Source organism: Tunturiibacter gelidiferens (assembly GCF_014201335.1).
Taxonomy (GTDB): Bacteria; Acidobacteriota; Terriglobia; order Terriglobales; family Acidobacteriaceae; genus Edaphobacter; species Edaphobacter lichenicola_E.
On sequence record NZ_JACHEB010000002.1, the window covers coordinates 1 to 115343 of the forward strand.

Consider the following 115343-nt stretch of genomic DNA (forward strand, 5'->3'; position numbering starts at 1 on the left):
CATCGCCGGTCTCCTTGTCTCCCGCGCTTCCAGCGCGTCGATAACTGGGAGCTTAACGCATCCCGCTGGAGACCGGCCTTCTCATCCCATCTGTTGTCGCTAGTAATGTGACTCGCAAACGATCACTGAGATTCTCACTCGGCCGAAATCCTTAACCGGCGTGAGATCACCTGAGGCCGGCGGCAGTAGTTTTCGTGATGGTGCCGTTGGCATCGTCGTCCTTGAGAGCCCAGATGAATGCGCCGCCGAGGCCCCCGGGAACGCGCGTGCGGACGTACACCGTTTTGAGCCATACCGTGACTGGATCATCGTAGGACCAGAAGGTTTGCGTGCTGGGGTCATAGAGCGACACGGCGAGTCGGCGCTCATCGAAGTGAGTCGTGTAGCCGGTCAGGCCGGTCACCGTAAGATAGGTGATCAGGCCGGGCGTCTGCAGATAATCGCTCGAAGGAAACGGAGCTGGACCAGTTGAGGGTTGATACAGGCCATCGTTAATTTTCGTAACGCCAGTCCAGCCGCGCGCATACGTGGGAATGCCAAGCACGAGCTTTTCTCCAGGGACGCCGGCCTCAAGATACGATCGAACCGTATATTCGATATAGAAATTATCGGAGGCAGCAGGGTCCTGCTTGTCGTCGAAGAGAGGAGACGCATGATTGGTAGAAGTCTCCCAGGTGCCGTGGTAGTCGTAACCCTGCAGGTTGAAGAAATCTAGCTGGCGCCCGACTTCGGCTAGCTGCAGGTTGGAGAAGTTCTGCTGGCCAGCGGGTCCGAACATCGTTAGCAGATAATGCTTATTGTTTGCCTTGCCCAGGGCATCCAGCTGCTTGCGAAATTCTTTGAGCAGCAGTGTTGCGTTTACCGTGTCAGTGGCGGTGGGAAATTCCCAATCAACATCGATGCCATCGAAGACTCCCGCTGCAGAAACTCCGGGCGCGAGATTGCCCTTGACGAACAGATCGATACAGCTGGAGACAAAGGCCTCACGGCCTTGAGCGCTACTCGCAGCAGCCGAAAAGCCGGCAGCCCCAGAGAGCGAGATCTCCACTTTCAGATTTGGATGCAGTCGCTTGAGCTGTTGCAGCGCGGCAAAATTCCCATACAGCGGGCCTGCGTATGGCGTGCCGCTAACGCTTGGAAGATACGGATCCTGATAGTCGGCCCAGCTATCCGCTATCGCACAGCCGGTCGGCGTGGCGTTGCCGAAGGCGTACGTCAAATGCGTCAGCTTATCTGCAACACCATTGGCCTGTAGATTGGCAATGTTGTAGCCGGCAAAATAAATGCTCCACTCTTCGAAGTAGCCGCCGACCACTTTAGATTTTTTGTCGTGGCCCGGCTCATTCGCGAGACTAGGACGCGCAAGAAAAATGGGAATGAGCAGGCTGGCGACGAAGAACGTCAGGACGCGGCCGGGAAGACCGACATAGACACGAGTGGACATAGATTACCTCGAGGAGGGGATGCAAGCTGGCGAGAGGAATATACAACTATACAGCCGTATAGGCAACAGACAGCCACAGGGGCCGCCGTACGACGGTTCTCGACGAGGGATAAATCGCCAATGCGCTCATCAAGGAAAGATAAGTAACGAGAAGTGGGCTTGTAGGAAGCGACACAACAAGTCGCTCTCCGTCAGAATTCGACTTTCACAGCTCGCACCGGGTCAAACATTCTTCTTCGACTCCGGATCAATAGCCGCCCGAATCCCCGCTATGCGACAGATTCTCAAACCGCGTATAGTCCGCCAGATACGCCAGCTGAATACTCCCAGTAGGCCCATTTCTCTGCTTCGCAATAATGATCTCAGCCTTACCCTTCAGGTCTTCATTCTCGCGATCGTAGTACTCCTCGCGATGAATGAAGCACACCACGTCCGCATCCTGTTCAATTGAACCCGACTCACGCAGGTCGCTCAGCAGCGGCTTCTTATCGCCGCCTCTCTGCTCACTCGCACGCGATAGCTGCGACAGCGCCACCACCGGCACCTTCATCTCCTTGGCCAGCGCCTTCAGCCCACGCGAGATCGCCGAGACCTCCTGCGTGCGATTCTCAAACCCCTTCTGCGACCCAGTCGAACCCGTCATCAGCTGCAGATAATCAATCACAATCAGATCGAGCGACCCATGCTGCTGCTTCAACCGTCTCGCCTTCGCCCGCATCTCCGCCAGCGTAATTCCCGGCGTATCGTCGATAAACATCTTCGATTCCATCAGCCGTTCCAGCGCACCAATCAGCTTTGACCTGTCATCACGCATCAGCATCCCGGTCTGAATCGCCTTCGAGTTCACCAGCGCCTGCGAGGCCAGCATTCTGCGCAGCAGACTCGCCTTGCTCATTTCAAGCGAGAACACCGCAACAACCTTCCCCCCGCGCACAGCTGCATTCTCCGCGATATTGATCGCCCACGCCGTCTTCCCCATCGAAGGCCGAGCTGCAATAATCGTCAACTCCGACTCCTGCAACCCACTCGTCATCCGGTCAAACTCGAGATAGTGCGTCGCCAGCCCCGTAACCTCGCGCCCCTGCTCATACAGCGCATCAATCGACCCAAACGACTCCTTCACAATCGCCGTAATGTCCGAGAATCCCCCGGTCACCGCATGTTCGGAAATCTCGGTCAGCCGGCTCGACACCTGGTTCAGCACATCGAGCGCCTCGCGGCCCTGGTCCGAGGCCTCGATCATCCCCATATCGCAAACCGTCAGCAACTGCCGCATCAGGCTCTTGTCGCGAACGATGCGAACATAGCTCTCGATACTCAACTTGCGGGGAAGCCCCTCGCTCAGCGAAGCCAGGTACGGCAGCCCACCCACCGCATCCAACTCCTTTTTCTTTCTCAGGTAGTCGGCAACCGTAACAATATCGACCGCATGTCCAGCCTCAACCAGATGCAGCATCGAGTCGTAGATCTTCCGATGCGAATCCAGCGCAAAATCATCTGTCTTCAGCAGCATCGTCGCGTCGATGATCGCAACCGGCTCCACCATCATCCCGCCGAGAATGGTCATCTCGGCATGCACCGCCGCCGGCCGCTCCTGCTCTCCGACAATGTGGGGATATGTAGCCATGAAACTTTAACCATACCTGCGCTTCCTCAATTCCATATGTGGGAAAAGCAGGTACCCCTGTGCAAGCTGTGGATTAAGCCTGTGCCCTCCAGTCTACTTCGATCTGGAAGCCATCCAAACAGCCGCTAAGTACCCTCCTTGGTTCACCGAAACGCAATCGTTATACGCTGGTAGGACGACCTGAATAACGCTGCACAGGAGCAAAGATGGGTGTCGAAAAAGTTCTTACTATCCCCGAAGAAGCGCAACGAGACAAGGCCTCCTTCGAAGTCCTACGCGTCTGGATCGCCAACCAGGCCCAGCACGTCAGCATTCGCAGCGGAGCCTGGGAAGACCCCTTCGCCTGGGGCATCGTCCTGGCCGACCTCGCCCGCCACGTCGCCCTCGCCCACCAGCTCCAGAACGAAGGCACCGACCCCGAAGCCTTCCTAAACCGCCTCCTGGAAGGCTTCGAAGCCGAAATAGAAAACCCCACCGATGAACCCGAGGGCGAAGTCACCCAATAGCCCGCACTTCTGTGCCCCACTCGGTCTTTTATACCGTCCAAAAATGATCGTCATCTCGACCGAAGCGACGGACAGTCTCACCGTCTGTCGCGCAGTGGAGAGACCCCCGTATTTCGTCTTCGTTTGATTTTTTGCCGTTCGTGCCGTCTAAACACATCACACATCTTCCGACTGGCTTCAATCTTCAGAAGTCGTGAAGAAATGTGGGTGCCGAAAATAAATCTCAAAAACCTGGCGTGTTTTTAGCCGCCAAAATCTATGGTGCTAAAACACCACATCCACCACACATTCCACCACGTCCAGCCACGCAAAAAACCACGTCCAGACGACGTGGTTTTCTGAAATCCCCTTGAAAACAGGCCCTCCACCATAAACAGAGGGGCCGGAAAATTATTTGTGTTTGTAATCCTGAAACAGATCAGGAAACTGCACCTTCAGCGCCGCCATCTTCGGCACATCGCACACCTGGATATAAGGATTATTCGGATTCTTCTCCGCATAGTCCTGGTGATAGTCCTCCCCATCATAAAACGCCTTCAACGGCGTCACATCCGTCACAATAGGCTTCGGAAACACATGCGCCGCATCCAGCTGCGCAATATAGGCCTTCGCAATCTTCTCCTGCTCCGGACTCGTATAAAAAATCACCGACCGGTACGAAGTCCCCACATCCGGCCCCTGTCGATTCAACTGCGTAGGATCGTGCACCACCGAAAAGAAGATCCTCAGCAACGTCCCATAGCTCACCTTCGCCGGATCAAACACAATCTTCACCGACTCCGCATGCCCTGTACCTTCCGACGAAACCTGATCATACGTAGCCGTCGAAGCCGACCCGCCCGAATAGCCCGCAGTAGTAGCCGTAACGCCCTTCACGCGCTGAAATACCGTCTGTACGCCCCAGAAACAACCACCCGCAAACACCGCAGTCTCATGCGTTGCCCCCGCGTGCGGCTCATCAATCGCCGGAGCCGGAATCGGCTCTTTTCTCTCAGCCCCCATAACCATTCGCTTTCCCCTTCCCAGCAGCATAAAAACCGCAACAACAACCACCAGCACGATCAACCCTGTCTTCACTGCAGACGTCATTGTTCTTCTCCCGACAAGGGTTGGACGCCAAAACCGCCTCATCGGTTACATTTTCAATCGGTCCACTCGCAAGTCGTTCGAACCAGCAAAAGGTACACGTCACGAAGTGACCGCCTCCCGCGCAGGGAGCCCGTCCGGCAGGACAAAAACGTGCCTAAGCCACCCGCGCCCTGCCCTGAATCTCGATATACACGTGAATCAAGCTCACCGCCGCAGGTGTTACTCCTGCAATCCGGCTAGCCTGGCCCAGTGTCACTGGCCGCACTCGAGCAAGGATCTCCTTCATCTCACTCGAAAGCCCGCTCACCGACGAGTAATCGAACCACCCAGGAATCGCCCGCTTCTCCGCCCTGCGCATCTTCTCCATTGAGCGCCGCTGCTGGTCCAGATACCCCGAGTACTTGATCTCAGTCTCCACCGTCTTCATCTCGCTCCGAACCCACGCAGGCAGCTTCATCCCATCGAAAGCATCCATCGCCGCCACCCAGCCACCCAACGCTTCGTCGCCCGCGCGCAGCCTCTCGCGTAGCAAAGGCGCAATCTCCTCAATCGGCACCTCAGGCCTCTTCAACAGTTGCGCAAACGTCTGCCCGCTCACTCCTGCCGCATCGCCATCCAGCTTCTCTGTCAGCGAACCTGGCAACTCACCCGTCTTCACCCGCTCCGTGTTCAGCAACTTCTCAAACGCAACCGCACGGCCCTGCTTCGCCTCATACTCAGCCCACGCCACATCGTCGATCAGCCCCAGTCGCCGGCCATGCGGAGTCAGCCTGCTATCCGCATTGTCAATCCGCAGGTGCAGTCGAAACTCCGCCCGCGAAGTAAACATCCGGTAGGGCTCATTGGTCCCCTTGCTGATCAAATCATCAATCAAAATGCCTGTATAAGCCTCAGTCCGGTCGAGCGTAAATCCATCCTCACCCCGCACTGCCAGCGCCGCATTGATCCCCGCCATCAAACCCTGGCACGCCGCCTCTTCATACCCACTCGTCCCGTTGATCTGCCCCGCGAGATATAGCCCCGCAAACGACTTCACTCGCAGCATACGATCCAGCTCCGTCGGATCGATCGCGTCATACTCAATCGCATACCCCGGCCGCAGCATCTCCGCATTCTCAAGCCCTGGAATCGACCGCACCATCGCCGCCTGAATCTCCATCGGCAGACTCGTGCTCATGCCGTTGATGTAGACCTCGTGCGTATTTAGCCCCTCCGGCTCCAGAAAAAACTGGTGCCGCGTCTTTTCCGGAAACCGCACGATCTTGTCTTCAATCGACGGGCAATACCGAGGCCCAATCGCCTCAATCTGCCCTGTATACATCGGCGAACGATGCACATTCTCCCGAATCAGCCGCAGCGTCTCCGGAGTCGTATGCGCAATATGGCAATTGATCTGCCGCAGTGGAATCTGCTTCGTACGAAAGCTGAACGGCGTCGGATCTTCATCTCCCGGCTGCTCCTGAAACTGGCTCCAATCAATCGTGCGTCCATCGAGCCGCGGCGGCGTCCCCGTCTTCAACCGGCACTCCCGCAGTCCAAGTCTCTTCAAACTCTCACCCAGCAACACACTAGCCGGCTCCCCGCTCCGACCCGCCGTATATTGCTGCTCCCCACAATGAATCAGCCCATTCAAAAACGTCCCGGTCGTCACAATCGTCGCCGCAGCATGAATCACCCGCCCATCCCGCAGCTTCAATCCACGCACAACCCGCTTCGACGAAAACTCGCCACCCCGCTGACTCGCTAACTCGCTGTCCTCCACAATCAGGTCCACCACCTCAGCCTGTTTGATGAAGAGATTCTTCTGCCCCTCCAGCACCTCGCGCATTTTCACGCGATACAGCGCCTTATCGCACTGTGCCCTTGGCGACCACACCGCCGGCCCACGCGAAGTATTCAGCAGCCGAAACTGGATCCCCGTAGCATCCGCAACCTCACCCATCACCCCACCCAGCGCATCCACTTCCCGCACCAGGTGCCCCTTCGCAATCCCACCAATCGCCGGGTTACAACTCATCTGCGCAATCAAATCCAGATTCAGCGTAAAGATCGCAGTACGCAAACCCATCCGTGCTGATGCCATCGCCGCCTCACACCCAGCGTGCCCGGCCCCAACCACCACCACATCGAACTGTTCCGAAAAGCTCACCTCTCTATTCTAGAAGCCTTTACGTCTATTTCGAAGATTCTCGCCCCATTCACAGACCCCAACGCTCTTCCCTGACTCAAAAACAACCAGGCGACCTTTTCCACCCACAAGAATCCAATTCGCTGAAACGGGAGAGACAGACGCATGAAAATCTTCGTTGCAGGAGCAAGCGGAGCAATTGGCCAACCCTTGATCACCGAATTAATCCGCCTCGGCCACTCCGTTACCGGCATGACCCAATCCGACGCAGGCGCGAAAAAACTCATCGCATTGGGCGCATCCGCCGCCATCGCCGACGCCTTCGATCCCGCCACCGTAGAAAAGGCACTAAGACAATCGCAAGCCGAAATCGTAATCGACGAACTAACCTCGCTCCCCAAAAATCCCGCCGACCTCCCCGCCTACTTCGCACGCGACCGCAAGCTCCGACTCGAAGGAGGCGGAAATCTCCACCAGGCCGCACTCGCCTGCGAAGTCCGCCGCTACATCCAACAGGGAAGCGGCTTCTTCCTCAAGCCAGGTCCCGGTCTCGCGGACGAATCCGTGGGACTCGTCGTCGACGCAACCCCCGGCGTAGCCGTCAGCGCCCAGATGTACACCGCACTCGAAGAGCGAACCCTCAAACCGCAGCCAATAGAAGGCGTCGTCCTACGCTACGGCTTCTTCTACGGCCCAAACACCTGGTACCACCCCGACGGAGGCGCAGCTGACCAGGCTCGGGCCCAACAACTTCCCATCGTCGGAGAAGGCCTCGCCGTCTGGTCCTTCGTCCACATCGAAGACGCAGCCGTCGCAACCGCAGCCGCCCTTACCGCCGAACCAGGTATCTACAACATCGTCGACAACGATCCCACACCTGTTCACCTCTGCGTGCCAAAGTTTGCCGCATGGGTAGGCGCACCCCCTCCCCCACACCTCACAGAAGAGGCAGCACGCGCGGTCGCAGGCGAAGACGCCGTCTACTACAACACCAAGCTCCGCGGCGCCTCGAACGAAAAGGCACGCAAACTCCTCAACTTCAAACCCCGCCGCCTCCAATGGCTCTAACGAAACCACTAAGATCCAATACGAACGATCTACCGCCGCCGCATACAATCACCGCATGATCTCGCGACTCATCCTCTCAGCATCCCTTCTCAGCGCATCGCTCTCCGCAAGCCTGCCGGCCGCAGCCCAAGCCCCCGCAGCTATCACCACTGACCCCGCGCATACCGCGACCAATCCCGCCGCCTTCGCAACCTTCCAGATCCCCAGCCACGGCGCCCAACTCAACGCCATCGCCTACATCGCACCCGGTCCCGGACCGCACCCCGTCGTTCTCCTCCTCCACGGCTTCCCCGGCAACGAAAAAAATCTCGACCTCGCCCAAACCATTCGCCGCGCCGGTTGGACCGTCGTCTACTTCGACTACCGCGGCTCCTGGGGCTCACCCGGCGCCTTCTCCTTCACCCACTCCATAGAAGACACCGAATCCGCCATCGCCTATCTCCGTGACCCCGCGAACGCAAAGAAACTCCGCGCCGATCCTTCCTACACTGTTCTTATCGGTCACAGCATGGGCGGCTTCCTAGCCCGCTACGTCGCCGCGCAGGACCCCTCCATCAAAGCCGTCGGCCTTATCTCCGCAGCCGATATGGGCGTCGACATGATGCAATCCGTCCAACCACCGCAGCAAAAAACTGCAATCGCCACCCTTGCCGCCGGATTAGCAGACGAAGGCATGGCCCCGCTCGCCGGCTGCACCCCCGAAAGCCTCGCCAAAGAAGTCGCCACCAACGCAGCCGCCTGGAACATCCCCGCACTCGCCCCCAAGCTCGCCACCCGCCCCATCCTCGTTATCACCTCCGACGACGGCCTCGCCCCCTCCAACGACGCGTTCGTCGAAGCCCTTCACAAAGCAGGCAATCAAGAGGTCAAGACCATCCACATGGCCACAGACCACTCCTACTCCGACCAGCGCATCGCACTCGAAGAGGCAATCCTCGAAGGCCTCGACCATCTCCAACAGAAATAGCGCTGTAACCCACAGCGTTTAAAATGCTCTCAGCTTCGTTGCATTCAGCCGACGAAGGAGACGGAGCAACCTTGATTCGACTCACCCCCAGCCCGGCCCACATTGCTGCATCACCCGCCCACCTGCTGTGGCTCGTCCCTCACTTCCGCCACACCTGGTTCCTGGCCATCTTCCTCTTCTGCTCGGCCATCGTTCTCGCGAACGTGGTGCACTACGTGCTGTTCCGCATTCTGCGCCGCAAAGAAGAAGAGAGCAAAACCTTCGGCTGGGGCCTGCATCGTTATCTCGGCAAACCCGCCCGCGCCATCTTCTTCCTCACCTGTCTCCTCATCCTCCTTCCAGCAGTCCCCGGGCTGCCCGACAAGATGGAAGACAACATCCGCCAAGGCCTCGTCATGGCGATGGTCGCCTCCCTCGGCTGGTTCGCGGTCGGTTGTATCTACGTCCTCCAGTCCATCATGCTGCGGCGCTACGACCTCAACGCCGAAAACAACATCCAGGCCCGCCGCGTCCACACCCAATTCCAGCTCTTCCGCCGCATGCTCATCAGCTTCGTCATCATCATCGACATCGGCGCCCTCCTTTGGACCTTCAACGACCCCCGCATCTGGCACTACGGTTCCGGCCTCCTCGCCTCCGCCGGCATCGCCTCGCTCATCATCGCCACCGCCGCCAAATCCACCGCCGCGAACTTCTTCGCCGGCCTCCAGATCGCCCTCACCGAACCCATTCGCATCGACGACGTCGTAGTAGTCCAGGGCGAGTGGGGCCGCATCGAAGAGATCAACTCAGCCTACGTCGTCATCCGCATCTGGGACCTCCGCCGCCTCATCGTTCCCTTGAGCTACTTCATCGAAAACTCATTCCAGAACTGGACCCGCGAGTCCTCCGACATCATGGGCACCGCCTTCCTCTACGTCGACTACTCGATCCCCGTCGAGGCCCTCCGTCAGCAGCTCGAATCCATCGTCCACCCTTCGCCGCTCTGGAATAACAAAACCTGTGGCCTCCAGGTCACCAACCTCACCGACCGCTCCATGGAGCTCCGCTGCCTCATGAGCTCCCGCAACTCCAGTGAAAACTTCGACCTCCGCTGCCTCGTCCGCGAAAAGATGACCGAATGGATCCAGCAGAACTACCCCGACGCCTTCCCCACCACCCGCTTCGCCTCGCGCCCAGACGAATCGTCCGACGGGAACCATCTCCCCGTCTCACAACACTAGACCTATCTCCAACTCCAACCAACGGGAGATCCGAGAAAAGGTATACAAGTCACGAAGTGACCGCGCCCCGCGAAGTGGGCCCGTCCGGCAGGACAAATAGCATTCCCTTCAGAACTCCACCCTCACACCCAACTGCACCTGCCGCTCAGGCGACTGCCCAGTCGCCGCCGCAGTAAACGTCCCAAAAGGCTGCACATTCAAACCCTCAGCCGCAACCGCAGCCGCATTCTGAAATATCAAAGGTGTTACACCGTTCACCTCCGTCCCCACCAGATAAGCCCGCTGCATAATCGCCGAATAGTTCACCCGATTCGTCAGATTGAACGCCTCCACCACCCCGCGCACCTTCACACCCTCGCTCACCATCACCGCCTTACTCAAACGCAGATCGACGCGCCCCGTATCCGGCAGCCGCAGCGTATTCCTCCCAACCGTTGGCAGATACACCGCCCCACCCGCCCCGTTGATACTTTCGTGTCCACCGGCCAATCTCGTCCCACCGAAGATATCCAGGCTGTAAGGCTTCCCACTCGTCTCAGTAAAGATCGGTGCCACCGCCCAACCATTCATCGTGCTGCTCAACCAGTGCTGTTCTATCGAAAATCTCGGCTCCCACACCATGCTGGTCACAATCTTGTGCGGATAGTTCAACGCCGAAAGCCCCTTGTCATACCGTATGTCGAACGGATCAAACTGCCCGTTGGTCCGCGGCGTCGCACCGCCGCTCTGCCCATAGTCAATCGCCTTGGCCCACGTCCAGCTCCCGCGAAACTCCAGCCCCCCGCGACTGCGTCGCCGCGCCCCCAGCACCAGTGCGTTATACGTCGCATCCGCGTTCGAAACGATGTCGGTCACTGGCCCAAAACTCGTGTTCACCCTCTGCGAATAAAACGGGACCAAAAAAGTCTCGCCATCCTGAACCCCCACACCACCCGTACCACCCTGCAACTGAAACTCTTTTGTAACTGTAGAAGGAGCAATATTAATATCCACCGAGTTCGGCAACTGTCGATCGAGATTCAGCAAGTACGTCGCACTCGCCACCGTTCCTCCACCCACCTCCCTCTCAATCGAAAAACTGCCCTGCTGCACCATCGGCAGCCTAAATCTGCGATCAAACACAGTCGCCGATGTCGTCTTCGCCACCGCAGCCGGCGGCGTCGTCACATAGGAGCACGCATACCCAAACCCCTGATTCGCCACCTGCGGACAATCTGTAACCGTAGTAGGTAAGATCAGCACACTCGTCGTTGAAGACGGCAGCGCCGTGTTCACCAGCGCGCTCCTCACAGTAGCCCCCGGCAGTCTCCCGTAAAACAGCCCATATCCCACCCGAACCGTCCCTCGCCCCGACCCAAACGGCTCCCATGACACACCCGCGCGCGGCCCAAAATTATTTCGATCCTCCGGAAACACACTCGTCGCGCCCGTCTGCCCAAACGCTGCATCCAGTGTTGGATTGGGCGTCTGCGGCAACGGAGAAAGTTCATATTCGTAACGCAAACCGGCACTTATTGTCAGCCCCGGCCTCACCCGCCACTCGTCCTGCAGAAACCCTGCCCACTCCTGCGTGTCGAACGTCACCGCCTGCTGCCCAAAGCTCTGCGTAAACGACCGAAAGCAAAAATCATGCACCGTCGCAGTAATCGATGGGCACCCACCATTCGGATACGCATTCACATTGAACGTATAGTCCGTAATCCAATCCACCAACCCGCCCGCATGGCCCGACGTAATGCCGCTGTCGTAATGAAACGCCCCTTGCAGATTGCTCAGACTCGAAATGTAGTCATGAACAAAGCTCACATCCGCTCCCACCTGCAGTTGATGCCGCCCTCGCACCACCGTCATCAAATCCGCCAGCTGCACCTTATTCTCATCCGGATAAGCCGTTCGCCCCACCGAGCTCGAAGTCCCAAACGTGAATCCATCCGGCCCAATCGCAATCTCAGGAGCAAACCCATCCGGTCCCACCGCCGGCTCCTGCGGCAGCGGCTTCCCCGCCGTCTCATACTGAAAATCCCGCCCATACTGCACACGCAACTCATGGCTCACCCTCGGCGAAACCGTCCACGTCCATCGCCCCAGCAGCGAATCCACCTTCGCATAGCTGCTTCCCAGGCTCCCCGTCCCCAAATCTACCACCGGCGCCGTGCGCACCCCCGATGGCGCACTCGACCGCGCCCGGTCATACTGCACACTCAGCCGCTGCCGCTCCTTGGCCTGCCAATCTATCTTGCCAAAGTTGATCGTCTGGTCCTGCCGCCTCGCAACCGTTCCCGTCAAACTATCCAGATAAGTCAACGCCGCCCGCACCTTCGACGCCGTCACACCCCTGTTCCCCAGCAGCGCACTCTGCGTCGGCGTCAGCGAATAAAAGTTCGGATCCTGCGGAGTCGAGATCGCCGGAAACGATCTCCGCTGCTGATCGTACGCATAAAAATAAAACAGGTTGTCCCTCACCACCGGCCCACCAACGCTGCCCCCAAACTGCTGCCGTAGATCACTCGGCTTCACCGCCGCACTCTCACTCACCCCATCCACATACGTCGTCTGAATCGAAAACGGATTTGTCGCTCCAAATGCACTCGACCGCACCAGGTAAAAGCCCGTCCCATGCATCGCGTTCGTGCCGCTCTTCGACACCGTCGTAATAATCCCCCCCGCCGCATGCCCATACAGCGCCGAATAGTTCTGCCCACTCACCCGAAACTCCCGTACCGCCTCCTGCGAAAACGTATAAGCCGCGCCAGCATGCCGCCCATACCCGCCGCCCCCATCCACGCTCCCCGCACTCACCCGCCGCGACGAACCCGTCTCCGCCGCATCTTCAATCTCCGCCGCACTCTCCCCACCCGTCCCTCGCGGCACCGCGCCAAAGCTCTGATCGTCATCCCCGCCATCGATCCTGCTGCTGTTCTGCGTCGAAGCCACCCCACGAAAACTCAGCAACCCATCTCCATCCGGATCGGCGTTCACCGTCGGCGTCAAGAGTGCAAACGTCTGCCATCGTCGCCCATTCACAGGCGTTCGTTCTATCTCCTCAGGCGTAATCACGCTTGTCGTGGCCACCAATGAAGCCTCATCCACACTCACCGTAACCGGAGCCTCCGGCGTCGCCGTAACATCCACCGAACTCACCACCCCACCCACCTTCAGTCGCGCCTCCACCGACGTCACGCCCCCCACCTCCACCACCACAGGCTCCAGCGTCAGCTTTGCGAACCGCTCATAGTCCACCACCACCCGGTACTCGCCCGCCGGCAGATGTCCCACGACAAACTCGCCCTTGCCCACGGTCTTCGCAACGGCGATAAATCCATTCGCGACGTTCTGCACCTGCACCACCGCACCCACCAGCGCAGCACCTGTCGCGTCCACCACAAAGCCGCTGACCGCCCCATCCACCGAACTCTGGCCCCACGCGCACGCGCCCACCACCGCAGCGGCGCAACACCACAGCAACCAGGCCCGAACAACATTCCTCATACGCGCCCGCATCTTCGCGCGTCCCACACACAACGACATGCTCTCTCCGCGGATTCTGTACCGCTCTACGCCACAACCACGGGAAGATGAAGAAGTAAGCTCACCGTGCCCTTTCGCTATCTGGGCAAAGCATCGCAGCAGCACCACGCCAAAAAAGGCGGAACACTAATGAGCTTAGCCGCACAACCAGCAATTATGAAAGACCACTTCCGTGTTAAACCGAAAGGGTTGCAGTCTCAGTTACACATCTCTGCCATTACGTCACAAAAACAGATCACTCTCCTCCACCGCCACCCTTCCCCTCAAAACCAGCACCGGAGCGCACATCCTAGTACACTAGAAGTTGAAGAATGTTTATTGACGAAGCAAAAATTCGCATCAAGGCCGGCGACGGGGGCAATGGCTGCATGGCCTTCCGCCGCGAAAAGTTCGTCCCCAAGGGCGGTCCCTCGGGCGGCGACGGCGGCCACGGAGGCGACGTCCTTATGTCCTCCTCCCTCAGCCACAACACGCTGGTCCACTTCCGCTTCAATCCCGAGCACAAAGCTCAGCGCGGCGGCCACGGCCTCGGCTCCAACTGTTCCGGCTCCGCTGGCGAAAGCACCACCCTCAAAGTCCCCGTAGGCACGCTCCTCTACGACGACTCCACCGGCGAGCTCATCCACGACTTCGCCCGTCCCAACGAAACCATCGTCATCGCCAAAGGCGGACGCGGCGGTCGCGGCAATCAGCACTTCGCCACCAGCACCCACCAGGCCCCGCGCGAGCACGAGCTCGGCCGCGCCGGAGAAGAGCGCGCCTACCGCCTCGAGCTCCGTCTCCTCGCTGACGCCGGCCTCGTCGGCTACCCCAACGTCGGCAAATCCACCCTCATCTCGCGCCTCTCCGCCGCCAAACCCAAGATCGCCAACTACGCCTTCACCACGCTCGAGCCCAACCTCGGCGTCGTCGAAGTCGGCGACTTCCCCCACACCGAATCCTTCACGATCGCAGACCTTCCCGGCCTCATCGAAGGAGCGCACCTCGGCCATGGTCTCGGCATCCAGTTCCTCAAACACATCGAGCGCACCAGCGTCATCGTCCACCTCGTCGACGTCTCCGACTCCGGTGCCGCCGAAGGCACCGCCCGTCCCGACCCCGTCGCCGACTACAAGGTCATCACCGACGAGCTGAAGAGCTTCGACCCCGCACTGGCCGCCAAACCCACCATCCTCGTCGCAGCAAAAATCGACGTTGCCAATCCCGACAAGCTCAAAAAGCTCACCGCCATGGCCAAGCGCCGCAAGCTGCCCTTCTTCGCCATCTCTGCTGTCACCGGCGAAGGCATCGAGCCGCTCAAGTTCGCCATCGCCGAGATGGTCGCAACTCACCGCCCTGTCGATCTCGAGCCCCTCCCTGCCGAACCCGTCAAGCTAAAACCTCACTACCCCCCGCCACCAGGCTCCGCCCGCGGCCGCGCCTAGCTCATCGTCATCGAAAATTAATAGCCAGGTTTGAGAACATTAGAAGCTAATAGAGTGCCAGGCAAAGTTTCGTGTTCTTGAACGGAGGCACACATGGCGACTCAATTCGCGGAGACCACGGAACGACTGTGGGAGCGTTGGCCAACTTTGTCGCACGCCGAGCGCTCGAACACCATGAGATTGTCTGCCTCGATCACGTGATCGACGTGATTGAGGCTCGCCCCCCGACGATGACGCTTCTTGATCGATTGGAGATGAAAACAGGCTCCCTTGTGAACGAATCGAACCAGCCATGAATACCTCGAACAAGAACGACGAGCGTCAACTCGATCAGACTGTAGACGGGCCTCCCGCCGAAGTCCCTCAACCCACCGTCCTGATAGGACGATTCGTCTCCCTCACGCCCGTCGATCCCAACCTTCACGCGGCGTCCCTCTTCGAGCGATCACAAGTCGCGGAGTCCGAGCAGCTTTGGCGCTACCTGCCGGGCACGCCCCCACTCAACCTCGAATCGTTCAAATCCTACCTCGCCTCCAGAGCAGCGAAAGACCGGCTCGACTTCGCAATCGTTGACAACCACTCCAACGAAGCGATTGGTCTCGCATCCTACTTAGCCATCGAACCCACCCACCGGAGAATAGAGGTAGGCAACATCCTCTTCACTCCCCGTCTGCAGCGAACCCCCGGTGGCACAGAAGCCATGTACCTCCTGGCCAAACACGCCTTCGAACTCCGATACCGACGGTACGAGTGGAAGTGCAACGCCCTCAACGATCCCTCGCGAAGAGCCGCTCTCCGCTACGGCTTCCAGTCCGAAGGCATCTTCCGGCAACACATGATCGTGAAGGGAAAAAATCGCGACACAGCGTGGTTCTCCATCCTCGACAGCGAATGGCCCACCCGCAAAGCAATCTTCGAATGCTGGCTCGATCCCTCCAACTTCCTGCCTGACGGCTCGCAACGAATCTCCCTCTCACAGATCAGCAACTCCCCTGCGCCTCTCTCCTGAACCGCGCCTTGTCGCATTCAACGTCTGCCCAATAAAAAGTGGAAGCAAGAGGCTGGCCTCCGATCTTCGTCCCACACCCATCCGCAAAAATGCCGTCAAGCCCACTTCCCCATCAAATCACTTACTTTCAGTGACTTACTCCTTGCGCATGAGTTATGTGCAACTCACTATACTTAGTTAAAGAGCTTGCAACAAGGTTTTCAGCTGAAGATAAAAACCAACGAAGAATCTCCCTACCTCTCTAACTCTTTTGTTTTGAATAATTTGGCCGTAACTCATTTGGAATGACGAATTTGCGGCACTCTGATCTCCGTAAACAATTGATACTGAGGGATTTATGCCAAGGTAACCCCCCGGGGGGGCTGGCCCATACAGGAACAGGTGTAGGTCCAGCCCTTGCCACCGAAGCCAAAAGGCGCGTAGGGTTTAACGCGGACCCAGGTACCTGCTGGGACAGGTGGTATCCAGCCAAAGTCGGCCCCCAAGGCGACACGCGGCGGAGCTGCACTGGAGATTGCAATGAGTTTGACCACGTTCTCACCCGAACGAGCCGGGGCCCAGCATGGGCGACAGGCCGATTCCCCCACTAAAGTCACCGTTCCCTCCCTTCTCGAAAAGAAACTGCTGCGACAGCCCATCGTGGCGGTCACCGCCTACGACTACGCCACCGCGAGATTGGTCGACGAAGCTGACCTCGATGTCCTCCTCGTAGGAGATTCGCTCGCCATGGTCATGCAGGGCCAGGAGAACACGCTCGCCATCACCATGGACGAGATGCTCCTCTACACCCGCGGCGTCAGGCGAGCTGTAAAACGCGCCCTCCTGATAGCCGACATGCCCTTCGGCAGCTATCACACCGGTGACCGCGAAGGCCTCGCCAACGCCATCCGCTTCGTCAAAGAATCTGGAGCCGAAGCAGTCAAGCTCGAAGGCGGACGCGAACGCAAGGACCTCATCCAGCGAATCGTAGCCGCCGAGATCCCAGTCATGGGACATATCGGACTCACACCCCAAAGCGTCCACCGCATGGGAGGCTACAAAGTCCAGGGTAAGACAATGGAAGCGATCGACGAGCTGCGCACCGACGCGCTCGCCCTCGAAGAGGCAGGTTGCTTCGCCATTGTCCTCGAAGGTGTCCCTCGCGAACTCGCCAGGATCATCACCGACGAGCTCCGCATCCCCACCATCGGAATCGGGGCCGGCCCTGACTGCGACGGACAGATCCTGGTTATGCATGACATGATGACCATGACCTTCTCGCCTCCCGCCAAGTTCGTAAGACGATACGCCGACGTAGCAGGAGTCATGCGCGCCGCCCTCGAAGAGTACCGCCGCGACGTCGAAGCCCGCACCTTCCCCTCCGACGCCGAGAGCTATCACTTCTCGCGCGAGATCCGGGATCTGATGGCAGAACCAGTTGAAGTGGTGGGGTAGCTAACCAGTCCGAATCGAATCAGAATGAACCTCCCAGCGGCCAGCATCGAGAATGCTGATACAGGTGCACGTCAGCCTGAATCGACTAAAGATCAGAAATCAACCCGCAACCATGCGGAGAGAAGGAGCTGTCATTGCAGATCGCAAAGAGTGTTGCGCAGATGCAAACCATCTGCCGCGAACTCCGGACTCAAGGTGTGGTGCTCGGCTTCGTGCCGACGATGGGCGCACTCCACAAAGGTCATCTCTCAATAGTCCAGAGAGCAACCGCAGAGTGCCAAACTGTAGTGGCATCGATCTTCGTCAATCCCCTCCAGTTCGCTCCAGGAGAAGACTTCGCCAAGTATCCACGCACCTTCGAACAAGACTCCCGTCAGCTCGAAGCCGAAGGCGTAACCGTTCTCTTCGCTCCCGACGCAAAGGAGATGTATCCCGAAGGTGCCGTAACGACCATCACAGTACCCGGCATCGGCGACCGACTAGACGGAGCCTCCCGCCCAGGCCACTTCACCGGAGTCGCCACCGTCGTAGCTAAGCTACTTCAAATCGTCGCACCCCACCGCGCCTATTTCGGTCAGAAAGACGCTGCGCAACTAGCCGTCCTACGACAAATGGTCCAGGACTTAAACTTCGACCTCGAGCTGGTGAGCTGCGCGATTGTGAGAGATGCCGATGGGCTCGCTCTGAGCAGCAGGAACCAGTACCTTAGCGGACCGGAACGCCAACAGGCATTGGTACTACATCGAGCGCTTGCCCAAATCGAACAGAGCATCATCAATGGAGAACGCCAAAGCCCGACACTCCTGCAGATTGGAAAGAACACCCTGGACGCCGCCGAAGGCGTACAAGTGGATTACTTGGCCATAGTCGATCCAAGGTCACTCCTCCCCGTCGCATCTGCGGAGAAAGGCGCGCTGGTCGCGGTAGCAGCGTATGTCGGGCGGACTCGTTTGATCGACAACTTTCTAGTCACCTAGGAAACGGCCCTCTGGTCCATTGCACCAGAGGGGGCGGCGCGCATGACACGGAAGTACCATGCAACCCCGCGAATAGAGCGTGTATTGCGGTCCTGCTTTAGTAATATCAGGCTGAGTCATTTTGGTGACGATTTGTTCCTGAATCACTGATGGTGAGAAGATCCCGCGCCGACAGAAGATGCAGGCAGACCGCAAGGAAGAGGTGACTTCAGATGCCGAGCACCTCCATTCATGAACTCGCGATTCAACAGATCGAAAGGCTCTCGAAGAGAGGATTTCAGCGACTGGCGTTGCCGAAGTCCCTTGAGAACGCATTCGAACAGTCCACGCTTGCTCGACGATCCGAACGTCTCTGGCTCGAAGGACTGGTAGCGATCGGTCTCTTCAACATCTATGTCCTCATCGACCACTATCTTCAAGGAGGTAACTCATGGCTTCCAATACAAATTCGCCTGTGCATCGTAACCCCGCTAGCGCTACTGATTAACCTCAGCATGCGTTGGAGCCCCAATAAGATCTATCGCGAAACCAGCATTGCCGGGGCAAGCTGCCTTGTCGGAGTGACGCACCTCTACCTTGAGAGCAATAAAAATGCAGCCTCGTCCGCATACGCTCAGGTAGGCCTCATCGTAGCGGTTATCTTTGTCAACGTCGTAATGCGACTCCAGTTCGTCTACGCTCTCAGCGCATCGGTTATTTTGTTGGCAAGCGATCTTGTATTTATAAAACACGATCACCTCCTGAACCCTTCCGAGAAGCTACTTGGAATTACTTTAGCTGTTTGTGCCATTTCGATGACAGTAATCGCCAACTACAGCATCGGGCGAGAAGAGCGGCTTGGTTTTCTGATGCGCCTGCGTAGCGAGATACAGAGTAAAGAGCTGTCTTTCCTGAATGTAGAGCTACAGAGAATATCCTGCATCGATAGCCTGACCGGCCTTGCCAATCGGCATGCATATGAGCTGCAGTTTGCCAAATTGTGGCGCGAGGCTGTTGGTTCCGGCTCATGTCTATCCGCAATCGTGATCGACATCGACCACTTCAAGCAGACAAATGACACTCGCGGACATTTGTATGGTGACCGTGTACTGGTTCGAGTCGCGTCTCTGCTCTTGCAGAGTTTGCGGTGCAAGGACGATTTCGCGGCCAGATTCGGCGGCGAAGAGTTCGTTGTTCTGCTTCCCGACACAACTCAGGAAGGAGCAATGATAGTTGCCGAACGCATTCGCAAGCTCGTCGAAGTAGCCGGCTCTCCGGCGCTTCCCGAACCCGGCAGCCATCCACGCCTGTCGACAGTGAGCTGCGGCGGAGCATCCTGCTACCCGAACGACGCCACATGCAAGGAAGACCTGTTGGATGCAGCGGATAAAGCGCTCTATCAAGCAAAAGAGCTGGGTCGCAATTTAGTGTGTTGGGGCGAATCGACAAGCAGACGGAAAGAACCTTCATCTTCGGACACGAGGCCCTTAAAAATTTCCGTGATCAGTGACGCGATTCCGTTGACAAGAGCTGACTGACCTCAAGCGTTCGATCAGTGCGGTCTATTGAGCTAGAAGGCAGCCAATCAACTGCCCAAATCTCCACGTCGAAGTTCTGAATGGCAGAATCACCAGCCGACTGGCGGCCTACTTGCCGATGCAGAAGGTAGAAAGGACGATAATTTTGCGGTAAATACCGGGTCTTCAGAAGGATCACTTTACCAGGCGGACAAACCCGTGGTCAATTAATGACACATGCACTGCTCTAAACCATCGAACGAGATTTGTGCTTTGAACAGATAGCGAAGGGTGATGCGGTTGGATTGGCGTGTTGCTAATTCACTGGACACAATACGCTAATTGCGTAATTATATACGCATAATGCGTAATTCCCCTATTCTCGAAGCGCTGTTCTCGGAGACTCGGTCAAAGATCCTTGCGACGCTTTTGCTCCAGTCCGAAAAGCGTTGGTTTCTGACAGAACTGGCGCAATATTTAGGAACCTCGCCGTCAAGTCTACAGAGGGAAGTCGAAGCTCTGAGCAAAGCGGGTCTGTTGGAACAGACTAAAGACGGTCGTCGTGTCTACTTCAAAGCGGATACCAACTCCCCTGTCTTCTCCGACTTGAAGGGTCTACTCGAAAAAACAGCTGGGATAATCCCGATTCTCCGAGAAGAGGTTGATGCCTTTGGAGATCGGATAAAGCTTGCGTTTGTTTACGGCTCGACAGCACGGTCCGAAGAATCTTCGCAGAGCGATGTGGACCTCATGATCGTGGGCGATGTGGGCTTGTCTGACCTGGTGCCATCGCTGAGACGAGCGGAACTGCGATTTGGAAGGCCGGTGAACCCTACCGTTTATTCTCCTAAAGAGTTCAAGACGAAGGCACTGAACCAAAACCATTTCTTAACAACCGTCCTACGAGGCAGCAAAGAATTTGTGAAGGGGGATGATGGCGAGTTGGCAGCAGTGGTTGGCTAAGGGTGACGTCAAGGCACACCAGACCAGCAAACAGGAGATCGACAACCTTCGGGCTTTGATCACACGTGATCTGGCCGATGCCTCTGTGATCGCACTGTCCGCGGATCGGCGATTTGCGACGGCCTATAACGCAGCTCTGCAAGCAGGGACGATTGCCATCGCCTGTTCTGGGTATAGGGTTAGTGCTCGATCTGGACACCACAAAGTCACTTTTGAAGCTGCAGGCGTTGCTCTTGGCAGCGAGGCAGCTGCGCTCGCTGATTACTTCGAAACATGCCGGCGAAAGCGCAATGTGATCGACTACATGACTTCGTCAGTCGCAACGGACACGGAAGCGGAGGAGATTGTGAAACGGGCCAACGAGTTTCGCGAAGTAGTCGAAAGGTGGGTACAACGTGAGCACCCTTCAGTAACGATCTGATGGTTCATGTGGCTTACGATCTATTTCGGCGACGCCCCAACCAAAGCGCTCGCGAAGGTAGCTTACGCCACATTGCCGGGCATCCGTGGAATTCGATCAAAGTGTCGATTTCTTCCCGGTAGAGAAGGGAATCACAATTCGGTGGTCAAGATGCGCGGCAATGATGATGATGCTATTCCATATGACTGCGAAGCCAAAACTCTCGGCATAAAATGGGAGATTCTGAAAGGATTCTGCGCGAGGTGCGCGGTTGTGATGGCTGGTGTCTCTAAGGCAAAACTTCGTAGGTGACGTAGGCGAATCGCATGGAGTCTGGAGCCCAGGAGTTGACGTTCATGGTGCCTTGGCCGCCGATGGCCTCGATAAGGGTCTTCTTCGGAGCGGAGACATTACCGTGGCTCACTTCGGCGAGTTTGAGCTCGATGTGGACGGTGCGTGGGTTGTGTGTGGGTGTGCCGGCAGGATAGCCGATGTACACCATCTTTTTGCCGTCGGGCGAGATGTGCGGAAACCAATCTTCGAGAGCATCGCTGACGACCATCTGTGCCTTTTCGTCGTTGTGACCCGCACCTGTGGCGGGAAAACGCCAGATGGCTTCTTTGCCCGAGCGATCGGAGTTGATGTAGATCCATTTGCCATCGGGGGAGTAGTCGGGTCCGTCATCCTGATGAATGTTCGAGGTTATCTGGGTTTCGCCGCCGCCTGCCGCGGGCGTTGCGTAGATATCGTATTGGCCGCTGCCGTTGCGCTGAGCGACAAATGCGAGCGTCTTGCTGTCTGGAGACCAGCCGTGGAAGTAGCTGGGTGTCTCGGAGACCATGAGCTTGACGTTGTTGCCGTCGGCGTCCGCGAGAAAGACTTGGGAGCCTTTGCTGATGGCGGTGGAGGCAGAGAATGCGAGCTTCGTACCGTCGGGCGAGAGGGCCTTGTCGTTGTTACAGCGATAGTCGTCGGCGAGGGCGAGCTTTTGCGGTTCGGCGGTTCCGTCCGGCTTGAGGACAAACTTGTAGATACCGCCGGCAGAGTTGGCGATGAGATATTTTCCGTCGGGCGACCAATTGGGCGCCTCCCAGATAGTGTCTGCGGTGTAGACGAGATGCGACGAGCCGTCGTGCATGTTGTAGATGAAGACGCGGCTGCGAAGGTGTGGCTCGGAGCCTTGGGCGCGGGCAGAAAGGGTGGAAGCGAGAAGAAGGCAGGCGATCGCGGTGAGTTTGCGGGAGGATCGCAGATGGTTCGAGAGAACGTTCATGTTAGATGCACTCCTCTTCCGGGTGGAAAGCGTGTAGCGATGAGGCGTTGATTGCGATCAGTTGACTCATGATGCAAGTTTGGATGCGGGCGGTGAGTCGCGGGATTAGTGCACTTTGCCGGCTGAGTTTTCGAAGAGCACGTTGGAGAGTACGGCTGTGTCGGATTTGGCTGGAAGGTGGGAGCAAAAACCGACGCCGACGTAAAACGGTCCGTCGAAGTGGAGCGTGAGGGGGGGACCGAATTGGTGAAGGGGCTCGCCCTTGAGGCTGATGAAAATGGCGATGGAGTCTCCGTGCTTTTCAATGCCGACACGCTTGGCTTTGACGCCGGCGAGGCTTCCGCCGAAGCGATACTGCATATCGGTCATGGAGGCGCCTTTGTCGGAGCGGTCGGCGAGGTGAATCATGCCGACGCCGTGTTCGCCGAGCATCGCCTCTTTGGAGTCGTCGTCAAGGCTCTGTCGGATGATAAGGACAGCTTTGCGGTCGTCATAACCCTTCGCGTCGGGAAAGGTGACGTCGGCTGCGAGGGAGACGTCGCCGGAGATCTTTTTCCAGAGATAACGGAACTCGTCGCGGGTGTACCAGATATTATATCCGGCGGAGTTGATGGTGTACTGTCCGGTGGCAGCGTCGTAGGTGGAGCTGCCGGGAACAACTGCGGCACCGATGTCGGATTGTCCTTGAAAGATGCCGATGGGGGTGTTGGAGGTTCTGTCCGGTCGGTGAAAGTCAGTTGGCGGGGGCACCTGCGTGTGAGTGGGGGAACCTGGCTGCGCCCACTCGGGCACGGCGGGGAGCGGCTCCTGTGCACGCGCGGGGAAGGCAGAGATAGCGATGACAGCGAGCAGAAACGCCGAACCTAAGAGACTGTGACGATTCAATGTGTCCTCCGGATGCGATGTGGGCATGAAACCGTTTTGCTGCCGGGTAGAGTACCCACTTCACACTCCCGGCGCGATCTCACGGTTCCAGGTTAGATCGACATACTCTGGCCTTGTGACCGTAGCGAGCAGGCGAAGTATGCAGGAACGCTAGAAATTGTATTTGAGTGCGAATTGAATGATGCGCGCGTTGGCCGATCCGCTGATCTGTCCGAAGAGCGGGCTAGTAAGCGTGCCGTTAGGATTGGTGAGATTGACATTGTTGAAGAGGTTGAAGAACTCGGCGCGGAACTGGAGAAAGGATTCTTTGAAGACCGGTATGTTTTTGAAGGCGGAGAAGTCGGTGTTGATGGTTCCGGGGCCGACCAGCGAGTTTCTGCGGGTATTGCCGTAGGGGACGTTGGCAGGAACCTGAGCGAAGGCGGTGGTGTTGAAGAACTGATGGATTTTGGCGGTCCGGCTTCTTCCTCCATCGAGCAAGGGATTGCCGACGGTGTTTGGACGATCGGTAAGGACGCTGTCCAGGTTGGAGTCGACTCCAGAGGTAATGGTGAAGGGGGAACCGGTACTGAGTGTGGTGATTCCATTCAACTGCCAGTTGCTGAGGATATCTTTGCCGATGATGCCGTACCGATGGACGGTGGGTGTGCTCCAAAGATAAGACGCAACGAAGCGCTGCGGCACATCGTAGTCAGACCGGGCCCGGTCGGCCGAGATGTCGTTCTGATTGGAGAGCGTGAGCGTGATGTTGGAAGGATCGACGGAGGTGATGTCAATGGACTTCGACCAGACGTAGCTTGCAAGGAGGGAGAACCCGTGGGTGAACCTTCGCGTGAGGGTAGCCTGGAGAGCGTTGTACGTTGCATTGCCCGCGGGATCGTTCTCTACGATAGCGCCGAAGACGTACGAGGATGGCGTGGGCTGGTAGGGACGTCGTGCATTGAGGCCATCAGTGGAAACGCTTGCGCCTGGGACATAGGCTGGCTCGTTCTCATCACGCGAGACGTAAAACTTGCGTGAGAGGCTGCCAACGTAAGCGACCCTGAGACCCCATGCCTGACCGAACTGCTGCTCCAGTGTGAGGTTGTACTCCTGTACATATGGAGAACTAGCGTTGGGCGGTATGCCGCTAAGCGTGCCCCCGGAGTGGAAGGTTGGATTCTGAAGATTGACGACGTAGGGGAACGGGTCGCCGTTTGGTCCGTAAGGCGTGACGAGATTCGGCGTATCGCCGATGGTGTTATCGAGGATGAACGGCTGCTGTTCGGGATTGGTAGTAAGGCTCACCGCGCGCGAGGCGTAGAAGATTCCGTAGCCGCCGCGGAGTGAGGTGAGGCCCGAGCCGAAGACGTCGTAGGCAAATCCAACACGAGGCGAGAATGCCTTCCATTGGGTCTTCACGATGCCGTCCGGTACACCGGGGTCACCAACGGTGAGGAGGCCGAGCGGTGCGGATGGGAAGCGTGTGGACTGCTCGAAAGGAACGAAGGTGCCAAAGTTTTTCTGACCGACGAAGGGAGCAAAGACCTCCCAGCGCACGCCGAGATCGAGGGTGAGGCGATGGGTGATTCTCCAGTCGTCCTGCGCGAAGAGGGCAGGTGCGGGGTTGTGCAGGCTGTGGCTGGCTCCGTTATTCTGGCGGAAGGTATTTGCACGTCCGAGGAGGAAGTCGCTAAGGGCATTGCCGGTAGCGAAACCGGTGAAGGTGGCTTCGCCGGTTCCGAGGTACTCGCCCTGCTCGGCATAGCGGTTCCAGAAATAGGAGCCGCCAAATTTGACGGAGTGATTTCCGAGGCTCCAGTCGAAGGTATCTTCTGCGCCGAAGGACTGCTGATGGAGATCGTCGGGGCCGCCCGAGCCCATTCCCATCGTCCAATAGCCGTTGATCGCGATCTGAGGCTGGGTTGCGGGGAGTGCACCAAGGCCTACCTGACTGCCGAGATCTGACCAGGTATTTCCGGAGTAGAGATTGGTGAGATTAAGGTGATTTAGGGTGTAGAAGGGCCTGAAGGTGTTGAGCTTGTTGGCCGAGATGGTCCAGACATCGCTGATGGCGATGTTGGTCTGGTTGTCTGTGCTCATGCCGCCGCTGTAGCTGAGGATCTGATTGCCGCCCTGATTGGGGTTGGTGTTGTTGCTGCGAGACTGGAAGAAGGTGCCGGAGAGTTGATGCTTGCTGCCGAGTTGGTAGTCGATACGCGCCAGATACTGATTGGCCGTGGTGTTTCCTGAGGCGGACTGTTGCGGGGTGAGGCCGGTGTTGGGGTCTGCCAATGGAACCGACTTGAGGATGTTCTGAGAGACGGGGTCGAGCAGATTGGGACAAATAACGCCTTGTACACCGTTGCAACTGTAAGGGACGCCGGGGCTGATCATTGGCTGCTGGCTGGGACTGAGTGCTGAGAAGTCGCCTCTGGCTTCAGCCGGTGTCGGCGTAATGAGGCTGTTGGAGGCAATGATGGTCGGCGTCACGATGCGCAGGCCTTCATAGGAGCCAAAGAAGAAGGCCTTGTCGTGGAGGATGGGCCCACCGATGGTCGCTCCGAACTGGTTCTGCTTGAGAGGCGTAATGGTGGTGTTGAAGTAATTTTTCAGATTGAGAGCGCTGTTTCGGAAGTAGTCGTAAACGGAGCCGTGGAATGCGTTTCCACCGGAACGCGTAATGACATTGACGACACCACCGGGAAAGCGGCCGTATTCGGCATCGAAGTTGTTGGTGAGAAGACGGAACTCCTGCAGGGCGTCAGGATTTGGGATGAGATTGCCGCCGGTAATAAAAAGTGAGGTATCGAAGGCACCGTCCAGGTAGAACGAGTCCTGATTGGTGCGGGTGCCGTTTACGCTGAAGGTTGTGCCGTATTGATTTCCGCCGGCCGACTGTGCTGAATAGCTGGTGACGCCGGGAATCAACTGCACGAGGCTGTAGACATCGCGGCCATTGAGTGGAAGATCCTCAATGCGCTTTTGATCGACGGTCTCACCGAGCTGCGATTCGCGGGTGTCGACCAGCGTGGAGCCCGAGGTGACGGTGACGCTTTCGGTGGTGGAGCCGATCGATAGCCTGAAGGTTGCGTTTGCACTTTGATTGACGTCAACGTGGAGACCTTTCTGGGTCTCGGTGCCGAATCCTTGGGCCTGTGCTGAGACGGTGTAGTCGCCGGCAGGGACCGAGGGGAACGAGTAGTTACCGGAGTCATTGCTCTGGGTTGTGCGGGAGATGCCAGTCTTCATGTCGGTAGCTGTGATCGTCGAACGGCCGATGACGCCGTCGCTCTGATCGGTGACGGTCCCAAAGATAGATCCGGTGGTGGTTTGGGCGAAGACGGTTCCTGTGAACATGACTGCAAGTGCGATGAGGGCTAGCAGGGAACGGAGGGACCATTGTTTGCGTGGAGAGGTGGTATTGCCGGAAAGCATGGTATCTCCAGAGGGTGATGCAGCGGGCGTCCCCATTCGGTTCAAATATGAAGTAAGCGAGCTGGCTAGGTCGGAGAAAGGGCGGCTGGTTGGCGAGGCCGCGGGGAACTGCGCGTATGAACTTGAGCCAGTAACGTTTGAAGGGAGGTTGACGAACGCTTTCTCATTCTTGTCAATCGACATGCTCTGCGGTCTCCGGAGTGCTGCAGACAGGACACTAGCGAATCCAAAGTAAGATTGTCAAGATTATTTATTAATAAATGAATGTTTAACTTTGGTAAGTCCACGTTAATAACCATGATAAGTTCATATTTGAATAAAATTGGTGCAAAGGAGCGGGGACGCTGTGGAGTTTTACCGCTTCACGTGATTGTTTGGGTCTCTGCATGTACAGAGTTTCTATTGCGTCTTGGCCACGGTTCTTGGCAAGGAGAGGTATGAAGAAGATTGGAATGGGGTTGGTCGGCCCAGGCTTTATCGCCGCACATCACATAGATGCGGTTCGCCGGCTTGGCGATGTGGAGGTCATCGCGATCGCGGGACCGAATATGACGTCTGCAGGAAAGAAGACGAAGGAGCTGAAAGTCGATGTGGCCTATGACAACTTCGAAGATCTGATAGCAGATCCACGGATTGATGTAATTCACAACACGACGCCGAACTACATGCATACGAAGGTGAGCATGGCGGCCATCGATGCGGGCAAGCACATTATCTCCGACAAGCCACTGGCGCTGACGAGCCAGGAGACGGCGGCGCTATGCAATGCTGCAGTTCTCAAAGGTGTAGCAAATGTTGTTACGTTCAACTATCGGGGCAATCCTCTGGTGCAGCAGATGAGGCACATGATTGCCTCTGGCGAACTGGATGAGTTGGTTTTTCTTCATGGTCAATACCTGCAGGATTGGATGACAGATCCCTTCGTCTACTCGTGGCGGATGGATCCGGAGAAGGGTGGGAAGAGCTCGGCGCTGGCGGATATTGGTTCGCACTGGTGCGATCTGGTGGAGCATGTGAGCGGCCTGCGGATTGAGGCGGTTCTGGCTGACCTGTCGACCACTGTGAAGGTGAGGTACTCGAGCGGAGTGTCCTCGGAGGCTTTTACGAGAAAGCATCATGAAGAGGCAGTGCCAAAAGAGGTTACGGGCGAGGATCTTGGGTGCGTGCTTTTGCGATTCGATAACGGAGCACGCGGCGTTCTGAAGGTAGGACAGGTTTTGCCAGGCCATAAGAACGATCTGCAACTGGAGATCAATGGGCGCGCACGTTCCGTACGCTGGGAGCAGGAGAGGCAGAATCAGTTATGGATCGGCTCGCATGACGGTATAAACAGCGTGATGACCAAGGATCCGTCGTTGATGAGCGCAGACGCTCGAAGTTATGCTCATCTGCCGGCGGGCCATCATGAAGGCTGGTCGGACGCATTCCGGAACGTGGTTGCCGATGCGTACTCTTGGATTCGCCGTGATGCCGTACCAGCCGAGAAGCCCTCCACGGTATGTGACTTTGCTGGTGGACACAGGGTGTGCTGCGTTATTGAAGCGATGTTGAACAGCTACGAGCAGGGCGGCGTTTGGGCACGCGTGAGGGCGTAGGGTTCGTAGCGATTGACCGTTGTAGATTGATGTTCGACCGTTGGACATTCGACAGCTGTTCGGAGAAGAAGGTCGATGTGTCGATTTCCAAATAGTTGCAAATACGCAGGACCAAAGCGAGGAGTTTCTGATGAGTTCGATTTCAAGAAGAAGTTTTCTGTTGAACACGGGTATGGGCGGAGTAGCCTCATTCGCTCTGGGAGCGTTGCCGGCATGGGCTAAGCCAATGGGTCTGCCGATCGGTATTCAGCTCTACGTTGTCGGTAAGCCGCTCGGCGAGGATGCTCCGGGAACGTTGAAGAAGCTTCATGAGATTGGATATCGCGAGGTGGAGACGGCGGGATTCGGTAAATACAGCGCTAAGGAGTTCCGTATCTTGCTGGACGATGCCGGACTGGTTTGCCCGAGCGCGCATTTGCCGTTGATACAGCCTGACGTGGAGGCACTCTTCGACAATGCGCGAATACTGGGTGCAACCTACGCAACGAGCTCCGTGCTTCGCGACTTCAAGGCGCCGTCCAGTTCTGGAGCCGCAAGTACAACCGGGGCTCCGACGAAACTTGATTTAGTGGGCCTGGATGGCTTTAAGAGAACTGCGGAAAAGATGAATGAGATTGGTGCGAAGGCGAAGGCAGCAGGTCTGAGATACGCCTACCACAACCATAACTACGAGTTTGAGAAGTTGAGTGACGGTCGTTATGGCTATGACATTCTCGTGCAGGAGACCGATCCCAAGCTCGTCTATTTTGAGATCGACTGTGGGTGGATGATTGTTGCGGGGGCTGATCCGGTGGTTTATATGAAGAAGTATCCGGGGCGGTTCCGCATGCTGCATATTAAAGACTTTATGGCCGTTCCGCATCCTACGACCGATCTCCGTGGGCCGGATCGTCCAAAGGGGACGGAACTGGGCAAGGGATTCATCAAGTACGAACGGGTCTTTGCAGAGGGCCGTCGCGCGGGTATAGAACATTGTTTCGCTGAGGAAGAAGGTCCGTATACGATACCTCAATTGGAAGCGGCAAAGGTAGACTTCGACTTTCTCAATTCTTTTTCTTAGCTAGGAATTGAACTCTCGCGCCTTTGCGTGCGGAGATTTTAGGATGGTGTGAAGCGTGACGTGAGTTACCGGGATAGGCCGACGTTCAACTCCGGGGAGGATACGGTTTCGAGAACTTCGCGAAAGGCAGCTAGAAGATCTTCCTCATCCTGGTTGCATAAACTGGATGGGATTACGAGAAGTTGAGTTCTTGAGAAGAGATCGTCGGATTGTGGGCAGGCACCGCGCGCGTAGTTATGGATGGAGTCCCGGTTTTCCGTCAGCGTCCATGGCGTTCCGCGGAGGTCGGTGCCTATCTTTTTTTGCAACGCGGGGATGTTGAAGTAAATGTGTAGGCCGTAGTCTTCAAGAATTACGTTGCTTGTCTCTGCTGTGGACGTCACTATTCCATGCGCGCGGAGCCGTTCGTTGATGGCGCGAGCGGTGACTGGGTCGGGCAGGATGGTGAGCAGAAAACATGAAGTGTCGCCTGCAATATCGAAGACGCGACGCAGCTGAACCTGCTTGTAGCGTTCGAGCATGGTACGCAGACGGTACTTACTGTGCTGCATGCTTTGAATGACCTGCGGAAGTCGGCGCAGTTGCACTCTAAGGATCGCTGCGCGCAGTTCGTCCATGCGAGAGCCTCTGCCCCACCCAAACGATCTTTCATCCTCTAATTGAAGCAGGCCCTCTTTTCCACGTGAATACCCACAATCATGCGCGGAAAGTGCCTTGCGGTAGAGCGATTCGTTGTTCGTAACCACGCATCCCGCTTCTCCGCTGGTCATGTTTTTGTTCATTTGAAAGCTGAAGATGGCGATGTCCCCGAAAGTTCCGACCATCTGGCCATGGATGGAGCCGCCAACGCACTGAGCGCAGTCTTCGAGTAGAAATAGTCCATGTTTGCGAGCGAGCGTTGCCAGTTGCGGTGCGTCGCCTGGAGCGCCACTCATGTGGACCAGGACAATGCCGGCGGTGCGCGGAGTAATGAGGCTGCGAACAGACTGCGGATCGAGGCAGAAAGTGTCATCGATTTCTGCAAGAACAGGAATAGCGCCGAGGTTCACAACGGCTGCGATGACGGATACCCACATATACGCAGGAACAATGATCTCTTGTCCCGGCCCAACTCTTAAGGCGGCGAGAGCGGCGTGGAGGGCAGCGGTGCCGCTGGTGACTGCCAAAGCGTGCCGGATGCCTAGAAATGCGCTGAACTCGCGCTCGAATGCGTCCACCTCGCCCTGCGGATCTACTCCATAATAGCGATAGAGAGATCGACTGCGGCACACCCTCAAGACTGCGTCCTCTTCTTCCGAGTCCATACGGTGTACGCCTGGAAATTCTTCCGGCAGGCGACTTTTTCGTATCGGTTGAAACGGGGCCCTGTGAATCACTTGCTGCACCATCCTTAAGCTACGGCGGGAATCTGACTGCAACCGATGCCATCTCGATGAAGAGGTGGTGTAGATCGTTTTTATGCCCTCGCGATAAAGCAAGTCAAGCCAGGGCAGGATGGGCAGCGTATCAGGCTATGTATGATGAAACAGTCTTGATGGCAAGACGTCGTTGGTATGAGGAATCTAACCGCAGCAATCGCAACCATGAATGAAGACTTCACGACCGCGAAGAAATCGATGCAGACGGAGCTTGCCGTGCTTCGTCATATACATGCGACGCCAAAGATTTCACGCGTGGAACTTGCAGATCTGTCCGGTCTTTCTACCGCAGCTATAACCGGTATCGTCAATTCACTGATCTCGCTGCAGTTGCTGGAGGAAGATCGCGGTCCTGTGAAAGGAGCAGGACGTAAGCGAGTCGGGCTGACGATGAAGTCCGATCTTGCTTATGTCGCGGGCATCGATCTTGGCACGATCAATTTACGGATCTGCATTACGGACATCAACGGTGAGGTCCTGGCGTCTAAAGAAGTGCCCAGTGAGATGTCAAAGGGCCGCGAAGATGTTCTTTCGCGACTGTTCGCTTTGGTTCGTGAGGTTTTAAGCTCAGCGAACCTTGACGTGGGTTTGTTGCGAGGAATCGGAATAGGTTTTTCGGGAGTGATCGACGTAGAACGTGGAATGGTTTTGTCTTACCCTCGGCCGGGGCAGATAGAGCAGTGGAAGAATATGCCTCTTCGAGCGAGGATGGAGCAGGAGTTCGGCTTACCTGTACTTCTTGAGGACAGCGTTCGTGCGGTGGCTGTGATGGAGAGGTTTTTGGGAGCCGGACGCGACTTTTCTAATTTTGTATACGTGGATGTCGGTGCAGGGATTGGCGCAGCGATCTTTATCGGTGGCTGTCTCTATCGAGGCCATGGCGGCAGCGCCGGCGAGTTCGGCCACATAACAGTGGATGAAGATGGGCCACTCTGTTGCTGTGGTAGTAGGGGATGTTTAGAGGCAGTTGCCTCTGGAACGACTATGATCGAATCGATAAAAGTTGCGATTCGGCGAGGTGTATCTTCAAAGATCACCGAGACGACGGGTTACAACTTCGATGAGATTACGATTGAGTTGATTGCGGCGGCGGCCCGAGAGAACGATAGCCTGTCATATCGGATTTTGAGCGAAGCGGCCTCTCATATCGGCGCTGCTGCAGCCGATCTTGTGAATCTGCTGAACCCTGCCGCGCTGGTGTTTGGCGGCGCAGCTTTTCGCGCAGCGCCCGGCCTTCTTGTCGATCGTATTCAGTCGACGATTCGTCAGCGTGCGATGGAGAAATCCGTAAATGATGTCCAGATTAAAGTGTCGACACTCGATGGAAATGCTGGTGCGCTGGGCGCGGCTCGTCTGATAGCGATGCGGCTTGTCGAAGGGATCTACTTTAACGTGGCCGGCCTGAATAGGCCGCGGCGCAGTCCTATGCGGATTTATCGTAACGTTGGCTAGCTACAAGTTCTTGTCGCTCGTCGAAATTTTGCGGCAAAATGTCGATAGGGAACAGAAGGCAAACTACAGCGGTTAATCGGCGTGACTGCTCACATGCTATACAAGTGGAGGACGGTCCAGGTGCAGCGGTATGCTTCAGAGCTAACGAAACGGTTTATGAACGGAATAATTGGGCGGATCTGCTGATGTCTCTGCAGAGTTTATTTTTTCTTACGGAATGCAGTCTTGGCGCGCCCTGGGATGGCCGCGCGTCCCGATCCGGTAGTGGATTCACCAATAATTAGCTCAGCCTGTAACGTAATTGTTACTGGAGTGGGACTCATTTTGCCGGACAGCCGACTTATCAATAGTTCGCCGGCTTTGACTCCCAGATCATAGGCCGGTTGAACAACAGAGGTAATGCTTGGCCGCAGCATGCGGCCGCCGGGGATCTCGTCGAAGATGGCGAGAGCGACCTGATCAGGGCAGGAGATCGCGAGCTCATTGAGTCCCTGAAGAGCTCCGAGTCCCATCGTTCCATTGGCGACAAAGAGAGCCGTAGGTCGCGGATGACTCAGAAGAAGGTCTTTGGTCATCTTGTAGCCGCTGTCAAAACGGAAATCGCCTTCGCGCACGAGGGTCCGTTCTATCTTGATATTCGCTTCCTCCAGGGCCATTTCGTACCCTTTGTAGCGGTCGCGGGCGGTTTGAAGCCACGACGATCCATTGATGATGGCGATCTTTCGATGTCCGAGGTCGACCAAATGGCGAACGCACATCGCCGATCCCCTGATGTTATCTACGACGACGGAGTCAACGTTGAGCCCATGCGGGGTGCGATCGAGGCATACTACTGGAATTCCCATATCAATCGCCTGCACGATATGAGAGACGTCATTTGCTGGATTCGGTGCAACGACGGCTAGCATGCCATCGACTCTATGAGTGCGCAGCATGGAAAAGACCTGGCGTTCGCGTTCAACGTTATCGTCGGTATTGAAGATAGTGAGTATGTACCCATGCTGAACAATCGCGCTTTCAACCCCGCGTAGTACAAGAGGAAAGAAAGGGTTCGTAATATCTGAGATGACGATACCGATGACACTGGACCGACGGGATTTCAGGCTTCGAGCATGATTGTTTGGGTGATAGTTGAGGTCGCGCATCGCTTGTCCCACACGCCCCTGCAACAGCCTACTGACTGCGTTGCTGTTGTTGAGAACGTTGGAGACGGTGCCGACCGAGACATTGGCTCGGCGGGCAACCTCCTGAATAGTGGCGTTACGCTTGTGAATGTTAGTCTCCTACGCGGACGATGAAGATCTGTACATCAGCCAAGAGTGAAAACTGCTGCTCATACGAGGAGAAGTCAGCGTGAATTGACTGAAGTTATAGCACGTGTATACGACGATCAGAAATATACCTTCAAGACTGCAGTGACTCCAGCAGCATCGCTGGAGTGTGGCAGGCTTCAGCCTCATTGGCGTTTCTTCAAAAGAATCCTTGACAGCGATCTGTTGAAAAAGCATAGAATGGCGCGGGATTGAATCAGTTCAAAATATTTACGTAACTGAATCCTCTCGTTGGAAGACTGGGTTGTGGAGACCTCATTTGTTTACGCGACTGCGACAGGAGTTTCTGATCTCGGCAAGGATGGTGGAATGTTCATCGTAAATAATTCGGCGATAGCATTTTTATTTTGCGCCATAACCATGATGGGCTGGGGCTCCTGGGCTAATACGCAGAAGCTGGCTGGAAAAGAACGCTGGCCCTTCGCTCTGTACTACTGGGACTATGCTCTCGGAGTCGCTCTGCTGGGCGTGGTGTTCTGTTTCACTCTGGGCAATTTCGGTTCGGCGGGAACTAGCGCTGTCGCGAATCTCCATCATGCCTCCGCGGGCTCGCTGCTGCGTGCGCTTGCCAGCGGCGCGCTGTTCAACCTTTCCAACATATTGCTGGTGATCGCGATCGACGCCGCGGGTATGTCACTTGCCTTCCCGGTGGGTGTCGGGCTTGCTCTCGTAATCGGCACGGTGGCGAGTTACTTCCATGCGCCGAAGGGCAACCCTGTACTGCTGGGATCGGGCGTTGTGCTGATCGTATTTGCGATGATCATGTCTGCTATGGCCACACGGCAGGTTCAGAAGCAGCGTTCGGTTAGTGCGAGCCGTGGACTGTTGTTTGCGATCGCAGCGGGATGTTTGATGGGATTCTTTTACCCGCAGCTGATCTCGTCGATGTCGCCAAACTTCAACAGCGAACCAATTCAACTAGGATATTTAACACCCTACACGGCACTTCTGCTGTTCGGCATCGGCTTACTGCTGAGTAACGTGCTAATCAACACAGTGTTCATGCGCGTACAGGGTTCGACGTACCGAGAGTATCGAGAGGCAAAGCCGAAGCTGCATTGGTTGGGTCTGTTGGGTGGTGCCATCTGGATGATCGCGCTTAGCCTTAACGTCATCGCATCAGGCGTGGCGGGGCCTGCGGTGTCGTATGCGCTGGGACAAGGGGCGACGCTGGTGGCTGCTCTCTGGGGTGTATTTGTGTGGAAGGAGTTTCGCGGAGCGGCAACCGCCACACGAACGCTTGTCGCGCTTATGCTGATTGGTTACACCGCAGGACTGGTGCTGATAGGCTCCGCGATCATGTGAGCAGCTGAATGGCGCTTTAAGCGTTACGTTGCGGAATAATTATGTGTTTCGAAGCGCAACAGGGCGTTGAACGTAATTGGTTTTATTTTTTGTAAGAAGCTTGTTTGTACTGTTCCAACTCAGCTCTTCGTGGCATCGAGGGAGCTGTTCCGTGTCGCGTGACCGAGATGCCGGCAACGACGCACCCGAAGCGTGCGGCATCTTCGAGGCTCATTCCCTCTGAGAGCGCCACCGCAAGGCCTGCGTTGAATGCGTCTCCTGCGCCCGTGGTGTCGATTACGGGTCCGGCGTTGAAGGCTTCGATGTGCACGGTCATCGACGAGGTCTTGACTAGAGCGCCGCGAGCGCCCAGGGTGAGTATGACGTTCCGCACACCGCGTGCAAGCAACTGACCGGCTGCGCTCTCTGCGTCTTCGAGGGACGCGACCCGACGGCCGGTGAGAGCCTCGGCTTCGCTCTCGTTGGGCGTCAGATAGTCGCATAGTGCGAGGGTCGTGTCGTCCAACGCACAGGCGGGCGCGGGGTTGAGGATAGTAGGAACGCCGAGCCCGTGCGCAGTGTTCAAACCATGCACCACGATGGGCAGAGGAAGCTCCAACTGGGTCATGAAGACGGCCGAGCCGGCTATTTGGGTCCGGGCAAGATCGATTTCATCTGTTGTGAGAGCGTTTGCTGCGCCCGGAGTGATGACTATCGCGTTCTCGCCTTTGATTTCGTCGATGATGATGGCTGCAGCGCCGGTCGTATCGCTATCCGAGGAGAAGAGAAACTGCGTGTCGACGCCTTCCTCTTTGTAGGTCCGCCGAGCGATGTCGCCGAAGTTGTCGCTTCCCACCTTGCTGATGAAGTGGACTTGCGCACCGAGACGAGCGGCGGCGACCGATTGGTTTGATCCTTTACCGCCGGGCCCAAGACGAAATTCGGAACCGAGAACTGTCTCTCCCCAAACGGGCAGACGATTTACTCGGAAGGCCAGATCGATGGCAAAGACTCCCATGATGGCAATGGGTTTACTGTTCATGTCAGGGCTCCACAGCAGTCATAGATTGGTCTATTAACGTTGTTGGATGAACTCTATTATCGGTCACTCTAGTGGCTTTGACTTAGTTCGAGCTGAGGGTTCTTCGCTCCCGGGGTTGGCGAGGACATCAGCTGCAGGAACATCTTCTGAAATTTGGGCCAGTCGACATCCATTTGGACATGGGCCTTTTGAAGATCGAGGCCGGGTTTATCGTCATCGGTCCAGACGATGGTGTCTCCGTAGCTGATGCCTTTATCGACGCTGACATCGAAATAGACGTAGCGCTCCCGCGTGATGAGGCTTGGGTCAAGCCACGCGGCCGCAGCGAGCTCGTCCCATAGATAATCTCCGGGGCGGCGCGTGTAGCGGGCGATGTACTGGCCGGATGGAGAGCTGCTCTTCTTCAACTCGTCGAGCATTTCCTTCGTGAGGTGGGTCTCGATCGAGACGTCCACCGGGGTGACTGTGATCTTCGGCCAGTGCGCATGGAAGACGATGGTTGAAGCTTCGGGGTCGAACCAGAGATTGAATTCATGACGAGGACTGTCAATGTATTCCTTATCGTCGGTGTGCGGATTGAGGCTGCCTCCCATGATGACGAGCTCCGCTGCGAGCTCGGCGAAGTGCGGTTCGAGGCTGATCGCTTGGGCCACATTAGTCATAGGCCCGGCAGCGTAAATCGTGACCTGATGCGGGTACTTGTGCACCATGCGAATCAAAAAGTGCGCCGCGTCTTCGTCCGACACTTTTGTTGTGGGATTTCCTTCTTGCAGCTTGGGGACATCAAAGGGACCATGCTTTGGACGGAAGCTACTCCAGGCGCCTTGATAGACGACCTTCCCATAGATCTGCTCCCAAGCATTGGTCCACTGCTGCGTTCTTACCAGAGGAGTAATCGCTCCTGCCATGACGGGAATGTCAGTGCGGCCAATGAGCTCCAGCAGACGTAGGGTGTGGGCTACCTCTTCATCGCGCCATCCGTCTCCGGTGAGCACCGTGATGCCAAGCACATTGACGTGTGGAGACTGCAGAAAAACAAGCATCGAGTTCATGTCTGTTCCTGCTGGTCCGACTGCGTCCTGATCGATGATGACGTAGCGGGCATCCTGCGCGAGCACTGGTGGTGATGAGATTACAGCGAAAAGAATGGAGAAGAGAACCAGAGACCAAAGCGAGCTCTTTCGTAGTTGTTTCAAAGGAATTCCTCCTGAGACTATCCGTTGTCCTGCTTATTTCCTGTAATGCGATCGACCAGCAGACGGAAGAAGCTGTCCGGTCTAACGTCGACGGCAACCTTGGTGTTGGCTGTGAAGGCTTCTTCCGATGGTGTGACACGTGGACTGTTCTCGAAGGCAGCCGCGTATCGGATGGGGGCACGCTTCCATCCAACGCTCTCGCCCGCTGTGATGAGGCCGTTGGTCTCAATCTGCACCCGATAACTCTCGAAGGTAAGTATATCGGGACGGATCAGAGCGCTGACTGCAAGAGGATCGTGCAGGGTTGGGCCGCCCTTCTCTCCGTGCCCACGATAGGTTGCCATGATGGCGCGTGCGATACCGGCTGCAGCTCGGCTCGGCTTATTCGTACCGGCTTCGAGCTGACGGATATAGGGTTCGGTCAACTCGACCTTGCGAGTGACATCGAGGCCGACCATGGTGATGGGGACTCCAGAGTTGAAGACGATGCTTGCTGCTTCCGGGTCGACATAAAAGTTGAATTCAGCCGCAGGCGTGACATTGCCGCCCGAGAGCGAGCCACCCATCAACACGATGCTCTTGATAGCCTTTGCAAGACCTGGCTCCGAGCGAAGCGCAAGGGCAAGGTTGGTCAGTGGGCCGAGGCCGATCAGTGTCACCTCGCCCGGATGTTCCAGAACGATGCGGCAGATCAGCTCTGCGGCGTGTTCTTTTACAGCAGTGATTTTGGGCGGAGGAAGTGTGACGCCGCCGAGGCCGTTCTCTCCATGTGCATAGGATGCAGTCACCTGCTGCCGGATGAGCGGAGCTGAAGCACCGGCTGCCACTGGAATATCCGTTCGGTCGCAAATCTCGACCATACGCAGAGCGTTGGGCAGGGTGATCTCCAGAGGCAGATTACCGGCGACCGCGGTGACGGCCATAACGTTGAGCTCGGGCGAACGCATGGCCAGCATCAGCGCGAAGGCATCATCGACTCCCGGATCAGTGTCGATAATAACCTTAGCTGCCGTTGTCACTTCCGCGCGATGCGACGCCGTGGCCTGGGGCAGCCCATACGGTGCTCCGAATGCACGCGACGGCCCGTGAACCATCGCTGCGATCGCAGAGCCCGTTGTCACTTTCAAAAACATTCTGCGGTCTGGATTCCGCTGAAACCAATCAGGCTTCATGCCTTTTCTATCCTTCCATGATGAGCTGACGGTGATCAGAACACGAACTTCAACGCGAACTGAATCAGGCGTGGATTATTTACGATCTGAGTGATCTGTCCGAATCCGGGAGAGTCCGTAGTAGTCCCCGGATTCGCAAACTGTGGATGATTGAAGACGTTGAAGACCTCGGTGCGGAAGACGAGCTGTGTCTCTTTAGGGAGGACGAAGGTCTTAAAGAGCGAACCGTCGAAGTTGACGAAGTCGGGGCCGTATAGCGGGGTGCGAGATGCATCTCCAAGGACGCCGGGAGCGGGGTCGACGAAACACGCTGTGTTGATGAACTCTGCCAATGACTGGTGAGCCGGAGGCGTATTGCAGATCTGATCGGGACGACTGCCGGTCGTTGTGCCTGCATTGTTGACGCCCGCCGAGAGCCCGAGAGGAAAGCCTGAAGCGATGTGCGTTATCAAATTCAACTGCCAGTTTCCGACCAACTCCTGCATCGGCGTGCTTACGCTGGAAGCAAACTTTTTGCCGCGCCCGAAAGGTAGTTGATAAAGAACGCTGGCGGATAGATTGTGCGTCTGATCCGTCACATTGAGTCCCTTGTCGGTATAGCCCCGGGGATTGAGAGGATACGCGTTCGGCGCCGGATTGAGCGGATAGTAAGGAACACCGATCAGCGAACCCAGGTCGTCGTAGAGACCGTTGTCGAATCCCTTGCTATAGGTGTAGGCAAGTAGGATGTAGACGCCGTTGTTGTAGGCGCGCTCTGCCTTTACCTGAAGCGAGTCGTAGCGCGACAGGCCGCGGTCGAGGAAACCGGTGATCGCGTTAAGATTCGGATACGGGCGCAGATTGGCGGGATCAACCTGAAGGCTGGGCGTGGCAGTGTTCAGCGGAAAGCCTGAGGTCTGCAGATGCGTCCCGCGAGATCCCGCATAACCGACCGTCAGAATGGTACCGGTGGGCAGCTCTCGCTGAATGTTCAGGTTGAACTGCTGAATTATCCCAGGGTGAAAATTGGTGTTCTGACTGTACACGTTGCCCGTCAAGTTATTCACGTCTGGTGGGGTCGGCACCGGAAATCCACCGGACAGAGTTGTCACCGGGTATATGTCGTCGGCTTGGAACGCAAACGTGCCGTAGAAAGGAGGATTCAGGTCCAGCCCTTGTGCGCCGAGGTTCCATCCAGCGTCGTGAAGAATCGCGTAGCCTGCGCGAATGGCGTTCTTTGTGGAAAAGGGAGTGAAGCTGAATCCGATTCTTGGTTCGAAACCGCGGTAGTACGACTGAATCCCTGCCGAATCAGATGAGTTGACACCCGCGATCAGCATCTGGCCGGTTGGGAAGTCGAAGTTAGCCAGTCTCTTCTGCGATTCGACAACTGGTGTTGTGTAGTTCCACGCCAGGCCGAGCTGCACCGTCAAGTTTTTTTGGACCTTCCAGTTGTCCTGGAAGTAAGGGCGGAACTCCTTCCATCTGCGGCCAGAGACATCGCCCGAGAAAGAAACATCGTGTTCGCCGCTGCCGGGAGTGCCAAGCAGAAAGCTGGCGATGGGATTGCCGCTAGCCGAATTGAACGCGCCGTTAGTGAATCCTGCCGTGAACAGGTTGTCGAACCCCATCTCGCCCATTGGAAAGGCGTTGCCAAGCTCGTTGAGCTGCATGAGGCGTATGCCGATGCCCATGGAAAACGAGTGTGCCCCATGCACCAGCTCGAAATCGTCGCTGTACTGGAAGACGTTCGTTCCATCCTGAATGGGAGAAAATCCGCGATCGCCGAGACCCCAGTACCCCTCGTTGAACTGCGTGTTGAGCAACCCGCTGCTCAGGTAGGTTCCGAGATTGGCGTTGGGGATGCCAAGCTGCGTGCTCCAATCGGTGCCGTCTCCAAAGGACGTGATGTGATCGAAGATGCGGTTATATCCGACGGTGAGCTGGTTGATCGCGTTGGTCGAGAAGATGTGCGTCTCGGAAATCGCCAGATTTCTTCCGCGATTCGCAAGTGTCTGATTGCTGGCATAACCTCCAGGCTGTGCACCGAAATCAGGAAGCCCAGAGGGTAGAAAGACAGTTGCCTGATCTCTGCTGAAGCGAGCGAAGGCCCGATCTTTATCCGAGAATACGTTATCGATTCGTATGTCGAAGTCGTTGTCGTTGAAGATCTGGTTTGGTACATCCACATAGTTCGCGGAAAGAACGCCGGAGACGTTCGGAGCCGGGAAGAAGTTGAGCATCTTGACCGCGATCGGGTCCAGCCGGTAGCCAGGAATGGTATTGCCCTGGAACTGAGTGCGGCTGGCGTTTCCAGTGACGGGATCGATGACTGTTGTGTTCGGATCGTAGATAGGAACCTCAGGAGATCCCGGGAAGGACTCCGTGAAGATGCCTTGGCGCTCGAGCATGGTTGGGACCTGGGTGAGCGAAGGAATTCCCTGAATGCTCTTTGTACCTTGGTAGTCAAAGAAGAAGAAAGTTTTATCCTTACGAATCGGGCCGCCGACTGAACCTCCGAACTGGTTGCGGATGTACTTCGGATTAACCGGAGAGAAGTAACTGGTCGCGTTCAGATCAGTGTTGCGCAGGAAGTCGAAGAGCGTTCCGTGAAACTGGTTGGTGCCGGACTTGGAGGTGAGGAGGACGGTCGGACCCGCGCGTGTTCCGTACTCAACGGAGTAGTTGTAGGTGAGTACATTGAACTCTTGGAGCGCGTCGATGGAGGGCACAATGGAGATGCCGCCGGAGGTCAGCTCATTGTTGTCGACACCGTCATAGAGCCAGTCGGTGCGATTCTCACGCGATCCGCCGACCGAGAGGGAGAATGAGCCGCGGATAGAGGTCTCGCTGCTGCCGCCGCCTGCAAAGAAGTCATTGGGCTGATTGCCCGCAGAGGTTCCGGGAGCTAGCGTTGCCAACTCCACGAAGTTGCGCCCATTCAAGGGGAGGTCGGAGACCTGCTGAGAGTGAACGACCTGGCTCAGTGAAGAGTCGGTGGCTTCGACCGCAACTGCATTGGCCTCTACTGAGATGGCTGACGTGACTGAACCGGGCTGCAGTGTGAAGTTAATCTCTGGCGAGGCCTGATTTTCGAGAAGAATGCCATTCTTGATAGCACTCTGGAAGCTGGGCGCAGCGACCTGGATCTTGTAGTTGCCGATGGGCAGCAGATTGGCGACGAAACGACCGTTATTGTCGGTAGTCACGACACGAGCTCCGTTTGTGTCGACGTTGGTGACAGTGACGACTGCCTCGGCGATCACGGACCCCGCTGGATCCGAGATTGTTCCTGTGATGGTCGCTGTAGCTTGCGCCTTCGCGATGGCCGGAAGGAGCATAAAGCAAACGAGGAAGAAAGAGGTTGCCAGATATTTGAGTCTCAAGTTGAGCTCCCTACGTTCAAATTCTTTGAATCGGTTCAAAACTCGTTGACAGGCCTATACTCTCGGTAAAAGATCACTGTCAACAAGAAATTCAACGAACGCGCGATTTGAAACGAACGCGCGATGCTTCATCTCGCAATACGCGATCGTTACCAGTCTTCGACTGTGCCTCGGGTATCAGCCATTCTCCATCGTCAAGATTTACGTTGATCCACCGTGCTTGTAGCAGTTCAGATTTGCGGACCAAGGTCAGGAGAATGATGTGCAGAGTCAGTTTGAACTGTCGGCGGATGTTGCTTCGATCGAGAACTTGAAGGTAGATCTTCAGTTCGTCTGGAGACAGCGGGCGAGCTCGCGTTATAAAGCGCATGGGAGTTGCGTGTGTTGGATTCGATGTGACGATCCCACAGACAATTGCATAATCAAAAATGCGCTTGAGTAGGTTACGAAGCTGGGCCGCGGCTGACTCGAAGCCGTTATCGCGTTTCTTGAATACGAGTCGCTGTACGTCCTGAGCTGTGATGTCTCTCAATGGCCAAGTGCCAACGCGGGGTAAATCTCTTTTTCGAGATAGCGGCGAAGCTGCTTAGTGTCTTTTCGATCTTTCTCGATCACCTCTTTGAAATAACGCTCACTGAAATCGGCGACGGAGGTGGAGTTGGCGAGTGCGAACTTCTCTAGCTGCTTTTGCTTTGCCGGAGACACGCCTTCATGAACTGCTTTCGCAAGCTCGTCGCGTTTCGATCGCGCAACCTTCAGACTCACAAGGGGGTATTGGCCCAGCGAAACCTTCTCCGTCTTCCCCTTGAACTGATATCTATATCGCCAGGGAGCTGCGCCAGTCGGCATCACCTCAAGAGCGAGGCCCCTACCATCGCTTACGGCATAGCGAATTGCTTGGGGCTTGAGGCTTTAATTTGGAGTTCGGTCAGCGCCATCTGCGCCTCAAATTGTCCACAGACGTCATTTTTCGCGGCGACATGACGTTAGTGTACAGTGCTGTGGACAAGTTTGAGAACGGCTCACTAGGGATTTGCTTGGACGCGGTTGGTCACTAAAGTACTGTATTTATTGCGATAATCGCGATGGAACGGATTTCATTGGAACGCTAAGGAACCGCTCTTATTTGCCGATGCAGAACTTGCTGAAGATGAGATTGAGGAGGTCATCGCTCGTTGTGGAGCCGCTGAAAGCGTCGAGAGCGCGGAGCCCTTCGTAGAGATCAAGAAGAATCATTTCGTGGGGGATGTTGGCGGATGCAGCCTGATGCGCCCGATGGAGGGCTCCTGTCGCGTCCGATACTGATTGCTGTTGCCGGTGATTTGTGAGAACCGCGGACTCAATGGCTGGAATTTTTTTCGCGATCAATGACAGAATTGCGCGGCGCAACTCGAGAATGCCCGATCCGGTGAGAGCGGACGTTTCGACTGTTTGAACGGTCTGTTCCCAGGCTCCCGGCGCCGAATGAGCGAGATCTTGCTTGTTGAGAACAATCACGAAGGGGCGGCCTGATAAAGCAGCTACCGTGGCTCTATCATCTTCGTGGGGTGGCGCAGTGGCATCCAAGACGAGCAGTACGACATCCGCTTCAGACATGACTTCGCGCGATTTAGTAATGCCTATTGACTCCGCTTCGTCGGTGGCTTGGCGAAGACCCGCGGTGTCGATGAGTTCGAAGGGTATGCCTTCTAGTGACAACCGTTCGGTGACCAAGTCGCGGGTTGTGCCGGGTGTCGCAGTGACGATGGCGCGATCGCGTTGGATCAGACGATTGAAAAGAGAGGATTTACCAACGTTAGGACGGCCTACTATGGCCATCGTGAAGCCGTCGCGGACGATGTGGCCGTAGGAAAAAGACTTCTCGAGTGCTATGAGGGGAGCTTGGATCGCTTCGATTTGAGCGCCGATTTGGGAGTTCGGGAGGAAGTCGATGTCGTCTTCGGCGAAGTCGATACCGGCTTCGAGCGCGGCGATGAGAGTTATAAGTTGTTGTTTTATTGGGGCTATGTGACGCGAGAGGGAGCCGCCGAGCTGTTGAGCGGCGATGCGTGCCTGATGCAGCGTGGTGGATTCGATGAGGTCTCGGACTGCTTCGGCCTGGGTGAGGTCGAGGCGGCCGGAGAGGAAGGCTCGTTGGGTAAATTCTCCGGGTTCTGCGAGGCGGGCGCCATTGGCGACGCATTGGCGGAGGAGGTGGTCCAGCAGAACGGGAGAGCCGTGGGCGGCGATCTCTACGATGTCTTCTGAGGTGTAGGAGTGGGGGGATTGGTAGTAGGTGACTACCGCTTCGTCGAGGACTTGGGTGGGATTTTCGCCTGTGGAATCAAGGATTTCGGCGAAACGGGCCTGGGCGGGGGCGAGGGGATGGCGGAGTTTGAGGAGGGGTTCGGCGATGGCGCGGGCGGTGGGTCCTGAGAGACGGACGATGCCGATTCCGCCGCGGCCGGGTGGGGTGGAGATGGCAACGATGGTGTCTTCGAAGGTTAGGCCGGATTTGGAGTTGGAGTCGCTCACCTGGATTTTTCCATGTTAGCGGGAGAAAAAAATTGGCGTGGTGAGTTGTGGTGTTTTTCGAGGGTTTTTGCGAAAAACTGTGTGCGGAACGTGGTGTTTTGATGGTGTGATCGTGGTGAATTGCGTGGTAAACGTGGTGTTTAAACATCGTCTTTTTCGTGCGCTAGAAATGCGCCAGCTTTTTCAACTTTATTTTGTGGTGCTGTTAACCCGCTGAAGCAGCGGGTCTCTCCACTGCGCCGCTCACGATGAAACTGTGAGCAGCTTCGGTCGAAATGACGGGCTTCCCTACCGACGAGCGAACCGTGATGCTTCACGGCCAAACGCGAGCTTGGAAGGTACGATTGAAGGATGGCGACGCAGTTTTCGAATGAGGCTTTGAAGTTTTTGCGAGGGCTGAAGAAGAACAACGACCGCGAGTGGTTTGGAGAGCGGAAGGACGTTTACGAGAGGCAGTTGAAGGAGCCGATGCTGGCGCTGATTGGCGAGGTGAATGAGGCGTTGGCGGAGTTTTCGCCCGAGCATCTTCGGCCTGCGAACAAGATCCTGATGAGAATCTATCGAGACATTCGATTCAGCAAGGACAAGCGGCCTTACAAGCATCATGTCTCGGCGTGGTGGGCGAGGGATGGGCTGCAGAAGACCTCGGGGGGCGGGTTTTATCTGCAGGTGAGTTCGACGGATGTGTTGATTGCGGCCGGGGTATATATGCCGGAGAGGGAGCAGTTGCTGGCGATTCGCCGATACCTGGTGGATCATCATCTGGAGTTTCGCAAGATCATGGCGGGGAAGAAGTTGCGGTCGCTGATGCAGGAGACTGATACGCTTTCGTTGACGCGGCCACCTAAGGGGTTTGCTGCGGATGATCCGGCGATTGATTTGATTATGTGCAAGCAGTGGGGGTTGTCGGCTACTTTGCCTGTTGAGCGAGCTACTTCGCCTGGGTTGCTGAAGGATGTGGTGGAGCGGTTCAAGGTTGCGGCTCCGTTGATCAGGCTTTTGAATACTCCTTTGATTGCGAAGCCTAGAAAGCCTATGTTTTAGGGTGCGTGGCCGTGTAGGCGTGGCCGCGTGAAAGACGAAATAAGGGAGTTTCTCCACTGCGTCGCGCGATGAAGCCGCACGACTTCGGTCGAGATGACGAATGTTTTGGAGGTGTGGGATAGGTAAAACAGGCAACTGCAACAGCAGATCCCCTTCGGGGATGACAACAAAGAACGACAACAGCAACAACCGCTGCAGCAGCAACGACAAATATGGTGCGCTCTACTGCGTTGGATTGTTCGATTTTGTTGAATCTGAGTGAGTGAGTAAATACTCATATAATGGCAGGATATTTTGAGAGCGAGGGTGACTGTATGGCGAAGTGGAGTGTGAAAGATATTCCGTCTCAGGTGGGGACGGTGGCTGTGGTTACGGGCGCGAATAGTGGTATCGGCTGGAACACGGCGCTGGAGCTGGCGCAGGCAGGCGGCGAAGTGGTGATGACGGCGCGAACCGCGGCGAAGGGACAGGACGCGGTGGAGCGGGTGCGGCGTGAGGTTCCGCAGGCGAAGGTGCGGTATGAACAGTTGGATCTTGCGAGTTTGCGGTCGGTGCGGGAGTTTGCGAAGCGGGTGTCGAGTGGTGGAAGGCTGGACCTGCTGGTGAACAACGCAGGCGTGATGCGGATTCCGGTGCGGCAGGAGACAGAAGATGGGTTTGAGATGCAGATGGGAACGAACTTCATGGGGCCGTTTGCGCTGACGTTGCTCCTGATGCCGGCGTTGCTGAAATCGGATGCGCCGCGAGTGACGACGGTGTCGAGTGGTGCGGCAGATATGGGGTTGAAGCGGATTCGTTTTGAGGATATGCAGTGGAAGCAGGGGTACAAGCCATGGAACGCTTACTGCCAGTCGAAGCTGGCAGACTTAATGCTGATGACCGAACTTGGGCGGCGGAGTGAGGCGGCGGGAAAGAGGGTACTGAGCAACGCGGCTCATCCCGGGTTTGCGCGGACGAATTTGCAGACAAGCGGGGTGGGAAGAGAGTTGACCCCTGTTGAGAGTTTTTTGATGCCGTTTATGTCGCATGATGCGGCACATGGAGCGCTGCCTACGCTGCAGGCGGCTACGGATAAGAATGCCGCGCAAGGGAGTTACTATGCGCCGGAGGACTTCTTTCATCTGAAGGGTGATCCGGTGTTGATCGGGTTGCCGAAGCCGGCGCGGGATGGAGGAGCGGCGCGGCGGTTGTGGGATGCGGCGGAGGAGATGACTGGTGTGCGCTTGGTGGACACCATGCTGGTGACCGCGTGACAACTGGCTTTTGTTGGCGTACATCTAATTGCATATGAGCGCGATTGTGATCGTTGGCACGGTAGTTTTGGTTTTGGCGATGGGTTTAATTGTGCGACGACTACTCGCAAAGCGCGAAGTGAGGGCGAAGACGATTGAGCCTGAAGCGTTGTATACGCAGCTGAAGGCAAAACAAGTTCTACTCTATGACGTTCGTCAGCCGCTGGATTTTCTGGCGCACCCGGAGATAATTCCAGGAGCGACGAGGATTGCGCCGAAGGATATCGCTGATCAGACGGCTCATTTTTCTCGCGATCAGAACTCGGTGATCTATTGCACGGGCGGCGACGATGCGACGTTCGAGATGGTGCTGGGGAAGGCGCGGGCGCTGCAGTTTACGCGTGTGAGGCTGCTGAAAGGTGGCCTGCCGGCGTGGAAGGCGAAGGGATATCCGGTGGAGACGTACACGGAATCCTTTCATCTGGATACGGCAAAGTAGAACACTCACACCTTGTTTTTTACTTCGGTCACCAAAGATCCGATGGGGTTGGTGATTGCGTTTTTCGCGATTGTTCCGATGGATTCGCCACGTTTGTACATGAGATAAGCGGCGATGATTCCGGAGGCGATCGTTGCAAACAAGACCAACCTGTTCATGGATGAGCCGCGTGTTTCTGCCAGTTCCTCGGTTGCCATGTGTTTCTCCCTCTGCTGACTTTCTACGATGTTTTCTACTTTGTAGGATGCAAGGTTTGGTTGCGGGATGAGGGAGCGGGACTGATCTTTTTCTCCCTCATCCGAGTAGTCGTGCGTTGCCTTTGGTTATACGAGGGGGCGCAGGGTCTGGTAGCTGATGCGAACGGCTTCGAGAGAGGTCATGCCGGCGATGGGCGGATCCTGCTCGACGAAGATGTGCTGGAGGCCTGACTTCTCCGCTGCCGCGATGATGGGCTTGAAGTCGATATGGCCGCGTCCGACTTCGGTGGGTGGGTGTTTGGGATCGACGCCGAGGTTCGTCGTGACTGGAGTGTCGGCGGGGAAGTCCTTCGCATGCATGAGGGGATAGCGGCCGGGATATTTGGTGAAGTAGTCGATCGGGTTGTGGCCTGAGGTGACCATCCAGCCGCAGTCGAGCTCGAACTTTACGAGTGCGGGATCGGTTTCGCTGAGCAGAATCTCGTAGCCGGTGTGGCCGCCGTAGTCGCGGAACTCGAAGTTGTGATTGTGGTAGGCGTACTGGAGTCCGGCTTCTTTTGCCTGGGCTCCGATCTCGTTGGCTTTCGCGGCGACCTTTTTGAAGTCGTCGAGTGTGAAGGCTTTGATCATGTCCATCATCTTTGGGATGTCGGCGCCCTGGATGGTGGTGGGAAGAAGGACGGAGCTGACGGCGTAGTGGGCGCCGAGAGTGTTGGCTTGCTCGAAGAGCGAAGCGTTGTCGGAGAGGCCGAAGAAGAGATGCGCGCTGGGGCATTTGAGGCCGGCGTCGTCGAGCATCTTGCGAAGCTGCGCGGGAGGGATTTCCTGAATGGGGAAGGATTCGACTTCGCGGTAGCCGATTTTAGCGAGTGCGGCTAAGGTCGCGGGGGCATCTTTTCTTAACTCGTCCTGCACGGTGTAGAGCTGCACGCCGATGGGGAGCTTGGTTTCTGCAAATGCTGACCGAAAGGGAAATGTTGCGGCGAGGCCGACGGCGGCGGACTGTTGCAGGAACAAACGTCGTGACGAATTCATAGTTCTCCTGATCTCGTTTGTGGCGGATTGAGATTGCAGCCAGTCTACGTGGCAGCTGCGAAGTGGTGTCAAGGGAATACCCAGGGAATAACGTTAGAAGACTCGGCCAAGGCCGAACCACCATTTGCGATGGTCGTTGTCGCCGGCGGCTCCGCCGATGTACATGGGACCGATTGCGGTGCGGGCGACGATGGCGACGCTGCCATCCCAGGCCTGGGAGATGAGGGAGTCGGCGGCGTTGAGGTTCTCGTAGACTTTGCCGCCTTCCATGAAGCCGACTATGTAGAGGCCTTCTCCGAAGAGTGGGTTGAACTTGAAGAGCTTGCGCTCATAGCCGGCCTGAAAGAGATAGAACTGATTGCCAAGGAGCTCGTTTTTGCCGTAGGAGCCGAGACGGAAGGGGCCGCCGAGAGGGAAGCCCTGCAGGTCGGTGACGTCGGGTGGTGCGCCGAAGCTGGTGCCACCGGAGGCGATGACGAAGACCGAGTTCTTGGCGCTGATGGGGAAGTAGGCGGCAACTCTGCCTTCGGCTAGGGTGAAGGGGTCGTTACCTTTTGAGGGCTGGTGGCGTTCGACACGGAAGAATGTGTTGAGGCCGTTGAAGGGGAGGACGGCGTTGTCAGCACCTAGAGAGTTGAAGCGGAGGGAGGAGACGCTTTGCTGTTGAGCTGGGATTGAGAGGTTATCGAAGTCGATGCGCTTGTTGACCGAATACCAATACTCGTCCTGGCCGATGCGCAGCTCGGCGCCGCGGGGCCAGGTGTAGCCGCCGTCGAAGCCGAAGCCGTTTTGATTGATTTGATATTGAGAGGTGCGGGAGCCTTCGTTGTAGAAGTCGAAGCGGGTGCTGGTGACGTAGGCGCGGGGAGCGTAGAAGAAGCGGCTCTTGGCGGAGAAAGGTTTGTAGTATTCGCTCTTGAGGCCGTAGCTGTAGCCGAAGAAGGCGTCGTTACGCCACTCGGCACGGTAGCCACCGAGGTTGGTGAAGGTGACGCGGCCGGACATGCCGAAGAGAACGTCCTGAGTGTCGGAGCCGTCGATGGTGATGCCGAGGTCGAGGAAGGGTGGGCCGTAGGACTTGGGATATGCGGTGACGGCGAGGCCGGGGACTCCGTCACGCTGGACCATGGAGTAGCCGGCGGCGTTGAGGGTGCCGTTGCCGACGAAGCGAGTCATCTCGAGGTCGAGGAATTTGGGGTCGATGGGCTTGTCGACGACCTCGGGCTTGAGCCGGCGGTCGATCTCGGCGTTGGTGTTGGGGTCGGCTCCGGTGACGGCGAGGAACTGAGGATTGGGGACTGTGGTTTTGCGGCGGGAGTCACGTTGTTTGACGTATTCGGCCCACTCGGCGTCGGGGATGCTGAAGCGCTCGAGGAGAGCAGCTTTTTGGCGGGCGGCTTCCATGCCTTTAGGAGCGATGATGGCTGAGTCGGAGAACATGGAGCTGGTGAAACCCTTGAGGTCGGAGCGGATGAGTACGTCGGCGTTTTCGAGGCTGTGGAGTTCGTTGGCGGCGATCATGATGCTGATGGTGTTGCTGGTGACGGAGAGGAACGACCCTGCGCGTTGGGTGGTGGTCTGGCCGGTGTCGAGGTAGCTGGCGATGACGATGTCGGCGCCGTTGGCGCGTGCGACGTCGACGGGGAGGTTGTCGACTGAGCCGCCGTCGGTGAAGGTCTGTCCATCAATGACGACGGGGACGAAGACGCCGGGGATGGACATGGTGGCACGCATGGCCTGGCCGAGGGAGCCGTGATCGAAGACGAAGGCTCGGCCGGTGTTCATGTTGGTGGCGACGCAGCGGAAGGAAATGGGCAGGTCGTTGAAGCTAGTGAGGGCGTAGTCGGGGAGGGTGGCGCGGTCGAGGATGAGACCGACTTCCTGGCCAGAGTTGAGGCCTTCGGGGAATGAGAGACCGTGCTTGAGGCCGAAGTCGAGGCGGTTAGGGAAGTCTTCGCGGTCCTGCTTGCGTCGGTAGCTGAGATCGCGGAAGGGTGTGCGGCCTCCGATGGCTACGTCCCAGTCGATGTCGTGGAGCAGGGTGCGGATCTCGTCGGGCGAACGGCCTGAAGCGTAGAGGCCACCGACGAGGCCTCCCATGCTGGTGCCGACAACTAGGTCTACGGGAATGTGGTGCTGCTCGAGATAGTCGATGACTCCGATGTGTGCGAAGCCGAGGGCTCCGCCGCCTTCGAGCACGAGGGCAATGCGGGGGCGTTTGGTGGTGTTGGTGTCGCGACTCTGGAGGGTGGGCGCGGGCGGTGCAGGGGTCGCGGTTGTTGGAGTGGAACTTGATTCATGCTGCGGCGTTTGGCTACGCGCGACGCTGGACATAAGCAGGAATGTTAGACAGAGGAGCAGAGTGCAACTGGCTCTTCGCTGCAGCGACATACCAATTTCCTCCAACATCGACAGCACCTGGCGGTTCTTTGATGGAAAGAGTTTTTGCAGTGGCCCTTTGAACGATTTGATTGCGACTGATAGCGTTGCGACGGGCTGAAGAGGCCGTGCACGTCATCAGCGTTTTCATCTTTTCATTTATTCGAACGTTTGTCTGCCATTCCGCGACGAGGAGAAGATGCGTGGGTACTGAGGTAGAGGCAAATGCAACAGCAGATCCCCTACGGGGATGACAACAAGAGAGGCAAAGGCAACTGCAACAGCAAGTGCAACAGCAGATCCCCTGCGGGGATGACAACTAGAAAAGCAACGGCAACGGCTGGAGCGGAAAGTGCGTCGATTATTTTGCTGAGGCGGATAGAGCGTTGCGAATGATCGGGGCTACCTTCGTGCCAAGCAGTTCGATGGCATGGAGAAGTTTGCCGTGGTTCAGGGCGGCTACGCTCATCTGGAAACTGATGCGGGAGATGCCGCCGAGAGCTTCGTTCATCTTCAGGAGTTTTGACGCTACGGTTTCGGGATCGCTGACCATGAGCGCGCCGGTGGGGCGGCGAAGGGCTTCGAACTGATTGCGAGTGACCGGGGGCCAGCCTCGCTCCTTGCCGATTTTGGTGAAGGCTTCGGCGTAGCCGGGGAAGAAGTCGTCTGAGGCCTGCTGGTCGGTGTCTGCGACGTAGCCGAGAGCGTGAATGCCGACTTTGAGGGTCTCGGGAGAGTGGCCGGAGCGTTTGCCTGCTTCGCGATAGAGGTCGATGAGAGGACGGAAGCGATGTGGTTCGCCGCCGATGATGGCGACCATGAGCGGAAGGCCAAGGACTCCAGCGCGGACGAAGGACTCCGGCGTGCCACCTACGCCAAGCCAGACAGGGAGCGGGTTTTGCAGCGGGCGTGGGAAGATTCCCTGGCCTGTGAGTGCTGCGCGATGTTTGCCCGACCAGTGAACGTTGTTTTTCTCGCGAAGGATTAGGAGGAGGTCGAGTTTTTCTGCGAAGAGGTCGTCGTAGTCTTCGAGCTTAAGGCCGAAGAGAGGGAAGGATTCGATGAAAGAGCCGCGGCCTGCGATGATTTCAGCGCGGCCATTGGAGATGAGGTCGAGCGTTGCGAACTCCTGAAAGACGCGGACGGGGTCGGCTGCGCTGAGGACAGTGACGGCACTGGTGAGGCGGATGTTTTTCGTAATAGATGCTGCGGCGGCGAGGATGACGGCGGGAGCGGAGTCGAGATATTCGCTGCGGTGATGTTCGCCGAGGCCGAACTGATCGAGGCCTACTTCGTCGGCGAGCTTGATCTCTTCGAGGAGATGCGCGATGCGCTGCTGCGCGGTGACGATGTGGCCGGTGATGGGGTCTGGAACCAACGCGGCGAAGCTGTCTATTCCGATCTGCATCTTTTTATTCCTCTTGATTGATTGTCTCTTAGAGGTTGATGCGAAGGGAGGAGATTCGATTTGGACGGCGGATCTTCACGAAAACGAAACGACAAGAATACAAACACAGGTACAACGGCAAAGAATGTGGGGTCTCTCCACTGCGCTGTTCACGATGAAACTGTGAACAGCCTCGGTCGAGATGACGAGGTTTTTGCTGTATGGAAAATGGCGATGACGACAGAAGGGATAAAGGCAACAGCAGATCCCCTGCGGGAATGACAACAAGAAAGACAAAGACAAAGACAAATGCAACTGCAATTGCAAGGGCAAAAATGCGGTGGCTTCGGGGATTGATCGCGGAGTTTTTGGCGGCTAAAACCTGAATTTTCTCGGAACTTATGAGAAAAATGTACCTGTTTTCGAACAAAACCGAGAAAAACCGGAAAAAACCTGTGGAAACCGAAGAAAGGGAGTTGACAAAGCGCGCGGAAAGGCTGAAGGTGAATTGCGGTACGGTTCTCCGCACCCGCATGAACATTGGTGATTTCGCATCGCAAAACTGGATGCGCTTTACGAAAACTTTATGCGGGCAAGGCGAGCAGACCTTAGACTCTATATCGAAAGTAAGAAGGAGCAATACATGGCAAAGGGAATGACAAAGACAGCGCTGGTTCGCCACCTGGCGGAGAAGCTCGAACTGACCAACAAGCAGACCGCAGGTTTCCTGGAACTGCTGGCAGAGACCGCAGTAAAAGAGACCAAGAAGAATGGCGAGTTCACCATTCCTGGTATCGGCAAGCTGGTAAAGGCAGAGCGTAAGGCGCGTCTTGGCCGTAACCCGCAGACGGGTGAGACCATCAAGATCAAGGCCAAGACCGTGGTGAAGTTCCGCGTGGCCAAGGTTGCAAAGGACACGATCGCACCGGTGAAGAAGTAGTTCAACTGCGACGCTGATGTCGCCGATCGGCGCGAACCTGTCGCATGCGAAAGGCCCTCCCCGATTGATGCGCCTCAGAATCTGCTGATGTGTGTAACGAGAACCAACCCGCTGTGTCCACGATTTGCATCGTTGGCGCGGCGGGTTTTTTAATTTACAGCAAAGACAACTGCGTGCTGCGCGCACGGCGCGATCTGCCATCGAGGCTGACGCGCCTTCGGCGCATTTTCTTTTAGCGTTTCGGGAGGAAGGCTCGGATGATGAGCGAGATGCCCAGTGAGATGAGGACGCCCTTGATGATGAGGACTGAGTTGTAGCGCCAGCCTAGAGTTGCGAAAGAGACGAAGACACCCCACATGTAGATCTCGGATAGAAGAGCTTTGAACCACGTGGTTTGTGTCGCGGAGGCGGGGACTCGCGCGGTGAGTGAGGGGAAGAGGCGAGGGACTTTGGCGCAGTAGGCGAGGTAGGGTTCGCCGAGTTTTGCGGCGAGGAAGGACTCTTCTGCATTGATGAGGCGCAACTGGATAAAGGCGATTGCGAGGATGCAGAAGATGGCTCCGCTGGGTGGCATGAGGAGCGCGAGCGCAAAGGTGTGGAAGAAGGTGCCGAGGTAGAGTGGGTTGCGGAGATGACGATAGGGGCCGTCCGCCATCACGTTGTCGCCGTGCATTGTGCCAGCCTTGACGATGGATGGGTCGAGGTAGGCTGAGGCCCAGGTGCGCAGGAATGCTCCTGTGAGGGCGCAGAGAATGCCGAGGATGAGGACCGCGATGGTTGCAGCGCTGAAGCCGAGCCAACCACTGCGTGCGGGCGACGCCGCGAGGAACTGCCAGGTGCGAATGGAATCCAGGTGCAGGAAGATGTTCCACGGGGCAATGAAGCCGAGCACGTAGATAATGACACCCAGAAGGAAGCGGAGACGAAACTCCAGCGCTGTTGCTTTCATGTTGGTTCTAGAATTTCTTTCCTACTGCTTGTGAGTTTCGTCTTTGTAGACGGTGCCTGACTTCATGACGAAGTTGACGTGCTGGAGGATTTTGACGTCTTTGAGTGGATCGCCATCGATGGCGATGATGTCGGCCCATTTGCCGGGTTCGAGCGTGCCGACGCGGTCGGTCCACCCCATGAGATCCGCCGCGTTGATGGTGCCGGTCTGGATGCCTTGCAAGGGTGACATACCAAACTGATTGACGTAGACATCCACCTCATGTGCGTTGAGTCCGTGCGGATAAACAGCGGCGTCAGTGCCGAGTGCGATCTTTACGCCAGATTCGATGGCGTGACGAATGTTCGCCTTCTCGACTACGCTGACGTCCTTCATCTTTTGTGCGTACAGAGGAGGAAGGTTGGCATACTGCCGGGCCCAGTCGATGAGATAGGCCGTGGGAACGAGGTAGGTTCCCTTTTTCTTCATCAGAGCGATGTCTTCGTCGTTGATGTAGCTACCGTGTTCGATGGAATCGACACCGGCTTCGGTGGCGAAGAGGATGCCCTGGGCGCCATGGGCGTGGGCTGCAACCTTGCGGCCGAGACGATGCGCGTCAGCTACGATGGCCTGCATCTCTTCGAGGGTGTATTGCGATGCTTGCGGATCGTCTCCTTTGGAGAGGACGCCGCCGGTGGCGCCGATCTTGATGAGGTCGGCTCCGTACTTGATATTTTCGCGGACCTGGTGCTGAACGGCGGGGATGCCGTCGGCTACGCCCTGGCCGTGGACATGGTACTCAAACGGGAGAAGATTCTCGTCCATGTGTCCGCCGGTGATGCCGAGTGCGGGACCGGAGACCTGCATGTGCGGCCCGGGAATGTGGCCTGCGTTGATCTCGTCGCGGAGGGCGACGTCGGTGTAGTCGTTCGCACCAACGTTGCGGACAGTGGTGAAGCCGGCTTCGAGCGTGACCTTTGCGTTTTCGACGCCGATGATCGCCTCCTTGGCTGGCGTCATGGACAGTTCAAAGTAGGGATCAAAGTTCGCGGAGGCGCCGGTGAGGTGGGTGTGGACATCGATCAGGCCAGGCATCACGGTGTAATGCGTGAGGTCGATCTCGGTGTCACCTTGCTGCTTTGGCGTGGATGCTGTGGGTGCAACCGCGGTGATGCGATCGCCGGTCACGATGATCGTCTGATCTGCGGGTTCGGCCCCGGTCTTTACGTCGAGCAGATGGCCGGTGCGCAGGAGAGTGCGTGGGGCTGTTTGGGCGCCAGCAGAGAAAACTGCAATTTGTAACAAAACAAGGAACATATAATGTTTCACGTGGTTCGCTTTACGCATACGCAGTCTCCTTGACGTGTCTTCGAGAATCTCCGGCGTGTTGAAATGGTCTGGCCTGAATTTATGGGTGCGAGTGATCGTAACGTACGGCGTATTCGAGCGGCTAGTCGCCGCCTAGCGCGGTGAGGATGGAGTCAAAGTCTTCGAGGCCGGAGTATTCAATAATGACGCGGCCCTTGCCGTTCTTGTCCTCGATGCGAACCTTGAGACCCAGAGTGCGGCGAAGGCGATCCTGAGCCTCGCGGACATTGGGATCCTCGGGTTGGGTGTCGGCCTTCGACTCCTTCTTCTCTTTCGCCTCGGGGTTGATGAGACCCTGCACGTAGGTTTCGGTTTGACGGACGGACATGGACAGCGCCATGACCTTTTGCGCGGCTGCGGTGATTGCTTCGGGCGAATCGAGCGCAAGGAGGGTGCGGGCGTGGCCGAAGGTGAGGTCGCCGGATTCTACTTTCTGTTGGATTGAATCCGGTAAACGTAACAAACGAAGGAAGTTAGCTACGCTGGCGCGCTCTTTGCCGGTGCGGATAGCCATCTGCTCCTGGGTCATCTTGAAGTCGTTGCTGAGGCGTTGATAGGCACGCGCCTGCTCGATGGGGTTGAGGTCGGCGCGCTGAAGATTTTCAACGATGGTCATTTCGAGCGTCTGCTCGTCGGAGACCTGGCGGACGATGGCCGGAATGGTGGTTTTGTTTGCTTTTTTGCTGGCCAGCCAGCGACGTTCGCCAGTGATGAGCTGGTATCGACCTCCGCTGAGTGGGCGGACGACGATGGGTTGCACCACGCCTGAGGCTGCGATGGACTGCGCCAACTCGGACAGTTTGGCCTCGTCGAAGTGACTGCGGGTTTGGTAGGGGTTGCGGTCGATCTGGTCGAGGGGGATCTCGAGGGGTTTGCCGGTTGGCTCGGTTACTGGTAGAGGCGGGGGCGGTGGTGCAGCTGGACGCTGGGGTAGGAGGGATTCAAGGCCCTTGCCCAGGGCTCGGCGTTTGGGATCTGCTGTGGCGGTTGGCATGGTTGCGGCTTTCCTGGTGGATTTCTAATTTAACTGAAGAAATGTCTCCTGCCGGACGGGCCCACTGCGCGTGGAGCGGCCACTATGTGGCTTTTAACTTTGCTTGGATTGCCAGAAGCGAGGCTTTTTTTCTGGTTTGTTGAATGATTTGAGAGCACTGGCTGCGGCTGCGGCGGCTGCCTTGCGACGCTTTTCTTCGGGACTGGCCATGTTGTTGCGAGATAGTAGCTCGAGCGCCAACTCACGATAAGCCTCGGAGCCGCGTGACTTGGGATCGTAGAGCGAAACGGGTTTTCCGTGGCTAGGGGCTTCGGCCAGACGGATATTGCGGGGGATTGTCGTTTTGAGGAGCTTGTCGGTGAAGAAGGACTGAAGATTCTCCGATACCTGCTGGGAGAGGTTGGTGCGGTCGTCGTACATGGTGAGGAGAACGCCCTCGAGCGCAAGGCCGGGATTGAAGGCCTGGCCGACACGGTCAAGGGTGCTCATCAGCTCGGAGATGCCCTCGAGAGCAAAGTACTCGGCTTGCATGGGGACCAGGAGGCTGTCTGCGGCGACGAGTGAGTTCAGGGTGAGGAGATCGAGCGCCGGGGGGCAATCGAGGAGGATGAAGGGGTAGTCGGCGCGGATAGGCTCGATGGCGTCGCGGAGCTTGAATTCGCGGCGCTCAAGGGCGATGAGCTCAATCGTGGCTCCGATGAGGTTTTTGCTGCTAGGGATGAGCTTCAGGGAGTCGATGTCGGTGGAGAGGAGGGCTTCGGCGATCGTGGTCTGGCCGACCAGAATGTCGTAGATGCTGAGGCGAGAGTCTTCGCCGTCCTTTGCCCGCGCGAAACCGAGGCCACCGGTGGAGTTGGCCTGGGGGTCGCAGTCGATAAGAAGCGTGTTCAGGCCTTCGAGGGCGAGCGCCGCAGCTAGATTGATCGCGGTGGTGGTCTTGCCGACTCCGCCCTTTTGATTGACGACGGCAATGACCTTGGAGGTCTTCGGGGGGGATTTCTGGTCAGCGGAGCTGGATGCTGCGTCAGACTTGGGTGTGAGTTGTTCAGTCGTCATTTGCGGTAGTTGAAGGGTATCGGGCTGAGGCCGAGGTGGCAATGGGAGTGGTCTGTGCAGAACGAGCGGCGGCTGTGGAGAACTTGTGGGATACCGGATTTAGGGCCTAGATTGAGCGGTTTCTGGAGGCCCGGTGTGGAAATCTTTGTTCCACGTGGAACGGTTAATCGCGGGTTCCGCGGAGGAGGATGCTGGATTGAGTGGTAGGGATCGGGATGGGTTTTTGAAAGGTGAACCCGGTGGGTGGGATTGGTGGAAGTCCTGTCAAGAGAAGGAGATCGTTGCTGGCGCGGGGGGCGGCAGCGGACAGGGCGGCGACCATGTTGTCTACCGCGCGAAGGGTAACCGTATGAAACTGAATGGTTTGTGGCATAGTTTCGACGCGGGCTGCCCAGATTTCGGCTTTGAGGCCGAGGGTTCTGACTGCTTCTTGAATGAAGGTTGATTTCTTATTTTGGGATTCTGCAAGGGTTACGGCAATCTCGGGGCGCAGGATGGCGATCGGGAGGCCGGGGAAACCTGCTCCGGAGCCGAAGTCGAGTAATGTATTGGCTTCGGAAGCCAGATGGAGGCCGGCGAAGAGGCTCTCCCCGAAGTGGCGGCGGACGATCTCTTCTGGATCACGGATGGCAGTGAGGTTGGTGCGGGCGTTCCACTTGAGGAGGAGTTCGAGGTATGCCGAGAGCTTTGGGAGAATATCCGGAGGGGGAGACGGAAGAAATGGGGCCAGGATGGTAGCGATCCTGGCCTCTGAGAGCGTTGGCATAGGAATATCAGTATCTCAAAGAGGGTGGAGGCATGTTCCACGTGGAACGTCGCGGATTTGGTCCGGAGGCTCAGGCGACGGAGGTGTGGATGGCGCGTGGGGTCCAGGCGGCGGCTTGCGCAACGAATCGGTCGAAGAGAGTCCGGGAACTTTGGCTGATGTCGTAGCTGCGCTCGGGGTGCCACTGGACGCCGAGTACGAAATGCGACGTGGAACCTTCGCTGGCCTGGCCGCCCTCGATCGCTTCGATGACACCGTCCTGCGGACATCGTGCGGCGACGCGAAAGCCATCCCCGGGAATGCCGACAGCCTGGTGGTGGCTGGAGTTGATGGGGAGGCGAAGAAAGTCATCTTGTTCGGGGGCTTCGCTGAGGTCCAGAAATGAGCCAAGGAGGGAGTCGGGGGCAATTGCGGCTGAGTGGGCTATCGCTACGCTTTTGCCGGCAGCGTGGTTGACGGGGAGGATGGAGAGGTCCTGCACCAGAGTGCCGCCTCGCCAGACATTCAGGAACTGGAGGCCAAAACAGATCGCGAAGATGGGTTTATAGAGGTTGTGGGCGTCCTGTATGAGGAGTTCGTCTACATTCTCCCGAGCAGCGTCGGCAGGAGAGCACTCCGGGATCGGTTCCTGGCCATATTTTTGTGGGTTGACGTCGGCGGGGCTTCCTGGGAGGAGGACGGCCTGACAAGTGTTGATGAGATTGGCGATGGTGGTAGGCGTGGCGTCGACCGGAATTTCCACTGGGAAGCCGCCACTGCGCTCAACGGCTGCGGCGTACTGGGGCCAGGAGCGTTGGTTGTAGGCGAGGTCGGTACTTGTCGGGACGGGAATGGCGATGCGGGGCTTCATGGCAGGTTAATCATACGACTTGTCGCCGTGTTCCACGTGGAACATCTTTGACGGGACGGTTAGTCGTTTTTGGGGTACTGGGAGTAGGTGGTTGAGATGGATTCGTAGAGCCGCTGGGTGAGGGCATCTGCGTCTCGGGCATTGAGGCCCGCTGTGGGGATCGGGTCGCCTACTACGACGAAGATGGGGCGTGGTTGAAGCGCGTAGACGTGTATTGGAAGGAGCTCGTACGTTCCGATGAGCGTCAGGGGGACCAAGGGGACCTGGGCCTTGATCGCCATATAGGCGCATCCGGACATCATCGTCTGGAGCTGGCCGGTGGCAGTGCGGCCACCTTCAGGAAATAGGACCAAGGGGAGGCCTTGTTTGAGAGTGGCGACGCCGCGGTTCAGGCTGGCGACCAGGGATCGCGGGCTTTGGGAATCAACGGGAACCTGGCCGGAGCGGTTGAGGTACCAGCCGATGAACGGGACCTTCCAGAGCGACTGCTTGGCGAGGATGCGGAACTGAAAGGGAAGTTTGGCAAAGAGGACAGGGGTGTCCATGTAGCTGAGGTGGTTGGAGGCGTAGACCGCGTTTTCGTGTTCGTGTAGCTTTTCACGACCAACGATTTTCACCGGCGAAAGGCTGATCAAGAGCAGAGTGCGCGCCCAGAGGTGGGCAATGGCGTGCTGCTGGCGGCCGGACTTATCCCACAGACCCGCCAGGAGAGATATGCAGCCGAAACCTGCAGTGGCGAGAGCTACAAGAGGGATGGCAACGAGGTAAGACAGCCAGCGGAGTAGGAACGGTGGCTGCTTTGAAAGGAAGGGCAATGGACCAGCCGACTCCTCGGCGGCCAGAGTAGGCGACGGCTTCGGTTCGGCTGATACTGTTGCGTCGTCCGCCAAGGGAGAATCGTTCATAGCTCTCCGGCGAGGCGGCGGATCTCGCCTACTAAATAGACGGAGCCGGTGGCGATGATGAGGCCATTGGCAGGGGTTACGGCGCGGGCCTGGGCAAGAGCGGCGGCGAGGTGAGGGGCAGCGTGAGCCGGGATGTCGAGGGTATGTGCGGCGGCGAGGAGATCCTCGATACGGGCCGCGCGGGGATTGTCGATGGGGGCGAAGACGATGTGGTCTTTGCGGCGCTCGGGATCGCCTGAGGACGGGTCGAAAAGGGGAAAGAGGATCTGGGCCATCTCGTTGAGATCCTTATCGCGGAGACAGCTGAAAAGGAGGGTACGAGGCTGGGCTTCGGGAAGCTGCGCGATGGCGGCACGGAGGGTCCAGGCACCGGCTGGATTGTGTGCAACGTCGAGCAGCAGGCTTGGACCGCTGGAGAAGGTCAGGAGCTCGAGCCGCCCGGGCCACTGCGTGTTTCGAATTCCCGCTTCGATATGAGCATTGGAGATATTGTAACTGGATTGGTTGCTTTCTAGGAATAATTTGTAACCGCCTTGGTTACGTAGCTCGACGGCAGCGGCGATTGCCAGGGCGATATTGCGTTGTTGGTGGTGCCCGGAGAGCGGCGAGTTGACTTCGAGGGGTTCTCCGTCGATCGTGACCCGGTAATGATTGGCCGGGAGGGGTGTTGCTGTTTCGTGGCTGTGCAGTTCCAGGTCGTGACGTGGAACGCCTGGGGTCTGGCGGGGGATGTAGTTGGCAGCGTTGATAGCGCGGAGATTGAGGGTGACGGCTGCCTCGCCGATGGCTTGATTGGCCTCGGGATGCTGGGGGAGCGTGATGAGAGTGCCGCCTGGACGAAGGATGCCGGCTTTTTCACGGGTTATCTCGGCGATGGTGTTGCCGAGGTAGTCCTGGTGGTCAAGGGCGATGTCGGTGAGGACTGAGAGGATGGGGTCGACTATGTTGGTGGCGTCCAGACGCCCTCCGAGACCCACCTCGAGGATGGCAATGTCTACCGGGGTTTTTTCCGCCTGCGCGGCTCGCTCTCCTGCGAAGTAGAGGAACCCTACGGCGGTGAGGACCTCGAAGAAGCTGGGCGGGTAGGGTAGGTCGCCGGAATCGACGAGGAAACGGGCAGACTCGTCGACATGGAAGTAGAGGCGGGCGAAGTCTTCGTCGGAGATATCGTGCCCGTCGATCTGGATGCGCTCGTTGACCCGGACGAGATGGGGCGAGGTGTAGAGGCCGGTACGGTAGCCGGCAGCGGTGAGGATGCTGCTCAGCGTGGCGGCTGTAGAGCCTTTGCCATTGGTTCCGGCGATCAGAACCGAGGGAAACGAAATTTGCGGGTTGCCGAGAGCCCCGGCGAGGACTCGCATGTGGGCGAGATCGAACTTTCGGCGCGGAGTGTTGGGCGTTGCAGGGGCAAGCTCGTGGCCCAGAGCGTAGAGATGGTCGACCGCTGCGGCGTAAGACATGGGGTTATTTTAGGCGATTGCCTGGATTTGAGTAGTTTGGCCGGGGAGTCGGGAGGCGAGAGCACTGGCGTTACACGGTCGTGCCGCCGATAACACCAAGGTGGGATATCGAGGGAGGTTCGACGGGCGGATAGTGGGGTATCAACAGTTGCAACATGCAATGTTTTGCACTTTAGACTGCCGGTTCAAAACCTCGAAGGGCTACGAAAGGCCCAGAGGAAAAAGGAGATGTTATGCGTGTAGCACTCGGTATCGCGTTTGCAATGGTCGCCGTCGCCCCGTTTTTTGGTCGGTGGAGGGCGAATGTCTGGCTTAAGAAGCATGTCCCCGCGGAACGTACCATGAAGAGTGTCCCGGAGATCGCCTAACTAAAACAGCCCCACCTACCGATAAACAAAACAGGACCGTTGCCCATGGGGGTACGGTCCTTCTGTTTTAAGCAATCGGGCTATCTCAGGTGATTAGCTCTCTCGTTCGATAGTTGGGAACTGCCCTTATTTTAAGGATAAAAAAATGCGGACAGCTATCGCTGCCCGCCAAATAGTCTTGGGTTGTTGCGGCAAGAGGGCTAACGAGCTATCTCTCTTGCCTCTTTCTGGAGATCATGACGACTTTGGAGATCTCGCTGGGGATTCTTCTTGCGGGCCCTGCCAGCATAGCGGTCCTGGTGAATTTGGGAGAGCCCGTCCAGCCGGGCAGCCGAAAGAGGTCGAAGGGATGGGCGGCGGCTGTTTTTTCTCCGCCTTGCTCAGGGGTGTGATGGTCGCCAAGCTCTCCGAGGACGATGGAGCGCATGGTGGCACGTTCGGGGGAGGAAGCTAGCTCCCAGTAGAGGCGGAAGCCCTGACCGCAGACGGGACAGTGGATGTCCTGTCGGAATTCGGATCTTCGGAGTAAAACCTGCATGTTGCCGTCCTGTGGACTAATTGCCCGTATATCTGGACACCAAACATCATTACCGTAGCCCGAGTTGTTGGAACGGGCTATAGCACGGTTGTCCGACGGTATGGTTCGGTAGTAACTCTCTCGTCAATGACCGGCAGAGGGTCTGTCAGTCGCCTGACTACAAGGACCTGTCTCGACGCAATTTACGACAACCATCTATTCTTGAAGGTGTGAGCGAACAGACGATCAAGATTCAGCTTCCGGATGGTTCAGTGCGCGAGGTTTCGCGCGGTACGACAGCCTATGACGTGGCGACAAGCATTTCGCCGCGACTGGCTGCAGCAGTTGTGGTGGCGCGGATTCGCCCACTCACGCCGGTGGCAGCAGGGGTGACCGAGACTGAAGAGACTTCGGAGGCCGCAATGTACGGCGGCGCGGAAGGCGGCGAGCGGCTGGTGGATTTGGCTGCGCCTCTGACGGAAGATGTCGCGTTGGAGTTGCTGAAGGAGAGCGATGAGGTTGCGCTGAAGGTGGTGCGGCACTCCGCGGCTCACGTCATGGCGACGGCGATTCTCGAACTGTTTCCTGAGACCAAGCTTGGACATGGGCCGGCGACGGATTCGGGATTCTTCTATGACGTGTACCGCGAGACGCCGTTCAGTGACGGGGATCTCGCTGCGATTGAGACGCGCATGGCAGAAGTTGTTGGGCGCGATGAGAAGTTTATGCGCGAGGAGGAGTCGCGTGAGATGGGGCTGAAGGACTACGCAGAACAGGGCGAGTTCATGAAGGTTCACTTCATCGAAAAGTTCACGCAGCCGGGCGACGAGATCTCGCTCTATCGCAATGGAAAGTTTGTGGACTTCTGCCGAGGGCCGCATGTGCCTTCGACGGGTCGGGTGAAGGCGTTCAAGGTGACCTCGGTCGCGGGCGCCTATTGGCTGGGTGATGAGAAGAATCAGCAGCTGCAACGCATCTATGGCACTGCATTCTTCAACACGAAGGATCTCGACGCTCACTTCAAGCGGTTGGAGGAGATCAAGGCTCGCGACCACCGTGTGCTGGGCAAGCAGCTCGATCTTTTTTCCATACAGGAAGTCGCGGGATCGGGGCTGATCTTCTGGCATCCGAAGGGCGGCCTGATTCGCAAAGAGATGGAAGATTGGATGCGCGAAGAATGTATCCGTCGCGGTTACGATATGGTCTACACTCCGCATATCATGCGGCGGGATCTTTGGAAGATCTCCGGGCATGAAGGCTTCTATTCGCAGAATATGTATCCGCCTATGGAGCTCGACGACGCGGAGTATCGGCTGAAGCCGATGAACTGCCCCGGGCACATTCTGATCTACAAAAATTCTCCGCGCAGTTATCGCGACTTGCCAGTCCGTTATGCGGAACTCGGAAATGTGTATCGCTACGAGCGGAGCGGAACCATGCACGGGCTTCTGCGGGTGCGCGGCTTTACGCAAGATGATGCGCACATCTTCTGCACGCCGGAGCAGGTGGTCAGCGAGATTGAAGGATGCCTCGATTTCGCCGAGGTTGTATTGAAGACCTTCGGGTTCGACGAATACCGTGTCGAGCTCTCGCTGCGCGACCCGAATAAAGCAGGCGAGTTTGTGGGTAATGCCGCCGATTGGGAGAAAGCTGAGTCAGCGCTGAAGAACGTCCTGACAAATCGTGGCGTGGCCTTCAAGAGCATCCCCGGTGAGGGTGCGTTCTACGGTCCGAAGATCGATATCAAGCTTGTAGACGTGCTGGGACGGCTATGGCAGTTGTCTACTGTCCAGTTCGACTTCAACCTGCCCGCGCGCTTCGAGCTTGAGTACAAGGGCGAAGATGGGGAGTTGCATCAGCCGGTGATGGTGCATCGTGCGCTCTTTGGTTCCGTGGAGCGTTTCTTCGGTGTGTTGATTGAGCACTATGCCGGTGCGTTTCCGCTGTGGCTGGCCCCGGTGCAAATCGGTATCGTGCCCATCTCAGAAAAACATGTGGAGTATGCCTCTGCGGTCAAGGCGAAGCTCGAAGCCGCGGGACTGCGTGTCGAACTCGATGAACGAAATGAAAAGATGAATGCGAAGATCCGCGAGTTCACATTGCAGAAGGTGCCGTTTGTGTTGGTGATGGGCGATAAGGAAGCGGCTGCGGAGGCGGTCAGCGTGCGGACTCGCGGCAAGGGCGATGAAGGAAGTGTTGCGCTTGCCGACTTTATTGGGAGAGCCAAAGGGCTGGTCGCCTCAAAGACGGTTGCACTCTGAGTTTTAGCCGGGGAGTTGATGATGGCTTCGCTTTCTGACGAGGATCGCACAGCAGCGATTGCAATTCTCGAGCAGTTGCGTGCGAAGATTGCTGGCGTCGCCGGTGAGGATCGCGAACGGCTGTTTCAGCTGCGACGATACATTCTGAAGCGGCTGGAGTTCGATGAGAGTGGAACACCGACACAGCGTCGCAAACTGAAAGACGCGAAGCGCAAGAGTCAGCTTGGACTATGCGCTTTGTGTCAAACGGCGTTGCCGGAACGTGGCGCGGAGCTTGATCGGTTTCGAGCAATCGAAGGGTATACTGCAAGGAATACCCACTTGGTTTGTCATAGCTGTCATCAGAAGGCTGAAGCGGAACGCGGCTTCACATGATGTCGAGAGATATGATTCTCGAGAATCCATAATTGTAGACCTGGCTATCAGGTGCCGACAGCCGGGAGACTAATCGCCGCCGAGATCGCGCATCTGTTGGCTGACAAAGGTTTAGATTGAGTCGGTAGGCTGACCGACGGTACAATCTACAGGGGACCGATGTTTACGATTAGCGATAGTGTTCATATCAATGCTCCGATCGAGAGATGCTTCATGCTTTCGACCAACATTGAGTTGGTGGGAAAAACGCTGGGCATGAAACCGATCGAGGGCAAGACCAGGGGAACGATTGTGGAAGGCGACAAGCTCCTTTGGGCAGGATGGAAGTTCGGTTTTCCCCAAATGCACGAGAGCCTCATCACCAGATATGAACGGCCTGTGTTTTTTCAGGACACGATGGGACGTGGACGCTTCAAGAGATTTCAGCACGATCACCACCTCTTCTATATGGATGGACGTACGGTGTTGAACGACAAGATTCGGTTCACACTGCCGCTTTCCTGGGCGGGAAGGATTGTTGCACGCACGATCCTTGTGCCATATATCTCCCGTGTGCTGCGGCGCAGGATGAAGCTGCTGAAAAAGATTGCTGAAGGCCAGGAGTGGCGAAAATACCTGCCGGAAGAGACGCGAGCGGATTAGGACTGCGCCTCGACTTTAATTCGTCTTTTGATGATGACTTCGAGAACAGGTGCGCATCTCACTAGTCTGAGGGACGTCTCGATGAAAGCTATTGTCCTGCATGAGTATGGTGGACCGGAGAATTTGAAGTATGAATCAGTGCCCGACCCTGTGGCTGGCCCGGGTGAGGTGTTGATCAGGGTCGCCGCGAGCAGCGTAAATCCCATCGACTACAAGCTGCGCAGCGGAGAGGCAAGGTCGTATTATCCGTTGGAGCTGCCAGCGATTATCGGGACAGACTTTTCCGGAATCGTGCGGGAAGTAGGCGAAAAGGTCAGCGGTTTTAAAGCCGGCGACAAAGTGATGGGCTTCGGATCAAAAGCCTACGCTGAGCTGGTGACGGCGAAGGCGACAGATCTGACACTGGTTCCGGAAAAACTGGACCTCATCCATGCAGCAGCACTGCCTCTTGTGACTGCGACCGGAGAGCAGCTGATTACGCGGGGCACCAAGATTCAGTCTGGTCAGACGGTGCTCGTCTCGGGCGCTCTCGGTGGTGTTGGACGGTCAGCAGTATGGACCGCGAAGAAGGCGGGCGCCATTGTGATCGCCGGCGTGAGGAAGGCGCAACTAAAACAGGCCGAGACTCTTGGAGCAAGCCAGGTTCTCGCTCTGGATGACTCTGCGGCGATGGAGAAGCTCGGGTTTATCGACGCGGTAGCCGACACAGTGTCAGGCAAGACGGCGGAAATGTTGCTGGCTAAGGTAAAGCAAGGTGGAGTCTTCGCGTCGGTGGTCGGTTCTCCTGCAAATGCGAAGATGCATCCGACCGTCAAGATCGAGGAGGTCTATGCTGTGCCGGATGCTAAGACGTTGCGAACTATGGCAGAAGATCAGGTTGCTGAACGGTTTGTGATTCCAGTCGACAGGATGGTTCCGCTGTCCGACGCAGGAGAGGCTCAGGCGGCTGCGGCTAAAGGTGGGATTGGAAAGATATTGTTGCTGGCGTAAGCTACTCCTGCTAGGCCGCACCCAAGAGCAATGGTGACAGACCCATGGAGACGATTCGTTCAGAGACCTGGATCGATGCACCGATAGAACGCTGCTTCCTGCTTTCCCTGAGTATTGATCTTCATGTTGCGTCGGCGCGTTCTTCCCGAGAACAAGCGATTGAAGGGGTGACCACCGGCCTGATCAGCGAAGGCGAAACGGTGACGTTCCGTGGCCGGCATCTCGGCTTGAGGCTGCAACACAAGAGCCGTATTGCGGTGATGCGACCCTATTCGTACTTTCGCGATGTCATGGTTTCGGGTGTGTTCTCGCACTTCGAGCATGACCATCACTTCGCGGCCATGGATGACGGCACTCGCATGCGGGATGAGATTCGATTCATTCCTCCTTTGGGGAAGCTGGGCCGGATTGCGACGAAGGGCCTGGTGAGGCGTCACGTTGCCGCCTTCCTGACGGAGCGGAATATAGGGATCAAACAAGTGGCGGAGTCTGAGGACTGGCACCGCTACCTCGATGGACAATCCGTGACCGTTGCCTTAGCTCCTGCGAAAGAAGGATGGGAGCCAAGCAGTCTGATGCCGCGCTCGCAGAGCTGACCGTATCGATGCGTGAGAACCGAGCCTTCGCTAACGTCGGCCTTCGCTAACGACGACGGAAGCTATTACGAATGGCGCGGGTACGATCTTCCGTCGCAAGCGGCTGCGCGGGCGCGGGACCCTCCGGATAGAGAACAACGAAGCGCCTTGGGCCTTCGCCGGAGGAGGCCGTCGGCAGGCCGGACTTCGCCAGGGCAAGGTGGACCATCCGGCGTTCGCGCGAGGTCATGGGCGGGAAGGAATAGGGCCGGCCAGTAGCGCGAACTTGTTCGATAGCCGTTTGAGCTGCAAGTTGGAGTTCCCTGTCGCGGTTAGCTTTGAAGCCTTCAGCATCGAAGAAGATGAGATCGTGCTCTTCCGGTTCGAGTCCAAGGATCTTTGCCGCGATGTGCTCAATGGCGTGGAGAAGTTCGCCGTTTCGGGCAAGAAGGAGGGGTGTATCTGTGCCGGTAAGCTCGACGCAGATTAGAGGTGAATGTTCTGAAGCATGAGAGACAGAGGAAGTCTCGCCGAGTGGCACATCAGCGTTGGGTTGCACGTGGCCGTTGCAGGCAAGGATGTGGGATTGGAGGTCGAGATTTCCTGTGTCCGTCAAGACTTTCAGAAAGTCTGCGATCTTTTTCACCACACGACCCTGATCCATCAGGGGATTCGTCATTTTTCTTAAGACCGATTTCGAGCTGATGAAGTTTCAGCTATTTCAAATTTGATTCTTTCAAAAGTAGTACCACTTTCAAATGGTACTACCTCATCGAGATCCAAGAGATTGTGGTAAAAGGTCTACCGTTTTCCCGAAATGGTAGTCGGTGTCCCTGCCTTGCGGCGGGCACGTTTGGCAGCGATCTCGCGCATCTCGCGGCCGAGGCTGGTGCGATTCATCACCGACTGCTGCGCGATACTGATGAGATTTCCGATCGTCCAGTAAAGGGCGAGACCCGAGGCGTAATTCCAGGTCATGTATCCGGTCACAGCAGGCATCATGAACGCCATCATTTTCTGTTGCTGAGGATCAACTCCCGGCGAAGGTGTATAGAACTGCACCAGGAACTGACTGATCACCATGACGATAGGAAGAACGTGGTAAGGATCAGCTGCTGCGAGATCGGGGAGCCAAAGCCAATGCGCCTGACGAAGCTCCACCACCGATCGCAGCATGGTGTAGAAAGCGAACAGAAGCGGCAGCGTAATCAGCGTGGGGATACACCCGCCGAACATATTAACCCCGTTATCCTTCTGCAGCTTCATGATTTCGACATTCATCTCGCTGCGCTTGGGATCGGTCGCTTTGTATTTCTTGTAACGCTCCTTGATTGCGTCCATCTGCGGCTGTATGCGCTGCATCTTGAGTCCACTTTGCATCGTCTTGATGCGGAATGGAAGGATGAGGCAGTTGATGAGCACCGTCAGTATGATGATCGCCCAGCCCCATGAGCCAGGCCAGCTTGCAACCAAGTGGTTGTGAATGAACTGAAGTGAGAGGAAGAGATACTTGCCGATGGGGCCGAAGAAGCCGAAGTCGAGCAGTGGTTCGAGCGTCATCGTATTGCCCGTGGCGTGGATGCCGCGTAGAACGTTCACAGCCTTGGGCCCGGCGTAAACGCGTGTCTGCGTGCGGCCGCTGGTATCGCCTAAAGCAGCACCGAGGATCGGCACTTCAATCGCTCCCTTGGATGATCCACCGACGCCAAGTCCTGTGCGCCGAATGGTCTTTGCCACGTCGAGCTGGTTGTGCAGCATCGCCAGAGTCGCAGTGTCAGGCGAGTCAGGCAGGAAGATCGCAGCGAAATAGGTGTCGCTGGTGCCAGCCCAATCGAAGGGTCCATTGAGCGTGTCGCCACCGGAGACTTTCTTTGGAGCAAGGTGCTCTTCCTTGCCGTTGCGCGCAATGTCCAGCTGCGCGCCTGCATACGCGGCCGCATTGTCCTGATCGCCGAAGCCGCCGGGCCAGTTGATCAGCGCGCGAACCGGCGCGCCGTTCCGCGTGACCTCAACGTCGGCATGCATCACATAGGTCTCGTCGAACGAGAAGGTTTTGCGAACCGTAGTCGCGCCGTCTGAGTAGTTGAAGGTGAGGCTTGCAGGAGCAGCAAGCGACCCCGAGGCCGACGGCACATACAGCGCACTACTGAGAGCCGAGGTCAGCGCCGAATCGTAGGTATACAGCGACAGCGGAAAACCAAACTTCTGCGCGGCCTCGGTGTGCACGAGATTCAACGGTTTGCCGTCCGAGTCCTTATACTTCTTCAAAACCCAGCTCAAAACCTGACCACCGCGATTCGTAAACGTGATGCGGTAGAGCTCGTTCTCGACCGAAGTGGTCGCTTCAGCCTGTGCATGAACCGTCGCAAGCCCGGGGGCGGAGCCGGTCGCTCCGGCTGCGGTGGAAGCACCCTCAGAGGTAGGAGCAGCAGATTGTGCAGGAGTCTGCGCCCCGCCGGCAACGGGAGCGCTATGGCCAGCATTAGGCGAGGCTGTTTGCGGATTATTCTTAGCGCGGAAGTACTGCAGGCCAAAGAAGACCGTAACGAGGACGAACATCATGACGAGGAGCGATTTATTGTCGCCGCCGCCCTGTTGATTGGGGTTTTTGAACTCTGCCAAAAGAGACTTCCTATTCTTTGCTGAACGTGAGGCCGCCTCCGCAGACTTCGGAGACGCTATTCCTATGATAAATGGTCTGTGGAAATAGGTGCGGCAACACTATCCGAAGGCTCGAGAGGGACAGGGTCCAAGCCGCCCTTCGCAAACGGATGGCATCTCCCGATCCGCCGAAGCGCTAGAAATGATCCCTTCAGCACTCCGAATCGAACCAGCGCAACATACGCATATTCAGAGCAGGTAGGAAGATAGAGGCACTGGCTTGGACTGAAGACGTGCAGTACGGGCGAAACAATTCCTTTGTAGAGGCTGTAAGCGACGCGGACGGCAAGACTGGGATGAGGGTCATTCATCGGCTTAGTGCGCAGACTTACCGCTAGCTTTTTGAATAGCGCGGAAGACGGTTCCTACCTCGCGCTCGAGTATCGCAAAGTCGAGATCGATCACGCTCCGGCGCGGGTGCAGAACTACGTCAACCGGCGTGCTGAGTGTCGCAAGATTCTTGCGAACAGCCTCGCGCATGCGCCGCTTGATGCGGTTGCGATCAACGGCCTTTCCCATCACCTTCCCTACCGTCAGACCCACGCGCGGACCTGCTGCGTCGCGTAACGGAGTTCCATCAGGGCCCAGAAGTGGCCGCACCGTGAAGAAGTAGCTCATCTGTTTCGCAAACTGTTTGCGACTGCCCTTGTATACGCGCTGATAGTCGGCGTGTTTGCGGAGGCGAAAAATAGGTTTTACAGTTGCAGTCATCGGCTTGAAGAGCAATACTCGCACTTCCAATGATACAAGCGCCCCGACGAAACTCTTCGATCTATCGGTAGACGCGAAGAAGCCCGCCTTGGTTCGGCGGGCTCCTCGCGATCATCTCAACTATTTCTTGTTGCTCGAGGAAGAGGTGTCTCCGCTCTTCACAGTCGTCTCTTGTCCGGGCTTCTTCGTCGTTGTGCTGCCCTGGTTGCTTCCTTGAGAAGGATTGTTGCCTTGAGTTCCCTGGTTTGGCTGATTCATGTTCTGCGCCATAAGATTCTCCTTTGCCGGCCGTCGACCAACGTCGCAACCCAGCCGACACGAGATAGGAGGCCTGTTACAGATGGATGGTTGCCCAGAGAAAATAGGCGCTATGTGCGGATAGACGCTGGCTTAGTCGGCAATGATCGAGACCGGCATAGAAGCCACCTCGATTGAGAGAGATGACAGCGGCAGCCTGTTGTCGAAAAGACACAGACGACCGAAGACGAGCGACAGCTGTCCTCGATGGTCTGTTGAACCACTAAAATTTTTGAAATTGTCTCTCGCTGAAAGTTCTAAGAAGCCACGTTTTGCGATGGCAGAAGAAGATAAAGAACTTTGAAGGCGATAGCCAGCTTGCGGCTAACTCGACCTTATTCGAAAGAACTAGTCGCGGAAACCTGCGCTGACGGCGATCTTGTGACGGCCCTTGGCGCGACGGCGGTTGAGGACTGCGGCGCCTGCCTTGGTCTTCATGCGAGAAAGAAAGCCGTGGGTCTTGGCGCGATGGCGGCGATTGGGTTGAAAAGTACGCTTCGGCATGACAAAAAACTCCTGCGCAGGGTAGAACACCTGCTCAAACTTTTAGGCTGTTGCAACAATCTCTGAGTATACCCGATTGGACGCGATTTTCACAGCCCTTCTTGCTGCGTCGTTTGTGTCACCGAAGACTCTAAATTTTTCACCCGGACGACGGGAGACGAAATAAGATTGGAACCTCGAAGCGAGTGAATGATCCATCGGAGCGACTCGACTGCGTGAGGCTCACAGGAGTAACGTACAAGCATTCCGGCTAAAAAGTGATATTGAAACCCGGTCGCGCAAGCGCATCGGTCCCGCAATTCTTTTATTATAGAAAGCTGCGCTGGCTCAAAAACAACCGCCAGTTGCACCGCATTTGTTCGTTTATTCAGTTCTTCACCTCTTATGGTGCAACCTTCATTTTTTGATTCGGCGCACCGAAAAACGGCATCTTTTCCGTGCTACTATCGAACCCGATTCGCAAGACGTTTTTCTGCAAGCCCAGCCGTTCCGCACTCTGATTCATGTTGAACTACTCCTCTCCGCAACCAGTTACCACGGGTTACTCGGCGGAGAGAATTTCTGGCAACACTAGGCCGACTTCACTTGTCCCCAAGGGGGCAGGAATGGACTTCTGTTTGCTGCTTATCGTGTCAAGCTGCACGACTGATGTAAGTGCCACGTCTGGTTTGGAACAGGAAACAAGACAAGGAAACTAAAGAATGTCATTCGTTCCGACGGCTACAGCCGTACTGAATTATTGGGTTCGTATTCTGGCTGCTCTTGAGAAGAAGATCAACCGCCAGTCTTATGAGACATGGCTCAAGCCGACTCGGTTTTCACATCTTGAGGGCAAGAAGCTCTTCGTGCGGATTCCCTCCACGGACTTTCAGCACATCGGCGATCGCTATGCCGACCTCATCCAGGAAGCCATCGATAACCTCGGACTTGACGTCGACTCGGTTGCCTTCACCACACCGGAGCAGGATCCGCGGGTACCCAAGGTGCGTGAGGACGGCGGCTTTGCTCCTGTGCCGAGCCACAGCCAGAACGCGCCCAAGCAGCGGCTGGGCGGATCGGCGAGCTCCGTCTCAGGGCCAGCGCCGGAGCAGGCTCGATTCGACTGGAGCGCAGCCTCCCAGCTCAACCCACGCTATCAGTTCGACGCGTTCGTCATCGGCAGCGGCAACCAGTTCGCAACGGCAGCGGCTCAAGCTGTAGCAGAGCGGCCTTCGAAAGCCTACAACCCGCTATTCCTCTACGGCGGCGTTGGTATGGGCAAGACTCATCTCATGCATGCCATTGGGCATGACGTGAAGCGTCGGCAGCCGCACGCGTCCATCAGCTACGTAAGCGGCGAAAAGTTTACCAACGAGATGATCAACTCGGTCCGGTACGACAAGATGACCGGATTCCGCGACAAGTTCCGCAACGTCGATGTGTTGTTGATCGATGACATTCAGTTTCTCGCCGGCAAGGAGCGTACGCAGGAGGAGTTCTTCCATACGTTCAACACGCTGCACGAGAGCATGAAGCAGATCGTGATCGCGAGTGACCGTCCACCGAAAGAGCTTGCCGACTTTGAAGATCGTCTGCGGTCGCGTTTTGAGTGGGGTTTGATTGCCGACATTCAACCACCGGATCTCGAGACCAAAGTTGCGATTCTGCAGAAGAAAGCTGAGAGCGAACAGACGCAGTTGCCCACCGATGTTGCGATGTTTATCGCTTCCAACGTGCGGACCAACGTGCGCGAGCTTGAGGGCGCGCTGGTGCGGCTGATCGCATGGTGCAGCATGCACGGCGTGGAGATTACGCTTGCTGTCACGCAGCAGTGCCTGAAGCAGTTCATCGATACGCAAGTGCGGAAGATCACGATCGAGACGATTCAGCGTACTGTGGCTGAACAGTTTGGTATGCGTGTTGCGGAGTTGAAGCAGAAGAATAATTCGCGGCAGATAGTGGTGCCGCGGCAGATTGCGATGTACCTGGCCAAGCAGTTGACTGAGGCATCCCTGCCCGAGATTGGACGGCAGTTTGGGGGCAAACATCACACCACCGTGATGCATTCGATTGCGAAGATTGACGAGCAACGCCGGGCCGACAAGGATCTGAACCGCACTATCAACAAGCTGATGGAGACGCTTAGCTAACCCCGATGTCCTGCCGGACAGCCCTCCTGCGCGGAGCGCGGCCACTTCGTGGAGTGTGTACCGGTCTCGGCAGGACTATCTGCATCAAGCCTCCCGTTGGTCGGCAACAATCTACTTCCGACCAACGCGAAGCAATTACAAGTCACGAAGTGACCGCCGCCCGCGTAGGGAGCCCGTCCGGCAGGACACACCCTAGAACAAACTACTTCTGTAGGTATTTGGCCGGGATGGGGTTGGTTGGGGATTCGGCGTCCCAAAAGATGTTGACGACCCAATAGCGGTCCCCATCCTTGAGCAACTGGAAGCTATTGATACCGCGAGCGAAGGGCGTGGGGTCGGACGGGTTGTGGCGGGACTCGTAGGTGCTCCAGACCTGGACGATATCGCCGAACTGCTCTATCTCGTTGTGGATTGAGCGCTCGAAGAACCCGTTTGTAGCCATGCGAGCCTGGCTGCGGGCGATATAACCGTCGATGGTGAGAACGACCACGTCAGCGTGGCCTGTAGTTGGAGAGCTAGTTACCGGGATGAGCCGCGCGTCGGGAACAAAGAGGGAGCGCATGCGGTCCCAGTCTCGTTGCTGTTCCTTGGGGCCGGAGATAACGCTGTAGACGGCGTTGAGGATTGCCTCGGGCGATTTGACGTCCTCGGGCTTGGCCTGGGGCCAGTCGCTTTTAGTTGCGATCGAACCAATCAAAGGAGGAGGGGCCGCGGAGGTCTGCGCCGATGCGGCGACGGTCGTGAGTGTGATTAATAGAAAGGTGGACGCGATTCGGTTCGCTGGCTTCACGGAAGCTCCTTGAATGATAGAGCTACTTTACTGCGACGCGAGAGGTTCTGCTCGGCGGAGGAGCAGATGTCGCGGATTCGCTGGATCGTGGGTTGAACTGGGAACATAGAGCGAACGTCTCCTCCAGGTGCTCGATAAAGACACGTACTTTGGCCGAGACTCGGCGGCTGGCGGGACGGACGGCTAGAATCGGGACCGTGCGCTCAAAGGGCGTCAGCAGTCGGAGGACAGTACCTTCTCTGAGCTCTGCAGCGAACAGCCACGCTGGCGCCTGGGCGATTCCAAGATGCTCAAGGACACCCATCCTCATCTGTTCGATATCGCTGGTTCGAAAGACGCCGGTCGGGACAACACGTTTGGCGTCTTGTCCAGAGCCGAAGCTCCAAGGCTTCACCGCGCCGCGTTCGGTGAAGACGATCCCTCGATGATTGCCGAGATCTTCCGGCGACTCCGGGGCGCCGTAGCGTGTGAGGTATTGAGGGGTGGCGACGAGAATGATGATCGTCTGAGCGAATCTTCGTGCGACCAGAGTGGAGTCTGGCAGATCGCCTGAGTGGATGGCGAGATCGAACCCGTCTTCGACGATTGTTGTGGGACTCTCGGAGGCGGCCATCTCGACTGCCATGTCTGGGTAGGCCGCGAAAAACGCTGGCAATTTTGACACCATATGGAGACGGGCAAAGGTGGGGGGAACGGTAATTCGGAGAAGACCCTTTGGGGCGGTCTGGCCTCGACCAATTCGTGAGGTTGCGCTTTCAAAGTCGTCGAGAATGCGCAAAGAGGACTCGAAGAAGTCACGACCTGCCTCAGTCAATGAGATGGAACGGGAGGTGCGGTGAATCAGCTCAGTGCCGAGCTCGTCTTCGAGAGCGGAGATCTGCTTGCTGACGGCTGGCTGACCAATGCCACGTTCTTTCGCGACAGCAGAGAAGCTCCCTTTTTCGATCACCCGAACGAACACCTGCATTGCGTCGAATTTGTCCACACGAACCTCCCTATTCCCCTATGGAATGGATTGTATTTTCCGGAATAAGATTCGCGAGCCTTTTATCTGAGAAATCCGCCTGCATCTGGGCTTCTTCGCTCTACCTCGGGCGTCTCGACAGACTGATCAGTCTCACAGTTATTTCTGTACCGACTCGAATGCATTCCTCGATGGAATGGCTCCTATTCCCCGGAATACCAGATCTACTTCCCACGACCAGACATCAGATAGCTGCTCTGAAAGTAGAGAGCAGTTCCAAAATCAACGGACTGCCGAAGCGTTTATAGAAATACAAAGGAGATTTGATGTCTAAGTTAAACAACAAGGTAGCACTGGTAACGGGGGGGTCACGCGGTATTGGAGCTGGGATCGCCAAGCGTCTGGCGGCCGATGGAGCGAACGTAGCTATCACCTACACGAAGGGAGCGGACGCGGCTCAGGCGGTCGTCAAGGAGATTGAAAGCACCGGTCGAAAGGCGATCGCGATACAGGCGGACGCAGCTGATCCCGCCGCCGTGAAGGCTGCGGTTGAAAAGACCGTCGGAACACTCGGCCGACTTGATGTGCTTGTGAACAACGCCGGAACGGCCATTCCGAAGACGTTCGAGGAGACCACGCTCGAGGAGATGGATCGCGTGATCGATATCAACATTCGCGGAGTGTTCGTTGCGACGCAGGCGGCGCTGAAGCACATGAAGGACGGTGGCCGCATCATTATGATCGGCTCGTGCGTGGGCGAGCGCATGATGACACCCGGACTTGTTCCTTACTCGGCGACAAAGGGCGCTGTGAAGATGTTCACGCAGGGGCTGTCCAGAGAGGTTGGGGGCCGGGGCATCACGGTCAACAACGTTCAGCCGGGTCCGATCGACACGGATCTTAACCCCGCCGCGGGCGATTGGGCGGAGCCACAGGTGGCTGCCACAGCGCTCAAGCGCTACGGACATGTGGACGAGGTAGCCGCGCTGGTTTCGTTCGTCGCCAGTCCCGAAGCGTCTTATATCACCGGAACGAATCTGACCGTTGATGGCGGTACAAACGCCTAATTGGCAGGGCGGCGCGGTGACTATGGATGGCTGCCGCCGCCCCTCAATTTTTTCTCGATAACTACAACTGGCAGGGAAATCATGACAACACTGAAAGGTAAGACTGCGCTCGTCACGGGTGCATCAAGAGGAATCGGTCGTGCGACGGCTGTTGCGCTTGCGAGGGCCGGCGCACATATCCTGGCTCACTATGGCCGGTCGGCTCAGGAAGCAGAGTCACTCGTTACCGAGATCCGAGCGAACGGTGGACTTGCAGATGCACTCTCCGCGGATCTGGCAACAACGCAGGGGGCTGCAATGCTCGCTGAGCAGGTACGCTTAATCGTCGGCGATCGTCTGGATGTGGCTGTGCTGAATGCCGGAATCAGCAAGGCGGCGCGTATCGCTGATTACACGCTCGAGGATTTTGACAATCTTTTCGCCACGAATGTCCGGGGCCCGTTCTTTTTGGTGCAGCAGCTTCTCCCAATGCTTGGTGAGGGCTCTAACATTACGGTGATCTCTTCCCTTGGGGCCCGTACGGTTGTGGGCAAACCCGGCGTAGATAGCCCCTCCATTCTTGCTTATGCTTCGACGAAAGGGGCGATCGAGACACTGGTGAAGAACTGGGCCGCTATTCTGGGGCCGCTAGGCATACGTGTGAACGCTGTTGCACCCGGCGTGATTGACACGGATATGTCAAATTTTACAAAGACAGAAGCTGGTCGCGAGGCCGCGCTAGGGATGCAAGCGCTGAAACGACTCGGCAAGCCCGAGGACGTTGCCGACGTGGTCGCTTTTCTGGCGTCCGATGGCGCACGTTGGATCACGGGAGCCAGTATCCCGGTTGACGGCGGCTCGAAGCTCTAGCGCAGGATGGGAGATCAGACAGGCCGCCGTCTTCTGATCTTTCGGCATAGGCAAGGTTTGGCTGCCGATGAATTTGAACAGGCAGATCTGATCAGCGGTGGTAGCTGGCGACGAGCTCGGCCCTCACGAGAAGGTGTCCAATCATGACCCGCAACGCTTCTTTCGCTGTTGCATCGGGTGGCAGGCTGAGTTTCGAATCCAGTGCGTAGAGCACGAAGCCATAGTGGTGGGTAGCTTTCATGGGTGGGCAGGGTCCGCCGTAGCCAAAGTTGCCGAAGTTATTTTTCCCCTGTTGAGTCCCGTCGGGAAGCTGTTTCTGTTTAGGAGTGCCCTCTGGCAGTTCACGTCTGTCTGAAGGAATGTTGTAGGCGACCCAGTGGACAAAATGCACTAAGGAGTCACGGTCGGTCGCGATCAGGGCGAAGCTTTGGGTACCTTCGGGAGGAGAGGTCCAGGACAGTTCAGGGGAGATTTCCGCACCGTCGCAGGTGAATTTGCTCGGGATCGTATCGCCGGCGAGACTCGAGCTGGTGAGATGCAGGGACGAGTTGGCCATTTGGGGTTGAGGCTCCCTGGGGCATGCGTCATCGCCAGGAAGAGTGCCGTCGCCACGGCTATGACCACGAGAGCTCCGGTCAGAAAAAATGCTCGTGATCGCGTCACAGATCATTCCTCCTCGTTGTCCCTTGCTGTGGCGCAATGTGGTCCGAACCTCAGGGCTGGATCAACTTGCTGCAAGAGATGGATAGACTATCGCATTCTGCGCTACCAGGTGATGTACACGCCTTTGCGGATCCATTGGGGACTGACTATCTGCTGCATCATGAAGTCGGCTACGTCTTCGCGTGAGATGCGGCTGCCGTTGGGCGGGAGGGCGTCACCGTCGATGCGGTAGTGGCCGTGAGCAGGCGCGTTGGTGAGCATGGGAGGCATGACCATGGTCCAGTCGAGGCCACTGCGGGAGAGATTGTTCCACTGCGAGATCTGCGAGGCTACAGGCCACTTGAGGAAAGTGTTGTAGACGATGTTCTGGACGATCCAGCGACGCCAGGCGGGCTGCTTGTCGAGCGAGGTGGGGAGAGCACCGGCAGAGCCGAGGACGATGATGCGGCGGACAGGTTTCGGCTGAGTGCTCGTCTGTTGCATCGCGGCGATGATCTGGGGGACGGCGCGTTCAAGGACGTCTTCCTTCTTGAGGGAGTTTGCACCGAGGGCGGAGAGAACGACGTCGGCGCCTTCGATGGTTTGGGATACCGGCGCTGGATCGAAGGCACTCCCCTGGATAGCGTGGATGTGATCGCGTTGGGGAAAGGTTTCTGGCGCGCGAAGGAGAGCTGAGACATCGAACCCAGCGGCGAGACAGCGCTGGGTGAGGAGTTTTCCTGTGGCTCCACTGGCTCCGAAGAGGGCGACTTTCATTGCTGGCTCCTTTCGGTTCGAAACTGATTATCCTCTTCTGTGAGACGCGGATGTGAAAAAAGTGGTTGGGATAACCTCCTCGTTTTGTATCATTTGGTGAATATTCCCACCCTTGGTACCGGGTCTTCTCACAAGTCGAAATGGAGTGCTGTGAAGAAGTGGGATAAGACGGCGGTCGGGTCGATGATTGAGGCCAGTCTTCCTGAATGTGCGGTTCAGCGCGGCAGGTTTTCTAAAACGCGAACGTGGCTTAAGTATCTATTTATGAGGTTGATGGGAAGGATATCCACTTTTCAAGCGAGAACGGCTACTGCTACTAGTATTTTTCTCTTTTTCTCTTGTTTCTTAGAAGCAGTAGCAGCGTCGTTCAGGAATTCAAGCCGGTTTCGGCGTCGCACACAACGACCTTGGTTTCCACAAAGAAATCTGTCGCGTTGAGGACGGGTTCGCCCCTAGAATCAAGCAGGACTGGTGAAGGCTAAGATGCATCGTGTGTTCGATTCAGTGTAAAGTTTTGCCAGCACTAACCTACCGAGATGGAGAGACCGACCGTGACCAGTGCGACCCAGGAGCCCGAGATGACTTTGCCGACCGAGACGAGCGCAACGCCAGCCCCAACCGGCAACCTCGAGATCACGGTCTCCCGCGCCGAGCTGCTGCGCGAGTTGACCGCTGCCCAGAGTGTGGTCGAACGGAAGACAACTATTCCGATTTTGTCGAACTTTCTGTTTGAGGCGACACAGGGCGCAGGTGGCGACCGGTTGACGATTACTGCGACGGACCTTGACCAGAGCCTGCGGACCAGCTGCGCGGCCAAAGTGAAGAAAGCCGGTGCCTGCACGATTCCCGCACGCAAGTTGTATGACTACATCAAGCTACTGCCCGAGGGTGAGATCTCGATCAAGTTGATGGACAACCACTGGGTGCAGATTCGCGCGGGGCGATCAAACACGAAGATGGTGGGGATGGCGCGAGCGAACTTTCCGCAGGTGCCTGAATTTCCGACTAGTGGCGCGGTGAAGATCTCGGTGCCTTCGCTGAAAAACATGGTGTCGAAGACTATCTTTGCGATCTCGAACGAAGAGTCTCGCTATACGCTGAATGGCGCCTTGCTGGTACTGAAGGCAGAAAGCATGGCGATGGTTGCCACCGATGGACATCGGCTGGCGCATATCGAAAAGCTTGGAGAGACGCTGGAGGGTGTGTCGGGGGAGAAGAAGACGCTGATTCCGCGTAAGGCCCTGAGTGAGCTTTCTTCGCTGCTAGGTGCGACAGAGGCCGAGACACTCGAGTTTGGCGATGACGAACAGACGCTGTTCTTCAGAGTCGGCGGACGGGTGCTGACGAGCCGCAAGCTGACTGGACAGTTCCCGAATTACGAAGCGGTGCTGCCGCGGGATAATAACAAATTCGTGATTGTCCGTTGCGAAGATTTGATGGGGTCCATTCAGCGTGTGGCGCAGTTTGCCGACGAGCGGAGCGGGGCTATCAAGATTCGTCTGGAGCAGAATGAACTGAAGCTTTCATCTTCGAGTACGGATGCGGGTGAGTCAGAAGATACGATCGAGACGCCTTACAACTACGATCCGCTGGTTGTTGGATTCAACAGCCAGTATCTTATCGATTTTCTGAAGGCGATTGGCAACACGGGCGAGGTGCGGCTGGAGTTTAAGGATGCTCAGAGCGCTGGGCAGATGCGACCCGAAGATGCGAATGAGGATGTGAAGTATAGGTACATTCTGATGCCTATGAGGATCTGAACATCTAAAGCGCCAGAAAGGTTTGAAAAATAACCCATAATTTGGCCAAATGGCCAGCTTATGGGTTATTTAATGATGCTGTTTCAAATAGTAGCGTGAATCCGCCGCCATATTTCATACGAAAGCGACTCCGCGGAAGCCATGCAGCGTCTCAGTCAGCAATTGGGGGCTTAACAAGTAATACGTCGGTAGCTAGGGAAACCGTTTACGATGCTGACTCTACTTACGAACAAGTGTGGGTGACATGAGCGGCTTGGTGATTTCGAGAGGTGCTCCGCTCACAATCAGGCTTCTTCGATTGATTTCCCTTTTGAAGTCAAAATCAAGATAGAGGTCTGGTGTAATCGGCGATTGCGTCAGGCTCGCAGCAGGGCCGAGATAGAGCAACGCATCTCCTACCGCCCGAGGGCTTTGATCTTCCGTTACCAGGAGGGCTTTCGTCCCTTTAGCTTCTGTCGCAAACACACGGGTTCGCCACGGTTCCATGGTTTTGCTCGAAACTATCAGACTCCGCTTTGTTTTGCGATCCCATATATGGAGCTACTACAAAGAAGGCTCTTGGATAGCTCTGCTCAACCAAAGGTTTCAGTGCCTCCGAACCAAAGAAGTGAAGCGACCCATAGATGACTAAAGCCTTCCGGTGCTTTGCGAGAATCTGAGACTTTATAAGCTCGGCAGGATACCGATCACGTTGCGACATTTGCGTCAGATCCGCCGGAGTTTTGATTTTCGACCAATCGATCGGTGGCTCACCAAGCCAGATGTGGATACGCTCAGAAAGTGGCAATCCCTCGTTTACTGCTCGAACCTGGGCAAAAAAGTTAAGATATCCGAGCGCAGTAACGGTAGGGACCCAACCAACGGTATCGGTCCATACCCTCCGCAGCTGCTCGTACGGGATGTCCTCACCGGCGATATAGCGATCTATCGTGTCCTGCTGAGCGGCCCCGCCGAACTCCACCACGACGTTATCAATTTCCTCAGTGAATCTCGGATCTCGGATTAGATCAACATAGAAATCTTCTTCTTGAGCGAGGCCATGCCAATCAGCCATACCGACGATTGAGTGAGATTGAAACGCTACAAAAATTCCGTCAACAGCAGGCACAATTTACGGAGGTCGAGAGGCTAAAGTCTGGGCTTGTTCACCTACGAGACTGCCGGAAACGAGGGTTCCCCCAAGCATGGCCATCAGAAACCCCATCCGTATGCCGGTCACGTGTACCTCATTTTCGCTTGTAGTGGGTTAAGTCGGTCGTCACACAAACGCTATCGGTCTGTATTACAGACGCTCCGCTTTCTTCCGCGTTAGCCTGTTCTCACCAGCCTGGAACAATTTCGGTGGGATATCTCTACCCACTGTTCCTCGCACTGCAGCCTTGCGCGAGCGATCTCTAAGTTCATTGAGGCGATTTTCGTACCGCTCAAAAGCCGCTGCCACAGCTTCCCTCAACCTGTTTTCCTGAAAGTAGTGTTCGTAGCCTCCGAAATCTGGATGCAGCAGCTGTAATGCTGACCGGACCTCCATTGAGACGATTGTTTGATCTGCGTTCTCTGCGGCCCCAAGTCCTTCCTCAGTGACTGTGAAAAAGCCTTGGCCGTTGTCCCGGATGTAACCGTGAGTCACAAGGTAGGTCGACGGGGCTTCGAGTAGATAGTTCTTTCACTCGCCCCGTTTCCGTCGCCGCTGGTGCACGCGACATGTACAAGAAGCGCTACAACGTTGCGGCCAGCCGTGCGCAGGATCAGCTTGGATAGTCCACTCGATGGACCGCCAGTCGAATCTCACCGCTGCCGATTTACGCCGCCGGCTGCTCGATCATGCACACGATCCCGCTGCGTCGATGGACAAGGTCGGGACATCATCGGTTGGAGTTGATTCCGAGTTCGAGCGGCTCGTTATGAAGGACCTTAAGATAAAAGGGTTCCGGTTCACCCCCTCAGTGGAAGGTCGAGAGCTATCGAATCGATCTGATCGTCGAGGGTGTGAAGGAACGCCTTGCGGTCGAATGCGACGGGGATCGATTCCATACACTTGAGACTCTTCAATCTGACATGGAGCGGCAGGCCGTATTGGAGCGCCTCGGGTGACTACCTCCTTGAGAGATTTCGCAAGCGCTTCTCTCGATGTAGAGCACATTCGGTGTGAGCGAAACAAGATGGAAAGCTCCGTATTTATCCTCCTGCACCTGAAGCGACTCAACTGATGGTCAGAAAGGTTCAGACCGAACTCCAGCTTTGGCTTTCTAAAACCGGTCGGCATGGGCAACCCATGATTCGCCGAAGGTTCTTCCTCGAAGACAGCGGGATGATGTGCCCTGATGTTGCTTACGTTGCTTCAAGTTTTGCAAAAAAAGCCTCGCTATAAATATGCCAAGCATTCTCAGGCTGTGTCCCCATTTCGTGGTCGAAGTTTGTTCTCATCCACGAGAGCTTCGCCCGTTGAAGGACAAGATGCTTCAATGGGTCGCAAACGGCATTGAACTCGGATGGCTTATGGTGCCTCAAGAGCAATGCGTATTCATTTACTCGCCCGGTTCCGAGCCGGAAATTGTAGATGGGGATTTTGTCGTCGGAGACGGACCAGCCGAAGAGTTCTTCATCTTTCTCGACGATGTCTGGCGGTTGGATGTTTACAAGAGATTTTACTAATCTGCCAACTATCTTTGCATCCACTCTGCATGCGTTATGACACAGGTGCAACGGAAGAAGGATCGAGAACCCTCAATGATCGACGCAGACATGTTCCACACAACTGCGCTGTATCTTGACCTGGAATGGACGTGCTGGGATGCGCCACCGCAACCGGGGATGCAGCCCGAAATCATCGAGATTGGATTAGTAGAAATGAACCTGGACACTCTCGACATCATTCAGGAAGGCACGTACTTTGTTCGCCCTCGTCGTTGGGAGATCAGTTTAAAGTGTGCGAACTTGACCGGGATCACAGCTGACGATGTTCGGAGTGCTGCTCCTCTCAGTGAAGTTCTTGGCGTCCTCACTAGGAAGTTCGAGCCGCAAAAGAAGCCTTGTTGTACCTGGGGTGACGATGTCTCTGTAATTGCCAAGACCTGCCAAGGCCTCGGGCTTGTCCGCCCTTTTCGTCATCCGATCGGCCTGGCAAAGGTGTTTCAGGGCGCGTTTGCAATCAAAGAGCAGAAGAGCTTGAGCGCGGCCATCCAGATGCTGGACTTGGAGTTCGACGGTGTTCCGCATGGCGCATTACCAGATGCTCGAAACACCGCGCGAATCCACGCATGTATCCTTCGCCGAATGCGGGGGGAGCCGGAACTCTCTTCGCCCAACGCGATCAAGAGACATGAAATTGCGTCTTTGAGTCCATTTGCTGAAAAGCTAAAGGCGATAGTTGGTGCTCAGTGATTGGGTGTGCAGTGCGGAGGGGCTCGAAGCGTCCCATGTTGGCCTGCTCTCTCGCCAACGGAGTAGAATCTCGCTGATTAGAGGCATGCGATAGGACGAGGCGCAATTATGAGAAATAACTTCATAGCGTTTATGGGCGGCGTCACCGGAGCAGGATTATTCGGCAAATTGCGACGACCTGGGGCTCCTACAGAGTTTATCGATTCCCGAACCGTTGAGGATTATTTAGCCGGTGGCGAATTCGAGGAGACATTGCAGCTTTGGTTACGAGGTGCCTGCGAAGGAAAGCCACCCGATTTCCACGGAGAAGAGAAAAGAGGATTGAGAACCCGCTAATCACGGGGTCGCAATCCTTTGTGGCAATTTCGGCGTTTTGGGCAAAGCGAAGTTGCCGAAAACTCCGTTTTTGTGGAGGAACAGTAGAACAGTCTCAATGGGAGGGTTGGAAGTTCAACCCTGCCGAGGGCGAGCGTTTCCCACTGGGGCGTGAAAAAGAAATCGCCCGAGGAGGCTTAAAACGGGATTTCCGACGTAGCGGTGCAGCAGCAAGGGCATCGCGCTTGGCTCGATTCCTCCCGAGAAAGCAATTCCCCATCCCTAGGTCCGCTCCGTTTCGCAGATCGGCAAGGAAGCGAGGAGCGTGAGAGAAGTCGTAGCTGTCGTTGGCGTCGACAATCAACACGTAATGCCCGCGCGCGGCGTCGGCGTCCAGCGCCGCGCCATATCCGCGGGATGCGTTGAAGCGGGGATGTGGGAGTCGACATGGAAGCCCTCATGGAATTACGCGGCGTCGGGAGATCCCGGTCAACCAAAGGCTGCGGCCGCAGTCGGTGGCGTAGACCACACTTTTAGAGTCGCTATCCCAGGAAGACTCGATCTGATTGCAGGGAATGTCCGCCACCCGCCGCGTTGCGCCTGTCTGCTGATCACGGATCCAAAGGTTCCACATGCCGTTGTCCAGCTGGCTATAGGCCATCCAGCGACCGTCCGGCGACAAGGCCGGGTAGCGAGATTCGCCAAGCTCGAGTCGGGTGTTTGAGTGGCTTTGGTCGGTCAGATAAATTTGCGGAGGTTCCCCGTCCTCGACGCCGGAAATCGCATACGCGCGTCGCGAAGCAAACGCGGCTTCGTAGACGTTGATCGAAGGAGGCGTAAGAGCGACTTGGTTCGAGCCGTCGGACTGAAGCGAAGGCTGGACCATGAGCCTTCCCCTGCCGTGATCGTTGCGCACAAAAGCGAGGTCCTTACCGTCGACAGAAAACATCGGGTTCCGTCCTCCTTGGAGGATTGTCTTTGTTGGATTCCGGGGATCGACGATTGCGGAGTCCTGATTGCGCGCCTTCTCAACGAGTAATTGCTGAGTGCTGGCCGCGAACGAGAGATCATCGCCGGCAGAGGAATCGATTCTTGTCGAATCCCCTTCGGTGACCAGACGATAACCTTCAAACGCGGAACCAATATAGCGTGTTCCGGCGCCATACACGACCGGATCAACATCGAACAGAGATGGAGTTTTAAGCGCAATCCGGTAGGCATACTCCTGGCGGACCCCTCGTTGAAGATGAAATGTCGACTGGATACTGGACAGCGTAGCCACGGTCATCAAGCCTGCCCAAGCGTAATGCGTCCAGTCCCATCCTCCCTTATCATCGCGGCCTGACCACAGAAGAGCGTAAATCCCCAGGAGCACGGCCAGCATGAGGGGGAGTCGCGGAACACGAAGTAAAATGGCCGGTCCCATCGCGTGGTTGGGGCTGGGCATGGGAAATCCGATGCCCAGATAGCCAATTAGGAGAGCGATGAGCCAGCCGACGGACCGGCGCTCGATCAGCAGAGCGCTAAGCACACACACCGGAAACACCATCAGTACGAAGTGATAGGAGGCCGGCATGGTGGAGATCGCAAGGGATGCGGCCAGCAATCCCACCCATTCAAGAATGATCCGTCGCGGCATCAGGTCTTTCCGGCGGATCAGCAAAATAGCGGGGGCTAACATCAGCATCTGTAAAGCTGGCTGCAAGACCGAATAAACGAGAGGGGAGTTATGCCAAGGATGTGGATTCCACTCCGGCTCGTTGAGGAACAGATAGTGCAGGAGTGTCGATATGGACGCCGCAGAAGTGACATAGGGGGACCCGCCTTCGCCGTGCAGCGTCCAAGGCAGAATCTCATGCAGATAGGTACGATGAACGTTCCAGCCAAAAACGGCGATGGATATAGCTGCGATCATAGTTCCGGTGACTAATGCCGATCCGAGAGCGCGCCAGTTTCTCCGTTGCAAGAACAATGCGAGGAATAGTACGGGAAATATCTTACAGGCTGCGGCAATTGCGATTAGCGCACCTGAGAGCAAGTAGAATTCTTTGAGGTAGGCCCAACAAGCTGCGACGATCAATACAAGGAGAAACAAGTAATACTGCCCGAAGAGCATATTGCGGTGCAGCGGAAAACTGAGTGCGCAGACGAGAGCGATACGCTGATATGACAAACCCGTCAGCGAACGCAACAACCAACAGAGCGGAACTAAAAGGGCCAGGTTCACGAGCATCCACACGTGCTTGGCGGCGAGGGCGGGCATCTCGCTTATCGGCCACATGATCAATGTGGAAAATGGAGTAGTTGGAATGAGCCCGATGATCGGATCATCGATCGATCGATGATCTTTCTCTCTCTGGAGCCATCTCCATTCATAGATTCGGGCGGTGTCGTAGTCTTCATGAACCAAGCGCGCCGTTAGATAATAGTTAGGAAAATCCGTATTCAGCTTGGACCAAGCGCGTGGCCATGTGTGCATCCCGAGATACGCAATCGCGAGCAGCAGAATGAAACGCTCCATCCACGAGGCGACGCGTCGATCTCGCAAAATTTCCATGCTACATTATGGCCGGCCGCGTTCATTGGAATTGTCAGCGTCTTGTCATTCAATGATCGTCGGATTGTCGGAGAAGAGAGGGAGAGATCTTCCATATGCCCCAAAGATAAACACGGAAGCCAGCCCGGAAACTTCTTCCGGGCTGGCTTCTTGGTGTTGGTTTTGCCTCTTGGCGACCGTCAATTAACGATCTGAGTCACCGCATTAGCCGCGACTGGAACAAAATTACTGTTAGCGGTGCAGGTCGCGTTGATAGTGCTGGAGGGATCGGGCCTCTGGCGGCGTTGGACAAAGGTGGCGGCAATGGTTGCTTCAGGCGAAATCCTCTTGCTGGTCAAAATTGTCTCAATTCACGGCCGGGTTTCCGACCGTCTCCTAATGATACTGGTGGGAGATCCCTTTTCTCGCTGTGATCGCTAAGGTGCCGCACCGATGGCAATAGTTGATTCGGCGAGCTCCATCACGTCTCACCATCTTCGCCGACCAGCTCTTCACGAATGCCCCGAAACGGTCGAGCGACTTAGAGAAATTGCCTCAGACGACGGCGAAGCCCAGGCGGAAATGCGAGGGCACATCGAAGCAATCGCCTGGTGCTATCAGGATCCCATGCTCGGCGGCGGACTGCCAGAACCGGCGGTCGCTCGCTCCGCTCACCAGCCAGGGGAACGCGGCCCAGATCGGCCCGGGGCTCGCGGCGAGATTGAATTCTATGTCCCGTTCGTACTGGTCGAACCAAGCGTCGAGCAAGAAGGGCTTGAGTTGCATGCAGGTACCTCAGGTAAAGATCCGCAAGCCAGGGACCGGATGATTTTTAGTTTAGGAGCGATGAGAATCCAGCGTTTAAACAGTTTGCTGGCCCCTGCGTTGAGCGGCCTCGGTTCCTCAACGGAGAGCAAATGCGGATCTGTTACGACGCCGCTAAGGTGGTGACCTCATGCAACCATGCCTTTTCAGCAAATTACTAGAGAGCCCGCCGTTCGCTGGCGAAGGCAAGGGCTCGGGATGTGATCGTCTGATAAGGGCGGTCGAGCAACCGGCAAAGCGAGGGAAAGACCAAAGAATGGCAGCGACACGCACGGTCAAACTTCTCGGCTGAACCGAAGTTTGTGGGCGCGTCTGCGTAACCAAATTGCTGCTGGATTATTTCGCGCGATTTCTTCTAACGGGCAGGAATAAAAGCTCCCCCTGCCAGTTTTAGACGATACGGGGCAATCAAAATTAGATGGAAATTGATATGAATCAGTTTAAGGAAGACGAAGTGGTGCAGGAGAACGAAGGTGTTACGAAGCCCGCAGGCGATGGCATCGACCGGCGCAGTTTTGCGGGGTGCATGGCGCGGGCCGACACAGGGCTGCTGTGGTCGATGGTTAGCGGTGTGCCGACTTCGAAGCTGTTGGCGCAGACGATGAAGGGTGCTGGGACCGGAGTTGGGGAGGTAGAGGATTTTTCGTTTGTTAAATCAGCGATTGTCACATCGGATTTAACAAGGGCGCAAGAAATGGCTGACCGATCCGGATTTGATGGTCCCTGACAACAATATGAGCTTTAGCGTTCCCAAGGCAGAAGAGCGGAGGAACTTGATCGCTTATCTGAAGCAGTGACAAGAGGTTGACTCAATTGTAAAGGAGACCATATGTCGGATTGGCTGAACGATGTGATCGGCAACGATTTGATTGCAGTCTACGAAGACCATTTTTTCACCGAGGACGCTATCCTTTGGCTCCGAGAAAGACCTCGCACTTTTGGCGAGCTGCGCGCGGAAGAGATCGACTGGTTGCGATGGATGGCCGCCAACATACAAGACAAGGATATGTTGGAAAAACTGTCGACGGATCCTGATACCGATGTTCGTATGTGGGTGGCCTGCAACCCTGTAACCCCTCGATTAGTTCTCGAGACACTCGCAGAAGATCCTACCGTCTTCGTACGCAGAGGAGTTGCTCAAAACAGAAGCACACCTATGCATCTATTAATAAGACTTAACGCCGATCCGGACCTTCAAGTCCGATCGTTAGTTCTAAAAAACGCAGTAAAGAATTATGCCTGTCCTAGTCAGACAATTGAATTACTTAGATTCTTCGGTCCGCAATCATCCACCCAAACTAAGGAACAACAAGCCTGAATTTGGGCTATAGAAATAAGAGGTAGAAGTTTCTTAACGGCACCGCCGGCCCACAAGGATCGCAAGTCGGCAAACTGCGTCTCACTGTCAGCGAAGCTTGGAGGATATCCAATGAGAATGTTCAAAGATCTAGTTGGGCGATCGTCCTTTTCTGCTGCAAAGCCAATACAGATGCTGGCGGTTCTATTTATGGGATTCGCAACAGCCATCACGACGCACGCGCAAAGCACCAATCTGGTGCCCTCGGCCGGCAGTGGTTCGGAGCAGGCATTCGTGGCAACATTCACCGACCCCAACGGCGTGCAGAATGTACAGTCACTTTCTATCGCAATCGTGAACAACGCCGCTCTGGACATTCAGAGTGGGTTGCCCGCAAGTGGGTGCGTCGTAAACTTTATAGTCAGTTCAGGCATCATCCAGTTGGCACAGGACACAGGTAAATCATTCCTTACAACCACAGCTAACGCGGGAACAGACCGAACCGTGAGCAACTCTCAGTGCACCGTGTTAGGTGCTTCTTCGTCCATAACTACTTCTGTTAATACTGTGACTGCTAAGATTTTCGTGACTTTCACGGCATCATTCAGCGGTGGGAAGCAGATTTTCGTGTCGGTGGAAAATCGCAATCAGGCTGGCGGTATGAATCTTCAGACAGAGGTTGGGACTTATGATGTTACCGCGAGTGTGTCCTCCGTATTTATCTCTCCCTCCTCCGGTAGCGGCTCGGATCAGACCTTCACGACGATCTATTCGGACTCAACCTCTCACATTCAATCGGTTGGTCTGAATATCAAGAGCTCGCGCAACAATACATCAGCAGCAAACGCATGTAAGCTGCGTTATGACCCCGACACGAGTAACATTTTCCTCGTAAACGATGCCGGTACAACTTACGGTTCTCCGATCATCGCAGGGTCGGCTACTAGCCTTAGCAACAGTCAATGCACCGTATACGGTATGGGCACCTCGGCCACAACCTTTGGCACCAATGTCATAGTCTATTTTAGGGTGTCATTTTTTCCAGGGTTTATTGGCGAAAAGGTTATTACGATGGGAGGAGCCGATGAAACCGGCGCTTCTACCTTCAGCGATCTGCCGCTTGGGACTTACTTAGTCACAGCGCCATCGTCTGGCGTCCAGGAGAGTTTTGATCTAACCAGCACGGCCGTTCGCGTGGCGTCAGTCGGAATACCTGCGACCTCGACCATTACGGTAATACCGAACGAAAGCTTTAAAGGAAGAGTTCTACTGACGTGTACTGTAATTAGTCCGTCGGATGTCGTCAGCCCACCCACCTGCGGGTTTGACACCCCGCCCATCTCGGTAACGGCACCAACGACGGCCACGCTCTTTATCAACACTACTGCGACATCTACCCAAGAGTTTCACGACCCCGTTCAGCAAACCTCCTTTGTTATCGGCGGCTTGACTATGGCAGCCATCTTATTCATTCCGTTGTCGCACCGCCGAAAATGGAGAACACTGCTTAGTCTCGCAGTTGTCGCTGTCAGCGTGGGAGCCTCCACCGGCTGCGCCATCACTCACAACCAAGGCAACACCATCATCTCCAGCACAACTTACTCTCGCACGCCCCCCGGGAGCTATATCGTCGCAGTAACTGGGATAAGCGGTTCGATCACGGCAACGACAGCGGTGAGTGTCACTGTCAAGTGAGCGCCCGAGTGAAATTGACGAAGATAGGCTAGGGCTCAGGTTTGCCTGCACATACGTCCGGTTAGTTTGTGCTAGGGCCGCGATCGACAAAAATCCACTGAGTGCGACGAGCACAACTGAGTAGAAGAAGTTCTTCCCGGCTTTTGCGCTAAAAGAACTGAGGCTATTCAAAGCGAGGGGGAAGCGTCATGGAAGTACGGCTTGAAGTTACTGAGTAACACGGTGATGCAGTTCACGTACGCTCACCAAAGGCCGCGCCGATCTCCGCTATGTTCTTTGGGCGTACGAATGACGAAAGAAGAATTTGGGGAATTAACTGGAGAGGGGGTAGCCTGCCAAACGAAAGACGGGTGGATCGCCAAATTCTCTGTTGCTTGGCTTCCATATGAGGATTGGCATCCCGTTGCGGGAGCGGTCGCAAATGCACGGCTTATCGTGCCACTGGCGCGTGCGCAGGCAGGCTATGTCTTAGGTAGTGTCGTGTCTTTCGTTCTGACCAGATGAAGGAATCCTTGGCACATGTTGGGCGTGAATCATACGGCAGTCCGTCACTTGAGTCCATCCCGCAAATGTATGGTCCGCCGTCTGACTGCAAGGGAAAAGCGAGGGGGCGATAGACAGGTCTGCGCAAAATGTATTCGGCCTTTTGTTGGACATTAGAATCTCCTGGCCATGATGAGTTGCGCTGGGTGCTCTTCCTGATAAACGGGACGGTCATTGAGAACCATTTGCGGGATGAGGTTTCGAGCACCGTGGGGAACTGTTCGGTCGTCCTAGCTATCCAGTGCAGACCTTGGTGGGAACTCTAATCGTCGTCGTCGTGGTGCGGTAAAGTGGGAGCGCGATTCTGCGCTTACAAGCCGAAGTCGTCTTTTCCGCGCCTGCTCAGATGGCCATCGAGATCGTTGTGGAACGGTACTCGTCGCCGCTCGATAGCACCGCCCATGCGATGCGGGCCAGCTTGTTGGCTGCGGCCGTGATCACTACCTTGACCGAGGACCGGCGCTCAAGAGCGTTGAGCCAGGGACCGAACGGCGATCGTTCTCGCTTGACGCGGAGGACGGCGGATCGGGCACCATGCACAAGCAGCTTCCTCAGATAGCTGTTGCCGCGCTTGCTGAGGCCGAAGAGTCTGGCCTTGCCGCCGGTCGAGTGCTGTCGCGGCACAAGTCCCAGCCAAGGAGGAAAACTCCCGGCCCTTATGAAAGGCCGCTCCGTTGCCGATCGCTGCTACGATCGTGGTTGCAACCAGAGGCCCAATACCCGGGATCTGTCTGAGTCGCTGGCAGGCTGGATCGGAAGAGGCGATCTGTTCAACCTCCACGTTCATCGCAACGATCTGTCGCTCCAGATCCTTCCACTCGTTCCAGAGCAGGCTGACGAGGTTGCGCATGCGTAGGGTCAGGTTCGCATTGTTCTCGAGGATCTCTGGCACCGCCAGCTTCAGCTTCGCTGGCGTCTTTGCGAACACCATGCCACGCTCGAGCAGGAAGGCCCGTAGTTGGTTGATGACGGAGGTTCGACGGGCGACAAGGCGATCACGCACACGATGCATCGCCTGAAGGTCGAGCTGGTCGTCTGTCTTGATCGGAACGAAGCGCATGTTCTGTCGGTCCACAGCTTCAGCAATCGCTTCGGCATCGAGAAAGTCGTTCTGGTTGGACTTCACAAACGGCTTCACGAACTGAGCTGGGATCAGCTTCACATCATGGCCTTGCTCTCTCAGAGCCCGACCGAGGAAGTGAGCACCCGAACAAGCCTCCATCCCGATCAGGCAGGTCTGCAGGTTGGCGGTAAATAGGATGAGCTGCTTCTGGTTGAATTTCCTCCTCAACAGAACCTTGCCAGCTGCGTTGAGGGCTACGAGGGGAAAGGGTCGTCTTGCCAAGATCTATGCCAACCGAACGAATCTGCTGTCGATGATCCTCCTTGAACCTGCCAACAAGATCACCCACTTCAATGTGGAGATCAAGCGGCGGACCATCTCATTAACGGGGTTGTGGGAAACTACCCCGATAACCTCGTTTTTGTCTTGGGTCCATTGCCCCCGGTGACAGCAATGTTGGGTTTATCCCTTGTAAGGAATACCGATGGGATTGTTGAAGAGAGCTGTGATGTCTGTCGACCGTAACATATTTTCTTGGATTATCACGCGTGCAAATTGGTCCAAAAAATCGTCCGCGAACTCTTCGCATTTTTGCGGGAGGTGTGTACTTTAGGGTTCGTCTCCCAGTTTTCCCCTTCTCGTCTTTGGCCTGTCTTTAGGCGTGTTAGGTTTCAATTTCGGTTCCTTGAGGTTTTTCGAACGTGAGATGCTCTGTTTGTCTGCTGCGCCGTTTCTGCTCCCTTCGACACCACTCTTTTATGTTCTTCCTTTACACACCGTCCTATGCGTGCTTTTGATTGCTGCGTTTGTTCGCCGTGTGTCTCGCCCATGACTTGGACATGGCTTCTGGTCGCGATGCTTGCGATAACCGGGTGTGGTATGGAGGATCGCCGGCAATGGCGTCAGGGGCAGCGCCGATGATCACCGCGCAGCCGGCGAGCGCGAAAATCCCACTTGACAGCGCTGCGATGCTGATGGTGGCGGCGACGGGAACCGGTCCACTGAGCTACCAGTGGACGGAGAACGGGAATGCCGTTCCGGGTGCGACGTCGGCGAGCCTGACGACGGCTGCGCTGCAACTGGCGGACTCGGGCGATAAGTTCACGGTGACGGTGACCAACGCTTACGGCTCGGTCACCAGCAATGTGGCGACAGCCACGATCGGGCCGCGGTCGCCGGCGCAGCAGGATATGCGCTTCAAACATGTGCAACTCGCGCCGGCCCTGGAGGGGATCGAGGCGACCAACATTGAGGCAGTGATTCCGGGAAACATGTCTGAGGCGACTTTCCCCAGTGCGGTCGGCTCGACCCTGATGGTTGGTAACCAGGATTGCCGCACCTCCGCGAACCTGACCTCCTGCGCGTGGCACTTGCAGGAGTTTGCGGCACCCGCCGGGATACAGGGCTTTAACTCGTCATATCAGGCGGACGCGCTGACGAATCTTGATAGCGATCTAGCGGCGGTGGGTGCGAATTCCGTCTTAACGTCTCTGGACGAGCAAAATGGGCAGGGATTCGCGTATGGGGTGTTTGCGTATTCGGTGGAGACGGATCCGACGGTGTCAAACGGGTTCGCGATGCAGCGCGCGACGGTGACGGATGCTTACGCTGGCGACGACAGTGTCGGCGATGGCGGCAAAGGGAGTGGGGGTCACGGCGGCGTCAGTGAACAGCGCCGCGGGCATCGATCTGGTGGCGTATGGCTGGAGAGGTGACCAGGGTACGACGTACGACGCATAGGCGGTGTTGATTACGTACGTGACCTCGGGCCGCAGGCGCTGAGCCTGGCGCAGCAGGGCTACATCATCACAGCGGTAGGAACGGCGGACGCGAATCAGATGTTGCTGGTGGGCACGAAGGTGCATGGCGATACTCTGCCGCGCAACCTCGCCTACGCCGGTTTTCACGGGGCCGGCGGCATCTCGTCGAATGGCCAGATTGTCGTCGGACGTCTTTGGGCAACGACGCGGGGAACAACCCGAACCTGCCCGCCGTCGAGATCCTGTTGGCTCAATAGGTCAGCGCTTCTTCGGAGTGACATGAGTCACAACAAACATCAACCGTCGAGGCGCTTCGGACTGATGCGCCTGCTGCCACTTTTGCATATAGACGACAACATCGTCCCCAAAAGCGCAAAGATTGTGGGATTGGTAACACGAATTAGCCCATGCAGTCCGTTTCAATTCGATGAGCACCTTGTTCTTGTCGAAGGCCCGGCCTACGAAGCTCGGAAAGCGTGAAGTGCGGGACATCGTAGATGCCAAGATCGCTCGTGTATTCAACGGTGCCGGTAAGGAAGCCGCGGCCGAGCGTAGAGTAGGAATGAAACCGATGCCGAGTTCGCGTAGGGTAGGCATATCTTCGCTTCGACGTGGCGTTTCCAGAAAGAATACTCGGTCTGCAGCGCAGTGATTGGATCACCTCGTGGGCGCGGCGGATGGTTGTGGGGGATGCCTCTGAGGTGCTTAGCCGTGTTGCGAAATTCGCAATTCGAGGCGAAGGATCTTCGCGGGATTGGGGACCTGCGGCGCACGCGTGGGTGCGACCTATCGACGACTCTGGAACTTGTCTCTTGTTTGTCACACAGTTGTCAAATCAAGTCAAAACCCTCTTTACGTTGCTGACAAACGATGAGGGCAAAGTAGATCATTAAATCTCAAGTATGACGTTCTTCCGCTCCCGTTCACGGTTATGTCGCCCGTTACCCAGAACAGCTTTACATCTTGTGGGTCCGTAGATCGGTAGCTCGGACCTTGTAGAAAGGGGTGAAGGATGAAACCCAAACACCTGCTTCATCCAATTCAAACAGCGAAGAAGGCGAAGGCTCTCTTTACGATATGGCTCGAGATGTGGAAGTTTGCGAACCACAGCGAACTTCGTTTCAAAGGGGACCATCGCTACGATCTACAGAACGTGACCGATGGATTTGCTTCTCGCATCGATACGACAGACGATGACACGGAACTGCTTGAGCGAATCTGCGCTGCCTACAGTAAGGCGAACGAACGCCTGCAGTCTGCACCGGTGGCCTACCGGCCGACCCACCGATGGGAGCAGATACGGCAGCAGAGCCTTGGCCCGGTCGTACAGGCACTGCTCACGCGAGACATTCCGGCCTTACGGGCGATGTATCGAAATTTCTTCCGGGACGCTTGCTCCTCCGGTCTATTGGGCGCGCCGTTCGGGCTGGCGAAGGCGTACTTTGGTGGCAACATCAAAGATCTCCACCGACGCTTCTACCTAAGCCACGCCTTATATCGCTACGATTACTGGAAGGAGCAAACAGACGGCCGCTTCCCCCTTCGCGATCTCTACGGCCCTGGTGTCGGAAATCCCTTCGGTGTCCAGATTGATGGCACACACATTCACGTGGGCGCGGAGTACGCTCACTATTGCGCCCATAGAATCGATAGCATGCTCTCCGCGGGCCGAGCCACGGTCGTCGAATTCGGCGGCGGGTACGGCAACATGGCGTATTACCTGCTTCGCGACAGACCTGAACTTACCTATATCGACTTCGACGTGCCGGAGAGCATCGCACTGAGTTCGTACTACCTACTCAAAGCTTTCCCAAGCCTCGAGTTCTTGCTTTACGGCGAAGAAGAACTGACCTGCCCAGCCATCGCACGTGCTGATGTCATCCTTATGCCTGCGTTTGAGATCGCCGCGATTCCAGCTGCCAGTATCGACGTGAGCTTCAGCTCTGATGGCATCTCCGCTCTCTCGGAAGATGCCCCGAAGGCGTACCTCAAGGACATCGATCGGATAACCTGCGACAGCTTCTTCTGCATCGGTAAAAAACCAACCAGCGAATCCATCTCGGAACTCATCGCCAGAGAGCACGCATCCTTTCAGCTTGCGGAGACTCGCTCCTCCGGCTGGCACAGCCACAAGATATCTGGGGCAGGCGTAGGTGGTGAGGCTGGCCTCGCTGCTTCGACGATGTTTGAGCAACACTACCGGCGGCTACTCTCTCATGAGCCCCCCCAGGAAGTGGCTCTGGCAGGTCAGAACAGGACAGAGGTGCGAAGCCCGCCGAACTGAGGCTTCGAACCGCAATCTACAACCTATTCGCAACGAATCTGTAAGCTTGGTCAACCGCGAACGAAAGGCAGCCATCCCCTTCGTTCCATTCAGGAACCGCAATGCCTGTTACCTTAATGCCGAAACAAAAGTCCATTCTCCGCCAGCGCCGGCTGTTCAAGCCCGCGCTCTGGATCGTGATGGCAACGGCAGCTCTTTACATCATCCTGCACATTGAAGTACCCCTCCTCCGTCAATACACCGAGCGAAACTACTTCCGCACCATTCCGTTTCTCATCTTCCCCCACATCGTTGCGGGCATTCTCGCGTTACTCTGCGGGCCACTGCAGTTCTCCTACCGCCTCCGCCATCGAAGCCCAAAGTTTCATCGCGTCCTTGGGAGGGTCTATGTCATCTCCGTGCTGATAGCCGCACCGCTGGCGATCGTCCTCGCCTACAATCGCCGCATCCCCCACATGATGCCGTACTTCTTTCTGGCGAGCAGCCTGCAGGCGTCCACGTGGATCGTCACCACTGTCGCCGCGTTTCTCACTGCGCGCAATCGGCATATCCAACAGCACCGCCAATGGATGGTCCGCTCCTACGCCGTCACGTTTACCTTCATCGGCATCCGCGTTCTGGTGCAGTTTCCCTTCGCGGTCCCGCACACCGGCGCCAACTTCTCGCTGGAGATCGTCTTCGTCACCTTCATGGCGATTCTCCTCTCGGATATCGGCTTGAGCTGGCACGAACTCTTCCACCGCCGCTTATGATCCGCCCTGACTGACGTTGCGCGTTCAAGAAAGAGGCCTTTCACAGGGCGAGTGGAAAGAATTAATCAATTTCGGAGAGAGTAGGTTTAGTTCATGAAGCCGTTTCGTGAGATCAGTGCGAATCAATTGCCATCGCTTTCTCTGCCGGACGAGATGAAGGCGTGGGGTTACCTGTTGATCCGGAACGTGCTGCCTGTGGAGGATGTTACCCGGATGGTGGAAGAAATCACGCGGATCGTGTCCGCCTCAGGTTGGTTGCTGCCCGACCGAAGTCCCGCAGAACGCGTGTCCGATGTGCGTGCGGCCTGTGGTGATCCTGACCCGGCGTTCAAGCGGGTCTATGAGCAGATCTTCAACCTCCAGGCGTTCCATGCGTTTGCTCACCATCCCGCATTGCGACAGGTGATGCATCTGTTGGTGGGACAGGATCTGTTGGTACATCCCAAACCGATTGGCCGGTTGATCTTTCCCAATTGCGATCGACTGGTTATTCATGCCCATCAGGATCATCGCTCGCTCGATGGCGATGCGGAGAGCTTTACCGCGTGGATGCCGCTGCACGATTGCCCGGTAGAAGTGGGACCGCTACGAGTTATGGAAGCTTCACATGTCTACGGTCTTCAAGGTGTTGATCCGACAACCGGCATCATTGCGAAGGAGACGGCGCACGGAGGCGAGTGGGTGGGTGGCCCCATCTATGCCGGGGATGTGCTGATCTTTCATAGTTTGACGGTGCATGCGGCTACGCCGAATACCTCCACCCAGCTGCGCATCTCGATAGATTGCAGGTTTCAAGACGCTCGGCGCTCGGTAAATCCCGCGAACTTTGTCTTTCCGGGAAGCAGCAACGAGAAGTCGTGGGAGACGATCTATGCCGGATGGCCGTCGGAGGAGTTGAAGTACTTTTGGAAGAAGATGCCGCTACTGTTCGAACCATCCAGGGTAACGCTAGCGAAGTTGGCCAATACGGAGGCGGAGCCGAGGCTGCGGGCGCGGTATGCCAGAATCCTGGATCAGCTCGAAGCTCAGGGCTTGAGTTGAGATAAGTCGATTCATACTCTTGTATGCGAATATCCAAACGGCCTAGCTCCGAAAGAGCGCCAGAGTTCCTTGGACAGGCAGCATCGCGAGCATCCATTTGAGCTTGTGAAAAGATCGTCGTGCCATCACCAATATCCTATCCTGACGGAAACGTAGTTCCCCGAAAGTCGGCCATGACAACAGGATCGCCCGCGATCAAGCATCCACCCGTCTTGTCATGCTGCTTAACAAAATGGGGCTCAGGAAGGGATCCGCCTCAGTGAAATACCGCTGCGAATGAGCGCAGATTATTCTCGGCGACTGCAATTAGTAGTTCGGGTCGGATAACCGGCAATCCGGAAACTATTCCCTAGTACCCGAAAAGTCCCCTAATTTAGGGCTTCTCAAGTATTCTTCGCTCCCGTTCGACTGCCTCGCGGATTGCTCTTGTAATCAAGTCGGGCTCATCGATAGGAACCATATGCGAGCTGTGCCAGGCTATGATCTGTTTACTCGTTCGTGACAATGCCAAGAGTTTCCTTTGGAGTGCTCTGTAGTCTTGGCTTTCGTTGGAGGTGTTAATAACCCATAGGGGCATATCTCCTAGAGGGTATCGGCGTTCACCTGTCACCTCACTTATAAGAGCGAAGCAATCAGCCGCCATCTCCGGACCAGGCCGAACCGGGTGCTGAGAGAGAGCCCACATGTGAAGCTCCTGATCACGTGCCGGCAATCGGCTGAAGTTTGAATCATCTTCAAAGCCCATAACAATAGGCGCCTCGGAAAGAAGTACCGGCGGACTATAGCGGTGCGATGAACCCTGAGAAGGTGAAACATGAGGCGGAGCGCTTTTGCCGAGATCGGGGAGAAATGCGTGGTCCACGATAATCATCCCGGCAATATTGTCAGGGTAACGGGCGGCGTAGATTCGCTCCCAAAGGGCGCCTACGGAAAATCCGACGAGGACATAAGGACCGTGGATAGGCATTTTTGTAAGAAGCCTATGGATCTCGTCGACTCTGTCCGTGCATGTAGGGGTCGTTTTTTCTATAGGCGTTTGATTGGAGTTCTGAGACGGCGGAATCAATGTCGGGGTCTGGAAAGGGTCGCTCCATGCGTTCCCTGATGGATCGAAGGTGCAGACCCGCGTCCACTTCGCGACTTCAGGTTGAACCAGTCCCCAATCGAAGGAGAAAGCTGCGCCCACAATCATCACCGTTGGGCTCCCTTCGCCGATGCAGTACAAATGCACCCTATAGCCTCCTACGTCAATTAGAGTGCCTGGGACCGGTGGCTTCGATTGATTCGTAATTTGAGTTGTGGCCGTTGAACCGGTGGCCAAGAGAAGAGCTACGCAGGTGCCTATAAGAAGCGAATTAGAACTGAGGCGCGAGCAAGCTGCCTTTAAAAGCGATCCTCGTAGACCTCTCATGACGTCAACTATCCTCCAGCGCACTCGGTAAGAACACCCATTCGATCATTTTCCTAGGGCTTCTCTATATGCATAACGCGGTTTTCGATCGCGCCAAGCAGTAACCTTTCCGAACCCTGTGTGGAAAGAGCAGCATTAGAGCGGACGACGCCGTCTCGAACTACGATCCCAGCCGGAAACGAGTCGGCGTGAAAAACGTTCAATTCTGATTCAGGTATCACCAGAACGGCCACAGTCGGCGGAAGCGTCCTTTGCCACTCACGCAAAGCGTCAAGTATCTGGTCTGAAGGTTATATCCTCCCGTCCCGTGTTGGCACTCCAAGAGGTGATTGCATAGATCCGGTTTTGCGCTGAATATTTCGCCAGATCCCGCACAACACTGGGGGCACTTGGAGACCAAAGGGTGAAAGGCATCAGGATCACAGTGCTGTTTGCCAGTCGAACGGTACGAGGAACCAGCCTATTTTTGTTGATTACGTATCCATGTAGTGACTTCAATGGCACCTTTGATCCGACCATCATTTGCCGAGCCAGAGCAGCCTGCATTGGCGAGAGATCCGCAGTGCCCGTCCAGTTCTTTTGCTGTGCAACGTCGATTAGCGCTTGCAAGCCAGGCGGGTTAGCGCTTACCCCCGACCCCTTTGGAAGGGCGGCACACCGCACCGCGTCCGAGAACAAAACACTTGAGGAGGCCCCTACGTCTTTGCCCTCAACCGCTTTTCCGCTGACAAGGAGTGGAAGCGTAATGGCACTTTGCGTCTCACACAGATGCAAAGCCAGTTTGTCGAATGTAGCATCTACGCCCTCAGCAGCATCGATGACCTGACTGGTGGCAAAGTGAATCTGCGCATCGTATGGATAATCAGTCAAAAGCGACTTAATTTCTGCCGCTGCAGAAGCCGGTTGGTTTAGACCGAGATGCGCGCGAACAAGCAGGAGCAGAGCCTGTTTTTTATTTGATGCATCGGGAAGCACCAGATATTTCGTTAGCGAAGCACGCGCCGGTTCGAACTGTTGCCCGAAAAGACACAACTCGCCCAAGGAAAGCACCTCTTTGGCGTTAGTTTCGAGGGCGGACACATCGGCCGAAAGTGCGAGGCAGTCACGAGACGCCATACCAATACCAACACCAAGTGCAAACTTATCCGCCTCGGTCAGATCATTTTGCTGCGCTCTGGCTTCATTGAGGGGCAACAGAGCAGCTTTATATGCTTCCGAAGGGGATAGATTTTTTTCTCCTCTTGTGCTTGAGCCGGAACGGCCGCCACTAGTACAGACAGCAGAAATGGGATCACGAAGAATCTCATGTTGCTAATCTTAGCCCGCTCACGAATCCGAATGACGACCCCCGGTTGTTGGGTCGGACATACGTCGGAAAATATAAAGAGCCGGTGATCACGTCTCACCTTGTAGCTCTGAGATCACAGCTGACGATCCGGAAGGGAAGCCCGCGAACTGCCTACAAAGTCACCTTTGCGACAAGTTTGGTTGAAGTTTGCCGCAAATCCCGTTTTGCGAGCACTCCGACAAGTGAAAGAACAAATCGTCATCGTTAGGATTGTCGTCGTGTCGGAATTTAGATCTAAAGGGTGAACCTATATGAAGCGTTGGCTAAGGGTTTCGCTAGTCTTTCAGTTCATTCTCGCAGCCTATTTTCAGCTCATTCTCTGGTTTCGGCTAGGGGCTTGGAACGATCAGCCAGGAAAAAGCTTCAGTGAGCTGACTCGAGAAGGGCAGGCGGCGCCAGCATTTGGCTTCGCAACTCTTATGGTGCTTCCTCTGTTGCTTTTCAGCTTGGCATTTTGGAAGCGATTGACCTGGCTTATGTGGTTAGGAGCAGGCGGGTACGGCGTATGGGCTTTGCTTCAAATTCAGAGCTGGTGGATACCTATGGCGCTGATCAACGTGCACTCAGTAACGCAAAAGCACTTGAAAGAACCTTCAAGATTTTCCCGTATCGCCGGGACATCCCGCGCCGGACGCAATGCATTTTGTATTGGATTTGCTCTTGTTTGCAGTCTTCGGAACTCTTGCAATTGGTCTATTCCAGAAACCCCGAGAAACAGTTATGACCTCTAAACAGACGAGTGCTTTGACAGATCGGCCAGGCGGCTACAAAGGACGATGCCTGAAAAGTCGAGTTGGTCAAAACCTCAGACTTTTCGGCCTCCAGTTGCTCAATCAAGAGCCTGATGCACGTCTTGAAAACGAAACCGCGGATTCTGCGAGCGTCAGAGGCCCAAAGATTGCAGATCTTCTGTGGGAGCGTTACACCCCCGTCGGCGGATACGGGTGGTCGCATTTTAGGGCAAATTGGCAACCTTTCATATTCACATTGATGAATCTGGAAACTTTGTTTTCAGCCCGCGGGGTTCTCGCTTTTACATCTTCACAACTGCTTGGACCTACAATCCCGGTCCTCTTGCAGCATCCTTATCGAACATGTGATTTCAGCTAATCAAGAACGGACACTTTGGGCCCGGTGTCATTGACGATCTATGTGGTTTCCACGCTTCTAACGATCCCAAACCGCGACGCGATGCCTTCATTCAAAAAATCATCCAGCACAGGGACTGGAATTTTGTCTCGCTAGTCATCGAGAAGAATCACTTGAACCCGGTTCTGTATGACCCCAACGATTTTTATCCACGGTTTCTAAAGATGGTGCTACGCTTCGCCCTCAAGGGACGCGTGCGACCATTAACTCAACAAGTTGATCTATACAGATACGCTGCCTATGGCTAAGAAGGAGTCCTTAGCTGTAAACGTGACGATAAAATCTGAGTGCCAAAAGCATTTAAACGGTGTTCCGTTTCGCGTTATGCACCACACCGGAGATAGCAACTACTGGATACAAGTCGCTGACTATTGCTCATGGGCGATCAATCGAAAATGGGATTGGGGAGAAACCGAAGCGTACGATCTGCTTCGCACTCGGCTTGCCGTTCCCGAATTAGCATTGACCGATAAAGGAGATGGAACCGAGTACTACTAAGCTGGTTAGCCACGGATACTGAGTGGAAGACTTACTCCGGCCAAGATATGCTTCACTTTCGAAGTTTCGGCCAACTTATGCTTCATTTTCTTAGGATCAGCCCAACCGTGCAGTTTGAAAACAAATAACTTACGGTGGCCATGTTATGCGTCAATCGGCCAGATCATGGTTCAAAGGACAGGTTTTGAGACTTCAAAGATGCTAGATCGATCAAATACAAACCCTCCAATTGAGGACCTAGATTCAATAGAAAACTTCGAAGTACATCACAGCCGCTAGTGAGAAGGCCTCCTTTGCTGGAGGCCTTTGTTGCTGACATGACATAAGGCACATTCATGGACCCGACGCCCTCAACGTCAGGTTTACATCGGACAGTGGATAAGGAATGGTGTGATACTCGCTGGCACTCCTCAGAGTCGGGCCTGATTGTGAATACTTTCTCCGAGAGGCTCTATAAATGGCGTGCCAAGACATCACTAAAGATTCTAAAGAAGTGATGGATCGTCAGCTGCGCGTATAGAGCAAACGTTCTTTACTCCAAAACCGCTGAATTTTGCTTAGAAGGCAGGAAAACATGGTATGCAAAATTTTGGACAATGCATTCCTTGACGCGTCGGAAAGAAAGATATCTTCACTGAGCACCTCTTTAGTTATTTATACGGTTGAGCGCTTATGGCCGCCGCCAGTAGGAAAAAATGATTCTCTTATAGGTGTAACCGCAAACGGCAACGGAGAATTGCAATATAAACCACCTTCGACTGCCCCAATTGGGGGCCCATTCCATCCTCCGACACCCGCGTCTTTCAGTGGAGTCGTTCCATGCAGCTTTACGCTGACCGCCGAAGACGGTTCAACATCGTTCAAAAAGGAAAATGTAACAGTACAGATCGTAGCTCCGTTAATTGCAGCTCCGTTGGGCTCTTATACAATCTCATTCGTTTCCGTAGAGCATATCTTGAAGCCACCATATAGGGATCTTTTGTACGGAAATTTCACACCAACAAGATGTCCTGATCAGCCTCAACTCGGCTCGCCACGCCCAAATTTGATTAGTGGGTTGCTCAATGACAGTCCACTTTCTCCTGTAACAATGTACGTAGATCTTCCATGAAAACACTTGAATGGACCGGACTGTAGACACCCTCTGCGGAGTCAGGCCTTCGACTATACATAAGTGTGCCAACCAGTCTTGCAGGCAATGGAACTACGTCCGCGGCCTAATTTGTTTCACGTCGAGCACATGAAGGAGATTTTCTAATAGCGTTGACTAGTGTCGTTTATTGCAGGAGGTCAACGCGGCCCGTCACGCCGCGCGAAAGGCTAGCAAATAGAGAGTAAAGACGTCGCGAATATTCTTGACTTATTACATCTATTCGGCGTAGGGGTAATCATATTCCGCCAAAACGGTGTAGGAGGAGATCATGCCTTGGACGAAAGAAGAATGTGAATTGGCTAGTGAATCGTTAAAGCAATCGGAAATCAGTTTTCAAAACGCAGAGAAGATGAAGAACAGCCCGACGAAGAATGAGCTTTTAGAATATTTTGCGACTGGAATCAAGCGTCTGCAGGCGTTAATTGAAAAAAATTGCCCCCCGAAGTAAGGCTTCACCCGCTTGGCGATCTCGGTCGGTGTCTTCACTGTTTAGGACGACCAATTGTTTTTGAAATCAGTGTGGAGAGTCAGTCCTCCATCGACATACAGCGTCTGCCCTGTGATGTAGGACGCGTCATCGCTGGCCAGAAAAGCGAATACGCCGGCGATCTCCTCTGCCGTCGCGGAGCGGCCGAGAGGGATGTGGCCCTCCACTCTCTTCCGAATTACCGGATCATCTTTCCACGAAGCGTTGAGGGGAGTGATCGTCGCTCCGGGCGCGACCGCATTGACCCGGATGCCACGATCCGAATACTCAAGTGCCAATGTGCGCGTGAGATTGCCGAGACCGCCTTTGCTGACGGAGTAAGCCAGGAACTCCGGCTTGGGATTCGTCTCGTGATTCGAGGAGGTATTGAGAATGATTCCGGACCCCTGATCGAGAAACAGCTTCAGTGCCTCACGGCTGCAAAGAAATGCGCCTCGAAGGTTTACCGCAAGCACCTTATCGAAGTCGTTTGCAGTGAATAAGTGGGAGGGGTTCTGCCGGTTGATTCCAGCGTTGTAGATCAGGATGTCGCACCCACCAAGAACATCTTTCACGTGTTCGAAGGCCGCGATGACCTGCTTCTCATCTGTAACATCGACGCGCTTTCCAAAGGCGAGCCCGGGAAATCGATCTTCCAAGGAATCCACTGTCTCGTTGATGACTGACTCGTTCACTACGTCCGTCAGAAGCACGCTGGCACCCTCTTCCAAGAAGCGCTCAGCGATAGCTCTTCCGATTCCCTGTGTGGCACCTGTGACGAAGACGCGCTTTTTGCTGATACCCTTCATGATCATCTCCTTGCTGGTTGAGCTGGACGCGAATCGCCCGATTTAGGAACAGATTCGATGTTTTAATGCGTTGCAGGAGCAGCCTTGTGAAGCCGCAATCCTTTCTCTGAAAGGGCAGTCGTCGCTGATGGTGGCGCATCGGCTTCCACCACCACGTCTGAAATCGAATCGATTTCAGACACCTTGTGTGCGGCAACGGAGTCGAGCTTTTCATTTAGGACCGCCACGGCCACCGAACCCGCTGTCGCAATCAACGCGCTCTTCATTTCGGCATCCTCAGCATCGAACGCTCCTAGCCCTTCGTTCGCATGGATGGAGCACAGGCCGAGGACGAGCAGGTCTGGGCGCATCCCCGCAACCTCACGCATGGCCCGGCCCCCGAGGGCCGCTCCAACCTCCCGATTGACGCTGCCGCCAATCAACAGTAGTTTGATCGCGGTCTTTCCCATGACGCAGGCAGCAATCGCGGGATCATGAGTGGCAACGGTGAGGGGGAGATCGTGGGACAACATACGCGCAAACGCCAGATTCGTCGAGCCTGCATCGATGTAAACGAACTGCTTCGGTCGAAGCAGCGTCCCTAGTGTTCTTCCTAATGCCTCTTTACGATTATTCGATTCGCCCACGCGCACAGCGATCGGCGTTGACGCCGTCGAAGTCACCACCGCACCCCCGTAGACGCGCTGGCAGAGGCCGCGCGCGGCAAGCTCTCGCAGGTCACGACGGATGGTGTCTTCGGAGGTCGAAAACTCCTCTGCCAAAACGGTGGAGTTTACCTGACCATCTCGGCTGAGGCGATCCAGAATCCGCCTCTCCCGATCCGCTGGGAGAGAGGAATTTTTTCCGACTCGGCTATAATCGCGCATAATCACGTATCAACCATGCAATACCAAGTATGTGTTGTCAAGGCCAGACGTTTGAGCAGCCTAGTGGAGCTGACAGGTTTGTGCGGGAACTCTGGGCTGCGACATGGATGACATGTGGTCCAATGCTAAAATTCGCGCAGAAGAGACCATTGAATGATCTGGATGAACCACAAGAGTTGCTGTGCAGGGGTTCTTTTCCTTTTCGGTGCCGTCTTGAATGCGGGACAGCATGCAAAGGCGCAGACTAATCCACCGCAAATCAAACTGTCGGTCCATTGGGAAGAACTAACGGGACCGGATTTTGTCGAGGCAATCAAACGTGCGCAGGGCACGTGCCTGTTGCCGTTCGGCATTATGGAGAAGCACGGACCACATATGCCGCTTGGAACCGATCTGATCAACGTGCGTTACGCGGCATTGCACGCGGCCGAGAATCAGTATGCCGTGGTCTTTCCGGAGTATTACTTTGGCCAGATCTCCGAAGCGCGTCATGAGCCAGGTACGGTGGCCTACAGTCGCGATCTGCAGTTGGCGTTGCTGCAAGCCACTACGGACGAGATGGCTCGCAATGGCTGCAAGAAAATCCTGATCGTGAATGGCCACGGCGGGAACGATAGTTTGGTTCCCTACTTTGCCCAGTCGCAGTTGGATAAACCGCACGATTATGTGGTCTATTTTTTCAAGGAGCGTACCCCGGCTTCCGGCGGCCCCAAGAAGAAGACAACCGTCGATGCGCACGCTGGTGAAAGTGAAACGTCCAAGATGATGGTTGTTCGGCCCGACGTCCTGCACCAGGGTCGTGCCGCGAGCGAGTCGGGTGCTGATCAGAATAGGCAACACCTGCCAGAGGGTGTTTACACCGGTATCTGGTGGTATTCCCGCTTCCCTGACCACTATGCCGGTGACGGCTCGGTTGCAACGCGTGAGTTAGGCGAATACCAAATGAACTGGTGGGTCGATGCAGTCAGCAAAGTCATCGCCGCTATCAAAGCGACGACGTGAGCCTCAAACTGCAGAACGAATTCTATGAAAAGAGCAGTCATCCGCTGGATACGAAGCAGTAATGCCCAGCGGGCTACTGAGATTCAGCTCGCAGATAACTACGTTTTACCAAGCGTTGAGGTTCGTAAAGCTCAAACGGGCGAAGGCGTCTGCGGATCGCAACATTGACCATGTCCGAAAATCGCGAGTTTCAGGCTGAATAAAGTGGGAAACTCTTTCCATGGAGTTACCCGACAAAGCCACTTGCCATCGTGCGCTACAGAGCCGTGACCCTCGTTTCGATGGCTTGATATACGTCGGAGTGAAGACGACGGGCATTTACTGTCGTCCTATTTGTCCGGCCAGGACTGCAAAATATGAGAACTGTACCTTCTATTCCTCCGCCGCCGCTGCGCAGGAAGCTGGCTACCGACCATGTCTGCGTTGCCGTCCTGAGACCGCGCCTGAATTCGCCTCCTGGCGCGGAACCTCCAACAGCGTTTCGCGGGCTCTCGCGTTGATTAGCGAAGGCGCGCTGGATGGTGAGGGCAAGAGCGTTGATGCCCTCGCCGCACGGCTTGGCATTGGAGAACGTCAGCTACGGAGGCTATTCCTTCAGCACCTTGGAGCTTCGCCGATTGCGGTGGCCCAGACCAGACGTGTCCTGTTTGCGAAACATCTGATCCACGAAACACAAATGCCCATGACTGCAATTGCACTGGCGGCGGGATTTAGCAGCCTGCGCCGGTTCAATGAGGTGTTTCACGCGCTCTTCCGTCGACCACCTAGCGCGCTGCGGCGCAAATCGTCCGCAAGCCGGCCAAATGTTGAAGCTGGTATTACGCTCACAGTACGATATCGCCCGCCATATGATTGGGAGTCCATGCTCGGCTTCCTGAGGACACGGGCTATCCCCGGCGTGGAGGTCGTAGAGAGCGACTGCTATCGCAGAACTGTTGAGATAGATGGCGCCATCGGAACTGTCCGCGTCTCCCATCTACCAAAGAAGGATAGTCTCTGTGTCACGATCCATTTCCCAACGGTTAAGGCGCTCCCCGCGATTCTGACGCGTGTGCGTCGCGTGTTCGACACGGGCGCTGACATAGAAACAATTGATGCACACCTTTCGAACGACTCTCATCTCGCTCCCTTTGTTGCACGGCGGCCAGGATTGCGAGCGCCTGGAGGATGGGATGGGTTTGAACTTGCGATTCGTGCAATTCTTGGGCAACAGATCACGGTTGGTGCAGCAAAACGGCTAGCGGGACAACTGGTAGCTCTTCATGGCAAACGTGTACCAAGATCGCTCGAAAATCACCGCAGCTTAACCCATACGTTTCCGACGGCGAAATGTCTCGCCTCGGTGGAATCGATGGGACTTGGAATGCCCGCAGCCCGTACAAAAGCGTTGAGGGCGATGGCTGAGGCGGCCTTGCGCGACCCCAATCTTTTTAGCCCGCATGGGACGATCGAAGAAGCGATTGCTCGTCTGCGCGACATTCCCGGCATTGGAGAATGGACGGCCCAATATATTGCTTTACGTGCGATTCGCGAGACGGACGCTTTCCCCACTTCAGACGTCGGCCTACTTCGCGGCATCGCAAAGGTCGATGGCGTACCGGCGACACCGGCCACACTCCTCCAACGAGCGGAGACGTGGCGGCCCTGGCGAGCCTATGCGGCGCAACATTTGTGGTCTGCCGATTCGGTCGATCTTCCGAATGAGGGCCTCGTTGGAAGGGCAGGTTCGTAGTCTCAAGGAACTTCGAAACGAAGTCTCTATCGCAATTAAGTCGCTGGGACTGACCTTCTTAACGATTATTGACAAAGAATCGGGACCCACCCTATACTCGCTTCATCGTCATGGACATCCGGAGTCTCTCATGCAGGCCAATTTAGCAGGTGCAGAGGAAGACTCAAGTCGCCGGATGGGGATAGTTGGAGCTTGCACCTCCAACATGCTCAACATGATAGGTGTAGGGCCCTTTTTAAGCATTCCTCTAGTTCTGATTGCAATGCATGGCTCTCATATTTTGCTCGCATGGCTTCTGGGCGCGGTGATTTCTCTATGCGACGGGCTTGTGTGGGCGGAGTTAGGGTCAGCCATGCCCTACTCCGGCGGGCCTTACTTCTATTTGCGTGAGGCTTTCGGCGCCCAGTCTTATGGGAAGGTCGCGAGCTTTCTTGTTCTTTGGTCGTCAGTACTTACTGCTCCGTTCCTTATCGCCTCAGGCGCAGTGGGTTTCTCGCAGTACCTTCATTATCTTTGGCCAGTCGTTAACGCAGCGGGGCTTACCGCGTTGGCAATGGCGGTTTGTCTCATCAACGTCGTGTTGCTCTATCGCAAAATCACAACGATCGGTGCAATATCCATTGGTCTTTGGATACTCGTCGCCGGAACGATTGTCTGGATCATCGTGAGCGGAGCGGACCACGTACCGTCCGCTCTAAGGGGACAGCTCGATGGTGGCTTCCCAGTGACAGACACCGCTTTTTGGAAGGGTGTGGGCGCCGCCACGTTAATAGCTGTCTACGACTATGTCGGTTACAACAACGTCTGCCTCATCGGCGGCGAGCTGAAGCGTCCCGAACGAACGATTCCGTACTCGATTATCCTCTCCATCTTGCTTGTCGCTGTTCTCTACATCGCGATGAACCTTGCCATTCTGGGTGTATTGCCGGTTCAGCAAAGCATGCACTCGACCGCAATCGTAGCCGATTACATGCAAGCGGTTTACAGCATCCAAAGTGCAAGAGTAGCCGATCTTCTTATTCTGGTCGCATCGTTCGCTTCAGTATTCGCGATTCTACTGGGCTATTCGCGTATTCCGTTCGCTGCTGCAAGCCAGGGTGAGTTCTTTAGCGTCTTTGCACGCGTGCATCCGACCAAAGGCATTCCTCACATTTCGCTCGTGATCCTTGGTTTTCTCTCCGCGTGCGCATGCATGCTTAGTCTCGACACGCTTATCAGTTTGGTAATAGTGATTCAGACGATGATCCAATTCCTTGCTCAGTGTGTTGCCGTGATTCTGTTGCGTAGGCGTCACACGGAGAAGAACTCTGTCAGATTTCTAATGCCCTTCTACCCTTTACCGGCGGTTATTGCTTTCATGGGATGGCTTCTGATTCTTATCTCCAGCGGTGCACGAAATATACTCTTTGCTTTTGCCGCCACTCTCGTCGGTGTGGCCGCCTTTCTTTATAAGTCACGCCAAGAGCAACGATGGCCTTTTGAGACGATATGACTAAACGCTGGGATATTGCCGTAGCCGGCGAAGTATACGTAGACCATATTTTTACGGACTTCGACCATGTCCCGTTGCCGGGAGAAGAGGTCTTCGCCGACCAGTATCGTCGCGAGGCTGGAGGCGGCACTGTCAACACCGCTTGCGCGTTGGCCCGCCTTGGCCACCGCACCTCTCTTTTTGGGGTGTTTGGCAGAGACGAAGAGGCATGGCTTCGGTCGAGACTCAACTCCTTCGGCGTTCATGCGGATGATGCACACTCGTCTGAGTTGCCGAATGCACTCACTGTTAGTATGTCGACGAGATCGGATCGGAGCTTTCTAAGCTACGCCGGAGCAAATAGGGTTCTCGAAGAGTACGTGGCTTTGCCTGAGACAATTGCGGCTCTGTCTAAGTCGCAGCACATTCATTTTGCAATGCCGCTTGAACTTGACCTTGCGAAACTATTACTACCCGCCCTTAGATCCGCTGGTTGCACTCTTTCCATTGACCCTGGATGGCGTAAAGACTGGTTCTTGAATCCTGACAGCCTCAATGTATTACGCATGGTCGACCTCTTCTTCCCAAACGAAGGCGAAGCACAGCTGCTTACGGGTCGTAAGGATCCCGACGACGTGTTGCGGGAATTTGCCGCGATGGGATTGGAACACACGGTGGTCAAATTGGGTCCACGGGGAGCAGTCACCTGGCGACAAAATCGCTCTTACAAAATGACCCCGCCGGATGTCCAGGTGGTAGATACTACCGGCGCAGGCGATGCGTTCGATGCGGGATTTATTGATGCGTGGCTATCTGGGGCCGATATCGAAGATCAGTTGCGAAGGGCATGTATCTGCGGCTCCTTTTCGACGCGCGCCCGAGGAGCTCTTACCGCATTGCCTTCCCGAGAAGAGATGCTGAATGTTGTGCAAGAAAACTCTATCGTTTGATATATCGGAGCCAGAAGTGTCGAATCTACGGATGGATCCCGCGTTCGCAGCGCTTGTCAAACAGCCGAGAGACGGGTTTAGCGACGTAGGGGTTCTGCGTGAAGCCACCGTTGCTGCACGGCAGGAAACGTCGTCACGTCTTTCAGACTTTGACCTTGAGATTGAAGATCGCGATATCCCCTCACACGGCGAAGAGAAGACAGTAGTACCGGTGAGAATCTATCGCGGAAGGAACGTGGCAGGTTCATCCCCGGTATTGCTCTACCTTCATGGTGGTGGTTTCTTTTGCGGAGATCTTTTTTCTGAACAACTGCAATGTGCCCAATATGCTCTGAATGCACGGTGTGCCGTCATATGTGTGGACTACAGACTCGCTCCCGAAAATCCTTTCCCAGCTGCGCTTAGTGACTGTTACCGAGCGCTTGAGTTTGTCTGGAATCATGGCGAGGCGCTAAAGCTTGATCGGGATTTCATAGCTGTAGGAGGCTCTAGCGCGGGCGCGAACCTCGCTGCTGCGGTCGCGCTTCTTGCACGCGATCGTGGCGGGCCAAAGATATGCTTTCAGCTGCTTCTGATACCGGCCTTGGATGATCGCCTGGAGACAGTCTCTGCAGTTCAATTCACCGATACGCCGGGCTTTGCTAGGTCTGAGGCAGAGGTTATGTGGCGCTGGTACCTGGGCGAAAGCCCTCAGGATGTCTCTCCTTATGCGGCGCCGGCACGAGCGAAAGACCTGTCCGGCCTCCCTGCGTCATACATCCTTTGCGCAGGCCTCGATCCACTGCGCGATGAAGGTCTTAACTACGCAAATCGTCTGACTGAATCAGGGGTTGCTGTGGAGCTCCACTTAGTGCCATCTATCCCCCATGGGTTTGCCAGTGTTCCTTCTGCAGCAGTTTCGGAACGTCTCTTGAGCGAACAACTTGCCGTGTTACGAAGCGCATTCGCTCGAGAGAGCAGCTTGTGATCGGTCAACGAGTCGTAATATGGCTCTTGACGCATTTTGTCTGAGAAAGCGCCAGCCGAACAATGCACGAGTCAAAGCAGAAAATGAGAATCGCATAATACCCATCGAGGCGCAGGATGAACAGAAATGGCGTACTAATCGGAAGCCCCGCGCTCATGCGTCGGACAAATGCGCGCACAATTCTAAGATCTTTGAAAAAGCTCGGTACCTGCTCGCGTGCAGATCTCGTCCGCGAGACAGGAATGAGTGCTCCTACGGTTGCCAACGTCATATCCGACCTCGACGATCTCGGGCTCATTCAGTGGATCGGAGAGGGCGTATCAGGTGGAGGGCGTCCGCCGGAAAACTTACGTTTCAATGCTGAATATGGTTGTCTTGCTGGGGTCGATGTCACCGTAGACGCACTTCGAATTCTACTTACTGATCTCAACGGAACTCTTCTGGAGGAGCAAAACGAAGCATTACCGAAGGAGGCACGTAGCCCCGATGATGTCATCGGAGTGCTGCGCAACTCGCTGAAGGCGATTATGCAGAGACGCAATCTGCCGTCAAAGAAGTTAGTTGCGATGACCGTTGGCGTGGCCGGCATCACAAATGCAAAAGACGGCATAGTAGTTTCTGTCAGCGATTCGAGCACATGGAGAAACGTTGCGCTCCGGAATCTGCTGAAAGAGCATTTTGCATGCGCCCTCTTTGTAGAAAACGATACTAACCTTGCCGCACTTGGCGAACACTTTCGCGGTGTAGCTCAAGCAGAAGAGAGCTTCGTCTTTATCGGGATCGGATCGGGTGTCGGCGCGGGCATATTTCTCAACGGACAGATAGTGCACGGGGCAAGTTGGTCGGCCGGAGAGATCGGTTATCTTCGAGTCCCGAACGTCTCAAGCATGCAGCCATCGCTATACGATTTTGGCGCGCTTGAGCAGGTGTTAGGCGGCCCCGGCATTTTGAGGAGCTGGAATGCAGTCAGTAGTAAGTCCGGCCAAAAAACTAAGCTACGAAAAGCGAGCAAAGTCTTTGACCTCGCGCTCGAAGGCGATCCACTCGCGCAAAAAATTGCGCTGCAACGCGCCCGCTTGCTAAAGGATGTAATCCTCAATCTCTCGCTCATTCTGAATCCAAACCTTTTTGTCGTTGGAGGGGATCTAGGCGCTCATGCGGCCCTTTTGGAGCCAACTATGGAGATGCTCCAAAAAAGCGAAGTAGCCGTGGCCAGCGTGCTTCCAAGTAGTCTTGGAAATTCAGCGGTTGCGTGGGGTGGCATAGCGGTTTCAATGCGAAATTCAGAACAAACGCTGCTGGGCAACTAACTTCGGAAGAGAATCAACAATATCCCACAAGCATCGACGGCATTTTCCTCTTTGGTTTGGTGGGTTGAGTAGTCGCGGATGCAACTGCCGACACGCGTCTCATCGCAGATTTGAGCATGTTCCTAATCAATTTTTTTTCTCGCAGGTTATTGACGCGAGATGGTTTGCAGGTGAAGCCGGTCCTTGCGAAGGGCCAAATGATTTAAAGCAAGCAACTTAAATATTTTTTGTTGACGACGCTAGATATTAACGATAGGTTCCTAAGTATCTTTTAGGACAGAAAGTTGCTTCTGACAAACGTCGCACGTACGGCTTTGTAGCTATCCGTTCTCATGCGGCAAATGAAGGATTTGACCGTCGGGGGATCGAATCGTCCCGCCAATAGGATGCCTCGGAATCTAATTTCAACCTTGATAGAGCACCAGCATTAGAGATAAAAACGGCGGCAATCAGATCGAAAGCGAAACACTTATGGGAGAGCCTTATGAGAGAGACAAGCTTTTTGGATCGACAAGCAAATATAGAGCCTTCAACGGATGTATTTGCATTTGCATTTGTTTCGTCTGTCCCTAAAGAGGCGAAGGGCTTTCTTTGGAGCCACTTATGTCTTCTTATGATGCTAATTTCGCTTGCGTTTCCGCATCTGGCGCGAGGGCAAGAACTGGCCGGAACCTTTAGCGGCACGGTTACAGACGCTAGCGGCGCAGTAATTCCCCACGCTACTATTACGATCACGCTCAACGGAGTAAGCGGGGCCTCCCGTGTCGTGCAGACCAACGAGTCGGGTAATTACACCGCGACCAACCTCGAGGCCGGCACCTACACAATCACCGTTTCAGATCCGAGCTTTGAAAACTTCACCGATCGTAATGTCGTTTTGAACGTTGCACAAAAGCGTACGGTGAACGCACAACTAAAGGTTGGAGGCCAAAGCCAGACGGTGACCGTGGAGGATAATCCGGTCGCCCTCGATACTGAGAGCAGTTCGCAGGCTGGGACGATCTCCGGAACACAGTTGCGCGAGCTAGAGCTCGTCAATCGCAACTTTCAACAGTTAGTCACGCTACAGCCGGGCGTGGTGAACTTACTCGGCGATCAACCTGGCTTTGGGGGAATCAACAGTACATCCTCAGTGTCCATCAACGGAGCACGCACGACGGCAAACAACTGGTCCGTGGATGGTGCCGACATCAACGACAGCGGCTCCAACTCAACCCTGCTTAACATTCCCAGCGTCGATGCAATTCAGGAGTTCACGTTGGAGAGAAGCTCCTATGACGCCAGTTTTGGACGCAGCGGGGGCGGCCAGGTTCTTGTAGCCACTCGATCCGGTACCAGCGCATTCCATGGATCAGCTTATGAGTTCGTGCGCACAGCCAACACCAACGCAAACAACTACTTCAACAACCAGTTAGGCGTGCCCCGTGCACCGGATCACTACAACAACTTTGGGTTTACAGTGGGTGGGCCGATATTCATTCCACACGTTTACAACACGAACAAGACGAAGACCTTCTTCTTCTGGTCAGAAGAATGGCGCAAGATCACGGAGCCGATGACAAACAACGTGGCGGCGCCTACTACTGCCGAGCTGGCAGGAACTTTCTACGAAACTCCTAGTCAGTATGCTGGAACCATAGCTGCCGTAGGAGCAGGTTGCGTTAGTTCCTATGATCCTTCCACAGGTGTCGCCGTTGCCAATCCTTCCTGCTACAGCGCCAATTCCAAGGTTTACCTGGCGCAGATTTTCAGTAAGTTTCCAGCGAACGCAACCGCCATCAATCCCTCTACTGGCTTTACCAACGGCACTGTGTTCAGCTCTTACTCTTCGTTGAACAATTTCCGGCAGGACCTGGTTCGCGTGGATCACTACTTCAACGACAAGCTGCATTTCTACGCGCGCGGCATGCAGGATGACGCTCCCAGCAACCTGCCTACCGGCCTTTGGGGCGGAGCCAACTATCCTGGAGTAGTTAATGTGGGCATCAACGCGCCGGGAAAAAATGTGGTCGCTAATCTAACCTGGACGATCTCTCCGAAGATGGTGAATGAGGTAGAGTTTGCCTACTCGCAGGGAACCATTAACGGCACGCTCTCCGGCCCTGCAAACTCTCCTTCTGTCCTCTCCTCGCTGACCAACAATCTTGCCAATCCAGACCCCTATGGTCGCATTCCCAGCGTGACCATATTGGATGGATCCGTCACTGGTGTTTCACAGGGCAGCGCTCCATACTTTGAACGAAACCTCGACCGTAATATTTTCGACAACTTCTCGGTAACTTTGGGAAATCACACCATACGTGCAGGTGTAACGGCGCAGCAGATGTTAAAGACAGAGGACGCCTCTGAAGGCAATCCGAACTTCAGCTTTAATACCTGGGGAGATTTCCTGTTGGGAAATGTCACCCAGTACTCCCAGGCCAATCGGGACATCGTTCCCGATCTGCGATTCTGGAATACGGAAGCGTATGTTCAGGATGACTGGAAGGTGAATCGCAGACTTACTCTGAACC

Annotated in this window: 100 protein-coding genes and 1 pseudogene (1 of these 101 running past the window's edge); 51 read left to right on the forward strand and 50 right to left on the reverse strand. The window is 55.9% G+C overall.

Annotated features, from left to right (window positions below; genetic code table 11):
* Window positions 1-166: 166 nt before the first annotated feature.
* Both HDF14_RS03730 and dnaB read right to left on the reverse strand, forming a co-directional pair.
* Complete coding sequence (locus tag HDF14_RS03730) at window positions 167-1444, reverse strand: glycoside hydrolase family 18 protein (RefSeq protein WP_183973725.1); 1278 nt, start codon at window positions 1442-1444, stop codon at window positions 167-169.
* Window positions 1445-1691: 247 nt separating this feature from the next.
* Window positions 1692-3071 (reverse strand): replicative DNA helicase, encoded by a 1380-nt coding sequence (gene dnaB / locus HDF14_RS03735; RefSeq protein ID WP_183973727.1) that lies wholly within the window; start codon window positions 3069-3071, stop codon window positions 1692-1694.
* 206 nt (window positions 3072-3277) lie between these two features.
* Between dnaB and HDF14_RS03740 the strand changes: the two genes are divergently transcribed.
* Window positions 3278-3577, forward strand: a complete 300-nt coding sequence (locus HDF14_RS03740) for a DUF5076 domain-containing protein (protein WP_183973728.1) — start codon at window positions 3278-3280, stop codon at window positions 3575-3577.
* Between the two features lie 390 nt (window positions 3578-3967).
* Here the strand turns inward: HDF14_RS03740 and msrA are convergent, their stop codons facing one another.
* Both msrA and mnmG read right to left on the reverse strand, forming a co-directional pair.
* On the reverse strand, window positions 3968-4609 hold the full coding sequence (gene msrA / locus HDF14_RS03745; protein WP_406707187.1) for a peptide-methionine (S)-S-oxide reductase MsrA: 642 nt from the start codon (window positions 4607-4609) through the stop codon (window positions 3968-3970).
* A gap of 211 nt (window positions 4610-4820) precedes the next feature.
* A complete protein-coding gene (mnmG, locus tag HDF14_RS03750; RefSeq protein WP_183973729.1) occupies window positions 4821-6815 on the reverse strand; it encodes a tRNA uridine-5-carboxymethylaminomethyl(34) synthesis enzyme MnmG in 1995 nt (664 codons plus the stop codon).
* A gap of 144 nt (window positions 6816-6959) precedes the next feature.
* Between mnmG and HDF14_RS03755 the strand changes: the two genes are divergently transcribed.
* The 3 genes from HDF14_RS03755 to HDF14_RS03765 all read left to right on the forward strand — a co-directional run bounded on the left by HDF14_RS03755 (window position 6960) and on the right by HDF14_RS03765 (window position 10052).
* Complete coding sequence (locus HDF14_RS03755) at window positions 6960-7862, forward strand: NAD-dependent epimerase/dehydratase family protein (RefSeq protein WP_183973730.1); 903 nt, start codon at window positions 6960-6962, stop codon at window positions 7860-7862.
* Window positions 7863-7917: 55 nt separating this feature from the next.
* Window positions 7918-8829, forward strand: coding sequence for an alpha/beta hydrolase family protein (locus tag HDF14_RS03760; protein WP_183973731.1), 912 nt, complete (start codon window positions 7918-7920; stop codon window positions 8827-8829).
* Window positions 8830-8900: 71 nt separating this feature from the next.
* Complete coding sequence (locus HDF14_RS03765; RefSeq protein ID WP_260698016.1) at window positions 8901-10052, forward strand: mechanosensitive ion channel family protein; 1152 nt, start codon at window positions 8901-8903, stop codon at window positions 10050-10052.
* A gap of 108 nt (window positions 10053-10160) precedes the next feature.
* Here the strand turns inward: HDF14_RS03765 and HDF14_RS27130 are convergent, their stop codons facing one another.
* Window positions 10161-13580 (reverse strand): TonB-dependent receptor, encoded by a 3420-nt coding sequence (locus tag HDF14_RS27130; RefSeq protein ID WP_183973733.1) that lies wholly within the window; start codon window positions 13578-13580, stop codon window positions 10161-10163.
* A 311-nt stretch (window positions 13581-13891) separates the two neighbouring features.
* On the opposite strand from HDF14_RS27130, the gene obgE reads away from it, so the two are divergent.
* From obgE to HDF14_RS03810, 8 genes are all read left to right on the forward strand, one after another.
* Window positions 13892-15004 carry a GTPase ObgE gene (gene obgE, locus HDF14_RS03775; protein WP_183973735.1) on the forward strand — a complete coding sequence of 371 codons (1113 nt, stop codon included), beginning with the start codon at window positions 13892-13894 and terminating at the stop codon, window positions 15002-15004.
* 71 nt (window positions 15005-15075) lie between these two features.
* On the forward strand, window positions 15076-15300 hold the full coding sequence (locus tag HDF14_RS03780; protein WP_183973737.1) for a hypothetical protein: 225 nt from the start codon (window positions 15076-15078) through the stop codon (window positions 15298-15300).
* Entirely contained in the window at window positions 15297-16013 is a 717-nt protein-coding gene (locus HDF14_RS03785) for a GNAT family N-acetyltransferase (protein ID WP_183973739.1), read from the forward strand. The genes HDF14_RS03780 and HDF14_RS03785 overlap by 4 nt, the downstream gene beginning before the upstream one ends.
* Window positions 16014-16532: 519 nt before the next feature.
* A complete protein-coding gene (panB, locus tag HDF14_RS03790; RefSeq protein ID WP_183973741.1) occupies window positions 16533-17447 on the forward strand; it encodes a 3-methyl-2-oxobutanoate hydroxymethyltransferase in 915 nt (304 codons plus the stop codon).
* 134 nt (window positions 17448-17581) lie between these two features.
* Complete coding sequence (gene panC, locus HDF14_RS03795) at window positions 17582-18424, forward strand: pantoate--beta-alanine ligase (RefSeq protein ID WP_183973742.1); 843 nt, start codon at window positions 17582-17584, stop codon at window positions 18422-18424.
* A 212-nt stretch (window positions 18425-18636) separates the two neighbouring features.
* A complete protein-coding gene (locus HDF14_RS03800) occupies window positions 18637-19941 on the forward strand; it encodes a GGDEF domain-containing protein (RefSeq protein ID WP_183973743.1) in 1305 nt (434 codons plus the stop codon).
* A gap of 342 nt (window positions 19942-20283) precedes the next feature.
* The gene (locus tag HDF14_RS03805; RefSeq protein WP_183973744.1) at window positions 20284-20883 is read left to right on the forward strand and encodes a nucleotidyltransferase domain-containing protein; all 600 of its coding nucleotides are present in this window, start codon (window positions 20284-20286) and stop codon (window positions 20881-20883) included.
* Window positions 20852-21304, forward strand: a complete 453-nt coding sequence (locus HDF14_RS03810; protein ID WP_183973745.1) for an SAV_6107 family HEPN domain-containing protein — start codon at window positions 20852-20854, stop codon at window positions 21302-21304. The genes HDF14_RS03805 and HDF14_RS03810 overlap by 32 nt, the downstream gene beginning before the upstream one ends.
* Window positions 21305-21572: 268 nt before the next feature.
* On the opposite strand, the gene HDF14_RS03815 is transcribed toward HDF14_RS03810, so the two are convergent.
* The 3 genes from HDF14_RS03815 to HDF14_RS03825 all read right to left on the reverse strand — a co-directional run bounded on the left by HDF14_RS03815 (window position 21573) and on the right by HDF14_RS03825 (window position 27041).
* Window positions 21573-22556 carry a TolB family protein gene (locus HDF14_RS03815; RefSeq protein WP_183973746.1) on the reverse strand — a complete coding sequence of 328 codons (984 nt, stop codon included), beginning with the start codon at window positions 22554-22556 and terminating at the stop codon, window positions 21573-21575.
* 105 nt (window positions 22557-22661) lie between these two features.
* On the reverse strand, window positions 22662-23441 hold the full coding sequence (locus HDF14_RS25960) for a biopolymer transporter Tol (RefSeq protein ID WP_221304550.1): 780 nt from the start codon (window positions 23439-23441) through the stop codon (window positions 22662-22664).
* Between the two features lie 150 nt (window positions 23442-23591).
* A complete protein-coding gene (locus tag HDF14_RS03825; protein WP_183973748.1) occupies window positions 23592-27041 on the reverse strand; it encodes a TonB-dependent receptor in 3450 nt (1149 codons plus the stop codon).
* Between the two features lie 254 nt (window positions 27042-27295).
* On the opposite strand from HDF14_RS03825, the gene HDF14_RS03830 reads away from it, so the two are divergent.
* The gene (locus HDF14_RS03830) at window positions 27296-28453 is read left to right on the forward strand and encodes a Gfo/Idh/MocA family protein (protein WP_183973750.1); all 1158 of its coding nucleotides are present in this window, start codon (window positions 27296-27298) and stop codon (window positions 28451-28453) included.
* A gap of 130 nt (window positions 28454-28583) precedes the next feature.
* On the forward strand, window positions 28584-29513 hold the full coding sequence (locus HDF14_RS03835) for a sugar phosphate isomerase/epimerase family protein (RefSeq protein WP_183973752.1): 930 nt from the start codon (window positions 28584-28586) through the stop codon (window positions 29511-29513).
* Between the two features lie 65 nt (window positions 29514-29578).
* On the opposite strand, the gene HDF14_RS03840 is transcribed toward HDF14_RS03835, so the two are convergent.
* Window positions 29579-30817 carry a DegT/DnrJ/EryC1/StrS family aminotransferase gene (locus HDF14_RS03840; protein ID WP_183973754.1) on the reverse strand — a complete coding sequence of 413 codons (1239 nt, stop codon included), beginning with the start codon at window positions 30815-30817 and terminating at the stop codon, window positions 29579-29581.
* Between the two features lie 249 nt (window positions 30818-31066).
* On the opposite strand from HDF14_RS03840, the gene HDF14_RS03845 reads away from it, so the two are divergent.
* A complete protein-coding gene (locus tag HDF14_RS03845; protein WP_183973755.1) occupies window positions 31067-32383 on the forward strand; it encodes an ROK family transcriptional regulator in 1317 nt (438 codons plus the stop codon).
* Window positions 32384-32583: 200 nt separating this feature from the next.
* Here HDF14_RS03845 and HDF14_RS03850 read toward each other — a convergent pair whose 3' ends face one another.
* Window positions 32584-33657 (reverse strand): LacI family DNA-binding transcriptional regulator, encoded by a 1074-nt coding sequence (locus HDF14_RS03850; RefSeq protein ID WP_313899499.1) that lies wholly within the window; start codon window positions 33655-33657, stop codon window positions 32584-32586.
* A 303-nt stretch (window positions 33658-33960) separates the two neighbouring features.
* Here HDF14_RS03850 and HDF14_RS03855 point away from each other — a divergent pair, with 303 nt between their 5' ends.
* Window positions 33961-35019: a GRP family sugar transporter gene (locus HDF14_RS03855; RefSeq protein WP_221304551.1), complete on the forward strand. Its 1059-nt coding sequence runs from the start codon at window positions 33961-33963 to the stop codon at window positions 35017-35019.
* Between the two features lie 82 nt (window positions 35020-35101).
* Here HDF14_RS03855 and rbsK read toward each other — a convergent pair whose 3' ends face one another.
* The 7 genes from rbsK to mnmE all read right to left on the reverse strand — a co-directional run bounded on the left by rbsK (window position 35102) and on the right by mnmE (window position 44287).
* Window positions 35102-36040, reverse strand: a complete 939-nt coding sequence (rbsK, locus tag HDF14_RS03860) for a ribokinase (RefSeq protein WP_183973759.1) — start codon at window positions 36038-36040, stop codon at window positions 35102-35104.
* Between the two features lie 68 nt (window positions 36041-36108).
* Window positions 36109-37236, reverse strand: coding sequence for a nucleoside hydrolase (locus tag HDF14_RS03865; protein ID WP_183973761.1), 1128 nt, complete (start codon window positions 37234-37236; stop codon window positions 36109-36111).
* Window positions 37237-37253: 17 nt separating this feature from the next.
* Window positions 37254-38408, reverse strand: a complete 1155-nt coding sequence (locus tag HDF14_RS03870) for a nucleoside hydrolase (RefSeq protein WP_183973762.1) — start codon at window positions 38406-38408, stop codon at window positions 37254-37256.
* Window positions 38409-38443: 35 nt separating this feature from the next.
* On the reverse strand, window positions 38444-41773 hold the full coding sequence (locus HDF14_RS03875) for a carboxypeptidase-like regulatory domain-containing protein (RefSeq protein WP_183973763.1): 3330 nt from the start codon (window positions 41771-41773) through the stop codon (window positions 38444-38446).
* A gap of 91 nt (window positions 41774-41864) precedes the next feature.
* On the reverse strand, window positions 41865-42305 hold the full coding sequence (locus HDF14_RS27365; protein WP_406707182.1) for a hypothetical protein: 441 nt from the start codon (window positions 42303-42305) through the stop codon (window positions 41865-41867).
* Window positions 42302-42667, reverse strand: a complete 366-nt coding sequence (locus HDF14_RS03885) for an Arm DNA-binding domain-containing protein (protein ID WP_313899500.1) — start codon at window positions 42665-42667, stop codon at window positions 42302-42304. The genes HDF14_RS27365 and HDF14_RS03885 overlap by 4 nt, the downstream gene beginning before the upstream one ends.
* A 228-nt stretch (window positions 42668-42895) precedes the next feature.
* The gene (gene mnmE / locus HDF14_RS03890; RefSeq protein ID WP_183973766.1) at window positions 42896-44287 is read right to left on the reverse strand and encodes a tRNA uridine-5-carboxymethylaminomethyl(34) synthesis GTPase MnmE; all 1392 of its coding nucleotides are present in this window, start codon (window positions 44285-44287) and stop codon (window positions 42896-42898) included.
* A 351-nt stretch (window positions 44288-44638) separates the two neighbouring features.
* Between mnmE and HDF14_RS03895 the strand changes: the two genes are divergently transcribed.
* The 3 genes from HDF14_RS03895 (at window position 44639) to HDF14_RS03905 (ending at window position 47062) form a co-directional block, all read left to right on the forward strand.
* Complete coding sequence (locus HDF14_RS03895; protein ID WP_183973767.1) at window positions 44639-45331, forward strand: DUF2461 domain-containing protein; 693 nt, start codon at window positions 44639-44641, stop codon at window positions 45329-45331.
* Between the two features lie 281 nt (window positions 45332-45612).
* Window positions 45613-46584, forward strand: a complete 972-nt coding sequence (locus HDF14_RS03900; protein WP_260698017.1) for an oxidoreductase — start codon at window positions 45613-45615, stop codon at window positions 46582-46584.
* 46 nt (window positions 46585-46630) lie between these two features.
* Window positions 46631-47062, forward strand: a complete 432-nt coding sequence (locus HDF14_RS03905; protein WP_313899483.1) for a rhodanese-like domain-containing protein — start codon at window positions 46631-46633, stop codon at window positions 47060-47062.
* Between the two features lie 5 nt (window positions 47063-47067).
* On the opposite strand, the gene HDF14_RS03910 is transcribed toward HDF14_RS03905, so the two are convergent.
* From HDF14_RS03910 to HDF14_RS03930, 5 genes are all read right to left on the reverse strand, one after another.
* Window positions 47068-47259 carry a hypothetical protein gene (locus tag HDF14_RS03910; protein ID WP_183974674.1) on the reverse strand — a complete coding sequence of 64 codons (192 nt, stop codon included), beginning with the start codon at window positions 47257-47259 and terminating at the stop codon, window positions 47068-47070.
* Window positions 47260-47385: 126 nt separating this feature from the next.
* Window positions 47386-48294 (reverse strand): sugar phosphate isomerase/epimerase family protein, encoded by a 909-nt coding sequence (locus tag HDF14_RS03915; RefSeq protein ID WP_183973771.1) that lies wholly within the window; start codon window positions 48292-48294, stop codon window positions 47386-47388.
* Window positions 48295-48387: 93 nt separating this feature from the next.
* Window positions 48388-50703: a patatin-like phospholipase family protein gene (locus HDF14_RS03920; RefSeq protein WP_183973773.1), complete on the reverse strand. Its 2316-nt coding sequence runs from the start codon at window positions 50701-50703 to the stop codon at window positions 48388-48390.
* A 331-nt stretch (window positions 50704-51034) separates the two neighbouring features.
* The gene (locus tag HDF14_RS03925) at window positions 51035-52081 is read right to left on the reverse strand and encodes an LLM class flavin-dependent oxidoreductase (protein WP_183973775.1); all 1047 of its coding nucleotides are present in this window, start codon (window positions 52079-52081) and stop codon (window positions 51035-51037) included.
* Window positions 52082-52109: 28 nt separating this feature from the next.
* Window positions 52110-52601: a hypothetical protein gene (locus HDF14_RS03930; RefSeq protein ID WP_183973777.1), complete on the reverse strand. Its 492-nt coding sequence runs from the start codon at window positions 52599-52601 to the stop codon at window positions 52110-52112.
* 102 nt (window positions 52602-52703) lie between these two features.
* Between HDF14_RS03930 and HDF14_RS03935 the strand changes: the two genes are divergently transcribed.
* Complete coding sequence (locus tag HDF14_RS03935) at window positions 52704-53000, forward strand: HU family DNA-binding protein (protein ID WP_158792936.1); 297 nt, start codon at window positions 52704-52706, stop codon at window positions 52998-53000.
* Window positions 53001-53232: 232 nt separating this feature from the next.
* Here HDF14_RS03935 and HDF14_RS03940 read toward each other — a convergent pair whose 3' ends face one another.
* The 8 genes from HDF14_RS03940 to HDF14_RS03975 form a co-directional block, all read right to left on the reverse strand.
* Window positions 53233-53949, reverse strand: a complete 717-nt coding sequence (locus tag HDF14_RS03940) for a methyltransferase family protein (RefSeq protein WP_183973779.1) — start codon at window positions 53947-53949, stop codon at window positions 53233-53235.
* Window positions 53950-53970: 21 nt separating this feature from the next.
* Complete coding sequence (locus HDF14_RS03945; RefSeq protein ID WP_183973780.1) at window positions 53971-55275, reverse strand: metal-dependent hydrolase family protein; 1305 nt, start codon at window positions 55273-55275, stop codon at window positions 53971-53973.
* Window positions 55276-55378: 103 nt separating this feature from the next.
* Window positions 55379-56290: a ParB/RepB/Spo0J family partition protein gene (locus tag HDF14_RS03950; RefSeq protein ID WP_183973782.1), complete on the reverse strand. Its 912-nt coding sequence runs from the start codon at window positions 56288-56290 to the stop codon at window positions 55379-55381.
* A gap of 93 nt (window positions 56291-56383) precedes the next feature.
* Window positions 56384-57346 carry a ParA family protein gene (locus HDF14_RS03955; protein ID WP_183973785.1) on the reverse strand — a complete coding sequence of 321 codons (963 nt, stop codon included), beginning with the start codon at window positions 57344-57346 and terminating at the stop codon, window positions 56384-56386.
* Between the two features lie 163 nt (window positions 57347-57509).
* A complete protein-coding gene (gene rsmG / locus HDF14_RS03960) occupies window positions 57510-58112 on the reverse strand; it encodes a 16S rRNA (guanine(527)-N(7))-methyltransferase RsmG (RefSeq protein ID WP_183973787.1) in 603 nt (200 codons plus the stop codon).
* A 70-nt stretch (window positions 58113-58182) separates the two neighbouring features.
* The gene (locus HDF14_RS03965) at window positions 58183-58962 is read right to left on the reverse strand and encodes a gamma-glutamyl-gamma-aminobutyrate hydrolase family protein (RefSeq protein WP_183973789.1); all 780 of its coding nucleotides are present in this window, start codon (window positions 58960-58962) and stop codon (window positions 58183-58185) included.
* A gap of 59 nt (window positions 58963-59021) precedes the next feature.
* Window positions 59022-59867 carry a lysophospholipid acyltransferase family protein gene (locus HDF14_RS03970; protein ID WP_183973791.1) on the reverse strand — a complete coding sequence of 282 codons (846 nt, stop codon included), beginning with the start codon at window positions 59865-59867 and terminating at the stop codon, window positions 59022-59024.
* Window positions 59864-61327 (reverse strand): bifunctional folylpolyglutamate synthase/dihydrofolate synthase, encoded by a 1464-nt coding sequence (locus tag HDF14_RS03975; protein ID WP_183973793.1) that lies wholly within the window; start codon window positions 61325-61327, stop codon window positions 59864-59866. The genes HDF14_RS03970 and HDF14_RS03975 overlap by 4 nt, the downstream gene beginning before the upstream one ends.
* A gap of 233 nt (window positions 61328-61560) precedes the next feature.
* On the opposite strand from HDF14_RS03975, the gene HDF14_RS26325 reads away from it, so the two are divergent.
* Entirely contained in the window at window positions 61561-61695 is a 135-nt protein-coding gene (locus HDF14_RS26325; RefSeq protein ID WP_260698018.1) for a hypothetical protein, read from the forward strand.
* A 208-nt stretch (window positions 61696-61903) separates the two neighbouring features.
* Here HDF14_RS26325 and HDF14_RS03980 read toward each other — a convergent pair whose 3' ends face one another.
* A complete protein-coding gene (locus HDF14_RS03980) occupies window positions 61904-62233 on the reverse strand; it encodes a hypothetical protein (RefSeq protein ID WP_183973795.1) in 330 nt (109 codons plus the stop codon).
* 209 nt (window positions 62234-62442) lie between these two features.
* On the opposite strand from HDF14_RS03980, the gene thrS reads away from it, so the two are divergent.
* From thrS to HDF14_RS04005, 5 genes are all read left to right on the forward strand, one after another.
* Window positions 62443-64473, forward strand: coding sequence for a threonine--tRNA ligase (gene thrS, locus HDF14_RS03985; RefSeq protein WP_183973797.1), 2031 nt, complete (start codon window positions 62443-62445; stop codon window positions 64471-64473).
* A gap of 18 nt (window positions 64474-64491) precedes the next feature.
* Window positions 64492-64848, forward strand: a complete 357-nt coding sequence (locus HDF14_RS03990; RefSeq protein WP_260698019.1) for a hypothetical protein — start codon at window positions 64492-64494, stop codon at window positions 64846-64848.
* A 213-nt stretch (window positions 64849-65061) separates the two neighbouring features.
* On the forward strand, window positions 65062-65490 hold the full coding sequence (locus HDF14_RS03995) for an SRPBCC family protein (RefSeq protein WP_260698020.1): 429 nt from the start codon (window positions 65062-65064) through the stop codon (window positions 65488-65490).
* 81 nt (window positions 65491-65571) lie between these two features.
* Window positions 65572-66480 (forward strand): NADP-dependent oxidoreductase, encoded by a 909-nt coding sequence (locus tag HDF14_RS04000; RefSeq protein ID WP_183973801.1) that lies wholly within the window; start codon window positions 65572-65574, stop codon window positions 66478-66480.
* Between the two features lie 44 nt (window positions 66481-66524).
* A complete protein-coding gene (locus HDF14_RS04005; RefSeq protein WP_183973803.1) occupies window positions 66525-67076 on the forward strand; it encodes an SRPBCC family protein in 552 nt (183 codons plus the stop codon).
* Between the two features lie 46 nt (window positions 67077-67122).
* Here the strand turns inward: HDF14_RS04005 and HDF14_RS04010 are convergent, their stop codons facing one another.
* The 7 genes from HDF14_RS04010 to HDF14_RS26330 all read right to left on the reverse strand — a co-directional run bounded on the left by HDF14_RS04010 (window position 67123) and on the right by HDF14_RS26330 (window position 71733).
* Window positions 67123-67734: a protein jag gene (locus HDF14_RS04010; protein ID WP_260698021.1), complete on the reverse strand. Its 612-nt coding sequence runs from the start codon at window positions 67732-67734 to the stop codon at window positions 67123-67125.
* Between the two features lie 122 nt (window positions 67735-67856).
* The gene (gene yidC, locus HDF14_RS04015) at window positions 67857-69677 is read right to left on the reverse strand and encodes a membrane protein insertase YidC (protein WP_183973805.1); all 1821 of its coding nucleotides are present in this window, start codon (window positions 69675-69677) and stop codon (window positions 67857-67859) included.
* A gap of 62 nt (window positions 69678-69739) precedes the next feature.
* Window positions 69740-70027 carry a membrane protein insertion efficiency factor YidD gene (gene yidD, locus HDF14_RS04020; RefSeq protein WP_183973807.1) on the reverse strand — a complete coding sequence of 96 codons (288 nt, stop codon included), beginning with the start codon at window positions 70025-70027 and terminating at the stop codon, window positions 69740-69742.
* 4 nt (window positions 70028-70031) lie between these two features.
* A complete protein-coding gene (gene rnpA, locus HDF14_RS04025; protein WP_183973809.1) occupies window positions 70032-70427 on the reverse strand; it encodes a ribonuclease P protein component in 396 nt (131 codons plus the stop codon).
* Between the two features lie 120 nt (window positions 70428-70547).
* The gene (locus HDF14_RS04030) at window positions 70548-70697 is read right to left on the reverse strand and encodes a hypothetical protein (protein ID WP_183973811.1); all 150 of its coding nucleotides are present in this window, start codon (window positions 70695-70697) and stop codon (window positions 70548-70550) included.
* A gap of 375 nt (window positions 70698-71072) precedes the next feature.
* Entirely contained in the window at window positions 71073-71228 is a 156-nt protein-coding gene (gene rpmH / locus HDF14_RS04035) for a 50S ribosomal protein L34 (protein WP_089406876.1), read from the reverse strand.
* A 382-nt stretch (window positions 71229-71610) separates the two neighbouring features.
* Window positions 71611-71733, reverse strand: coding sequence for a hypothetical protein (locus HDF14_RS26330; RefSeq protein ID WP_260698022.1), 123 nt, complete (start codon window positions 71731-71733; stop codon window positions 71611-71613).
* Between the two features lie 196 nt (window positions 71734-71929).
* Between HDF14_RS26330 and dnaA the strand changes: the two genes are divergently transcribed.
* The gene (dnaA, locus tag HDF14_RS04040) at window positions 71930-73357 is read left to right on the forward strand and encodes a chromosomal replication initiator protein DnaA (protein ID WP_183973813.1); all 1428 of its coding nucleotides are present in this window, start codon (window positions 71930-71932) and stop codon (window positions 73355-73357) included.
* Between the two features lie 202 nt (window positions 73358-73559).
* Here the strand turns inward: dnaA and HDF14_RS04045 are convergent, their stop codons facing one another.
* Entirely contained in the window at window positions 73560-74147 is a 588-nt protein-coding gene (locus HDF14_RS04045; RefSeq protein ID WP_183973815.1) for a nuclear transport factor 2 family protein, read from the reverse strand.
* A 22-nt stretch (window positions 74148-74169) separates the two neighbouring features.
* The gene (locus tag HDF14_RS04050) at window positions 74170-75132 is read right to left on the reverse strand and encodes a LysR family transcriptional regulator (protein WP_183973817.1); all 963 of its coding nucleotides are present in this window, start codon (window positions 75130-75132) and stop codon (window positions 74170-74172) included.
* A gap of 305 nt (window positions 75133-75437) precedes the next feature.
* Between HDF14_RS04050 and HDF14_RS04055 the strand changes: the two genes are divergently transcribed.
* Window positions 75438-76178: an SDR family NAD(P)-dependent oxidoreductase gene (locus HDF14_RS04055; RefSeq protein ID WP_183973819.1), complete on the forward strand. Its 741-nt coding sequence runs from the start codon at window positions 75438-75440 to the stop codon at window positions 76176-76178.
* An 81-nt stretch (window positions 76179-76259) separates the two neighbouring features.
* Window positions 76260-77027, forward strand: a complete 768-nt coding sequence (locus tag HDF14_RS04060) for an SDR family NAD(P)-dependent oxidoreductase (protein WP_183973821.1) — start codon at window positions 76260-76262, stop codon at window positions 77025-77027.
* A 91-nt stretch (window positions 77028-77118) separates the two neighbouring features.
* Here the strand turns inward: HDF14_RS04060 and HDF14_RS04065 are convergent, their stop codons facing one another.
* Together HDF14_RS04065 and HDF14_RS04070 are read right to left on the reverse strand one after the other, a co-directional pair.
* A complete protein-coding gene (locus tag HDF14_RS04065) occupies window positions 77119-77583 on the reverse strand; it encodes a YbhB/YbcL family Raf kinase inhibitor-like protein (protein ID WP_183973823.1) in 465 nt (154 codons plus the stop codon).
* Window positions 77584-77792: 209 nt separating this feature from the next.
* Window positions 77793-78446: an NAD(P)-dependent oxidoreductase gene (locus HDF14_RS04070; RefSeq protein ID WP_183973825.1), complete on the reverse strand. Its 654-nt coding sequence runs from the start codon at window positions 78444-78446 to the stop codon at window positions 77793-77795.
* A gap of 578 nt (window positions 78447-79024) precedes the next feature.
* On the opposite strand from HDF14_RS04070, the gene dnaN reads away from it, so the two are divergent.
* A complete protein-coding gene (dnaN, locus tag HDF14_RS04075; protein WP_183974599.1) occupies window positions 79025-80206 on the forward strand; it encodes a DNA polymerase III subunit beta in 1182 nt (393 codons plus the stop codon).
* 445 nt (window positions 80207-80651) lie between these two features.
* Here dnaN and HDF14_RS04080 read toward each other — a convergent pair whose 3' ends face one another.
* Window positions 80652-81314: a hypothetical protein gene (locus HDF14_RS04080; protein WP_183973827.1), complete on the reverse strand. Its 663-nt coding sequence runs from the start codon at window positions 81312-81314 to the stop codon at window positions 80652-80654.
* 878 nt (window positions 81315-82192) lie between these two features.
* On the opposite strand from HDF14_RS04080, the gene HDF14_RS27370 reads away from it, so the two are divergent.
* The 4 genes from HDF14_RS27370 (at window position 82193) to HDF14_RS04100 (ending at window position 83923) form a co-directional block, all read left to right on the forward strand.
* Complete coding sequence (locus tag HDF14_RS27370; RefSeq protein ID WP_406707183.1) at window positions 82193-82297, forward strand: hypothetical protein; 105 nt, start codon at window positions 82193-82195, stop codon at window positions 82295-82297.
* A gap of 279 nt (window positions 82298-82576) precedes the next feature.
* Window positions 82577-82858 (forward strand): Uma2 family endonuclease, encoded by a 282-nt coding sequence (locus HDF14_RS04090; protein WP_183973829.1) that lies wholly within the window; start codon window positions 82577-82579, stop codon window positions 82856-82858.
* A 75-nt stretch (window positions 82859-82933) separates the two neighbouring features.
* Window positions 82934-83587, forward strand: a complete 654-nt coding sequence (locus HDF14_RS04095; RefSeq protein ID WP_183973831.1) for a 3'-5' exonuclease — start codon at window positions 82934-82936, stop codon at window positions 83585-83587.
* A 108-nt stretch (window positions 83588-83695) separates the two neighbouring features.
* Window positions 83696-83923 carry a hypothetical protein gene (locus tag HDF14_RS04100; protein WP_183973833.1) on the forward strand — a complete coding sequence of 76 codons (228 nt, stop codon included), beginning with the start codon at window positions 83696-83698 and terminating at the stop codon, window positions 83921-83923.
* A 436-nt stretch (window positions 83924-84359) separates the two neighbouring features.
* Here the strand turns inward: HDF14_RS04100 and HDF14_RS04105 are convergent, their stop codons facing one another.
* Together HDF14_RS04105 and HDF14_RS04110 are read right to left on the reverse strand one after the other, a co-directional pair.
* A complete protein-coding gene (locus HDF14_RS04105; protein ID WP_183973835.1) occupies window positions 84360-86459 on the reverse strand; it encodes a glycosyltransferase 87 family protein in 2100 nt (699 codons plus the stop codon).
* Between the two features lie 534 nt (window positions 86460-86993).
* Window positions 86994-87224 carry a hypothetical protein gene (locus HDF14_RS04110; protein WP_183973837.1) on the reverse strand — a complete coding sequence of 77 codons (231 nt, stop codon included), beginning with the start codon at window positions 87222-87224 and terminating at the stop codon, window positions 86994-86996.
* Window positions 87225-87693: 469 nt separating this feature from the next.
* Between HDF14_RS04110 and HDF14_RS04115 the strand changes: the two genes are divergently transcribed.
* From HDF14_RS04115 to HDF14_RS04125, 3 genes are all read left to right on the forward strand, one after another.
* Window positions 87694-87990 carry a hypothetical protein gene (locus HDF14_RS04115; RefSeq protein WP_183973839.1) on the forward strand — a complete coding sequence of 99 codons (297 nt, stop codon included), beginning with the start codon at window positions 87694-87696 and terminating at the stop codon, window positions 87988-87990.
* 102 nt (window positions 87991-88092) lie between these two features.
* On the forward strand, window positions 88093-88581 hold the full coding sequence (locus tag HDF14_RS04120) for a hypothetical protein (RefSeq protein WP_183973841.1): 489 nt from the start codon (window positions 88093-88095) through the stop codon (window positions 88579-88581).
* Window positions 88582-88698: 117 nt separating this feature from the next.
* Window positions 88699-90255 carry a hypothetical protein gene (locus tag HDF14_RS04125; protein WP_183973843.1) on the forward strand — a complete coding sequence of 519 codons (1557 nt, stop codon included), beginning with the start codon at window positions 88699-88701 and terminating at the stop codon, window positions 90253-90255.
* A gap of 885 nt (window positions 90256-91140) precedes the next feature.
* On the opposite strand, the pseudogene HDF14_RS26340 reads toward HDF14_RS04125, so the two are convergent.
* A pseudogene (locus HDF14_RS26340) lies at window positions 91141-92210 on the reverse strand (IS110 family transposase).
* A gap of 547 nt (window positions 92211-92757) precedes the next feature.
* Between HDF14_RS26340 and HDF14_RS04135 the strand changes: the two are divergent.
* The 4 genes from HDF14_RS04135 to HDF14_RS04150 all read left to right on the forward strand — a co-directional run bounded on the left by HDF14_RS04135 (window position 92758) and on the right by HDF14_RS04150 (window position 97698).
* The gene (locus HDF14_RS04135) at window positions 92758-93576 is read left to right on the forward strand and encodes an immunoglobulin domain-containing protein (protein WP_183973845.1); all 819 of its coding nucleotides are present in this window, start codon (window positions 92758-92760) and stop codon (window positions 93574-93576) included.
* Window positions 93577-94633: 1057 nt separating this feature from the next.
* A complete protein-coding gene (locus tag HDF14_RS04140; protein WP_183973847.1) occupies window positions 94634-95905 on the forward strand; it encodes a putative sugar O-methyltransferase in 1272 nt (423 codons plus the stop codon).
* Window positions 95906-96006: 101 nt separating this feature from the next.
* Entirely contained in the window at window positions 96007-96657 is a 651-nt protein-coding gene (locus tag HDF14_RS04145; RefSeq protein WP_183973849.1) for a DUF2306 domain-containing protein, read from the forward strand.
* 93 nt (window positions 96658-96750) lie between these two features.
* Window positions 96751-97698, forward strand: a complete 948-nt coding sequence (locus HDF14_RS04150) for a phytanoyl-CoA dioxygenase family protein (RefSeq protein WP_183973851.1) — start codon at window positions 96751-96753, stop codon at window positions 97696-97698.
* Between the two features lie 373 nt (window positions 97699-98071).
* Here HDF14_RS04150 and HDF14_RS27375 read toward each other — a convergent pair whose 3' ends face one another.
* Both HDF14_RS27375 and HDF14_RS04160 read right to left on the reverse strand, forming a co-directional pair.
* Complete coding sequence (locus HDF14_RS27375) at window positions 98072-99109, reverse strand: alpha/beta fold hydrolase (protein WP_406707184.1); 1038 nt, start codon at window positions 99107-99109, stop codon at window positions 98072-98074.
* Window positions 99110-99379: 270 nt separating this feature from the next.
* The gene (locus HDF14_RS04160; protein WP_183973855.1) at window positions 99380-100303 is read right to left on the reverse strand and encodes a hypothetical protein; all 924 of its coding nucleotides are present in this window, start codon (window positions 100301-100303) and stop codon (window positions 99380-99382) included.
* A gap of 405 nt (window positions 100304-100708) precedes the next feature.
* Between HDF14_RS04160 and HDF14_RS04165 the strand changes: the two genes are divergently transcribed.
* The 3 genes from HDF14_RS04165 to HDF14_RS04175 all read left to right on the forward strand — a co-directional run bounded on the left by HDF14_RS04165 (window position 100709) and on the right by HDF14_RS04175 (window position 103705).
* A complete protein-coding gene (locus HDF14_RS04165; protein ID WP_183973857.1) occupies window positions 100709-101188 on the forward strand; it encodes a hypothetical protein in 480 nt (159 codons plus the stop codon).
* Window positions 101189-101846: 658 nt separating this feature from the next.
* Window positions 101847-102104, forward strand: a complete 258-nt coding sequence (locus HDF14_RS04170) for a DUF3800 domain-containing protein (RefSeq protein ID WP_183973859.1) — start codon at window positions 101847-101849, stop codon at window positions 102102-102104.
* Between the two features lie 1421 nt (window positions 102105-103525).
* Window positions 103526-103705, forward strand: a complete 180-nt coding sequence (locus tag HDF14_RS04175) for a hypothetical protein (protein ID WP_183973861.1) — start codon at window positions 103526-103528, stop codon at window positions 103703-103705.
* Between the two features lie 41 nt (window positions 103706-103746).
* On the opposite strand, the gene HDF14_RS04180 is transcribed toward HDF14_RS04175, so the two are convergent.
* On the reverse strand, window positions 103747-104532 hold the full coding sequence (locus tag HDF14_RS04180; protein WP_183973863.1) for an SDR family NAD(P)-dependent oxidoreductase: 786 nt from the start codon (window positions 104530-104532) through the stop codon (window positions 103747-103749).
* A 62-nt stretch (window positions 104533-104594) separates the two neighbouring features.
* Entirely contained in the window at window positions 104595-105398 is an 804-nt protein-coding gene (locus tag HDF14_RS04185) for a DeoR/GlpR family DNA-binding transcription regulator (RefSeq protein ID WP_183973865.1), read from the reverse strand.
* 153 nt (window positions 105399-105551) lie between these two features.
* Between HDF14_RS04185 and HDF14_RS04190 the strand changes: the two genes are divergently transcribed.
* The 7 genes from HDF14_RS04190 to HDF14_RS04220 all read left to right on the forward strand — a co-directional run.
* Complete coding sequence (locus HDF14_RS04190) at window positions 105552-106400, forward strand: creatininase family protein (RefSeq protein ID WP_260698023.1); 849 nt, start codon at window positions 105552-105554, stop codon at window positions 106398-106400.
* 220 nt (window positions 106401-106620) lie between these two features.
* Window positions 106621-108132: an AlkA N-terminal domain-containing protein gene (locus HDF14_RS04195; RefSeq protein ID WP_183973867.1), complete on the forward strand. Its 1512-nt coding sequence runs from the start codon at window positions 106621-106623 to the stop codon at window positions 108130-108132.
* A 130-nt stretch (window positions 108133-108262) separates the two neighbouring features.
* Entirely contained in the window at window positions 108263-109624 is a 1362-nt protein-coding gene (locus HDF14_RS04200) for an APC family permease (RefSeq protein ID WP_183973868.1), read from the forward strand.
* Window positions 109621-110553 carry a carbohydrate kinase family protein gene (locus HDF14_RS04205; RefSeq protein ID WP_183973870.1) on the forward strand — a complete coding sequence of 311 codons (933 nt, stop codon included), beginning with the start codon at window positions 109621-109623 and terminating at the stop codon, window positions 110551-110553. Before HDF14_RS04200 ends, HDF14_RS04205 begins: the two co-directional genes overlap by 4 nt.
* A 31-nt stretch (window positions 110554-110584) precedes the next feature.
* Entirely contained in the window at window positions 110585-111520 is a 936-nt protein-coding gene (locus HDF14_RS27380; protein WP_183974603.1) for an alpha/beta hydrolase, read from the forward strand.
* Window positions 111521-111762: 242 nt separating this feature from the next.
* Complete coding sequence (locus HDF14_RS04215) at window positions 111763-112830, forward strand: ROK family protein (RefSeq protein WP_183973872.1); 1068 nt, start codon at window positions 111763-111765, stop codon at window positions 112828-112830.
* A gap of 613 nt (window positions 112831-113443) precedes the next feature.
* Window positions 113444-115343 carry the 5' portion of a TonB-dependent receptor gene (locus tag HDF14_RS04220; RefSeq protein WP_260698024.1) on the forward strand. Its footprint extends 1523 nt past the window's final position, so the window shows 1900 of its 3423 coding nt (coding positions 1-1900); its start codon is at window positions 113444-113446; the stop codon falls past the right edge of the window.

Coding starts and splice junctions, on each gene's coding strand:
- HDF14_RS03730 (WP_183973725.1), bottom strand. CDS start 1,444: ATGTCCACTCGTGTCTATGTCGGTCTTCCCGGCCGCGTCCTGACGTTC.
- dnaB (WP_183973727.1), bottom strand. CDS start 3,071: ATGGCTACATATCCCCACATTGTCGGAGAGCAGGAGCGGCCGGCGGCG.
- HDF14_RS03740 (WP_183973728.1), top strand. CDS start 3,278: ATGGGTGTCGAAAAAGTTCTTACTATCCCCGAAGAAGCGCAACGAGAC.
- msrA (WP_406707187.1), bottom strand. CDS start 4,609: ATGCTGCTGGGAAGGGGAAAGCGAATGGTTATGGGGGCTGAGAGAAAA.
- HDF14_RS03755 (WP_183973730.1), top strand. CDS start 6,960: ATGAAAATCTTCGTTGCAGGAGCAAGCGGAGCAATTGGCCAACCCTTG.
- HDF14_RS03760 (WP_183973731.1), top strand. CDS start 7,918: ATGATCTCGCGACTCATCCTCTCAGCATCCCTTCTCAGCGCATCGCTC.
- HDF14_RS27130 (WP_183973733.1), bottom strand. CDS start 13,580: ATGTCGTTGTGTGTGGGACGCGCGAAGATGCGGGCGCGTATGAGGAAT.
- obgE (WP_183973735.1), top strand. CDS start 13,892: ATGTTTATTGACGAAGCAAAAATTCGCATCAAGGCCGGCGACGGGGGC.
- HDF14_RS03785 (WP_183973739.1), top strand. CDS start 15,297: ATGAATACCTCGAACAAGAACGACGAGCGTCAACTCGATCAGACTGTA.
- panB (WP_183973741.1), top strand. CDS start 16,533: ATGAGTTTGACCACGTTCTCACCCGAACGAGCCGGGGCCCAGCATGGG.
- HDF14_RS03800 (WP_183973743.1), top strand. CDS start 18,637: ATGCCGAGCACCTCCATTCATGAACTCGCGATTCAACAGATCGAAAGG.
- HDF14_RS03805 (WP_183973744.1), top strand. CDS start 20,284: ATGCGTAATTCCCCTATTCTCGAAGCGCTGTTCTCGGAGACTCGGTCA.
- HDF14_RS03810 (WP_183973745.1), top strand. CDS start 20,852: ATGATGGCGAGTTGGCAGCAGTGGTTGGCTAAGGGTGACGTCAAGGCA.
- HDF14_RS03815 (WP_183973746.1), bottom strand. CDS start 22,556: ATGAACGTTCTCTCGAACCATCTGCGATCCTCCCGCAAACTCACCGCG.
- HDF14_RS03825 (WP_183973748.1), bottom strand. CDS start 27,041: ATGTCGATTGACAAGAATGAGAAAGCGTTCGTCAACCTCCCTTCAAAC.
- HDF14_RS03830 (WP_183973750.1), top strand. CDS start 27,296: ATGAAGAAGATTGGAATGGGGTTGGTCGGCCCAGGCTTTATCGCCGCA.
- HDF14_RS03835 (WP_183973752.1), top strand. CDS start 28,584: ATGAGTTCGATTTCAAGAAGAAGTTTTCTGTTGAACACGGGTATGGGC.
- HDF14_RS03840 (WP_183973754.1), bottom strand. CDS start 30,817: ATGGACTCGGAAGAAGAGGACGCAGTCTTGAGGGTGTGCCGCAGTCGA.
- HDF14_RS03845 (WP_183973755.1), top strand. CDS start 31,067: ATGAGGAATCTAACCGCAGCAATCGCAACCATGAATGAAGACTTCACG.
- rbsK (WP_183973759.1), bottom strand. CDS start 36,040: ATGAACAGTAAACCCATTGCCATCATGGGAGTCTTTGCCATCGATCTG.
- HDF14_RS03870 (WP_183973762.1), bottom strand. CDS start 38,408: ATGAAGCCTGATTGGTTTCAGCGGAATCCAGACCGCAGAATGTTTTTG.
- HDF14_RS03895 (WP_183973767.1), top strand. CDS start 44,639: ATGGCGACGCAGTTTTCGAATGAGGCTTTGAAGTTTTTGCGAGGGCTG.
- HDF14_RS03900 (WP_260698017.1), top strand. CDS start 45,613: ATGGCAGGATATTTTGAGAGCGAGGGTGACTGTATGGCGAAGTGGAGT.
- HDF14_RS03910 (WP_183974674.1), bottom strand. CDS start 47,259: ATGGCAACCGAGGAACTGGCAGAAACACGCGGCTCATCCATGAACAGG.
- HDF14_RS03915 (WP_183973771.1), bottom strand. CDS start 48,294: ATGAATTCGTCACGACGTTTGTTCCTGCAACAGTCCGCCGCCGTCGGC.
- HDF14_RS03920 (WP_183973773.1), bottom strand. CDS start 50,703: ATGTTGGAGGAAATTGGTATGTCGCTGCAGCGAAGAGCCAGTTGCACT.
- HDF14_RS03925 (WP_183973775.1), bottom strand. CDS start 52,081: ATGCAGATCGGAATAGACAGCTTCGCCGCGTTGGTTCCAGACCCCATC.
- HDF14_RS03930 (WP_183973777.1), bottom strand. CDS start 52,601: ATGTTCATGCGGGTGCGGAGAACCGTACCGCAATTCACCTTCAGCCTT.
- HDF14_RS03935 (WP_158792936.1), top strand. CDS start 52,704: ATGGCAAAGGGAATGACAAAGACAGCGCTGGTTCGCCACCTGGCGGAG.
- HDF14_RS03940 (WP_183973779.1), bottom strand. CDS start 53,949: ATGAAAGCAACAGCGCTGGAGTTTCGTCTCCGCTTCCTTCTGGGTGTC.
- HDF14_RS03945 (WP_183973780.1), bottom strand. CDS start 55,275: ATGCGTAAAGCGAACCACGTGAAACATTATATGTTCCTTGTTTTGTTA.
- HDF14_RS03950 (WP_183973782.1), bottom strand. CDS start 56,290: ATGCCAACCGCCACAGCAGATCCCAAACGCCGAGCCCTGGGCAAGGGC.
- HDF14_RS03955 (WP_183973785.1), bottom strand. CDS start 57,346: ATGACGACTGAACAACTCACACCCAAGTCTGACGCAGCATCCAGCTCC.
- rsmG (WP_183973787.1), bottom strand. CDS start 58,112: ATGCCAACGCTCTCAGAGGCCAGGATCGCTACCATCCTGGCCCCATTT.
- HDF14_RS03965 (WP_183973789.1), bottom strand. CDS start 58,962: ATGAAGCCCCGCATCGCCATTCCCGTCCCGACAAGTACCGACCTCGCC.
- HDF14_RS03970 (WP_183973791.1), bottom strand. CDS start 59,867: ATGAACGATTCTCCCTTGGCGGACGACGCAACAGTATCAGCCGAACCG.
- HDF14_RS03975 (WP_183973793.1), bottom strand. CDS start 61,327: ATGTCTTACGCCGCAGCGGTCGACCATCTCTACGCTCTGGGCCACGAG.
- HDF14_RS26325 (WP_260698018.1), top strand. CDS start 61,561: ATGCGTGTAGCACTCGGTATCGCGTTTGCAATGGTCGCCGTCGCCCCG.
- HDF14_RS03980 (WP_183973795.1), bottom strand. CDS start 62,233: ATGCAGGTTTTACTCCGAAGATCCGAATTCCGACAGGACATCCACTGT.
- HDF14_RS03990 (WP_260698019.1), top strand. CDS start 64,492: ATGATGGCTTCGCTTTCTGACGAGGATCGCACAGCAGCGATTGCAATT.
- HDF14_RS03995 (WP_260698020.1), top strand. CDS start 65,062: ATGCTTTCGACCAACATTGAGTTGGTGGGAAAAACGCTGGGCATGAAA.
- HDF14_RS04000 (WP_183973801.1), top strand. CDS start 65,572: ATGAAAGCTATTGTCCTGCATGAGTATGGTGGACCGGAGAATTTGAAG.
- HDF14_RS04005 (WP_183973803.1), top strand. CDS start 66,525: ATGGAGACGATTCGTTCAGAGACCTGGATCGATGCACCGATAGAACGC.
- HDF14_RS04010 (WP_260698021.1), bottom strand. CDS start 67,734: ATGACGAATCCCCTGATGGATCAGGGTCGTGTGGTGAAAAAGATCGCA.
- yidD (WP_183973807.1), bottom strand. CDS start 70,027: ATGAATGACCCTCATCCCAGTCTTGCCGTCCGCGTCGCTTACAGCCTC.
- rnpA (WP_183973809.1), bottom strand. CDS start 70,427: ATGACTGCAACTGTAAAACCTATTTTTCGCCTCCGCAAACACGCCGAC.
- HDF14_RS04030 (WP_183973811.1), bottom strand. CDS start 70,697: ATGGCGCAGAACATGAATCAGCCAAACCAGGGAACTCAAGGCAACAAT.
- rpmH (WP_089406876.1), bottom strand. CDS start 71,228: ATGCCGAAGCGTACTTTTCAACCCAATCGCCGCCATCGCGCCAAGACC.
- HDF14_RS26330 (WP_260698022.1), bottom strand. CDS start 71,733: ATGAATCAGAGTGCGGAACGGCTGGGCTTGCAGAAAAACGTCTTGCGA.
- dnaA (WP_183973813.1), top strand. CDS start 71,930: ATGTCATTCGTTCCGACGGCTACAGCCGTACTGAATTATTGGGTTCGT.
- HDF14_RS04055 (WP_183973819.1), top strand. CDS start 75,438: ATGTCTAAGTTAAACAACAAGGTAGCACTGGTAACGGGGGGGTCACGC.
- HDF14_RS04060 (WP_183973821.1), top strand. CDS start 76,260: ATGACAACACTGAAAGGTAAGACTGCGCTCGTCACGGGTGCATCAAGA.
- HDF14_RS04065 (WP_183973823.1), bottom strand. CDS start 77,583: ATGGCCAACTCGTCCCTGCATCTCACCAGCTCGAGTCTCGCCGGCGAT.
- HDF14_RS04070 (WP_183973825.1), bottom strand. CDS start 78,446: ATGAAAGTCGCCCTCTTCGGAGCCAGTGGAGCCACAGGAAAACTCCTC.
- dnaN (WP_183974599.1), top strand. CDS start 79,025: ATGACTTTGCCGACCGAGACGAGCGCAACGCCAGCCCCAACCGGCAAC.
- HDF14_RS04090 (WP_183973829.1), top strand. CDS start 82,577: ATGCCAAGCATTCTCAGGCTGTGTCCCCATTTCGTGGTCGAAGTTTGT.
- HDF14_RS04095 (WP_183973831.1), top strand. CDS start 82,934: ATGATCGACGCAGACATGTTCCACACAACTGCGCTGTATCTTGACCTG.
- HDF14_RS04100 (WP_183973833.1), top strand. CDS start 83,696: ATGAGAAATAACTTCATAGCGTTTATGGGCGGCGTCACCGGAGCAGGA.
- HDF14_RS04105 (WP_183973835.1), bottom strand. CDS start 86,459: ATGGAAATTTTGCGAGATCGACGCGTCGCCTCGTGGATGGAGCGTTTC.
- HDF14_RS04110 (WP_183973837.1), bottom strand. CDS start 87,224: ATGCAACTCAAGCCCTTCTTGCTCGACGCTTGGTTCGACCAGTACGAA.
- HDF14_RS04115 (WP_183973839.1), top strand. CDS start 87,694: ATGAATCAGTTTAAGGAAGACGAAGTGGTGCAGGAGAACGAAGGTGTT.
- HDF14_RS04120 (WP_183973841.1), top strand. CDS start 88,093: ATGTCGGATTGGCTGAACGATGTGATCGGCAACGATTTGATTGCAGTC.
- HDF14_RS04125 (WP_183973843.1), top strand. CDS start 88,699: ATGTTCAAAGATCTAGTTGGGCGATCGTCCTTTTCTGCTGCAAAGCCA.
- HDF14_RS04135 (WP_183973845.1), top strand. CDS start 92,758: ATGGCGTCAGGGGCAGCGCCGATGATCACCGCGCAGCCGGCGAGCGCG.
- HDF14_RS04140 (WP_183973847.1), top strand. CDS start 94,634: ATGAAACCCAAACACCTGCTTCATCCAATTCAAACAGCGAAGAAGGCG.
- HDF14_RS04145 (WP_183973849.1), top strand. CDS start 96,007: ATGCCTGTTACCTTAATGCCGAAACAAAAGTCCATTCTCCGCCAGCGC.
- HDF14_RS04150 (WP_183973851.1), top strand. CDS start 96,751: ATGAAGCCGTTTCGTGAGATCAGTGCGAATCAATTGCCATCGCTTTCT.
- HDF14_RS27375 (WP_406707184.1), bottom strand. CDS start 99,109: ATGAGAGGTCTACGAGGATCGCTTTTAAAGGCAGCTTGCTCGCGCCTC.
- HDF14_RS04165 (WP_183973857.1), top strand. CDS start 100,709: ATGAAGCGTTGGCTAAGGGTTTCGCTAGTCTTTCAGTTCATTCTCGCA.
- HDF14_RS04170 (WP_183973859.1), top strand. CDS start 101,847: ATGGCTAAGAAGGAGTCCTTAGCTGTAAACGTGACGATAAAATCTGAG.
- HDF14_RS04175 (WP_183973861.1), top strand. CDS start 103,526: ATGCCTTGGACGAAAGAAGAATGTGAATTGGCTAGTGAATCGTTAAAG.
- HDF14_RS04180 (WP_183973863.1), bottom strand. CDS start 104,532: ATGAAGGGTATCAGCAAAAAGCGCGTCTTCGTCACAGGTGCCACACAG.
- HDF14_RS04185 (WP_183973865.1), bottom strand. CDS start 105,398: ATGCGCGATTATAGCCGAGTCGGAAAAAATTCCTCTCTCCCAGCGGAT.
- HDF14_RS04190 (WP_260698023.1), top strand. CDS start 105,552: ATGATCTGGATGAACCACAAGAGTTGCTGTGCAGGGGTTCTTTTCCTT.
- HDF14_RS04195 (WP_183973867.1), top strand. CDS start 106,621: ATGGAGTTACCCGACAAAGCCACTTGCCATCGTGCGCTACAGAGCCGT.
- HDF14_RS04200 (WP_183973868.1), top strand. CDS start 108,263: ATGCAGGCCAATTTAGCAGGTGCAGAGGAAGACTCAAGTCGCCGGATG.
- HDF14_RS04205 (WP_183973870.1), top strand. CDS start 109,621: ATGACTAAACGCTGGGATATTGCCGTAGCCGGCGAAGTATACGTAGAC.
- HDF14_RS27380 (WP_183974603.1), top strand. CDS start 110,585: ATGGATCCCGCGTTCGCAGCGCTTGTCAAACAGCCGAGAGACGGGTTT.
- HDF14_RS04215 (WP_183973872.1), top strand. CDS start 111,763: ATGAGTGCTCCTACGGTTGCCAACGTCATATCCGACCTCGACGATCTC.